The organism is Halomonas sp. QHL1 (assembly GCF_001882345.1).
Lineage (GTDB): Bacteria > Pseudomonadota > Gammaproteobacteria > Pseudomonadales > Halomonadaceae > Vreelandella.
Window position 1 is genome coordinate 1,850,891 of sequence record NZ_MINL01000001.1, and the last position, 115,343, is coordinate 1,966,233.

A 115,343-nucleotide genomic window follows, 5' to 3' on the forward strand; every position below is an offset into this window, starting at 1 on the left:
ACAACGGCTGGGATGCAGCTGTCGTGTCGTTTTATCGCGGGTTCGTGGGACTTCTCTTTGCACTTATGTGGCTGCTGCTTCAACGTCGGCATAGCGGCCTGAACAGCAGGCGACTTTGGTTCTGGTCGGTGGTTGCAGGCCTGGGCGTAGCTGGCAATTTTACGTTCTATTTTCTTAGTATTGAGTATGGCAACGTTGCGGTCGCTGCCACCCTGATGTACTGCGCCCCTGTTTTTGTCTATCTCGTCTCATTTGCTCTCAAGCTTGAGCGTCCCACCGCTGCCAAGTGGCTGGCCATTGCGCTGGTCATGGTGGGTATCGTGCTGTTAACCAAGCTGTATGCCATCAGCGCCAGTGGCCTCTCGTTACTTGGCGTAGGCACCGGGCTGCTTGCCGGGCTTTCATACGCCGTCTTCATTTTTGGTTTCAAATATGCCGCGCCCCATGGCAGTCCACAGGCAATTCTTTCGGTTGCCTTCACCGTGCTGGCCATCGCCCTGCTGTTGCCAACCGATATTAACCAGGCTGTCAGCGTCATCAGCGCACCGGAGCTGCCGCTATTTGTAGCGCTGGGCATTCTCGGCGCTGGGCTATCTTTTCTGCTCTACGTGGTGGGTATCAAGCATACGGCGCCTGCGCTGGCCTCCATGATTGCCATGGTCGAGCCGATCACCGCCACCCTGTTTGGGGTAGCGGTGTTAAACGAAAGCCTGGGCGTTATACAAATGGTAGGCATGGGGTTGATATTAGTCACCGTGACAACGCTAAGCGTTATTTCAAGCAAGTCATAGCCAACCATCAGAATATATTGATAAACACTTAGAGGGCCGCTTTAGCTGCCCGAGCAGCGTGGAGCTTTTTATAGCTTTCAATCAAGCGCTGGTGACGTTCCAGCCCTTCCAACTGCATGTTAGTCGGCGTTAGCCCGTGGAAGCGCACCTCGCCACTTACCGAGCCAACCACCGCCGCCATGGTGGCTTCACCAAACATGCGCTGGAAATTGTATAGGTAATCGTTCAGTTCCAGCTCATCATCCAGCGCAATTTCCAGCACCGCGTTTACCGCCTGGTAGAAAAGGCCGCGCTCGACGGTGTTGTCGTTGTACTGCAGGAACATCTGTACGCAGTCCAGCGCCTCTTCATGACGCTGCAGCGCTAGGTAGACCAGTAGCTTCAGTTCCAGAATGGTCAGCTGACCCAACTCGGTGTTTTCATCAAACTCGATACCGATTAGCGTGATGATATCGGTGTGGTCATCCATCTGGCTCTCTTCCAGCCGCTCGACCAGATCAGTGAGTTGATCATCGTCAAGCCGGTGCAGGTTGAGAATATCCTCGCGGTAATCCAGCGCCTTATTGGTGTTATCCCAGATCAAATCTTCAATGGGGTACACCTCGGAGTAGCCCGGCACCAGAATGCGGCAGACCGCCGCGCCTAAGTCCTCGTGTACCGCCATATAGACTTCCGCGCCTAGCTCCTCAAAGATGCCGAACAGGGTCTCGGCCTCTTCATCATTGCTGCCAGAGAAGACCCACTCGCTGAACTCGAAGTCAGGCTTGGCGCTAAAGAAGCGCCAGGAGACCACGCCTACCGAGTCGATAAAGTGCTCAACAAAGTTATTAGGCTCGGAGACGGTTTGTGAGTTAAACGTCGGCAGCGGCAGGTCGTTCAGGCCTTCGAAGCTGCGGCCTTGCAGCAACTCGGTCAAGCTACGCTCCAGCGCCACTTCAAAGCTCGGGTGGGCACCAAAGGAGGCAAACACGCCGCCGGTGCGCGGGTTCATCAGCGTGACGCACATCACCGGGAACTGACCGCCCATGGAGGCATCTTTGACCAGCACCGGGAACCCCTGGGCTTCCAGGGCGTTAATGCCTTCGACAATGCTGGGGTATTTTGCCAGCACCTCCTGGGGCACATCCGGCAGGGTTAGCTCCTGCTCAAGGATTTCACGCTTCACCGCCCGCTCGAAAATTTCCGACAGGCACTGCACCTGGGCTTCCACCAGGGTATTGCCCGCGCTCATGCCGTTGCTGAGGAACAGGTTTTCAATCAGGTTGGAGGGGAAATAGACCGTTTCGCCGTCGGATTGGCGTACAAACGGCAGCGATACAATGCCCCGATCTTCACGACCCGAGTTGGTATCAATCAGGTTGGAGCCGCACAGTTCGCCTTCCGGGTTGTAGATCGCAAGGCAGTGCTCGTCGAGAATTTCTGCGGGCAGCTCGTCGTTCGGTCCCGGCTTGAACCACTTTTCATTGGGGTAGTGAACGAATGCGCTGTTGGCAATCTCTTCACCAAAGAACTGGTCGTTATAGAAGAAGTTGCAGCTCAAGCGCTCGATAAACTCGCCCAGCGCCGAACAAAGGGCGCTCTCCTTGGTCGCGCCTTTGCCGTTGGTGAAGCACATCGGCGAGGCCGCATCGCGAACATGCAGCGACCAAACGTGGGGAACGATATTGCGCCAGGAGGCGATCTCGATTTTCATGCCCAGATCAGCCAGGATCGCGCTCATATTGGCGATGGTCTGCTCCAGTGGCAGGTCTTTGCCCTCGATATAGGTGCTGCCACCTTCCGGTGTGCCCATGAGCAACGCCTGGGCGTCCTCATCTATGTTCTCTACCGTTTCGATTTGGAAATCTGGGCCGGTTTGCACCACTTTCTTAACCGTACAGCGGTCGATGGAGCGCAGAATGCCCTGGCGATCTTTTTCCGAGATATCTTCCGGCAGCTCGACCTGGATTTTGAAGATTTGCTTATAGCGGTCTTCCGGGTCGACGATATTATTCTGGGAAAGACGAATATTTTCGGTAGGGATATCGCGGGCGTTGCAGTACACCTTCACGAAGTAGGCCGCGCACATGGCAGAGGACGCCAGGAAGTAGTCGAACGGCCCTGGTGCCGAGCCGTCGCCTTTGTAGCGAATTGGCTGGTCGGAGATAACCGTAAAATCGTCGAACTTGGCCTCCAGGCGGAGGTTGTCGAGATAGTTAACTTTGATTTCCATGAGCGGGCGTCCAGAATAATGAGTGTGGCTAAGCTTTTACAAACCCTAGGTTGTAAAACAAAAGCCAGTAGGCGAATTGCGGCCCATTATCCAGTTTTTTACCCGCTTCGTCTTGGTCAGTCTCCCGAATTGTCTATTCGGCGTCGAGAAGAAACGGTAGCGCTTCATCCAGTAGCATTTCGGGAATCTCTTCGGCGATATAGTGGCCGCAAGGAAGCGCCTTGCCTTCTATATCAATGGCAACTTTTCGCCATTCAGCCAAGGCATCAAAGCAGGCTTCAATAGCGCCTTCAGCGCCCCACATCACTTTTAATGGGCAGGTGAGCTTTACGCCCGTATCGATATCGGCCTGATCGTGCTCCAAGTCGATGGTGGCGCTGGCGCGGTAGTCGCCGCAAATACCGGTAGCCGTACCGGGGAGCGCGAGGCAGCGCTCGTACTCTACCAGCGCTTCTGGGGAGAAAGGCGCCATCCCGGCACTGCGGGCACCCATCACGCTTTTGAGGTATTGAGCGGGATCACTCTGGATCAGCATTTCTGGCAGCGGCTGGGGACGAATCAGGAAGAACCAGTGCCAGTAGCTGCGCGCGAAGGCCTCGTTGGTGCCGCGATACATGGCCAGCGTCGGGGCAATATCCAGAAGCACCATACGCTTTACTCGCTCTGCGTGGTCAACGCCTAAACGGTGGGCGACTCGAGCCCCGCGATCATGGGCCAACACTTTAAATCGCTCAAAACCCAGCCCGGTCATTAGCTCCGCCATGTCCGTCGCCATAGTGCGCTTGGAGTAATGAAGGTGTTCGGGATCGTCGTCGGGTTTACTGCTGTCGCCGTAGCCGCGCAGATCCGCTGCGATTACGGTGAAGTGCCGGGCGAGCTCCACCGCGACTTTGTGCCAAATCACATGGGTCTGAGGGTGGCCATGAAGTAGCAGCAGTGCCGGGCCGTTGCCCCCCATTCGAAAAGCGATCTCGACGCCGTTAACGTGGCGCGTCTGTTTTTCAAACCCATGAAACATGGTGTTCTCCTGGTCTGCTGGCAATGTCACTAACACAACGTCATCGCGTAACGCTGTTATAAACACCTATAACAGTGATTCGCAATACAAGTAGATGTTAAACCCTGACCTCAGTCGCTAGCGGCTGTAACCTTTTAACCGCTCGATAAGAAAGTCTTTTAACGCTATCACGGCAGGCGTCAATGAAAGGCGATGCGGGCATACAAGATAGAGCGGCGTTGGCTCACTGGGAAACTCTTCCAGCATTGCCACTAAGCGACCATTTCGAAGATCTTCTTCAACGTCTAGCCGTGATTTGTAAGCAATGCCCTCGCCGGCCATTGCCCAGCGCCGCACACACTCGGCATCGTCGCTCACCCGATTACCTTTTACGCTGATGTTGTCACTACCGAACTTCCACTGGTTATGAACACGTTCGCCAAGCACGAAACATAGACAGTTGTGCTGATGTAAATCGTCGGGGTAAACAGGACTGCCATGGCGCGTAATATAGTCCGGAGAGGCACAGACAACGCGATGGTTATCGCTTTTAAGCGGCAGTGCGACGAGGCTGGAGTCTTCCGGAACGCCGTATCGCAGGGCGATTTCTACGGGTTGGCGGAACAAGTCACTCACGCGGTCACTTACTCGCAGGCGTAAATGCAGCTGCGGGTGCTGGGTCATAAAGGTGTCCAACCAGCCCAGCAGCACATTGCGCCCCAGGTCGGAAGGCACCGCAAGACTGAGCTCTCCGGCGATCTCTTGACGCTCACGGTGAAGTTCTTTCTCGCCTTGGTTGAGAGCATTAAGCGCCGCTTTAGCGTGCACAAGATAGTGCGCGCCCGCGGTGGTTAGCCGCAAACTGCGGGTGGAGCGCACCAATAGCCGCGTGCCTAGCGCGTCTTCCAAACGTTTGATGGCCACACTGGCCACCGCTGGAGTAATCGCTAGCTCCCGCGCAGCGGCAGAAAGGCTGCCGTGCTCGGCGGCATAGATCAGCACTTTTAGATCATCGACACGCATTTCAAACCCCTGCCGCCTGCAATTTTTCAAAATTTATTAGAAACTGTTAGCAAGATTACCCCTCTTTTTAGCAAAAAAGCATCCAGGCATGATGGTGCAACCTAAACTCATGAGACTATCCATTATGAAAGCGATTGCTTTTACCCCAAGCCTGCCTATTGATCATCCTGATGCACTTCAAGAGATTGAGTTACCCACCCCAACACCAGAAGCCCACGATATTCGCGTTGCGGTGAGCGCCATTTCCGTAAACCCCGTTGACGCCAAAGTGCGCAACAGCGCCCTGCCGGAAACCGGCGAGCCGCGAGTGCTGGGTTACGATGCAGTAGGCATTGTAGATGCCGTTGGTAGCGCCGTTACGCGCTTTCAGCCGGGTGACCGGGTGTGGTACGCGGGCAATATTGCCCGTCAAGGCTCTAATGCCGAGTTTCAGTTGGTCGATGAGCGTATTGCCAGCCTAGCGCCGAAAAGCCTGTCTGATACTGAAGCTGCTGCTCTGCCTTTAACTGCCATTACAGCCTGGGAACTGCTGTTTGACCGCCTAGAGCTGGGCATGCGCGATACAAAAGGCAAAAGCCTATTGGTGATTGGCGCAGCGGGGGGAGTGGGCTCAATCCTGGTGCAACTCGCGAAACAGCTCACCGATATTACCGTCATTGGTACGGCGTCTCGGCCCGAAAGCCAAGTCTGGGTGAAGTCGCTTGGCGCCGACGCGGTGATTGATCACCACCAGCCACTTGATCAAGAACTCAAAGCGGCGGGGTTTGACGGGGTGGATATGGTGATTAGCCTTAATCAGACTGGCCATCACTTTGACGCCATTATTGAAGCCCTCAAACCCCAGGGTAAGCTTGCACTGATTGATGATCCGGAGCTGATTGATGTGCGTAAGCTCAAAATGAAAAGCCTGTCGCTGCATTGGGAGCTGATGTTTACCCGCCCGTTATTCACCACTGACGATCTCGCCAAGCAGCATGATCTGCTCACAGAGGTAGCGGCCCTAGTCGATGATGGCCGACTAAAAACCACAGTAGGTGAGGTGTTAGGCCCTACCTAAAACGCGCGCACGCACTTATCGAGAGCAATCGCACGATCGGCAAACTGGTCTTGGAAGGTTTTTAATTCTAGAAAGGCTTTAACAATATCGTCCATCGCTAGATTATGGCGATGGGCGGGCTAACACTTGCTGGAACAGAATCGTTTCGAATTGCTCCATGGGCTCGACAGATTTCAACGTCTTGGCGCGTAGAATAGCGCCTTCCCAGCCGGTAAGAATAAAACTGGCGAGCGCTTCTGGCGCCGTGTGGGTGGCAATATCTCCTCGCGCTTGGGCATCTTGCAAGCAGCGAACAAAGCGCTGCTCCCAGCGCTGAAACACCAGATTTAGCGCATCCCGGAAGGTATCACTCTGCCCCGAAAGCTCTTGACCAAGGTTGCCGATCAAACAGCCCGTGGCGTGGTCGCACTCATGCATATGCTCCCGGCCAGCCGCGAAGTAGCGTTTTAGGCGCTCAAGCGGCGGCGTGTCACTATCTTCTAGCAGCGACACCAGCGTTTCATCATAGGTGGTGGCAAAGCGCTCGATCACCGCCAGCCCGAAATCTTCTTTGCTGGAAAAGTAGTGATAAAAAGAGCCTTTAGGCACACCGCACGTTTTTAAAACGGCATTTATGCCCGTCGCATTGTAACCTTGCTGACTAATCAGCTGGGCGCCGCTATCAATTAATTTGTCGCGCGTTGCGGTATTTTTCATATGCTTAAAGTAGACCAGTCAGTCTATTGCTTTCAAGTGAGAGAAAGCCAAGTGAATGAAAGCCAATTTGTAAGGAAACCAGATTGCAATAAAAACAAGTTGCAAGAAAGCTAAGTTAAGTGGCAATTGCATGTTATTTGCACATTGTTTGACTAATGGCTGCTTAACAATGCGCGATGCTAGCATCATACGCTTATTTTTCTGGAATTTTCGCTCCCAATGGATGAAGTGCGGTAATGACTCTTTCTCGCTATTACGCTACGAAACAACAAGGCCGCATTCGCTTGGGTGCCATAGTTGCATTATTGATTCTTGTTGCCACATTGGCGCTTGCCTGGTGGATTATTACCCAACCGCCTCGTATAGAGCGTACCCCACCGCCAGAGCCCCTGCCTACTATGGTAGACGTCGTTACGGTGAACGCTAGCTCACAGGCTCCTAATCTGTACGCCTTTGGGCGCGTTGAGGCGGAGCAGGAAACAATGCTGGCCAGCCGAGTGGCGGGCCAGCTCGAGCGTTTTGCCGAGGGCGTTGTGCCCGGCCAAGTGGTCGGGCAAGACACGGCTGTGGCCTTTATTGATCAAGCCGACTTAGCGTTGACGCTTGAAGATGCCCAAGCGCAATTGGCCAATGCCCAGGCGCTGCTTGCTTTAGAGCAGGCAGAGCAGCAGCGCGCCCGCAGTGAGTACGAATCCTTTGGTCGCCAGCTTTCCGCCGAACGCCAAGCCCTGGTGTTGCGTGAACCACAGCTGCGCCAAGCGCAAGCTGAGCTCACCCAGGCACGTGTCGCGCGCGATCAGGCTGCATTAAATGTAGAGCGTGCCACTCTAAAAGCCCCCTGGCGGGCCATGGTGCAAGAGCGCTTGGTGGGGGCCGGCAGCCTGCTCAGCCAGGGTACAGAAGTAGTGCACTTGGTGGGCGTTGAACAGTTTTGGGTGCGCGCCTCGCTACCCGGTGAATGGACGGAGTGGCTGGAAGCGGGCAGCAGCGTTACGTTAACCAGCCGGGGCTGGCCCGAAGGCGCGACACGCGAAGGGACTCTCGTCTCGATGCTACCCAGCCTTGAAGAGAATGGCCTGCAGGCGCAGCTGTTGATTGCCGTTAATGACCCACTCGCCCTAGAGACCGACGGCCCTGCCCTGCGCCTGGGCGATGTCCTACGCGCCTCTTTTCAACCGGCTATTCAGGAGCAGCTTATTTCACTGCCTTCTGCGGCTCTTCGCCCAGGTGACGTAGCGTGGCGGGTAGATGAAGACAATCGCCTACGCCGGACGTCGGTCACCCTGGCTTATCGCGGGGAAGATGACGCTTTGATTCGTAGCGGCTTGGAAACCGGCCAGCAGGTCGTCACCGCGGGCTTAGCCCAACCCAGGGAAGGCCAGCTAGTGCGCATTCGTCGCCCCAACGACACCCCGGCTCAAGCAGGAGATGAACCGGGAGATGAATCATGAAGGTACCACGCGGCCCATTGGCATGGATGGTGGATCACGGGGTAGCCCCCAATTTACTGATGGTGCTGTTTATCGTTGGCGGCCTAATGGCCTCGCTAGCGATTAAAAAGGAAGTGTTTCCTGAATTCGACATCGAAGTGGTGCAAGTCACTATCAGCTACCCTGGTGCCACGCCGGAGGATGTGGAACAGAGCCTGCTGCTACCGGTAGAAGCCGCTATTGCCGATGTAGAGGGCATCGACGAGCTGACCGCCACGGCCAGCGAAGGCAGCGCCAGCGTCAACGCAACGCTGATTGATGGTGTGGATGTGATGCGCGCCTATCAGGATATCCAGCAGGCAGTGAACGCCATCACTACCCTACCCAGCGCTGCCGATCCACCGCGTTTCACCCTCGCGGGGCGCTCCCGAAGCGTGTTGAGCCTACAGGTTTACGGCCAAGTCGGTCTGGAGGCGCTGCACAACGCGGCCGAAGATGTGCGTGGTGAGCTGCAAGCCACTTCCGGCATCTCCCGTGCGGAGCTATCCGGCAACCGCGAGCGGGAGATTCAAGTCCACTTGGACGAAGAGGCCATTGAGCGCTATGGCCTCGATCACCAGGAACTGGCCAGCCGCATTGCCGAAGAAGCGCTAGATCTTGCTAGCGGCCAGCTCACAACGGAAGAAGGTGAATGGCTGATTCGCTATCAGGGGCGACGTAACAGCGCCGAGGCCTTTGCCGAACTGCCGATTCTGACCAGCACCCAGGGGGCGCCGATTACTCTGGGCGAGATCGCCAGGGTCAGCGATGGCTTTGCCGAAACCGACCGAGAGGAGTTTTATAACGGCCAGCCCGGCCTCTCTGTGGATGTTTACCAGATTGGTGACCAAACCCCGACCAGTATCTCAGAAGCGGTCAACGGTGAGCTTGAGCGCCTGCGCGCAGGGATGCCCGAAGGCGTTAGCCTGGATATTTCCCGCGATAGCTCAGAAGTTTACGAAGATCGTCTTAGCCTGCTATTGAAAAATGCCTGGATGGGCCTAGCGCTGGTATTGGTGCTCATGGCGCTGTTTTTGGAAGCTCGGTTGGCGTTCTGGGTCACCCTGGGCATCCCCACGGCGTTTCTGGGCGCGATGCTGTTTCTGCCCTGGATCGGCGTCTCGCTCAACATGATGTCAATGTTCGCCTTTATTATTGCCCTAGGGATCGTGGTAGATGACGCCATTATCGTGGGCGAGAATATCTACAGCTACCGGGAAGAGGGTTATTCGCTGCGCGATGCGGCGGTCAAAGGCGCCAGCGAAATTGCCACCCCGCTCACCTTTGCCATTCTGTCCAATATCGTTGCGTTCCTGCCGCTGCTATTTTTGCCCGGCTTTTTGGGGCTGATTTTTGCCACCGTGCCGGTCGTAGTAGTGACCGTCTTTTTAATCTCCTGGCTGGAAGCCTTGGTGATTCTGCCCGCCCACCTGGCGCATAGCCGCAAGCCCCGCCAAACCCAGGCGTGGCAACGGCCCCTTGAAGCGCTACGCCAACGCCTTCAGGGCGGCCTACACCACTTTACTTATCGCCAGTTCGAGCCGTTTTTGCAACGCGCCCTCAATCAGCGCCTGCTCAGTATTTCGCTGGGTATCGCGATTCTGTTGATCGCGCTCTCCTGGGCGATGAGTGGGCGTTTGGGCTTTTCGCTGATGCCCCGGGTCGAATCGGATCAGGTACAGGCCACGGTCACCCTGCCCATTGGCAGCAACATCAGCGTTAGCCGCGAGCTTAGCCAACAGCTGCTCGACGCCGCCGATGTTCTCAGCGAGCGTGAAGAGACGCTAAGCTTCAGCAGTTCACGCAGCCGCCTGGACGGCGAAAGTTTGGAAGTACGTTTGGATATTGCCAGCGAGAGCCTTGAAGCGTGGCCACCCTCGCGTATCGCCCGGGAGTGGCGCGAGCTAACCGGCGATTTGCTCGGCGCCCAGTCGGTGCGTTTTGAAGCCGACGTCGGCGGGCCCGGTAGTGGCGCGGCGCTAAGCCTGCGCCTTTCGCACCCGGATACTCAGGTGCTGGAAGCCGCCGCCGAACGCTTAGCGGAAACGCTGGGCGGCTATGGCCTCACCGATATCGACAGCGGCCTGGGCGACGGCAAACCGCAGTTAGAGATGCGCCTTTCGGCCGAGGGACGCGCCTTGGGACTCACGGGTAATAACCTGGCCCAAGCCCTGCGCGGGCCACTCCAGGGCGCCACCGCGCTTGAACAGTACGTAGGGCGCAGCGAAATCAGCGTTGAAGTACGCTTACCCACCGACAACCGCGACAGTTTGAACGAGCTCTACCGCATGCCGGTGCGCACACCTGACGGGCTAAGTGTGCCGCTATCGCGGGTGGCCGACATTACCATTAGCCAGGCCTCTAGCAGCCTTGAACGCATTAACGGGCGGCGAATTATTACCGTCACCGCCGACTCGGAAAGCGATCTGGCCATCAATCAAGTGCTCGCCACGCTCCAGGAAGAGGAGTTTCCCAATCTGGAAGCGACCTGGCCGGGGCTGGAAGTCAGCATGGGTGGCCGTCAGCAGGACACCGCCGACAACTTAGCCACGCTGAAAACTTCCATGTGGTTAATGATTGCCGCGCTCTATGCGTTGCTGGCTATCCCGTTTAGAAGCTACCTACAGCCACTGCTGGTGCTGGCCGCGATACCGTTTGGCATTGTGGGCGCCGTCGCTGGGCATATGATCATGGGCTTCGGGTTATCCATCATTAGCCTACTGGGGATGCTGGCGCTTTCAGGCGTGGTGATTAATGATGCCCTGGTGCTGATCGACTACGCCAACCGAAAACGCCGTGAGGGCATGGCCGCCCGGGAGGCCATTGTGGCAGCAGCCACCCGCCGCTTACGGCCGATTATGATGACCACGCTGACGACCTTTCTAGGCCTGGCGCCTATGATCTTGGAAACGTCCAGGCAGGCGCGCTTTATGATTCCCATGGCGATCTCGCTCGGCTTCGGCATGCTTTTCGCCACCGTGATACTGCTGATCCTGGTGCCCTGCCTCTATCTAGGCATGGAGAATGTTCGCGAGCGGCTCAGCGCGCCGCGCCAGCCCGCACTCGATAAAAAACCTAGCCAAGAAGAAGGAGCCCTCTGATGGCCTTGCTCACAGCCATACGTCAATGGCGGCCCTCTCGGCTGGGGCTCAAGCTGTTCGTGATCATTCTCAGCGTCAATGTTGCGATCTCAGCCAGTATGTTTCTGGCGGTCTCGTACAGCATTGATCGCGGTTTTCTCGACTACCTCAACCAGGCCCAGGAACGCCGTGCCACCCTGCTAGCTGACGGACTTATCACTCGCTGGGAGACCCAGCAGAGCTGGGAGTGGCTGGAGCAGTCACCGGAACGCTGGCCGTTTATTGTCCGCTTTGAGCTGGGTCAGGAGCACCGTGACCGCCCCTCGCCACTCGGCGAAGCGCGGGATTTCACCCTGCGCGCAGCGGATGACCGCTTTGTGGTGCCGCCTCACAGCGGGCGCGAAAACTCGGGGAGTTGGCATTGGCTGACGCTACGTAGCGGCGATATCCATATCGGCTCGTTGGGTTTTCGGCCGCCCCGGGAAATGATGGAGCGCATGGAGAGTCGCTTCCTTGAGCGCCAGCAGCGTAATCTGGTGCTTATCGTGGTATCGCTCTGCGTTGCTTCGCTGCTCTTGGCGGGCGGACTTTCCTGGTGGCTGGGACGACGCACACGGGCGCTGGCGGGCGCCACGCTTCGGCTTACCGAGGGCGACTATCGCACTCGACTGCCTGAACGCGGTCGCGATGAGCTATCGCGTCTGGCGCGCGACTTCAACGTATTGGCGGCAACCCTGGAAGCCAGCCGCGATGCCCGAGCCCGCTGGGTGTCTGATACCGCCCACGAGCTGCGCACGCCGCTGGCGGTGCTGCGCGGCGAGATCGAAGCCATGCAGGATGGCATTCGCCCGTTGAACCAGGAGAACCTTAGCTCCCTCGCACAGGAAGTAGGGCAGCTAGAGCGCTTAGTGGCAGATTTACGCTTGCTATCGCAAAGCGACGCAGGCGCGCTGGATATTCAACTGGCCCCGATGGATCTTAGCGACTGCCTTGCTAACCGCCTGACCGACGCCGACCGCTGGTTAGTCGACAGCGGTTTAACGCTGACCGAACAGATCGAGCCTGGCATTATGATTCGGGGCGATGCCCAACGTCTTCGCCAATTGTGGAATAACCTGCTGGATAACAGCTGCGCCTACACCCAACCGCCGGGCGAGCTGCATGTCACGCTCACCGCCCAGCAGGGGATGGCAGTGGTCACCTGGGAAGACAGTGCGCCTGGCGTGCCGGAAAGTGAGTTGGCGCGCTTGACCGAGCGGCTATATCGCGTGGAAGGCTCGCGCAGCCGTGCCAGCGGAGGCAGCGGTTTGGGGCTCTCCATTGCCAGCGCCCTGGTCAATGCACATGGCGCAACGCTGACACCCTCTATCTCAACGCTAGGTGGGCTACGCTGGACGCTGCGTTTTCCGCTGTTGGCTGCTGATTAATATTTTCGGGATTAATGTCTCCAGAGCTGATACTACAAGAATCGTTAAGCCATTCCTTCACGTTCACTGTTAAGCGAGTCTACTTCTATGTCTCATGCTGCCTCTTTGCTGATTGTCGAGGATGAACCTAAGATTGCCCGCCTAATGGCGGACTACTTAACCACCCACGGTTTTGAGGTAACCACCCTGGGCCACGGCGACGAAGTAATGCCGTGGCTGGAGCAGCACTCCCCTGCGCTGGTGCTGCTCGATATCATGCTACCGGGTAAAGATGGCCTCACCCTGAGTCGAGAGATTCGTCAGCACTGGCCAACCATCGCCATCATTATGGTCACCGCCAAAGTAGAAGAGGTCGACCGCTTGCTGGGGCTGGAACTAGGCGCCGACGACTATATCTGCAAGCCGTTTAGCCCCAGGGAAGTCGTCGCCCGGGTCAAGGCGGTACTACGTCGTAGCCAAGCGGCGGCCGATGCCCCAGCCGAGGTACAAAACGCAGCGGTGGTATTAAACGAAGATGGCTGGCAGGCGCTCGCCCACGGGCAGGATTTAGGCCTAACGGCGGTTGAGTTCCAGCTATTGCGGGTGATGATGCAGGCGCCGGGGCGAATTTTCAACCGCGAACAGCTAATGGATCATATGTACCGCGACAACCGCATAGTCTCGGAGCGCACCGTGGACAGCCACATCAAAAAGCTGCGCAAGAAGATCCACGAAGCGCTGCCGGAACTGGAGATCATTCGCTCGGTATATGGCGTCGGCTATAAGTACCAGCCGGAGGGTTAGGGTTTAACCTGCCGATTGAGAAACGCGATGCCCGCATCTATGGCGCCGCCACGCAGCAAGAAGCTAGTAATGTGGCCACGCCAGCGCTGCAGATACAGCTCGCTCTCGATGTTGTTGTCCTGCAGGGCTTGATAGAAGTCAGTGGCATGATCCACCGGCACCAGATGGTCCCACTTGCCGTGGAACAGGAAAAACGGTGGCGCCTGCGGGGTAATTTGCCGTGCAGGTGAAGCTAGGCGATACGCTTCGTTTTCTTCAGCGCGTGTACCGCCGATAAAGTCGACTACCAAGCGTCCATCATCAAATTTGAGTAAATCGCTGGGCAGCCCTCCAGCCAATACCGCGGCTAAGCGGCTCTGCTCACCGCCGTAGGGTTCGGCCAGCGGGCCTTCTGCTCCCGCCACCGCCAATAAACTTACTAGATGCGCGCCGGATGAGAATCCAACGCCTACAATGCGGTTTATATCCACCTGCCACTCGTCGGCATTAGCGTGAATCCAGGTCATCGCCTGCTGCAAATCATGCAGTTGGCTAGGGAAGCGATATTCAGGCGCAAAGCGGTACTCAATATTCACCGCTACGTAGCCCTGGCCCGCTAGCTGTTCAGCGATGCCCTGCATATCTTCCGGCGTACGATTGCGCCAGCCGCCGCCATGCACTACCAAGGCAGCGGGTCGCAACACACCGCTCGGCTCGTCAGGTAGATAAACGTCAGCCGTTAACGCCTGGGGCCACTCTTCGGGCGTATAGACGCTTGGCGCCAAGCGCGTAAAGGGCTGGGGTTCACGTAGCGCACTGTTTTCAATGGCGGGGGCACCTTCACTAACGTGTTGAGAAGCGCTACAGCCACTCAGCATTAAGGCAATTGCTCCCAGGCCGGTAGCGCGGCAGAGGGTGGTAAACGCGCGACGCTGTTGGCACACGGGAAGTTGCTCGGTTCGCGACATTATATTTCTCCTTGATGATTAGGTGACCCCTCACCTACCGACTACGACCTGCAACAAGCCAATATGATCATGATTGTTGCACACTATCTGCAAACGGTTTACACACCACCTAGAGATACTGTCATCGTCAACTCAACAGGAGAGAACTTATGAAAATTTCAAGTGCTAAGAAACTGTCAATTCGCCAACTGTTTGCCCCTGCCCTGCTGGCTATTGCTATTGCACCGCTAGCGCTTACCGCTCAAGCATATAGCCACGGGGACCATGAAGGCCAAGGCCCTGATCGCGAGCGTATGGAAGAGCGCATGGAGGAGCGCCGCCAAGAAATATATCAGCGCGCCGAAATCTCTGAAGAGAAGCAGGCCGAACTCAACGAAGCACACGACGAACATCGCGAGGCCATGCACGCGCTGCGTGAAGAACACCATGAGCGAGTAGCTGAGATTCTCACCGAAGAAGAGCAGGAAGCGCTACGCAGCGCCATGCAAGAAGCTCATAAAGAGTATCGTGGTAAGCACGGCAAACGCGGTCACCACGGTGACAATGAAGACAGCGCCGATAGTGAATAAGCGTTAAATACTTTTTAAACGTTAATTTTAATGCCCGGCTTGCCGGGCTTTTTTGCGTCTCTCTTTGCGTTTTTCTCACCGCTCGCTCCACGCTCATTCAACTCACTAAAGGGAGGTTAACTTGAAGGGGGACGCGTAATCGCGTATTTTATTTGAACGTTCATTCAAAATAAAATCTTGTCTTTATCTTTCAACAACAGGAGTCCGCCTGCATGGCGAAGGACAACCCCATCCTCCCCTCCCGCGACCGCCTCAATCCCGTGGTTTTCCACGGCAGTGTGGCGGGTATCGTTATCTTTCTTGTGCTCACCATGCTGTTCACCGAACAGGCAGGCGCTTTTTTTGATGCGGGGCTCGCCTGGGTAAGCAAAACCTTTGGCTGGTATTACATGCTGGCCATTGTTGCCTATTTAGTATTCGTGATCGCTATTGGCATGTCACGCTTTGGCAGCATCCGCCTGGGCCCCGATCACTCACGCCCCGAGTTTTCGCTACTCTCCTGGTCGGCCATGCTGTTTGCCGCGGGTATCGGTATCGATCTGCTGTTCTTTAGCGTTGCCGAGCCGGTAGCTCACTATTTGGCACCGCCGGATTTAACCCCGGAAAGCCAGGAAGCGATGCGTAACGCCGTCGTTCAAACCTATCTGCACTGGGGGCTCTCTGGCTGGGGGCTGTACGTGTTGATGGGTATGGCGCTGGCCTACTTCAGCTACCGTCACCGTTTACCGCTGGCGATTCGCAGTGCGCTCTATCCAATCCTCGGTAAGCGTATCCACGGCCCCATTGGTAACGCGGTGGACATTACCGCGGTGATCTCTACCGTGTTCGGCATTGCCACCAGCCTGGGTATTGGGGTGATGCAGCTCAACTATGGCCTCACCTATATGTTTGGTGTGCCGGAAACCCTCACCGTACAGGTGATCTTGATTGTGCTGGTGGTCGTATTAGCAACGATTTCAGTGGTGACCGGCGTTGAGAAAGGTATTCGCCGCCTCTCAGAGTTCAACATGCTGCTGGCATTGGCGCTGATGCTGTTTGTACTCTTTTCAGGCGACACCCTGGTACTGCTGGATAAAGTGGTCAATAACGCCGGCGACTACTTCTCTGGCTTTGTCGGTGCCAGCTTTGACACCTACGCCTTTGCCGATGAAGGCGCACAAGAGTGGAAGATGTGGTGGACGATCTTCTTCTGGGGCTGGTGGATTGCCTGGACCCCGTTCGTCGGTCTGTTCCTGGCGCGTATCTCCCGTGGACGTACCATTCGTGAGTTTGTCGCCGGTGCCTTGTTTATTCCGCTGGCCTTTATGATGGTGTGGATGTCGGTATTCGGTAACAGCGGTATTGAATTGGTCGCTAATCAAGGCGTTGCCGAGCTGGGTGAACAGGCGCTCAACACCCCGCAAACCACGCTTTACACGCTGCTTGAGTACTACCCTTACGTTGGCCTTACCGCGGCAGTCGTCACCGTGCTGGGTATCGTGTTCTTTATTACCTCTGCGGATTCCGGTGCGCTGGTACTGGCTAACTTCACGTCTATTTTGAGCGACGTGAACCATGATGCGCCGGTGAAGCTGCGTATTTTCTGGTCAGCCATGATCGGTTTAATCACCATTGCTCTGCTGATGGCCGGTGGCTTAAATGCACTGCAGAGTGCAGTGGTCATCACTGCACTGCCCTTCTCGCTGGTTATTTTCGCGGTCATGGTAGGCATGTATAAAGCACTGAAAATGGAAGGCAGTAAGGCAGATGCACGCCGCATGATTGCCGGTAGTGCCCCCGGTGGCGACTGGAAGGAGCGTTTGGATCGCGCCCTGGACACTTCTAACCGTGCAGGTGCCGCTGCTACGATTGAGCACTCTATTCGCCCGGCGATGACCCAGTTCGCCCAGGAGCTTGAAAGCCGAGGCCAAACCGCCAATGTGACCGAAGAGCACATTGAGGGCGAGTCGCTACCTAACCTGATGCTCCAGGTCGACTTCGGCGAAGCCACCAGCTTTGTCTATCAGGTGTGCCCGCACCGCATGCGAACGCCAAGTTTCATCCCGGCTGATGATGACTTTTACGTGCGTTTGGACGTCTATCTGGCGGAAGGTGGACAAGATAAGGATCTTAACGGCTATACCCGTGGTCAGGTGATTGGTGATTTGGTAGCCGAGTATGAACGCCATCTACACTTCCTCACCTTGGCCGGTCAACAGATGGGCCATGTGCAGGCAATGCCTGGCACTATCGGCGAACCGCCGGAAGATTCCCAAATGTAACGCCGTTAGCGTTTAACCCAAAAGACGAATCCCGGCCTGCGCGCCGGGATTTTTTATACTCGAACGTCCCACGCGACTAACGCCTTGTTGTGCAAATTTCAGCGCAGGCGTAGCGTAATGGCTTGTTTTCCCTATTTTTAGGAGGCTGGCCCCATGTCCCGTGACCATCGATCTTCGGGATACGTCTTCCCGATGCCTGGCAGCGCGTTAGTCCATGCCTGGCGTGAAGGGTATACGCTGGCCAAATTAAAGCGCGATGTGATGGCCGGACTGACGATTGGCGTGGTGGCAGTACCGCTTTCCATGGCGCTGGCAATCGCCACCGGCGTGCCGCCCCAGCATGGGCTTTACACTGCCATCGTAGCGGGTGCGGTGATCGCCTTAACCGGCGGCTCACGGTTTAATATCTCTGGCCCTACCGCCGCCTTTGTGGTCATTCTTTTTCCTATTGTGGCCAATCACGGTCTGGGTGGGCTGCTGATTGCTACCTTTATGGCAGGCGCTATTTTGGTCGCGCTGGGGCTTTCGCGGCTGGGCAGCCTGATTCAGTACGTGCCCTACCCGGTCATTCTCGGCTTTACAGCGGGCATTGGCGTGGTGATTGCGCTGCTGCAACTACCTGACTTTTTTGGCTTGGCCGGCGTGGAGCTAGGCGATAGCACGCTGCATAACCTAATGCTGATTGGCCAAGCGCTGCCAAGCCTTTCACCAGCAGAGGTTAGCGTGGGCCTTGTCACCTTGGCGGCGCTATTAGTCTGGCCACTTTTAAACACCCCGATTCCTGCCCCACTAGTTGGCCTGGCGGTGGGCACCTTGGCTGCCGCGCTGCTGCTGTTGGGTGGTGTTGAGGTCGACACCATTGCCTCGCGGTTTAGCTGGGAGTTCGAGGGTGAAATTGGCAACGGTATTCCGCCTTTTGCACCTAGCTTTACCCCGCCATGGCATTTTCCTGGCGCGGATGGCAGACCGCTTGAGATCAACTTTGCGCTGATTCAGGCGCTGCTCGGCCCGGCACTGGCGATTGCACTGCTGGCTGCGATTGAATCGCTGCTCTGCGCCGTTGTCGCGGACGGCTTAACCCGCACCCGCCATGATCCCAACGCCGAACTGATTGGCCAAGGGCTCGGTAATCTTGTGGTGCCCTTCTTTGGTGGCATTACAGCTACGGCGGCCCTTGCCCGCACCGCGACCAATATCAAAAGCGGGGCTTTCTCACCTGTCGCCGCCTTAGTGCACTCGTTAGTGGTGCTGCTGGCCGTCGTCGCACTGGCGGGCGTACTCGGGTATGTACCTATGGCTGCGTTGGCCGCGCTGCTGTTTATTATTGCCTGGAACATGAGTGAAGCACGTCACTTTATGCATACGCTTAAAAGCGCCCCCGCCAGCGATGTTTGGGTGCTGGTGATCTGCTTCGCACTCACGGTTGTGTTCGACATGGTGATCGCCGTGGCTGTGGGTATTGGCCTGGCCGCCGCGCTGTTTATTCGTCGTATGGCGCAGTTGACTCATACCCAACGCTTAGCCGCACCCGACAGCGGCGAACACTTCCCGCCGGAAGTGGCACTTTATAAAATCAGTGGCCCGCTGTTTTTTGGCGCCGCAGAAAAGGCCATTGCCACACTCAGAGTGATTGATCACAGCGTACGGATTGTCGTCCTGGATATGCGCGATGTTCCCAGCCTGGATACCACCGCCATGGTGGCGCTGGATGCGCTGCGCCGCGAACTGGGCGAGCAAGACGTCGGGGTGATGTTTGTGGGGCTACCGCCGCGCATGGCACTGAAAATTAAACGTGCGGGTATTCGTCGCGAAGTGGGTAAATTAGCCGTGATTAACAACCTTGCCCACGCCGAGCGTATGGCGCGCCGTTGGCTGAACTGACTTGACGAGCTGAATAGAGTGAGGCGAGGATTAAATTGCGGCTGTGCAGTGACAACTTCGACATTAAAAAGGGGGAGTTTTGTCCCCCTGGCGCGACACCCACTGGCTGGCTGTTAGCTAGCCATATCCAACACGATGCGGCCTTCGATTTTTCCGTCGATCATGCGCTGGAAAACGTCGTTGATATTATCCAGCGTATCGGTCGCTACCGTAGCCTTAACCTTACCTTCGGCAGCGAAATCCAGCGCTTCCTGCAGGTCACTGCGCGTGCCAACGATAGAGCCACGTATGGTAATACCGTTGAGCACTGTGCTAAAGATTGGCAGCGGGAAGTCGCCGGGTGGTAGGCCATTAAGCACCAGTGTGCCGCCACGGCGTAGCATATTCTGCGCTTGATCAAACGCCTTCGGCGACACTGCTGTCACCAAGGCACCGTGAGCGCCACCAATGGTTTTCTTCAAGTAGGCCGCTGGGTCGGTTTTCATGGCGTTAACGGTTACCGTTGCGCCTAAACGCTCGGCCAGGGCTAGCTTGCCGTCGTCGATATCGACTGCGGCAACGTTAAGTCCCATGGCTTTTGCGTACTGCACCGCCATATGGCCCAGGCCACCTATGCCCGAAATCACCACCCACTGGCCGGGACGGGTATCGGTCATTTTTAAGCCTTTATAAACCGTTACCCCTGCACAAAGCACCGGGGCTATTTCTATAAAATCAACGGCATCCGGCAAGCGCCCGACATAGCCTGCATCAGCTAAGGTGTAATCCGCGAACCCGCCGTTAACGCTGTAGCCGGTATTCTGCTGGGATTCGCACAGCGTCTCCCAACCGCCTAAACAGTGCTCGCAGTAGCCGCAGGCCGAGTAAAGCCAGGGCACACCAATACGATCACCCTCTTTCACATGGGAGACACCTTCACCCACCGCCACGATATGGCCAACGCCTTCGTGCCCAGGAATAAACGGCGGCGAGGGTTTTACCGGCCAATCGCCGTGGGCAGCGTGTAAATCGGTATGACAAACCCCAGAGGCCGCCACTTTCATCAATACTTCTCCCTGCTTAGGGCGAGGTACGTCGACTTCTTCTATAACCAACGGCTGGCCAAACTCACGAACGACCGCCGCGCGCATTGTGCTATCCATGATGCAACTCCTAATAGTTTTCGATACGGCCATTTAAGAACGGCTCTTATCGGTAGAGTCAGCGTCAGGGGGACTGACAATACCGCCCGGCTGTTGCCGGGCGGTGTAGCTAGCAAAGCAGGTTAAAAGAAGCCCAGCGGATTGATGTCGTAGCTGACCAGCAGGTTTTTGGTTTGCTGGTAGTGTTCAAGGGCGACTTTGTGGGTTTCGCGGCCAACGCCGGACTTCTTGTAGCCACCAAACGCGGCGTGGGCGGGATACTGGTGGTAGCAGTTGGTCCATACGCGCCCGGCTTGGATGCCACGGCCCATGCGGAAGGCGACGTTGATATCGCGGCTCCACACGCCTGCGCCCAAACCAAACTCGGTGTCGTTGGCAATCGCCAGGGCTTCCTCTTCGTCTTTGAACGTAGTGACTGCCACGACCGGGCCAAAGATTTCTTCCTGGAAGACACGCATCTGGTTGGTACCCTTCAGCAGCGTGGGCTGAATGTAGTAACCATCGTTGATGCTGTCGTCCATGGTCTCTTTATTGCCGCCGGTGAGGAATTCCGCACCTTCGTCGCGAGCAATATCCATGTACGACATGATCTTATCGAACTGCTCTTGGGAAGCCTGGGCACCCACCTGAACATCGGTATCCAGCGGATTGCCGCGTTTGATGGTTTGGGTTCGCTCGATCACCTTGGCCATAAACTCGTCGTACATGCTCTCTTGAATCAGCGCGCGAGAGGGACAGGTACACACTTCGCCCTGGTTAAAGAACGCCAGCACCAAGCCTTCTACCGCTTTATCAATAAACGTCGGTTCGGCGTTCATGATGTCGGCAAAGTAGATGTTGGGGGATTTACCGCCAAGCTCTACGGTGGAGGGGATAATATTTTCCGCCGCGCACTTAAGAATATGCGAGCCCACGGGAGTGGAACCGGTAAAGGCGATTTTGGCGATGCGCTTGCTGCTCGCCAACGCTTGCCCTGCCTCGGCACCAAAGCCGTTGACGATATTGAGTACCCCAGGTGGCAGCAGATCACCAATCACTTCCATTACTTTCAAAATCGACGCGGGGGTTTGTTCCGCAGGCTTCAAGACCACGCAGTTACCCGCCGCTAGTGCAGGCGCCAGCTTCCAGGTGGCCATTAGAATTGGGAAGTTCCAGGGGATAATCTGCCCTACCACGCCCAATGGCTCGTGGAAGTGGTAGGAGACGGTGTTAGCATCGATATCCGCCGCGGTGCCTTCTTGCGAACGCAGACAGCCCGCGAAGTAGCGGAAGTGGTCAACGGCCAGCGGGAGATCCGCATTGAGGGTTTCGCGCACGGCTTTGCCGTTATCCCAGGTTTCCGCGACGGCAAGCATTTCCAAATTTTGCTCAATGCGGTCGGCAATTTTCAGCAAAATATTGCTGCGCTCTTGAACTGAGGTTTTACCCCAGGCAGGTGCCGCTTTGTGGGCCGCGTCCAGCGCTTTATCGATATCTTCTGCCGTCGAGCGGGGGATTTCGCAAAACACATGCCCATTGACGGGGCTAATATTGTCGAAGTACTGGCCTTTCACCGGGGCAACAAATTCGCCGCCGATATAGTTGCCATAGCGTTTTTCAAATGACACCAAAGAGCCGGTATCACCAGGGTTGGCGTAGATCATTGTAGTGCTCCTGAGTATTATGATTATTTAGGTGCATTGACAGTGTTGTTCACTAAAGCAAATGGCGATATAGCCCGATGGCAGGATTAGCCCTCATCCCTTGGTAGGAGACGCCATGTATTCCCTGATGGTGGCGGATGACCATCCGCTGTTCCGCGACGCACTACAAACCGTGATTAGCGGGGGCTTGGCAGGCAGCCAGCTATTGGAAGCGGAAAGCCTCGCAGAGGCGATAACGCTGATTGAAGCGCACACACAGTTAGATCTACTGCTGTTGGATTTGAGCCTGCCGGATGCAGAGGGATTAGAAGGGCTGACAACACTGCGGGAGGCATTTCCCTGGTTGCCGGTGGCAATTGTCTCTGCGCATCAAGAACGTCAGCTGGTACTCGATGCCATTACCCTCGGCGCGGTGGGCTATATTCCCAAATCCACGCCTCGGGAAACGCTGCTGGCCGCGTTAACGCAGATTCTTGAAGGCCAGCTTTACTTGCCGCCCGATGTCATGCGTCGCCCTGCACCGCGCGCTTCTTCACCGCTGCCAACGACCAGCACTTCATCAACCAGCGAGCGATTGGCGCGTTTAACCGATAAGCAATTAGAGGTGTTGGCTTGCATGACAACAGGCATGTCGAACAAGCATATTGCCCGGGAGTTGTTGATTGCCGAAACCACCGTTAAGACCCATGTTTCGGCGATTTTGCGCAAACTGAATGCCACTAGCCGAGTTCACGCCATTGTTATCGCCGGCGAAGAGGATCTGAGTTTTTACCGGGCCAACCGCAATCGTTAGTCGGCACGCGTTAGGCTTTATTGAGCAGTGTGGCTAGCAGCATGCGCAGCCTCAGGGGCTTGAGCGGTTTTAGTAAACAGTGCATACCCGCTTCACGGGTAGCCCGCTTAATCTCCGCCTCGTGATTGGCAGTAATCACCACCGCTGCCAAGCCTGGATAACGGCGCTGCAATCGCGCGGCCAGATCAATACCGGTTTCGCGGTGATCGCCCAAGTGATAATCCACCAATAGCACCCCAGGGCGCTCACCGTCGCTGGCGGCCTCCAACGCACTCACCGTGGCGGCGGCGCGCACTCGACAACCCCAGCTGCCCAGCAGCGCCTGCATGCCTTCTATAATCGCCAGGTCATCATCAATCACCCAAATGACACAGCCGCTTAACGGATCCTCTGCAACGTCAGGCAGCGGAGTGAAACGAGTGCTCGTCACTGCGGGGGCCGCGGCCGTTGCGTAGGGCACGGTGATCGAAAAAAGCGCACCCACGCCAGGGCGAGAGGAGAGCGAGATCGGCTGTCCCAGCATGGCGCTGATCCGGTCAACGATGGCTAACCCCAACCCCAAGCCGCGGCTGTGGGCGCTGCTTGACTGGTTAGCGCGGCGAAACTCCAGAAAGATCGCCTCCCGCTGCTGCTCGGGAATACCAGGGCCGGTATCGCCCACTATAATTTCCAGACCATTCTGCCGCCGCCGACAGCCCAGCAGTACTCGCCCTTGCTCGGTGTAGCGCACCGCGTTGCTTAAAAAGTTGCGGATCACTCGCGCCAGCAGCGCCAGATCCGATTCGACCTCCGCACTGGAAGGCACGTAGTGCAGTGCCAGCCCCCGCACCCCGGCCACTTGGCGGTACTCTTCGGCTAGCACATCCAATAGCGTACTCACCGCGAACGGCGCTTTATCGGCGTGGAGTACGCCAGCGTCCAATCGCGAGATATCCACTAGTGTTCCTATCAAGCCTTCGACATCCTTTAGCGAGCGACCAATGTGGCTTACTAGCATTTGCGAGTTTTCAGGCAGCGAGTGGGTTTCTAACGCGCTGGCAAACAGCCGGGCGGCATTGAGCGGCTGGAGTAGGTCGTGGCTGACCGCCGCCAGGAATTTCGTTTTGGATAGGTTGGCCGCTTCGGCTTCGGCTTTCGCGGCGAGTAAGCGCGTATTGACTTGGCTTAGTTCGTCGAGGGTACGGTGTAGCGCGTCGGTGCGCTCTCGCACCTGTTCAGCAAGTAACACAGAGCGCTCAAACGCCGCATAAGGAGCGGGATCAATGCCACCCCCCGTTTCCACCCGCTCCATGAGCGCTTGGCACACTTTACGCAGGCGACGGTTCTCTTCCCGCAGCGCCGCAACATCCGCTGCGTCAGTGTTTGTGGTTAGCTGGAAGAGATCCAAACGCCACCCCCGTAAACGTTTGATTCACATGCATGCCGTGATGCTGTTCGCCGTAGGTATTGAACCCCACCACGCCTGCTTGGCGCAGGAGCTGCGACGCCTGATCTAACTGTTGTAACGCCTCGAGTTCCATGCGGCGCAGAAAACAGTCGCAGCCAATAATCATACTAGGCGCCTCCAGCCTTCCGTTCACGCCAGCAAGCATCACTTTGAGATCATCCAGTAGCGGTGTTGGCTGCATGGCGGTTAGCACAATGCCGTTTTCCACCGCGCAGTAAAAGCTCAGGCTACTGTCGCTATTAACACGCTGAATAGAGCGCACATAGTGCTGCCCGCCGATGCGTACGGCTAATGGATGACGGGCAAAAATGCCAGCGTTGAGCTGCGCAGGGGCAACGCCTACCAGCTCGGCATACACCTGGGCGGCGGGCAAACCATTGAGTTCAATCACCCGCCTCTGCTCGCGGTCCGCCTCGGTCACCACAAGTTTGTGGGCCAATGGCATTAAGTGGTGGGTTGAAAACACTTCAAAAGGCAGCCGGGTGTTGATCATCACCACCACCGCCGCACGGGTATGAAAGCGCCCAGCGGCATACACATGGGTATGGCTAAGGTGATTATCGTCGCCCGCCGAGCCGCCAAAACTGGGGATGCGCCCTAGCGCGGCATCCAAGGTGGCGAGCACCTGCTCTTCACGGCTGGAGAGGCCATCCAATAAGGTCAGCGCAAAGCTGTGCTCGTTGATCGGCGCGATGGCTTGTTGGCGGCAACGCTCCAATAGCGTATCGACCAGCGGCTGAGCGCTGGCCAGTTCAAAATGATCCAGGTCGTCGATCAGCGCCGTTTCAATGGCAAACAGGCGGCGATCAAACCCAATCGCCACAATAGAGCCGCGGTCGTAGCCTTCAGGGGTTATTTCCCCCGCCGTAGTACAGCCACTTAGCGGCGTGGTGGGGAAGCTGCTTTCCAACGCGTCCGCTAGTGCGGCTAAATCATACTCCGCGCTGCAGAAGAACAGCACGAAACCCAAGTGTTCGTGCTGTAACACGTCGGCTAACTCCGCCGCCGCCCGGCAAGTATTAGTCTGCTGACTGGCCGCAGTGAGAATACCCTGCTCAACCTGGTAAGTGTTCACGGCTCCACCTCTCCAGCGCGGAATGCGTATGCGCCGCCGCAAGCCTTAACGTGCCGAACGCTTCATCAAGCTGATTGGATGTGGCGCGTTGCGTTTCAGCTAATATCTCAAGCTGCTTCGCCAATTCGGCAAGCCGTTCGGCCCCCATACTCAATGATTCGCCGCGCAGTTGATGGGCAAGCCGCACGACCTGCTGTGTCTGCTCTGACGTTAAGGGGGTAGCGGCCAAACAAGCAGCCAATTGAGCGGAGTAATCGCTTACCTGCTGATGGTATAGCATGATCAGTTGCGTCATGCTCGCCTCCCCTAGCGTCGTTTTCAGCATGCTAAGGGTGTCGCTGTTAAGCAGTGATTGCTCCTCGGTGAACGGGGGAGAGACCGCTAACGCCTGTGCCTGTAAAGGGGGCGAGTCTGAGGTCGCAGAAAGCTGCGGTGCCATGTGCTGGGCCAAAACGTTAGTTAACGCCGAGAGCGACAGCGGTTTGGTAATGTAATCATCCATACCCGCCGCCAGGCAGCGTTGACGGTCATCTTCAGCGCCACCAGCCGTCATGGCAACAATCGGCACACTGGCCAGCCACCCGCCCTGTTCGCGCAAACGCTGGGTGACCGTCAGGCCATCCATATCGGGCAACTGAATATCCATAAAGATCAGATGCACCTGTTGGGATTGGGCCATGGCGAGGGCATCATGGCCGTTCTCGGCCCAGATGACATCGCAACCCAAGCGCGCCAGTAAGCCCCTCGCGACTTTGCGATTAACGGCATTATCCTCCACCAGCAGCAGCGTTGTGCCGGTAAAATCGCGTTTGGGGGATGACGGCAGCGGTCTGGTTACAGGGTCAGCCACGACCAAGGGCAACTCGCACCAGAAGGTGCTGCCTTGGCCTAATTGGCTTTTTACCCCTAACCGCCCCTGCATGGCTTCGCTTAACCGTTTGCAAATTGCCAGCCCTAGTCCCGTGCCACCAAACCGACGCGCCACCGACGCATCGGCCTGCTGAAAAGGCTCAAATAGACGCTGCTGCTGCTGTTCGCTTAGACCACAGCCCGTATCACTGACCTCAAACAGTAACTGCTCCACCGTTGAAGAGACCCGTACACTGACATCACCGTGATCGGTGAATTTAATCGCATTGGCAATAAGGTTAAGCAGAATTTGCCGCAGCCGGCCTGCATCGACAAGCACCCAGTTAGGCACCAGTGCGTCGACATTAACCGATAGCGTCAACCCTTTCATTTTTGCTCGGGGCGCAAATAGCACGACCACACTATCGACCAGCGGCTTGAGTTCCGTGGGCGATGTTTCAAGGGTTAAGTGCCCTGCTTCGATTTTTGAGAAGTCGAGGATTTCATTGATCATCGCCAGCAATTGGTTGGCACTGTCGTGGATCGTATGAGCGTAATCTTCTACCTGAGCGGGGCTTGCGGATTCGCGCAGCAGCTCACTCATGCCGATAACACCGTTCAGGGGCGTGCGAATTTCATGGCTGACCATGGCTAAAAAGTCTGACTTTGCCTGATTCGCCGCCTGAGCTTGTTTGGCGGTGACTTCCAGCTGTCGGCCAAGCTGCTCCTGATTCCGCCTTATCGCCGCGCTCTCGCGCATTTCACGCACCAAAAAAGCAATCACCAGAAAAGCCGCTAAGCTCATACCCACAATCAGGGTCATGAGCAGCTTGTAGAGCAAGCTGAGCTGGGCACGCTCTTCCGTCGCCGATTCGGCTAAGTAGCCGTTAATAGCAATAACCAAACGTTCCGTTAGCCGCGTTAGTGCCTGTAGTTCGTCTTCGAGCGCTGCTATCGGCAGTTGATCAAGCACACCGTTGAGCTCGAGTTCATCGTAGGGAGTGAACATAGTATCCAGCAGATCAAGCTGGTGCTGAATTTGGCCCAGTAGCTCCCGAGCGGTATCGATCTGCTGCAGCAAGTTGCTGACTTCGCCGTCGTTAAGCAGCGTTATACGGCTATACAGTAGCTCAAAGCGAAGATTCAGCTCGTCGTGTGCGCTAGGTGATAACGGCTCACGGGTCACTGCCAGCAAATGGTTGAGTAGCTGTACCGCATCGCGATCCAGCTTATAGACAACCCAGGCGGTATCTTCCCGCAGGCTTTGAGTGAGATTTTCCTGCCGCCAGGCGGCCAAGGTGGCAACGACCAGCGCCGCAGCAAACAGTAACACCGCAACAATGGCAACGAGCTTAAAACGACGAGGATAACGCAGTAGGCTTGAGGCCTGCGCACTAGGAGCGCTAGAGAACATTAATATGCATAACCTGCCATACCGCTCTAAAGCGTATTTTCTCGCTTAACAGCGTTTCATCTTGATCAAAGGGGTAGAGCACCCACAAAGGGCCATATTCGCGAATTGGGATCGCTTCACCATCCTTTGCCATGGCTAAAATGACATCGTGATCGTTAAAGTCACTGACCGGAATTTCGGCTTCGTAGCCATTCAGCGCGGAGACGTGAACTGCATCATATTCTGGGCTTAATAGCGCCAGCAAATCACGCATTAGAGGGCCACTATAATGGCTGCTACCTTCTGTCCACGGCGTACTGGTCTCAAACTCATGCTGCGGTAAAGCCGCTAGCATGGCCCGGTCAAATTGAGCGTCACTCCCAACATTCGTATGGTCAATGTTACCGCTGACGGTCAAAATAACGGGCCCATTAGGCACATTAAGGTCATCGGCTGATTCAGCAAGCCCCGCCAGGGGTGTGCTGAACATCAACACGACCCACCCCATTAACAACGCTTTCACAGTAAACACCTCACGCAAGATCACTCGCTGGCTACAGCACACAGGAGCAAAAAAAGAAGACAGCGTAAAGGTTACGCCATCTCCTTGAGCAGGTCAGGGCAAATACTGTTTTTTTCGTCACTGAAGCGTTATTAACTGTTCACACTGGCGTTACGATTTGATTTTCTCGAAGGGTTCGAAGCGCACCAAATCTTCATAGGCGTGCCAACTGGCATGTCCTAGCACGGGCAAAATAAGGGCGAGGCCAATATAAAACGTCATGACGCCGACCAGAACGCAAAGGGTAAGAATCACCGCCCATAAAAGCATCACGCGGAAATTACGTGCTACACAGCGTACGCTAGCTTCAATCCCCTCCATAAAGGTTAGGTCTTGATCCATTAGTGTAGGAATCGCTACAACGCTGATGGCGAAGGCGCCAAAGGCAAGAATGCCGCCCGCGACGGTACCCACCGCCAGCATACCCAAGCCTTCTGAGGTGGTCAGCAGCGCAGTGTAGAGCGAAGCAGGGCTGGGCACTTCAAAACCGAAAAACAGCGCAAACAGCAGCGTGGCCAAACGGATCCAAGCGAGGAAGAAGATCATCATCATGACGCCCATCATCGCTAACTGACCGGCATGGGGTTTCCAACTGCCGAACGCATCGCCCAGGTTAGGCACTTGCCCGCGCTCCAGCGCCCGGCTGATGCCATAGGAGCCTACTGCCACGAGCGGGCCAATAAACATAAACCCGGCAATCATAGGCAGCAACCAGTACCAGTACCCCATCGTGAACGCACCTAGGGTAATAGCAATACTCAAACCCACCCAAAACATGCCATAAGAGAGGCTCACTACCGTCGCCCGGCGAAAATCCTCTACGCCTGCAGCCAGCCACGCCCTTGGTCGATCCAATCCGACCTTATTGATACTAATTTTAACGCTAGGCTGATCCGCATGGTGATTTGTTTTTGTTGTAGCCGCATTCATGGCATCACTCCTGTTATTCCTGATATAGATCCTGGATTCAGGATTTACCGCTAACGCATCAACACTCGTTACCCGCTAAGATATTAATGCCGATTTAATGGCTTAACGTTATTTGTTAATACCCTCTTAATGTAGCTGACCTGAAGACCCGAGGCTTTGACTGAAAGGTTATGCGTACAAAAAATCCACGAAAAGGCCTTAAAGCGCCAATTAAATTGCTGCGTTAGAAAAAACAGATATAGTTAAAAAGCGCTATGGACAGCTATAAAAAAACTCCGAGCAACTGCCCGGAGTTTTTGGTTTTCCTTACGTGACTCTCGATAAGCTAGCGCACAATCATTACCGACATTTTGGCATGGTGCACAACGTGCTCTGCATTGGGGCCGAGCACATAGTCGACAAACTTACGCTTATTGTGTGAGGCCATGACGATTAGATCCACGTCCAGCTTTTTACCCGCTTTGATAATAGCCTCCCAAGGTGAGCCATCCACAATAACGCTTTGCACCTGAATATCGTCGGGCACATTCGTCTTGATGAACTCGTGAAGCGCCTCGCTGATCGCCGTATGCGCTTTTTTGGCAAAGTCCTTGGGGAAATAGGAGCCAACCATGGGCATGCGATAGTCCGGCAGTACCGTCACTACATGAAGCGAGGCGCCGAAGGTTCGACATAGCGTCAGGGCTGTAGGCAGCGCCTTCGACCAGGAGGACGCCTCGTTCAGATCCACCGGCAACATGATCTTGCTGTACATGGCACTCTCCTTCATGCGGTGGCGGCAGCTTGCGTGTTATCACGACGCCGACGCTGCATTAGTACAATCAACCCAAAGAGCAAGAAGGCAGGGATCCACATTAGCTCCTTAGTCCAACGGTCGACGGGGGCCAAAACCTCGATGATTTCTTGATCGAAGTCGAAACCGAGCTCAGCCGCCTGGCTGCCGTAGGTCACCATATCAACGGTTGCCGTGCCATCCTCAATAAAGAGCTCCATGCCCAAATTATCGAGCCGCTCCTGGCCCGTTTCTCCATCAGGTACTGGCAGCGTCATGTAGGTGGTCATGGAATCGCCATAATCATCAAGACCGGCAATCTGCAGGCGCAGGGTGGAGTCTTCGTCCACCTCGCCTAGCGCTTCGACGAATTGCGCGGGCGGGATGGATTCGTAGGGATCATGAATCATGTCCATCCAGAAACCGGGGCGGAACAGCGTGAACGCAATCAGCAGCAGCACGATAGACTCATACCAGCGGTTGCGCGTAATCATAAAGCCCTGGGTCGCGGCGGCGAAGATCAGCATGGCGATAGTCGACACCACAAAGATCAGTACCCCTTGAAGGAAGGTCACATCGATGAGTAGCAGATCAGTATTAAAGATAAACAGGAACGGTAGCGCCGCGGTACGAAGGCTGTAATAAAACGCCTGGAAGCCGGTTCGAATAGGGTCACCACCGGATACTGCCGCCGCCGCAAAGGACGCCAGCCCCACCGGCGGGGTAACGTCGGCCATGATACCGAAGTAGAAAACGAACAGGTGTACTGCGATTAACGGCACCAGCAGGCCATTTTCTGCCCCCAGCTGCACGACGACCGGCGCCAACAACGCAGATACGACGATATAGTTGGCCGTGGTGGGTAAGCCCATGCCGAGAATTAAGCTGAGCACTGCGGTAAGCAGCAAGATCAGCATTAAGTTACCCATGGCAAGCGTTTCCACTACCTCGGCCAGTACCAGGCCTACCCCGGTCTGGGATACGGCGCCGACAATGATACCCGCGGTGGCCGTAGCAATACCGATGCCGATCATGTTGCGGGCACCAGTAACTAGGCCATTCCACAAATCCATCACCCCTTCATTTAGATCCGCCCGCATATCGCTGCGTCCGCGAAAGATTGACGTAATGGGGCGCTGGGTAAGAATAATGAAAATCATGAAAACAGTGGCCCAGAAAGCCGACAGCCCTGGCGACAAACGCTCCACCATCAGACACCAGACCAACACAATAACCGGCAAAATGTACTGCAGGCCGACCAGCACCGTCGGTTTAGTCTGAGGCAGTGAAAAGATCGGTTGGTTAGGGTCATCGAGCTCAAGCTCTGGGTAACCGGCCGCCAGTTTGAGCAGAGCGATATAAATGGCCGTAAGCCCAACGGCTACCACCCAGGGAGTCGCATCGCCCAGTAGCGGCTTGAGCCATCCAAGACCGTAATAAACAGCTAAGGCGGTTACCATCATCAGTAGTAAACCACCTAGAAAACCGATCACTTTATTGACCAGCGGCTTAGGTGGGTTACTGCTTTGCAGCCCCTGCATATTGGCCTTGAGGGCCTCAAGGTGAACGATGTAGACCAGCGCAATATAGGAGATCAATGCGGGCAGGAAGGCATGCTTAATCACTTCGACATAAGAGATACCCACATACTCGACCATCAGGAAAGCGGCAGCCCCCATCACCGGCGGCATAATCTGTCCATTGACCGATGACGCCACTTCAACAGCACCCGCCTTTTCCGCGGAAAAACCAACACGCTTCATCATCGGCACCGTGAAGGTACCCGTGGTTACCACATTGGCAATCGAGGAGCCGGAAATTAGCCCGGTCATAGCGGAGGCCACCACGGCGGCTTTCGCTGGCCCACCGCGATAGTGACCAAGGAGCGAGAACGCCACCTTGATAAAGTAATTGCCAGCGCCAGCCTTATCGAGCAGGGCGCCGAATAACACAAATAGGAACACGAAGCTGGTTGATACCCCCAGTGCGATACCGAAGACCCCCTGGGTCGTCAACCACTGGTGATTAATCAAGCCGAAGAGGCTCACCCCGCCGTGGGAAAGAATACCCGGCATCCAAGGGCCAGCTAGGCTATAGAGAAGAAACACCGACGCCACAATCATTAACGGGGGGCCAAGCGCTCGACGCGTTGCCTCAAGCAGCAGCAGTATCCCGGCTATACCAATAATAACGTCCTGCAGTATTGGAGCGCCGGGGCGCTGGGATAACTGCTCGTAAAACATAAACATGTAAGCGCCACAAAAGGCCGCTGCCGCTGCAAGTACCCAATCCTGAATCGGAATACGGTCACGAGGAGAGCGCTTGAGTGCGGGATAGGCCATATACGCTAGAAAAAGCGCAAAGGCCAAGTGAATAGAGCGGGCTTCAGTGGCACTAAATACGCCAAAACCCAGAACGAAGGGCACTGGCGATGCAATCCACAATTGAAAAAGAGACCACGCTGCCGCAATGCTTACCAAGAGCTTCCCGGGCATGCCGGCTGGCTTGCGGGCTCCCGTATCGCTGGAGGCGACCATATCCTCCAAGTCTACTCCGGCTCCCGAAGGCCTGTTCTTATCATCTGTCATCTGCCTGCCCCGCTCCGAGTCGATTGACGCATCATTGTCATATCGAAATGCCCTATCAACATTCTAAACGCCCTATCAACATTCTAAACCAAAATGCGCGGCACCCTGGGGTAACCGCGCATTTCTTACTAAGGTAGTAACACCTTAGGCTTCTGGATTACTCGATCCAGCCCTGTTCACGGTAGTAACGCGCCGCACCATCATGCAACGGTGCGGAAAGCCCTTCGCTTACCATCTCTTCCGGATCAAGATTTTCAAAGGCCGGATGCAGACGCTTGAAACGATCGAAGTTGTCAAAAACCGCCTTGACGGTCTGATAGATCACTTCTTCGTCAGCCTCAGAGGTGGTGACAAAGGTCGCTGCCACGCCGAAGGTTTCGACATCTTCGTCATTACCGCGATACAGACCACCCGGGATTACCGATGCGGCGTAGTACGGGTATTCATCGACAATGCCCTGAATGTCTTCGTCGTTCAACGGAATCAAACGAGCATCAACGGTGGTGGTGGCTTCTTGAATGGAGCCATTGGGGTGGCCAACCACGTATACCATGGCATCGACGTTATTATCGGCGAGTGCCGCCGCTTGCTCGGCCGCATCAAGCTGAGATGCCAGCGAGAAAGTATCTTCAGTCCAGCCCTTGGCTTCCATCACCACTTCCATGGTGTTGCGCTGGCCAGAACCTGGATTACCAATATTGACACGCTTGCCTTCCAGGTCATCGAGGCTCTCGATACCTGAATCAGCCCGCGCAAGCAGGGTCAACGGCTCACCGTGGACACGGAACACCGCACGCAGCTCTTCGTAGGGCTCGCCTTCGAAATTCCCAGTGCCATTGTAGGCTTGATACTGAACATCGGATTGAGCAACACCCATGTCCAATTCGCCGGACTTGATGCCATTGATATTGGCGACAGAACCACCGGTGGAAGGTGCATTACACTTGATATCAGCGTCTTCGAGGCGATTAACCAAACGACAGATCGACTGACCCACGACGTAGTAAACGCCGGTTTGGCCACCGGTGCCGATGGTGATGAATTGCTCGTCATCCTGTGCCATTGCCGGTGAGGCAAAAGCAGCGGCGGCAAGTAGCGCACCGGAGAAGGCAGTAGTGGAAAATACATGGCGTTTCATGAACACACCTCTTTGTATTGATGTTATGAGCGTATTTGATGTTACAAACATCGTGCGTTTTGGTCTCACCTAATGAACCGTTCCCTCAGGTGGACTTGCTCCAAAACGTTTTCAAAACATTCTGTTTTTAAGACAAACTGTTACAGGCGTCCCGTTGGCTGCCTGCTAATACTACTTTAGCGAAAAACTAAGCCTTTAGCGAAGAAAAGCGTGCTTGACGACATGCCGTAGCATCTAGCGCTATTTAAAACGCATTTCCGCTTCCTAGGATAGTAGTTTAGCGGTTGGTAACGTTTAGTAAGCGTTAATCCCCATACCGTTTTGGCATAGGGAATAATGATATTCACTGTTTGCTCGACGCGGGCGGCGACTTCTGAGCTATATGCGACCAGCCAATCAGTGAGAATTAAACGTTATAGCCCAGCACGCTGGGCAGCCAAAGCGCAATAGCCGGGAAGATGGCGACCAGTGCCAAAGCGCAGCCCATCGCCAGAACAAACAACAGTGCCCAGCCGAGGGTTTGCTCCAAACGAATTTTGGCCACTTCGGTGGTTACCATCAAATTCACTGCCACCGGCGGGGTAAACTGACCAATGGCAATGTTCATTGCCAATAGAATCCCAAACCACACCGGGTTCCATTCAAAGTGCTGCATTACGGGGATCAAAATCGGCATCATGATCAGATAAATCGAGATCGCATCCAACAGCATTCCTGCGACCAGCACCGCCAGCATCACCAGGATTAGCAGCAGCACGCCGTTATCGGTCAGGCTAATAATCCACTCCGCTAAATGACGGAAGGTGCCCAGCATGGTCCCCGCCCAGGCAAAAATGCCCGCCAGGGCAATAATCAGCATCACCACCCCGGAGATAATCGCTGCCTCACCCAATAGCTCCCATAAATCGCGCAGCGACAGCTCACGGGTAAGAAACAATCCGACAATCGCCCCATAAGCCACCGCCACTACTGCCGCTTCGGTGGGAGTAAACAGACCCGAACGCAAACCGCCCAAAATCAGCACCGGGGCAAAAAGCGCCGGTATCGCCTGTTTAAAAGTCGTGCCTACGCTTAGCCGTTCAGCGCCCTCTACCGGCGTACCGCCCTCCCAACCGTAGCGCTTGGAAACGATCATGGCGGGCACCAGTAGCGCCAGTCCGGCCAAAATGCCCGGAAATAAACCTGCCGCGAAAAGTGCGCGTAAATCGACGCCCGGCACCACAATCGAGTAAAGAATCAGCGCCACTGAAGGCGGAATAAGAATCGCCGTCGAGGCAGAGGCCGCAATCAGCGTGGCCGAAAACGGTTTGGGGTAGCCCGCTTTGGTCATGCTGGGCAGCATGACCATCGCTACCGCCGCTGCATCGGCAGGGCCAGACCCGCTCATACCGCCCATAATCATACATACCAGCACCGCCACCAACGCCAAGCCACCGTGGCGCGGGCCAATCAACGCCTGAGCAAAACGCACCAAGCGTAGCGCCACACCCGAGCGCTCGAAAATAAGCCCGGTTAAGATAAACAGCGGTATCGCAATCAAGGGGTACTTGGCGATGCTGTTATAGGTGTTGGTGCCCATCGTCGCGAGCATATCCGGTGACAAACCCAGCACGATGCCGACCGCTCCGGAGAGCGCCAGCGAGAACGCCACCGGCACTCCCGCTATCAGCAAGCCTGCAAAGGCCAGAATCATCCACACATCAGGGCTCATCGGTGAGCCTCCCCGTTAAACGGTCAGCGGTTTGCTGAAACAAGCGCCATAACATGGCCGCAGAAAGAACGGGTAACCAGACTAAATACCACCACTGGGGCAGGCCAAGCCCTGGTGACAGCGACTCCCATTGATACTCTTGCCAGGCTAACTTACCGCCGTACCAAGTGATCAAGCCCAGCACAGCGACACCGCACAGCGCTTGAAAAAGGATCAGTGCGCGGCGGTACTTGGGCGGTAGTGCACGTTCCAGAAAGCCAATACGAATATGGCGGTTACGCCGTAGCGCCACCGAGGCACCCGCAAAGGTCAGCACCACCATCAGAAATACGGAAAACTCTTCGGTGAACGAAAATGAGCCGCCAGTTAAATAGCGGGTAATAACATTGCCCAGACTAATCAACGAGATAATGATTAATGCCAGCGCGCCCAGCCAGCGCTCAGGGCGCGCATCAGGAAAGCCTTTCATGGCAGCCTCACAGCAAAAAACTCCCAGCCATAAAGGCCGGGAGTTTGAACATCAAAGGTAATTAGCGAGCATCGATAGCGGTTTGTGCGGCGTTTACCACCTCTTCACCAATTCGCGGCGCCCATTTTTCGTAAACAGACTGTGTGGCATCGACAAAGGCTTGGTACTGCTCATCAGTTAATTCAGTCACGGTCACACCGCGCTCTTGAATCGCCGCAAGACGCTCGCCCTCTTCTTCACGGGTCATGGCGATTTCCCACTCACCGGCTTCTACAGCGGTTTCACGCAGCAGGGTTTGCTGCTCTTCACTCAATGTTTGCCATACCTGCTGATTGACGGCAAAAATCAGCGGGTCATTCATGTAGTTCCAGAGCGTTAGATGCTCCTGGCCAACTTGATCGATGCGCGCGACGTCAAACACAGAGAGCGGGTTTTCCTGGCCATCAACGGCGCCGGTGGTCAGCGCAGGCTGAGCGTCGGTCCAGCTCATTTGGGTGGGGTCAGCACCCAGTGCCGAGAAGGTATCCTGGAACAGCGGCGAACCCACAACGCGAATTTTCAGCCCGTCCAAATCATCTGGCTGGCTAATGGCACCGCGCGAGTTAGAGACCTGGCGGAAACCGTTTTCACCCCAGGCTAACGGGATAACGCCGCGAGACTCGATTGCTTCAAAGACCAACTCCCCCGCTTCACCACCGGTGACCGCATCAACGGCGGCTTCATCGGGAATGAAGAACGGTAAAGAGAACAGATTAAGCTCCGGTACCTGGGGCGACCAGTTAATCGTCGAGCCCACAGCGGCATCGATCAGCCCGGAGCGCATCGCAGAAAATTCGCGGGTTTGATCGCCGGAAACCAGTTGAGAGTTGGGGTAAACGCGCAGCGTTAACTCGCCATCGCTGCGTTCTTCCACTAGTTCTGCCCACTTCTCCGCCGCCTGCCCCCAGGGGAAAGCATCAGACAAAACGGTGGAAACCGAGAGTTCGCGAGCTTGAGCAGAAAGAGAGGCAGAGAGCAGTGCTGCCCCGGCCAAGCCGGCGGTTAAACGAGCCATTGAGCGTGTCAGCGTCATGGTAGATCCTTTTTTTAGCTATTTTTATGAAGTGCGTTTAATGATGTGCGCAGATAGCAGTCGTGAAGCTTTTCGATAAAGCCCCACTTATTGTATGCACTTAGCGCACGAAAGAAAGACGCCTAAGGTCGGCATGACTAACTCTCTTCTGAAGCCCACTGAGCCTTGGCCATAAATTTCTTGGCGGCGCGTTTGGAGAGAGTCCATCCTCGAATAGCCTCTCCTGCAGCCACTCAGAGCACTGTTATTTTTGCCTTCACCCAAGCTGGTACAATAGCCGTCTTTTTCATTTAACAATGGACATCAACGTGCCACTACGCGACCTGCTGCTCGGCCTCTTTGTTATAGCCATTTGGGCGCTGAACATCATTGTTATCAAGGTCGGTGTAGCAGAGCTACCGCCGCTTTTGATGACCACGCTGCGCTTTATGCTCGTCGCTGTGCTGCTGGTGCCCTTCTACCCGGTGGCGCGAGCGCAACTTCCATTTTTGCTGCTGTTATCCATCACCTTTGGCAGCCTACACTTCGCTCTGCTGTTTATTGGTTTAGAGCATGCAGAAGCGGGTACCGGCGCGCTTTTAGTGCAAATGGGGACACCCTTTGCCACGCTGTTAGCGGTGATCTTTCTAAAAGAGAAGCTGGGGCCCAAGCGTATCGTCGGGCTGCTGCTCTCGTTTGCCGGGGTAGTCGTATTGGCCGGTGGGCCAACGCTGCCCTCGCCTCTGCCGCTAAGTATTTTACTGATGAGTGCTCTGGGCTGGGCGGTGTCGCAGCTTTTGATCAAGCGTGGCCCACCCATTGCGCCGATGGCGTTGGCAGGCTGGGTGGCACTGTTCGCAGTGCCTCAGGTAGCACTGGGGTCATGGCTATTTGAGAGCGGTCAGTGGCAGGCGATGCAGCAAGCAACATGGTTAGGCTGGGGGGCGATGATTTACACCGCCGTAATGTCGTCGATCGTCGCTTACGGGATTTGGTACGCGCTTTTGCGCCGCCACCCAGTTAATCGCGTGGTGCCCATGACGCTACTCGTGCCAGTACTAGCAGTCGGCTTAGGCGCACTGTTAATGGGCGACAGCCTAGGCGTGCATAAACTGGTAGGCGGTGGCTTAGTGATCGCAGGTATTGCCCTGATTGTGATCAGATTTCGCCGTCGCAATCGATAAACGCAATATCGAGGGGAATCACCGTAGCAACATCGGCAGCAGCGCCGTCATCGAAACGTCACATATCCGCGCGGGCCAATCGGTTAGGCTGTACCGTTACCAAGCTGGGAGTTCCCTATGCAGATGCTGGCGCTTTACAGTATCAAGGGTGGCGTGGGCAAGACCGCCTCCGCCGTCAATCTCGCCGCCGAGGCGGCACGCGACGGCAGGCGAGTGCTGCTGTGGGATATCGACCCCCAGGCAGCCACCACCTTCTACCTGCGCAGCAAACCCAAAGTACGCGGTGGTGTCGACAAACTGGTCAAGGGCAAAGCCGATCTCGATCGGGCGATCCGCGAGACCAACATCGAGGGACTCGACCTGCTGCCGTCGGCGCTGGGCTCGCGTGACCTGGAAGCGTCGATGGAAACCCGCAAGCCTAGTCGGCTGCGCAAGATCCTCAAGCCAGTGATGGCCAGTTACGACCTAGTGATACTCGACTGCCCTCCAAGCTTGTCCGCGCTCGCCGAGCAGATCTTCTCCAGCGTCGATGCCTTGCTGGTGCCGGTGGTGCCGACTACCCTGTCGTTGCGCACCCTCGAACAACTGGACGGCCACCTCGACGCGGTCGAACAGGCCTGCCCGATCTGGCCGTTTGTGACCCTCGCCGACCGCCGCAAAACACTGCACCGCGAGGTGATGGAGAGTCTCAATGAACGCTGGCCGAGGCGCCTGTCGACGACCATCCCCAACGCTAGTGCGGTCGAGCGCATGGGTATCGAACGCGCTCCGGTCGGGCATTTCGCTCGCAGCAGTCCAGGCGGTCGTGCCTACGCCGCGCTATGGCGAGAGATCGCGCAGCGTCTGCAATGACCGTCTGCATCCACCCCGCTTAATTCCAAGGTTGGCAGAAACCGGCTTCATCTGGAATGGAAACGCAGTCGCCTACTTTGATACCACGCTCGGCAAAATAGCCGCCGTTGACCTCTAGCGCCGAATGGTAAGCCGCACCCGCCGGATAAGAGGGGCAGTCACTTGGTGATGAGGATTCGCAGGGCGGCATGGTATTAATCGCCACGATCCGTCCGTCGCTATCGATAAACGCAATATCGAGGGGAATCAGCGTGCGATACATCCAAAAAGCGTTGTTAGCCGACTGCTCGCTCTCAAAACGGAACAGCATACCCCGCGCTTCCGGCAAGCTCTCACGCCCCATTAATCCGCGCTGGCGCTGGGAAACCGTTTCGGCCACTTCCACCTCTAAACGATGTGGGCCGCCCTCGCTGTGAATAGCCAGCGCCAGCGTCTGCATCTCTTTCGCCGTCGCCTGCCCCCAGGCAAACGAGCTGATTAGCGACATCGGCAGCAGTGCCGCCAGCGGTAGCAGTAACGACGCTTTGAGCAGCGTGCGACGCGTGGGATCCATGCTTACTTCCTTTTGTCATGCGCATCTGCGCGAACTCTGTGGCCTGGCATCAGATGAATGCCTGCCGCCAGCAACGAAACGTTCACCACTGCACCGCGGGTTAACTGGTTACGCCGTGCGGCATGGGTGGCGATATCGAAACGTAACATATCACCATGATTGACGCGCAGTGAAACTGACGTAATGCCCCCAAGCACCACTAACTCTTCAACCGTGGCAGCCAGCGGGTTCTCACGTTCGCCTTGCGAAGGCCGGTCGCGGCGGTGAAGCACAATGTCAGACGGTGGCAGATACCAGGCCACTGTTTCTCCCAGTGGCAGATTGGCAAGTCCTTCGGCGACTTCCAAGTCAGCTTTCCCCCACTGCAGGCGGCGCTGCCCCTCTACCTCGACAACGGTTCCTTCAAACAGATTGTGCCTGTCTAACAAGCGAGCAATCAGGGGCGATGCGGGGTGTCTAAACAGCGCCTCGGGAGCGGCTTGCTGCAAGCTTGCACCGTTATGCAGAACACAGATTTGGTCGGCAAGTGCGGCAGCTTCTTCCAGATCGTGAGTGACCAGTACAATGGGAATCTCGATCTGCTGGCGTAGCAGCGCCAGCTCGCGCTGTAACCGCCGCCGAGTAACTTGATCCACTGCTGAAAACGGCTCATCGAGTAACAGCACTTTGGGGTCGCGGGCCAAGGCACGGGCTAGCGCTACGCGCTGGCGCTGGCCACCTGAAAGTGCATTAGGATAGCGCTTGCCCAACCCGTCTAGGCGCACCTTGGCTAGCCACTGCTCCGCCTGTTCATGGCGTTGCGGCTGGGGCAAGTGGCGCAGTGGGAGTTGAATATTTTGCGAGGCGGTTAGGTGGGGAAATAGCGCATAGTCCTGAAACACTATGCCGACCTGTCTATGCTGGGGCGAGAGTGAATGCTTACGTTCGGCGTCAAACCAAACCTCTCCCGCGCACTCCACTCGCCCGCCCTGGGGACGATAGAGCCCGGCAATGGTACGCAGCAGCGTGGTTTTTCCGCTACCCGACGGCCCCACCAGCGCCAGCAGTTCGCCGGGTTGGCAAAAAAACTCGGCGGCCAGTGGAATCGGCCCCGTTTGGTGGACCGCCACGCCTAGCCCTTCGATCGGCCCGGTGTTGCGCGAATCAGCCACGTGCCCACCGTCTGCGCCCAGCCAGTCCATAGACAAGCCCCAAGGTAATAAACGACACCAACAGCAACAGCGCCGACATCTGTGCAGCGCCCTGTTCATCGAAGGCTTGGACGCGATCATAGATAGCAATGGCAAGGGTGCGGGTTTCGCCGTCGATAGCGCCCCCCACCATTAAGATGACGCCAAATTCGCCCAGCGTATGGGCAAACGTTAGCGCTGCCGCTGACATGATCCCTGGCCACACCAGCGGCAACTCGATGCGTAGCAGCGTCTGCCAGGGGCTCAACCCGCTGCTCCAGGCCGCTTCCCGCAGGTTGTGGGGAACGTTCTCAAAGGCGCGCTGAATGGGCTGCACGGCAAACGGCAGATTGGCGATCAGGGAGGCCAGCAATATGCCCGTGAAAGTGAAATTCAGCCCGCTGCCGGTTATGTTTGCCCAAAGCGAGCCCACCGGCGCATCGCGGCCAAAGCTCAACAGCAGATAAAAGCCCAGTACGGTCGGCGGCAATACCAGCGGTAGTGCAATCAGCGCTTCGCATAGTCCTTTGCCCCGGAAACGCATGTAGGCCAGGGAGCGGCCTAACCAAATAGCAAAGGGGATAAGAATCAAGCAGGTAAACCCAGCGAGGCGAAGCGAGACCGAGAGCGCGGACCAATCCATTAAGAGTCATCCATTATTCGACACTAAAGCCATTATTCGTCGTTAAAACCATAGGTACGCAAAATGGATTGCCCCTCTTCCTCTTGCAGCCACTGGTAGAAGGCAGTGGCGACATCTCCAGCCTGGTTCGTCAATACCATCCGTTGACGAAGCGGTTCATGCCAAGCCTCTGGGATGAGTACGTACTCACTTCGCTCATTTAAAGCGGGTGCAAGCGCCAAGGAGTAAGCCACCAGACCACCGCGGGCATCGTCAGAAAGCGCAAACTGCGCCGCCTGGGAGACGTTTTCACCCAGCACCAGCAGCGGCTCGGTTTGCTCCCAAAGCCCGGCGTGCCCCAGCGCCTGTTGTGCCGCCACGCCATAAGGCGCGTGCTCAGGATTCGCCAGGACGATGCGTTCAGTAGTGCCGCTTGCTTGCGCTTCCAGCGCGCTTTGCACCGCCGCTAGCGGGGTATCCTCACTAGGCAAATTATCGTGCCCGCTGCGTTGCAGCCACACTAAACGACCAATGGCGTAAATCACGCCCTCATCTTGTGTGTAGCCCTCCTCATAAAGCGCCTGAACGTAGCGTTCATCAGCGGAAAGATAGAGCTCGAAAGGAGCGCCCTGGGCAATTTGGCGACGGAAGTTACCCGAAGAGCCAAAATTCAACCGCAGGGTATGGCCGGTTTCTTCGCGAAACTGTTCAGCGGCCTCGGTCAGCGCAAACTGGAGATCAGAAGCGGCTGCTACGATAGGCGCTCCCGCCTGTGCGGGAGCGCCGATCAACATCAAGCAGGCGAGCAGTAGCCCATGCACCCATTTAGCTTTTAGCATGCTCGTCAGTAATCTCCATGACCTTCATGGTATTGGTACCGCCATGAGCATTCATATGGTCGCCGCGAGTCAGGATCACGTGATCACCGGCTTTGGAGATACCGGTCTTCACCAGCAGTTCCAAGGCACGGTCGTTCAGCTCGGTGGCGCTCATTTCGGAGGTATCGAACGGCAGCGAAACAACACCGCGGTAGAGTGCCATGCGGCGCTGGGCGATAGGATTATGTGCTAAGCCAACAATCGGCAGGCCGGAACGAATGCGCGACGCAATCAATGGCGTATAGCCCGACGAGGTCATACAGGCAATCGCGGTAATGCCTGTCATATGGTTGGCCGCGTACATGGCGGAGAGCGCGATGGTTTCGTCAGGGCGGGTAAAGCCCTCATGAATGCGGTGGCCAGACTCCTGAGCCGTTTTTTCCCGTTCAGCGCCCAGGCAAACGCGTGACATGGCTTCCACGGTTTCCAGCGGATAGTCACCCGCGGCGGTTTCGGCCGAGAGCATGACCGCATCGCTGCCATCCAGCACCGCGTTGGCCACGTCAAAGACTTCGGCACGCGTAGGTAGCGGCGCTGAAATCATGCTTTCCATCATCTGTGTGGCAGTAATGACGGCACGGTTGAGCGAGCGGGCGCGCTTGATCATGCGTTTCTGAACGCCCACCAGCTTGGCATCGCCAATTTCTACGCCTAGATCGCCCCGCGCCACCATGACCGCTTCAGAAGCTTCGATAATACCATCCAGGGTAGCGTCATCAGCGACCGCTTCTGCGCGTTCGACCTTTGCCACCAGGCCAATTTCCTTGCCAGCCTCGCCCAATAAACGGCGTGCTTCGAGCATGTCTTCCGCATGACGGGGGAAGGAAATGGCTAAGTAGTCGACGCCAATTTCAACGGCGGTTTTTAGGTCTTCCTTATCTTTTTCGGTCAATGCCGGAGCGGAGAGCCCGCCGCCCTGCTTGTTGATGCCCTTATGGTTGGAGAGCTTGCCACCCACGACCACCGTGGTATGCACCTGTTGGCCTTCAACGCGGGCCACGTCAAGCACCAAGCGGCCGTCATCTAAAAGCAGGCGGTCACCGGCGGTGACGTCTTGCGACAAGGTTTTGTAGTCGCAGCCTACTTGATGTACATCACCCGCATCGCCATCGAGCTCCATATCGAGAATAAACGGCTGGCCCTCTTTGAGTACCACGGCGCCATCCCTAAACCGCGCAATACGAATTTTCGGACCTTGCAGATCGCCCAAAACCGCTACGCTGCGACCTAGCGTGGCGGCGATTTCGCGCACTTCGTTTAACCGGCGGCGGTGATCATCCGCGGTGCCATGGGAGAAATTAAGACGCACCACATCGACACCTGCCTTGAGCATGGCTTCCAATACGCCTTCCCGGTCGCTGGCAGGCCCAAGAGTGGCGACAATTTTGGTACGACGGATCGAGGAGAAGTGCAGTGCGTTCATTATGTTCCAACCATGCGAATTAACGTGTAGTGACTCGTTAGAGTGACCTTATTTCGTCACCCTAGCTTATCAGTTTAACGCGTGCGATATGACAGCAGTGCAACACATCCAGCGCGGATTACTTCAACGTCACGGTGATCGCCAGGGGAAACTCATCGCAGTTATCGCCATCACCGCCCCGATCCACCACTAAAAATTCGCCTTCTCGTTCCAGCACCGACTGAATGGCATGCCAGGTACCCGCGCGGTAGTTCACACCTTGGCGGCCATCGGTAATAAAGGCGTGCACATCGTCAGGGTTGATGTGCTCACCGGGCGGCGCCACCACCACAATAAAACGCTCCTGATGAAGCGGCATAAAGGCCTGACTGCCCTGGGGGTGACGCTCCAGAAACGTTAGCTCCAGCGGTAATGTAATCGGCTGGCTCACGAAGATATTGATCAGCGTATGGGCGTTTTCACCCAAGGTTTCTACCTTGGCCAGATCATGGTGACGCTGGGTACGCCCTGCGTTGATGGGAAACGATTCGGAGTTACGAGCATCCATCACATCGCCAAAAGGAGCGAAGGCTTCAGCCGTTAGCGGCTTGGCTTTTAGTGTCAACATGACGACTCCTTAGCGTGACGACAGTTTAAGAGAAGCGTGGCGATTAACATCTTTATACAGCAGATACCTAAATGGCCCTGGGCCTGCGGCGTAGCAGGCCTGGGGGCAGAAAGCGCGTAGCCACATGAAGTCCCCGGCTTCTACCTCTACCCAATTTTGATTCAAGTGATAAACGGCTTTGCCTTCAAGCACGTAAAGGCCGTGCTCCATGACATGGGTTTCATCAAAGGGGATCACGCCGCCGGGCTGAAAGGTCACAATATTGACGTGCATATCGTGGCGGACGTCCGCAGGATCGACAAAGCGCGTAGTGGCCCAGCGACCTTCGGTGCCCGGCATTTCGATAGGTGCAATGTCCTGCTCGTTGGTCACAAACGCTTTTGGCACCTCGAGTCCTTCTACAAACTCATAGGCCTTGCGTACCCAGTGGAAACGTACCGGCACGTTAGATTCGTTGCGTACCTGCCACGAACTGCCAGGGGGAATAAACACATAGCCGCCGGGCTGCATAGTGTGGCGCTCGCCCGATAAAGAAAGCGTTAACTCACCCTCCACAATAAACAGCACGCCTTCTGCCTGAAGGTCTGGCTCAGGTTTATCACTACCACCCTGGGGTTGGACTTCCATAATGTACTGGGAGAACGTCTCGGCAAACCCCGACAGCGGCCGCGCGAGCACCCATAGCCGAGTGCCTTCCCAAAACGGTAGATTGCTAGTGACGATATCGCGCATCACGCCTTTGGGAATCAGCGCATAGGCTTCGGTAAATACAGCGCGATCAGCGGTAATTTGTGTTTGCGGTGGATGCCCACCGGTGGGGGCATAGTAAGTAGCTTTATTCATCTTTGTGCCTTTCAACGCGTTGGCGCCGGGTGGTGTTCCGCCCAGTGGCGTGCGATATCAACCCGGCGGGCCACCCAAACGAGGTCGTGGGTTTCGATGTAATCCAAAAAGCGCTGCAGGGCGCGAAAACGCCCAGGGCGGCCCAATAAACGACAATGCATGCCCACCGAGAGCATTTTGGGCGCCTCCTCCCCTTCTGCGTAAAGTACATCAAAGGCATCGCGCAGGTAGGTAAAGAAGTGATCCGCAGTATTAAAACCTTGTGGCGCGGCAAAACGCATATCGTTGCTGTCCAGCGTATAGGGCACAATCAAGTGGTTGTGGTCACCGCCCTGACTATCGGTCACTTGGGTCCAGAAAGGCAAGTCGTCGCCGTAGTAGTCGCTATCGTAAAGGAAACCGCCCTCGTCCAGCACTAACCGCCGGGTATTGGGGCTATCGCGGCCGGTGTACCAGCCTTGGGGTTTTTCACCGTAGAGGCGCAGAAAAATCTCCATGGCCTGCTGTAGATGCTCCCGCTCAACGTGCTCGGGCACTTCCTGATAGTGAATCCAGCGGTAGCCGTGGCAGGCAATCTCGTGGCCCAGCTCTTTAAATGCCAGGGCGACATCCGGGTTACGCTCCAGCGCCATGGCTACGCCAAACACCGTGAGCGGCAAATCACGCTTCTCAAATTCACGCAGAATGCGCCATACCCCAGCGCGGGAGCCGTACTCGTAGATCGACTCCATGCTCAAGTGGCGATCTGGATAAGCCGGTGCGCCGATGATTTCCGACAGGAACTGCTCGGAGACTGTATCGCCATGCAGCACGCTATTTTCACCGCCCTCCTCGTAATTGAGTACAAACTGAACGGCAATTTTCGCTTTATTTGGCCAGTTGGCGTGGGGCGGGTTGCGCCCGTAACCAATCAAATCGCGGGGATAGTGGCCCTTAGAGGATGACAACATAGGTAGCTCCTTGATTCATACAAACCCTGGCAGATCACTGGCAAATAAGCAGTCCAGTAATACAGAAAATTATTTGTATACAAAATAGCGACATTCATAACCCACCGCAACGCGGTCGAGCGCTAATCCCCTGACGCTAATAGCGTTTCTCAGTTTAAAAGTCGTTAAGCCATTGAATCCTGAACAAATGGTCAAGTTTTTCCAGCCGCTTTTTTGTTGCCAATTGCTTAATAGCCCCTTGCGTCACTTAAAAAACCGCCCTATTTTTGTATACAAGAAATGCCATATTGTTTACACACGGAATATCTATCGTGCATATACGCATTATTAACCCCAACACCACGGCCTCCATGACCGCTGCTATTCACCAGGCAGCGCAGCAGCATGCGGGCCCTGGCACCACGGTGAGCGCTTCACAGCCGGATGCTGGCCCGGTTTCAATCGAGAGCCATTTCGACGAAGTAATCAGTGCGGTTGGGGTGGCCGAAGAAGTTCTTAAGGGCGAGCGCGAAGGTGACATCGATGCCTATATAGTGGCCTGTTTTGGCGACCCCGGCTTGCTAGCCGCACGGGAGCTAAGTCGCGCGCCGGTGATTGGCATCGCCGAAGCGGCCTTTCATCTTGCCACGCTGGTAAGCACTCGCTTTTCCATCGTCACGACCCTGGGCCGCACCGGCATTATCGCTGAGCATCTGCTTCAACAGTACGGCTTTAGCCACCACTGCCGTCGCATTCGTGCCGCTGAAATCCCGGTGCTTGATCTTGAGCATCATCCTGAAGTGGCGTTTACCCGCATTGTGGAAGAGTGCTGCCGCGCAAGGGATGAAGACGGCATTGGCGCCATCGTTTTAGGCTGCGGCGGTATGGCGAATTTGACCCAAGAGATCAGCCGCGAAGTGGGCCTGCCGGTAGTAGAAGGTGTCACCGCAGCGCTTAAACTGGCGGAATCGCTGGTCAGTTTAGGGCTGCATACCAGTAAGCATGGAGATCTTGACTATCCACGGCCAAAAGCCTTCACCGGTAAGTTTTCCGGGTTTTCTGATCTTGCCTTACCGGTTAAGTCATAAAGCCCTAAAAATAATAACGACTGAAAATTATTTAATAACAATTGATTAAAAGAATTTTAAAAACCAGTACGTCCATTAGCACGCCACGCCGCAAGCGTCGCTTGAGTATACAAAATGCCCAAGCTGCCAATAAAAACCGATAATCTTGCGAGGACGACAACATGAGCGCTTCAACCTCGGCTCTTGCGTCAGAAGAACGATCCGATGCTGGATCAAAAGCACTCGGGGCAGAAAGCCTGGCCCCTCAACACACCCGAATCATGGGGCGCGGCTCCTATTTTCTGGCGTGGTTCGGCGGCTGCGTTTCCATCGGTACCTTTGCCATGGGCTCAAGCGTGGTCGGCACCCTGAACCTGTTACAAGCCACCCTGGCGATTGCCATCGGCTGCTTTGTGATCGGGATAGCACTCGCCATTAACGGGGCCGCAGGCTACAAGTACGGCATTCCGTTTATGGTGCAAGCGCGCAGCGCGTTCGGCTTTACGGGCACGCGCTTACCGGGCTTGGTACGCGCAGTGCCAGCGGTAGTGTGGTACGGCTTTCAAAGCTGGATTGGCGCCGGGGCACTCAATATGGTGTCGGCCACCCTGTTCGGTTTCGACAACCTGATCTTCTACTTTATTACCTTCCAGTTTCTGCAAATCGGCCTGTCGGTGATGGGCTTTCAGGGCATCAAGTGGTTAGAGAATATCGGCAGCGCCTTTATCCTCGCCTCGCTGGTGTATATGTTCTACGCCACGGTGCAGCGCTATGGCGATGAGCTTTCTGCCAGCCTGCTGACCATGGAAGGCTCCTGGGGCATGCCGTTCTGGGGCGCGACCATGCTGTTCCTGGGTATCTACAGCACCATGATGCTCAACGTCAGCGACTACTCACGCGAGCATAAAAAGGGCACGGCCCAGAGCCTGCTGACCACCATCTACGCCATGTCGATTCTGCCCTGCACGCTGTTTATGGGCTTGATCGGCTATATGGTCTCGCAAGCCACCGGCACCGCCGACCCCATCCAGGTGTTTGCCAACGCGGTGGACAACACCCCGCTGCTGATGACGACCCTTCTGTTCATCGCCTTTGCCCAGGTCACCACCAACGTCCTCAACAACGTGGTACCGCCCACCTATGTGTTGATGGACGTGTTTAAGATCAAGTTCTCGATCGCCACCGTCATCGTTGGCTTGCTGGCCTTCGCCACTTTCCCCTGGAAACTGGTGCAGCCGGGCTCTGCGGCGGGCCTACAGCTATTTGTGCAGACCTATTCCGCCTTTTTAGGCCCCATCTTCGCCATCCTGGTGGTCGATTATTATGTAATTCGCCGCCGCACGCTGGATATCGACAAACTGTATGACGTCAACGGGCCTTACCAGGGTATTAATCTGGCCGCTTTCATCGCCACGGCGGTGGGCATTTTGGCGGCGCTCTCTTTCTCGGCGATCTCGTGGTACGCCAGCCTGATCCCCGCCGGTGTTACCTACTACCTACTCATGAAGTACTGGGCTCCCTGCCAGCGCTTTAGTCAGTAACTCCATTTGCCAACCGAAGAGCCAATACGATGAAAGAGAGTAACGACGTTAGTGACCTAGATATTAAGCACATTGATCCGACACTGTATAACGAGGATCTAGCACCGCTCAAACCCCAGGATCGTAACTGGGGCGCCTTTGAGATATTTAACGTTTGGTCTAACGATATCCAGAGCCTGTTTGGTTACACCCTCGCCGCCTCGCTGTTTTTAACCTACGGCCTAAACGGCTGGGCGGTGATGGCGGCGATTATTCTGGCGGGCGTAATCGTGATGTTTCTGGTCAACCTCACCGGTAAGCCCAGCGTTAAATACGGCATCCCCTTCCCAGTGATGGTGCGCGCCAGCATGGGGGTACGCGGCGCGAACCTACCCGCGATGCTGCGCGCCATCGTGGGGATCTTTTGGTACGGCGTGCAGACCTACTTCGCCTCCACCGCCGTCACTCTGCTGATTACGGCATTTTTTGGCGCAGGAAATGGCAGTACCTTCCTGGGGCTTTCCGGCGTGGCCTGGGTGTCGTTCGTGATTGTGTGGCTGTTTCAAATCGCAATTTTCTGGCAAGGCATTGAGCGCATTAAGCACTTCCTGAACTGGGCGGGCCCGCTGGTCTACGTGGTTATGTTGGTGCTCATGATCATTGTCTGGTTCCAGGCGGGCAGCGAGCTGATCCCAGCCATTGGCACCATTTTCAGCGGTGGCAGTGAAACCAGCGGTCGTTCGATCGCGGCCTTTATGGCGATCGTCGGCACCATGGTGGCGTACTTCGCAGCGGTGGTGATCAACTTCGGCGATTTCACCCGCTTTGTGAAAACCGAACGCCAGATGAAACTTGGCAACCTGTTGGGCCTGCCGCTGAACGTGGCGTTCTTCTCGTTTATCGCGCTGATTATTACCGCAGGCACACTGGTGCTGTTTGGCGAAGCGCTAACCAACCCCGCCGATATCGTTGAACGGGTAGACTCCCTGCCCCTGACGATTGTCGCTGCGCTGACCTTCTTTGCCGCTACAGTCGGCATCAACCTGGTCGCCAACTTCATTCCGCCCGCCTACGACCTGGCCAACCTGTTTCCCAGCAAAATCAGCTTTAAAATGGGCGGCCTGATTACCGCGGTAATCGCTTTCTTCGTCGGCGCACTATGGCTCTCAGTCATCAGCCAGATTGGTGTTCCCGGCTTTGTGAATGCGCTAGGGGCTGTCGTGGCGCCCTTCTACGGCATTATCGTAGTCGATTACTACCTGATTAAGCTTCAGCACTTGAATATGCAGGAGCTGTTCTCGTCAGCGCCGGGCAGCGCCTACTACTACGTAAACGGATGGAACACCCGCGCCCTTCTCGCCTTTGGTGTGGCGGCGCTGTTCTCGCTTTCTACCGTGTTAGTACCCGCACTTTCAGCCCTTGGCGGCTTTGGCTGGATGATCGGCGCAGGCTTGGGTGGGCTGTTCTACTATGGTTTGATGCGGCAGTTTAAGGCAGAACCTCCGTATGCTGAACAGAAAATCAATTGAGATGTTTTAGCCTTAGTTGATGGTTTAGGCCACTTGTACGCGCCATCGGCACCGAGCCGATGGCGCTTTTTATGTGCCTAGCCAACTCCGTAATTGGGGAACCTGTCAGGAGCAACCTATGGCCATTAGGGGGTAATGCACTTTACGATATTAAATCTCAGCGACATGAGGGGTGTTCGATCTACAATGCCTATTTTTCTGTTAGTGTCAGCGGAGAGCGTGCTTATATTTTTTGGAACTTTTTAACAAAAGCATTAAAAAATAATCTTAAGAACCTTCTTGTGTATATGGCTAATTTGAAGAAATGAGCAAAGAAGATACTGCGCATTAATAAGCTATTTAATGGAGAAGTGTTAGTGCCTGAACTTTGGTTAGTCGCCGTAGCTATAGCTACCCCAACAGCTGGAATAGTTGGCTTTTTAATTCAGTTCCGCACCCTTCAGAAGGCCCGCTTAGAGAACGTAAAGCTCCGTCTTGAAATTGATCAGCACAAGCAAGCACAGAAGGCTTCCGAAGGCACCGTCCGAGTGGCTACGCACGAAGAAACTATAAAATATAGTGATCAGCTTTACAGCCTTCGCCGACCAGCAGAGTCGGAAGCAATTGAAGATGACATTGGCGCAAGTTCTAAAAGACCGTTACGGGGTGCAGTTATTCAATTTGCCTTATGGTTTGGTGTAGCACTGTTTATAGTGTGTCTAGCATATGATGTATTCCGTGTGAGCAGGTGGCTTTGGTCGCTGGTTTAGTGAAATAGCGGCTACCTGATATCAACCAACAAGCTGCAGCTTAAGGCCTGCGCCCCTACCCCCCAAATATCTGCTGCAAATCCGGCACATTATCTTCCTCTTCAACCATGGAGAGGGAGGCTTCAATCGCTTTCAAGTGACGGCTCATAAAAGCTTTTGCCCGCTCGCAGTTGCCTGCTTCCAGATAGCCGATCAAGTCGTCGTGGTCGTGGGATTCGCAGCCCAAGTGGCCGGGATGACCGTAGACAGCCAGAATTAGCGAAGAACGCGAGCAGAGCCGTTCGACAAACTCTGCCAGGGTGGCGTTGCCCGACAACTGTGCTAAACGCACATGGAAGTCAGCCGATAGCCGAATGGCCACGCTTTGCTGGCCGCTGCGCAGCGCTTGACGCTCCTGGCGGGCCATTTCGCGCAGCTCCGCTGCTTCTTTTTCACCCATGCGCCGGGCTACGTCGGGCATTAACCCGCACTCGATTAACTGGCGGGCATCGAATACGTCTTTGGCTTCATCGGCGGTGGGCCGGGTAACGCTGGCGCCACGGCGAGGGGTTAGGGTGACTAACTGCTCCAGCGACAGGCGCTGGAGAATTTTACGAATACCGGTGCGGCTAATGCCGAAAACATCCGCCAGCGCATCCTCGCGCAGCCGTGCGCCGGGCTTTAAGCGCTGCTCGACAATGGCATCGCTAACGGCGCGGTAAATGGCGTCGTGGCGCTCATCGCCCTCTTTGCTATTTTTCGTTTCTTTAGCAGGAGCGCGCCGTTTTTCCGGCGCCTGCGCATCACTCATAGCTAGCCTCTCTGATCATTACTCCCAAGCAGCAATGATATCGCGCTCTTCATCGCTCATGTTGGTCATATTGCCTAACGGCATATAGCGGCTGGCCACAACCTGCTGAATCTGTGCCTTTTGGCCAAGGATTTCATCCCAGCTGTCAAAGGCAAACCCGGCAGGCGGCGCTGAAAAACCGGCGTGTTCTGGGTTGCGCGCGTGACACTGAACACAGTGCTGCTCGATCAAGCCAGTGATTTGTGCTTGATCCGGCCCTTGCGCGCCAGCATCACCGCTCGGTGATGAAGCACTCGGTGCGGCCACCCAAAAGGCTAACAGAATAAGCCCTACCCCAAAGGCGGGATACGCGGGCTGGGTTTTGCCTTCATGCATCAACACAAAGAATTGACGGATCAAGGCACCGGCAAAGATAAACAGCACCATCACGACCCAGGCAAGCTCGTGGGAGTAGATAAATGAGTAGTGATTGCTCACCATCAACAACACGACCGGCAGCGTGAAGTAGGTGTTATGTACCGAGCGCTGCTTGCCGCGTTTGCCATCTAGAGGATTGGGGGCATCGCCTGCTTTCATGGCTTTTACCATCCGGCGCTGGCCGGGGATAATCCAGAAGAAGACGTTCGCCGACATCGCTGTCGCCATCACCGCACCGGTGAGTAGGAATGCGGCGCGGCCGGTAAACATTTGCGTGCTTAGGTAGGCAACGACCACCATCATCACGGCAACCGCGACGCTAAGCAGACCGTCGCGATCCATATTGGGACTAATGCGCTTACACAGCTCGTTATAAACCACCCAGCCGCCCAGCAAAAATGCCAGCGCGAGTAAGTTAGCCTGCCAACCCGTCATGTTGGCGGCCCACTCCCAGGGGCTATTGGGGTTTACCAAGTAGAAGCCAGGATTGACCATGTAGAGAATAACAAACAGCGCAAAGCCGGAGAGCCAGGTGGTATAGGCTTTCCAAAATGACCAGTGAAGATCATTGGGGAGCTTGGCAGGCGCGGTGGCGTACTTTTGGTTGTGGTAAAAACCACCGCCGTGAACCGACCACATTTCACCAAAGACGCCCTTCTCGCGATCCTCTGAAGCTTTCGGTGCGCGCAGGCTATTATCCAGCATTACAAAGTAGATCGACTCGCCAATCCAGGCGATAGCGGCAATCACATGCAGCCAGCGCAGCAGCAAATTAACAAAATCGATTAGATACGCTTGCATAACGGAAGTCCCTTATCAGCTACCGCGGTAAGTTGAGTAGCCATAGGGCGAGAGAAGCAGCGGCACATGGTAGTGCTGGCTGGCATCAGCGACGCCAAAGCGCAGCGGAATAACGTCTAAAAAGCGTGGCTCTGCAGCTTCAACGCCTTGGGCACGCAGGTAGTCACCGGCATGGAACACCAGTTCGTACTCGCCTGGCGTGAGTGCATCACCCTCTAAAATGGGCGCATCGCAGCGTCCGTCACTATTAGTAATCACAGTCTTTAGATGCTGGCGCTCGCTGCCTGCAAGGCAAAACACTTCAATAGTAATTCCCTGACCGGGCTGGCCTTTGGCGGTATCCAGTACGTGGGTGGTTAAACGTCCCATAGCCGCTCCTTGTTGATTATTGATAACGTTGTTTGACCTATTGGTCAAAGAGTACCGTTACTGATATTTATTGTATACAGTAATTCCATTCCAGCACATTTGAACAATGGTCGCTTTAATATTATCCGTTTTGGAGAGTGCCAATGCCTACATCTCACCCGCTACTGCTTTCACCCGCGCCTAGCAAGTGCAGCCTTGAAATGCTTACCCATCACTATGGGGATGTTTATGAGCATTCGCCCTGGGTGGCCGAAGCCGCTTGGCAGCAAGGCCTTACTGAAGCCCATGATAATCCCGACGCATTGGCCGAGCTTATGGGGCTTATGTTGCAGCAAGCAAGCAGCGACCAGCAAATTAAGGTGATTCAGGCGCACCCTGACCTGGCAGGCAAAGCCGCTATGGCAGGTGAATTAACCCAAGACTCAACTAGCGAACAAGCAGGCGCCGGGCTCGATCAGTGCAGCCCCGAGGAGTTTGCGCGCTTTGAGACGCTTAACGCGGCGTATAAGGAGAAGTTTGGTTTCCCGTTTGTCATTGCCGTTAAAGGGCTGGATCGCCATGCCATATTAGCCGCCTTCGAAGAACGCCTGAACAACGATGCGGCCACCGAACGGCAAACGGCCATTGAGCAAATTATTCGCATTGCCCGTTTTCGTTTAAGAGCCCGCGCCGAACAATAAATCATCCGCGTTGAAGACCATTCGCCAAACGGGCTATTGCATTTATTTCTTGTATACACTTTTATTAGTTAATGGATGCAAGAAGAAAAAAATGCCACCCACTGCGAATAAAGGCTCTTTATGTCCTCTCCGCCCGATGCCAAAACGCGGCCTTCGCGTACCATTAATCAAAACCCGGATGCGATGCCGCCGCTGTCAAAAGCGATCCCCCTAGGCCTACAGCACATCATGGCCATGTTCGCTGGCAACGTTACACCGCCGATTATTATTGCCGGGGTGATCGGCGCTACTCCGGCGGAGCAGATCTTTTTAATACAGGTAGCACTGTTTGTCGCTGGGGTATCTACGCTGGTACAAACTATCGGTATCGGCCCGTTTGGGGCGCGGCTGCCGATTGTGCAGGGCACCAGCTTTGGCTTTTTACCGGTGGCGCTGCCGCTGGCTAAGGCGTTTGGACTGCCTGCCGTTCTGGGCGCCTCATTCGTGGCAGGGTTGCTGCAAATTGTGCTCGGGGCATTTTTAAAGAAGATTCGCCATTGGTTCTCTCCAGTAGTCACCGGCATTGTGGTGCTATTGATCGGTATTACATTGATGCCGGTAGGCCTCAATTATGCCGCGGGCGGGATTGGCGCGGATGACTTCGCATCACCTGGCAATTTACTGCTGGCGCTCTTTGTACTCAGCGTGACGATTGCCGTTCATCAATATGGGCGAGGTTTTATTAAAGCGTCCTCCATTCTGTTTGGCTTAGTGGCTGGCTACGCAGTGGCCATTGCCCTTGGAAAAGTCGATTTTACTTCCCTTAGCAACGCCGCCTGGTTTGCATTACCCAAGCCGTTGGAATATGGCATGACGTTTTCAGGCACCGCAATCATCGGCATGACGCTGATTATGTTTGTGGTCGGGCTAGAAACGATTGGCAATATCTCTGCGATTACGACCACGGGAGCGGGCCGCCCGGCGAAAGACCGTGAGCTCTCTGGCGGCGTGATGGCCGATGGCATGGCCACTTCATTTGCAGCGGTTTTCAATACCCTGCCCAATACCGCTTATGCCCAGAATGTCGGTCTGATTACCTTAACCGGCGTGGTGAGTCGCCACGTGGTCACCATCGGTGGGCTGCTGTTAATTGCGATGGGGCTATTTCCCAAGCTGGGGGGACTAGTCGCTGCTATGCCGCCTGCGGTACTTGGCGGTGCGGGCGTCGGCATGATCGCATCGGCGGGTCTTAAAATTATCAAAGAGTGCGAGCTGGATCAGCGAAATATGCTGATAATCGCCGTCTCATTAAGCCTAGGCATCGGCCTGCCAGCCGTCGAGGCGATTTCAGAAACCATGCCGGGGCAAATGGGGCTGCTGCTTAAGTCAGGTCTAGTACCTGCTGCACTCGCCGCTTTATTGTTGGATGCCATCCTACCGGGCAAGCCTGATAGGCGCGCCAAACTGGCGAAGGACGAAGCGGATTATCAAAACCGTTAATCATATGATGACGGGCAAACGAAAACAAAAATGCCGCACCCTTTGGGCACGGCATCTTTAAGCGGTGGTTCGGGTTAGATCACTGCTTGGCAGTCTCTACCGCTTTCTTAGAAGTTTCTTCTGCCATTTTTTGGCTGTCTTGAGCAAAGCTTTGGCCGATTGAAGTCACTTTTTCAGTGTCGCCCTTCACTCGCTCCATAAACTCGCCAGCCGTTTTCTGCTGGCTCTCCATGGCCTTTTTGAAGCTGTCTGCATCTTTTACATCAAGCCAGGTGCGCGCTTGCGAAATCGCCATATCCGAGTAGGCACGGGCGGCATCCAACTGAGCGCTAACCAACTGATCATAGTAATCAATCGCTGTCAGCGTGTAGAAACGCATCGGTGAAATGAAAACGGATTCCAACTGTTGCGTGGTTTTATCAGTAGTTTTATTCATCTTAATACCTCCAAAGTGAGCTAGCACATAAACGCGCCTTGATTAGGCGGTTCTTAGCCGGGCTTTTGCCTCTGCTATCTCTAAAGCTAGCAGTGCTTTTTGTGCAGCGCAATATGATTTTTACTCATGCTGCACATGCTCACTCCCAGGTAGCCAGAAAGGCTGAAAGCAGCCTGCTACTAGCGGTTACCGAACAAATGCTTACGCGCCTGTTCGTCCATTTCTACACCCGCCTGAGGATTAACATCTTCGACCAATGCGTAAGCTCTCCGTACGGCTGGGCGGGCTTTGACCATCTCAAACCAGCGCTCTAGATCTGGAAATTCTTCTAACGTTTGACGCTGCTTCTCCCAAGGAACTATCCAGGGATAGATCGCCATATCGGCAATCGAATAGTCATCGCCACCCACATAAGTGTGATGCGCCAGACGCTGGTCCAACACACTGTAAAGCCGATTGGTTTCACGCACGTAGCGCTCAATGGCGTACTCAATCTTTTGCGGCGCAAAGTGGCAAAAGTGGTGGTTTTGGCCTGCCATTGGGCCTAAACCACCCATTTGCCAGTGCAGCCACTGCAACGCAATATAGCGTTCGCGGCCTGCGGAAGGCAGAAAGAGGCCACTCTTATCGGCCAAGTACTCCAGGATCGCTCCCGACTCGAACATCGACAGCGGCTGGCCGCCATCCTGCGGGGAGTGATCGACAATGGCCGGGATACGGTTATTGGGGGCAATAGAGAGAAACTCAGGGTCAAACTGCTCGCCCCGGCCAATGTTAACCGGCTTCACCCGGTACGCCAGATTGGCTTCTTCGAGCATAATGGAGATTTTATGGCCGTTAGGGGTTGTCCAGTAATACAGGTCAATCATTGCCATCTCCTTGATGAAAACGTTGATTCACTCGCGAAGAGCCTATCAAGCTTTCTAAATACAACAGGCGGTACATCAGTGTACCGCCACAGTTAGGTATATAGCGCAGCTGGCGCTATATATCGCGCACGGACAGGGCATTGCTGGCAGCCCCGTCGTGTACGCTGAGCATGCGTTTAAACCACTCATCCACCGGGTCGCCAGGCTCTACCACTGCCTGGGTCGATACGACGTGAGCCCACATCATACTGCCAAACAGCAAGTAATCTGAGCCGCTTGGGGAATCGCCGTCTAAAAAGCGACTGTCACGCAGCAAATCACGCACCGGTGCCAGCACCTGTTTAAGCTGCTGCTTACCCTGTTCAGGCTGGTGGAACTCTTCCAGCGTGCAGCCAAACCGCGCTTCACGGGTTTCGCGGAAATAGCCCCGGTCGTCTGGGTGTACTGCCGCGAATAAATCCATGGCAATAATGCGGAATAGCGCTGGATTTACACTGCGCTCAACGAAGCATTTGAACAGTAATACCCGCTGATAACTAACGCCCTCGCCCAGCACGGGTGCTTCGGGATACGCCTTATCCAGATAGCGCATGATCTCGAAGCTGTCGGTGACAACCTGCTCGCCGTCGCACAGCACTGGCACTTTGTCGTAGTCGGCAAACTCCAACGCTTTTTTATCGAGGAATCGCCATGCCACGGTGGTGAATTCCAGCCCTTTATGCGCAAGCGCCATACGCACTCGCCAGCAGAAAGGTGAGAAGCGTAGCCGTTCGTCCCGGCCGCACAGATCATAGAGTTTAAGTGCCATTACTACCGCCTTCTAGTTCGTGACATTGGGTGCAGAAAAAACTGTTGGTAAAAAGTGGTTAGAAAACCACTTTTATGAACTCTGCGTAGTTAAACAATGAGCTCAAGAAACTAACCGTGCAAGAGGCGCGGCTAGGCACTGTCTATTAGTCTAATGGCAGCGCTTGCAATAGTGTCGGCTTGATTTCGAAAAATTTTTTTTAAAACAATAAGCTATGAAAAAAAGTGCAGTATAAATCGATATTTTAAACACGCGCCAAACTGGTAAGACCAATTTTCCAATGTAGTCATATGGTTAGCCTAAACGTATCTTTCACCTACACCCGACTGGCACCACAACAGCCAGACGGTTATTGCGGAGCATACCAAATCAATAACAAGGGGCAGTTCCTTCCATGAACGATACGATTCTTGCACTTCTGGCCTTTCTGCCGCTGTTGCTGGCCGGTATTTTGCTCATAGGGTTTAAAATACCAGCCAAGATAGCGATGCCTATTGTTTTCCTGACCGCTGCCATTATTGGCTTAACCGCTTGGGATATGTCCTTTAGCCGCGTAGCGGCATCGACCATTCAAGGCCTTATTCAAACAGCGGGTCTTTTGTGGATTATCTTTGGCGCCATCTTGCTGCTTAACACCCTTAAGCACTCCGGCGGCATTACCGCTATCCGTAACGGCTTTTCAGATATTAGCCCTGACCGCCGCGTACAGGCGTTGATTGTTGCTTGGCTGTTCGGCTGCTTTATCGAAGGGGCTTCAGGCTTCGGTACGCCAGCCGCGGTTGCCGCACCACTGATGGTTGCTCTCGGCTTCCCGGCGCTTGCGGCAGTGGTCGTGGGCATGATGATTCAATCAACACCGGTCTCGTTTGGTGCTGTGGGTACGCCCATTGTGGTCGGGGTCGGTAGCGGCTTGGATCGCGCAGGTATTAGCGCCGAACTCGACTCGGTAGGCTCTAGCTGGGACGTCTTCTTCCAGCTAGTCACCAGCGAAGTGGCGATTACTCACGGTATCGTGGGCATTTTAATGCCGCTGATTCTGGTTACCGTGATGGTGCGCTTCTTCGGTGCCAACCGCTCCTGGAAAGAGGGGCTGTCGATTACCCCCTTCGCCATCTTTACCGGTATCTGCTTCGTAGTGCCTTACATGCTGGTAGGCGTGCTGCTGGGCCCTGAGTTCCCTTCAATGATCGGTGCCATGGTGGGCTTGGCAATTGTCGTACCCGCTGCCAAACGTGGCTTCTTGATGCCAAAAGATACCTGGGACTTCCCTGAGTCCTCTTCTTGGCCTGATGAGTGGATCGGTAACCTACAGATCAAGCTTGATGACGTTGTAGGCAAAGCGCCGATGTCTACCTTCAAAGGCTGGGTACCCTACGTACTGCTGGCACTGTTTTTGGTGGCCTCACGCACCATCGAGCCTCTGCGTAACGCTCTGACCTCAATCAACCTCAGCTGGAGCAATATCCTTGGCGAAGCGGGCGTAAGCGGTGGCGTTCAGCCGCTCTACCTGCCGGGCGGTATTATTATTGCTGTGGTCATCGTCACTTACTTCCTTCACCGTATGAACCCGCAAAAGATGAGCGCAGCGGTGTCTGAATCGACCAAAACGATTTTTGGTGCCGGCTTCGTGTTGATCTTTACCGTGCCGATGGTGCGTATCTTGATCAACTCCGGTGTTAACGGTGCAGACCTTGTCTCGATGCCGGTGATGATGGCCCAAGCAGTGGCCGATAGCGTGGGCGGCATATATCCCTTCTTTGCCCCAGCAGTCGGCGCGATGGGCGCCTTCATTGCAGGCTCCAACACGGTATCCAACCTAATGCTGGCGGAATTCCAGTTCAGCGTTGCTGAAACCCTGGGGCTTTCCACGGCCATGATGGTAGCGCTGCAGGCAGTAGGTGCGGCGGCGGGTAATATGATCGCCATCCATAACGTGGTCGCAGCATCGGCAACGGTCGGGTTGTTAGGCCGCGAAGGGGCTACGATCCGTAAGACGATTCTGCCCACCATCTACTACCTCATCTTTACCGGCATCATCGCGCTGGTTGCGTTCTACGTGATTGGCGTAACAGATCCGTTAATGTGACCGTGAAGTAGCTCTGGCGGTAATAACAACGCTAGAAACGCAAACCCCCAGGTCAAGGCCTGGGGGTTTGCTATTTAGCACAGCGGTTTTTACGTCAATCGATACGTTTTAGCTGCTGGCTATGGAGTTTGCCGCGTTCAACATAGCTTTGAGCGTTCTTCTTCAGTCCCGCCACGACTTCTTCGGAAAGCTCCCGCACTACCTTGGCCGGCGAGCCGACGATTAGCGAGTTGGGCGGAAATACTGCGCCTTCCTTAATAAATGCACCGGCACCCACCAAGCTATTCTCCCCAATCACCGCACCATTGAGCACGACCGCCTGGATACCGATCAGGCAGCCGTCACCGATGGTGCAGCCATGCAGCATCGCCTGGTGCCCCACCGTTACGCCTTTACCTACCTTAAGCGGAAAGCCTGGGTCAGCGTGGAGCACGGCGCCATCCTGAATATTGCTCTCTTCGCCCACCTCAAGGTGGTCGGTATCACCGCGCAACACGGCTTGATACCAAACGCTTGAGCGCGCCTTTAACGTCACCTGGCCGATCACATCCGCCGTATCGGCGATGTAAACGTCGTCGTGAACCTCTGGGCGATGCTCGCCGTATTGATAAAGTGCCACGTTAACCTCCTGGGTTGTTATTGGTGTTCCGCCTTCAGGCTAGCGCTTGTTCCAGCAATCGAGCAACGTGAATCGCTTCGCGGCCACTTCCATCGTGAATCTGATGGCGACAGCTGGTGCCATCGGCCACCACTACGACGTCTGCATCCGCCTTACGGATAGCAGGCAATAATGATAGCTCCGCCATTTTCAGCGAGGCGTCGTAGTGCTCCGCTTCATAGCCGAAGCTACCCGCCATGCCGCAGCAGGAGGACTCGATAGTTTCGACGGTGAGGTCAGGAATCCAGCCCAGTACCTGCTCAACGGGGCGCAGCGCATCGAAGGCTTTTTGATGGCAATGACCATGCAGCATCGCACGTTCGTAGTTCAGCGGCTTAAGTTCGAGGGGAAGCTGATTCTCGGCACGCGCCTTGACCAGAAACTCCTCAAACAGATAAGCCGAGGACGACAACGCTTTCGCCTCCTCACCAAAGCCGTACTGCAGGAATTCATCGCGCATACTGAGTAAGCAAGAGGGTTCCAGGCCTACAATCGCCACGCCGCGCTCTACAAACGGCATCAGGTGTTCAAGCGTGCGCTGGGCCTCAGCCTTGGCTTTATCAAACTGACCGGAAGAGAGGTAAGTACGCCCACAGCAGAGTGGCCGCTGCCCCTTGGTCACGTTGAGGTGTACACGGTAGCCCGCCGCTTCCAGCACCCGCTTGGCCGCTTTGGCGTTGGCACCTTCCATATAGTTGTTGAAGGTATCCACGAACAGCAGCACTTCCCGCTCAGAGGTGACTGGCTGGCGAGATGCTTCGGCACTGGCGAGGAAATTACCGTTAAATACCGGCAGCGAGCGTTGGGGCGCCAGCTTTAACGCCTGCTTGATCTGCTTAGCCAGAAACGGCACTCGCTCAACGCCATTTACCAGGACAGAAAACTTACTGGCCCAGGGCGCATAGCGCGGCATTTCGCCGACCATCCGATCACGCAGTGATAAGCCTTTGACACGGGCGCGAGCGGTGCGCGCCTCTATCTTGAATTTGGCCATATCAACGCCCGTGGGGCAGTCCCGCTTGCAGCCCTTGCACGAGACACAGAGATCCAACGCTTCTTTGACATCGTCGCTGGCCAGCCCTTCATCACCTAGCTGCCCGGAGAGCACTAAACGCAAGGTGTTAGCGCGCCCCCTTGTCAGGTGCTGCTCATCTTTAGTCACACGGAAACTCGGACACATGGTGCCTGCATCAAACTTGCGGCAGTGGCCGTTGTTGTTGCACATCTCTACCGCCATGGCCAAGCCATGGGTCGCATCACCGCCGGTACCTGGAGGGGTTTGCTCGCCCGTTAATGGGTCGCGCTTCACATTCCAGGCGGACCAATCGAATACCGGGGTAAGCGGAATAGTGGTGTAGGACTTGGGAAAACGAAAATAGCGCTCGTCATCCATTTTGGGGGTATCGACGATTTTGCCGGGGTTGAACAGATTTTCAGGATCAAACAGCTGCTTAATTTCGCGGAAGGCATTGTTGACCGTTTCGCCAAACTGCCACGCCACCCACTCGCCACGGCAAATTCCGTCGCCATGCTCGCCGGAGTAGGCGCCTTTATATTCGCGCACTAGCGCGGAGGCTAGCTCGGCGATTTCGCGCATTTTCTCTGCGCCGTCGCGGCGCATATCGAGAATTGGCCTTACGTGTAGCGTGCCGACGCCTGCGTGGGCGTACCAGGTGCCTTCAGTGCCGTAGCGGTTGAACACCTCGGTGAGCTTATCGGTGTATTCGGCCAAGTGTTCAAGCGGCACCGCGCAATCTTCAATAAAGGAGACCGGTTTGCCGTCGCCCTTCATGCTCATCATGATATTGAGTCCGGCCTTGCGTACATTCCAAAGCGCTTTCTGCTCTGCCGCTTCGGGCATATCCACTACGCTGCCTGGTAGGCCTAGATCGCCCATCAATTCATTAAGCCCACGCAGCGCTTCAAGCTGTGTTGCGTGGTCGTGACCGGCAAACTCCACCAGCAAAATGGCTTCAGGTTTGCCAATCAGCGCCTTCTCAATGACCGGGCGGAACGCTGGGTTCTCTAGCGACAGCTCAATCATGGTGCGATCAACCAGCTCGACCGCCGTGGGGCCAAGCTTGACGATATGCTGAGTAAAATCCATCGCCTGATAAAAGGTCGGGAAATTCACCACGCCCAGCACCTTCTGCTCGGGCAGCGGTGAAAGCCTGAGTTTAATACGCTGGCTTACCCCTAGTGTGCCTTCCGAGCCCACCAGCAGGTGGGCCAGGTTGGCGCGACTGTCAGGGTCGTAGGGCATCGGGTTCTGGCAGTCGAACAGATCCAGATTGTAGCCACCCACACGACGCAGCACTTTGGGGAAGTGATCGCGAATTTCCGGGCCCACACGCTCCGCAATCGCTCTCACCTGCTGGGCAAGGCGCTGCTCCCGCGAGCCTTCCGCGAAGCTGTCAACGAAACCAAAACTCGCCGCGCTGCCGTCAGCCAATAGCGCTTCCACGCCCAGCACGTTATGCACCATATTGCCGTAGAAGATCGACCGCGACCCGCAGGAGTTATTGCCTGCCATACCGCCGATGGTGCACTGGGCGCTGGTAGAAACGTCTACTGGATACCAGAGCCCGTAAGGTTTGAGCCAGGCGTTGAGGTGATCCAGCACGACGCCTGGTTCGACCACCACGGTGCGCGCCTCGGCGTCAAACTCCACCACTTGGTTAAGCCAACGGGTGGTGTCGATCACCAGCGCTTCGCCGACGGTTTGGCCACACTGGCTAGTGCCCGCGCCCCGGGCCAAAATCGGCACCTTGGCATCACGGGCAATATCCAGGGCAATTTTCAAATCTTCCTGATGGCGTGGGATGACCACGCCAACCGGGGTCACTTGATAAATAGAGGCGTCGGTTGAGTAGCGCCCCCGCGTTGCCCGATCAAACAGCACCTCCCCAGCCATCTCTCGGGATAACCGCTCGGCTAGCTCGCCGAGCGGCTTAATCTTGGCATCGCGGGACGGGCGTTGGTTCGTCAGAGACGTCATGTGGCTCTCCCCCGTCGTTTAGCGCTCGCCTGCGTTAAGCGGGTTGGCGGCAAAGTAGTCCAAAGCAGCCGTTACGCCACTACCATTAAGGTTAACGCCCGACAGCTTCATACCCGCTTCACAACCGCCGAGCGTGGCAATCAGGGTAAGGTCGTTGCAGTCGCCCAAATGGCCGATCCGGAACATCTTGCCCTTGGCCTTACCCAGCCCCATGCCTAATGAAAGGTCAAAACGCTCATAGATAATCTTGCGCACCGCATCCGCATCGACACCTTCCGGCATTACGACGCCAGTCAGCACAGGCGAGTAAACTGACGGATCTAAACACTGAATCTCAAGCCCCCACGCCTCTACCGCCGCGCGCACCCCAGCGGCCCAGCGCTGATGGCGGGCCAGCACATTGTCCATACCTTCATCCAACAGCATATCCAGCGCTTCATTCAGGCCATAGAGGAGGTTGGTGCTGGGCGTGTAGGGCCAGTAGCCGTTCTTGTTAGCTTCGAGAATTTCATCCCATGCCCAGAAGCTTTTCGGCAATTTCGCCTGTTTGCTAACTTCAATCGCTTTGGGTGAAAGCGCGTTAAAGCTGATGCCCGGCGGCAGCATCAGGCCTTTCTGCGAGCCGGAGACGGTGACATCAACGCCCCACTCATCATGACGGTAGTCGGCACTGGCCAAACCGGAAATGGTATCGACAATCAGCAGTGCGGGGTGACCCGCCGCGTCGATGGCTTTACGCACGGCGGCGATGTCGCTGGTCACGCCGGTCGAGGTTTCGTTATGCACCACGCAAACGGCCTTAAGCTCGTGGCCGGCATCCTCTTTCAGACGCGCCTCGATCATGTCGGCCTGAACACCGTGGCGCCAGCCTTCGTAGCCCGGCAATCCCAGAAACTCGGGCTGGATGTCTAAACGCAGGGCCATTTTGTGCCATAGCGTGGCGAAGTGACCGGTCTCGAACATCAATACCTTATCGCCCGGTGACAGGGTATTAGCCAAGGCAGCTTCCCAGGCACCGGTGCCCGACGCCGGGTAGATAATCACCGGGTTATCGGTTTTGAAGATTTTTTGAATCTTGCTCAGCAGCTCAAGGCCTAGCGCGCCAAACTCAGGCCCGCGGTGATCGATCGTGGGCAGGCTCATCGCCCGTAAAATACGGTCAGGCACCGGCGAAGGGCCAGGAATTTGCAAAAAGTGACGGCCGGATGGGTGAAAATTAAGTTTTAACATGATGACGTTCCTGTTTGTTGTTGTAGGGCTCACGGCTGGATCGACCGATTAGCGCTGTTGAAAATGGATAATGAATGCAATTACTCAAATCAAAAAAGCGTTATTTGATACATCCTTCAGCACGTAAAGCGTCAAGCTCTGCGCCGGAGAACCCTAAACTATCGAGCACTTCGTCGGTGTGCTGGGCAAAGAGCGGCGCCGGGCTGCGAATTTGCGACGGTGTTTCTGAGAACTTGCTCGGGAAACCGATGGTTTTCATTTTGCCCATTACCGGGTGCTCCATCTCTTGCACCATGCCGCGTGCTAAGTAGTGCTCATCCTGCATGGCCTGGGCGAAGTCGTTGATTGGCCCGGCAGGCACGCCCGCGCTGTCACACAGGGTTAGCCACTCATCAACGCTTTGATTCGCCATTAGCTCTTCGAGTAGCGCCTCCAGCTCTTCTACGTGCTGACCGCGGTCCTGATTGGTAATAAAGCGGGGATCCTGCATGAGTTCTTCGCGCTTTAATACGTCCTGGCAGAAGCGTTCCCAGGTGCGCTGGTTGGCGCAGCCGAGCATCAAATAGCCATCGCTGGCTTTGACTGCCTGATAAGGCGCGGAGACGCGGTGGCGCCAGCCCGTTGGCCCAGGCACGGTGCCTTCAGAGAAGTAAGCCGCCGCTTCCCAGGTAAACCAGGGCAAACCACACTCGGTGATCGCGATATCGATATGCTGGCCAGCACCGGTTTTCATCTTGTGGATACAGGCAGCTAGGATCGAGTAGACCGCCGTCAGTCCACCGCCAATATCGTAAACCGCAATGCCGGTTTTAAGCGGACGCCTACCCTCTTCACCGGTCATCGACATCAGGCCTGTCATCCCTTGCGCCACTAGGTCGAAGCCCCCTTTGTGGCTGTAAGGCCCGGTTTGGCCATAGCCTGAAATAGAGCAGTAGACGATGCCAGGGTTGATTGCTTTGATGGTGTCGTAGTCGATCGACAGCGACTTGGTCACGCCTGGCCGGTAGTTCTCAACGATGACATCCGCGTCAGCCGCCAAGCGGTAGAAAATTTGCCGCGCGCGCTCGTCTTTAAGATTCAGCGAGATACTTTTTTTGTTGCGGTTAATCTGTGAAAAGCAGGTCGATTCGCCATTCACGTAAGGGCCCATTTGACGACTGTCGTCTCCGCCATTGAGCTTCTCGACTTTGATGACTTCGGCGCCCATATCGGCCAACACCATGGTGCAGTAGGGGCCGGCCATTATTTGTGACACATCCAGCACTTTTATATCTTGTAGGGGAAGCATGCGCTTTCCTCCCGGTTAGTAGTTTTACGCTGTGTCCGAAACTAGTGGCCAGACCACTCAAACGGGGTTTTATTGACGAATTTATCCACCGCTGCCGCAAAATCTCGACTCATATAGCAAGTGGTTACCCAGTCGTCGCTGGCATCCGCAGGGAGTCTTCGCTGCTCTAGCGCTCGTCCAATCAGGGCCTTGCTCGCCTGAAGGGTCAATGGTGCTCGCTTGGCAAAGGCTTCCGCCAGCGCAGCCACTTCGGCGTAAATCGCATCAGCGTCAAACAGTTGATTTATTAGGCCTGCGGCGTGTGCCTCGTCAGCGCCAAACAGCCGCGCCATCATCAACGCCTCTTTGGTGCGCGCAACGCCAAGCATGTCGATCATGCGTGAGACGTTGTTGATCGAGAGTGTATTGCCCAGCGTTTTGGCAATCGGCACGCCAAATTTCATTGTAGGGGTGGCGTAACGGAAATCGCACACCAGCGCCAGCGCCGCGCCGCCGCCGACACAGGCGCCTTCAATGAGTGCCAGAGTTGGCTTGGGAAAGGTTTCAAGCTTGCCCACTACGCGATCAATGCGCCGCTCGTAAGCAATCGCGTCTTCAGGCTGAGTGAAACCCGAAAACTGGCTGATATCGGTACCGGCGACAAAGGCTTCACCGCCGACGCCGTGCAGCACCACGGCGTACACAGTGTCATCTTCGGTCAACTGATCGCAGTGCTTTTCCAGGGCATCGTACATTTCCCAGGTCATCGCATTGCGGCTCTGTGGGCGATTAAAGCCCAGCCATGCAACACCATGCTGTATCTTCAATAGCAGGCTGTCGTCGTTCATATGTTTCTCCCTGGCCTTCCAAAACTAATCAAATGAGCACCAGCCTTGGATGGGCGACAGATATCTTAGCGATAGAAGAACTCGACCAGTGCCATGGGAATCGCTGGAATGTAAGTAACCAGCAGCAGCACAACCATCAATACCCCAATAAAGCCAATATTGGATCGCGTCACTGACCAGACATCACACTTAGCGATTGAGCAAGCAGTGATCAGAACGCTTGCCACTGGCGGGGTCTGCTGGCCAATCGCCAGGTTGAGGCACACGATCAGACCAAAATGCACCGGATCAATACCCGCCGCGCCAATCAGAGGCATGACGATAGGTACCACCAGAATAATCGCCGCCGCCGAGTGCAGAAACAGCCCAATCAGCAAGAAGAACACGTTAAGAATCATCAAGATCGCGTACTTGTTATCGGTTAGGCTAAGCACCGACTGAGCCAACTGCTGGGGCATCCGCATTTCGGTCAGGAAAACCCCAACCAGAGCCGACGCTGCCACCAGCAACATCACCACGGCGGTTTGCTGGCCGCCATCGATGATCGCTTTGTAGAGCGTCTTGAGATCAAGCTCACGATAAATCACTGTGCTTATCAGGATCGCAGCCAGCACGGCCAAACCAGCGCCTTCGGTGGCGGTCACAAAGCCACCAAAAATTGAGCCTAAGATAATGATTGGCAACGTCAGCGCCCAACCCGCTTCCTTGGCGGTCTGCTTGACACGCTTAAGCTGGAAAACCTCTTCCACAGGCCAGTTGTACTTTCGAGCGTAGTAGTAGCTCAGCGCCATCAGACCGCCAGCCCCCAACAAGCCAGGGACAATACCTGCTACAAATAGCTGAACGATGGACGCCCCAGACATCACTCCATAGAGAATCATCGGGATCGAGGGTGGAATGATAATAGCCAGCGACGCCGACGAAGATGTTACAGCTGCTGCAAAGGAGCTCGGATAGCCACGCTTCTTCATCGCGGGGATCAGAACTGAGCCGGTCGCAGCCACATCAGCCACCGCAGAACCGGATATTTCGGCAAAGAACAGCGAGACGCCGATATTGATCATTGCAAGCCCGCCGCGGATAAATCCGAAAAGCGCTGAAGCAAAAGCAATAAGCCGTTTGGAAATGCCACCAGTGTTCATGACAGCACCGGCCAAGACGAACATCGGAATGGCCAGCAACGGGAAGCTGCTTGCCCCCTCATACATGGTAAGCCCAATATTGGGCAACATATCGAGTCCTTGAGAAGCGACGATAGCCACCGTCGCCACAATAGCCAAGGCTACGGCGATGGGCACACTCATCAGGATCAGGACCAGCAGGCCAAGTAACATGAACAAAAGTGTCATGAGCGCTCCCTCTTTGTCAGCTCTTCTGCTGTCAGGCCTGCCTTCGCGTTATCTCGCTCAGCTTCAGCAATGGCGAGTCTTATCTCCTCCTCTTCCTGAGTGACACCAGAGCGTACCTTGGCCAAGTAATCCGGCATGCTAAGCAGCTGCGCAATGATAAAGAGCCCAGACCCGATGGGGATCACCGACTGTGTGAAGGTGAGCGGTACCCAGCGCAGGGTGATCAACGCCATGCCCTGCATTACCTCAAGAACCACCAGACCGGCCCAGCCGAGCACTAAAAAAAAGCCGATGAATAGCGCCTCGGAGAGATAGGCAATCGGCATGCGGATATGAACCGGTAGCGCGGCAAGCACACCGTCTACGCCAATATGGCCTCGCTTTAGCGCCGCAAGTGCACCAGCGTAGTAGGTCAGCCACACAAGCATGATGGCGGCCACTTCGTCATACCAGGAAGGTGTTCGCCATGCATAGCGGGTCACCACCGCATAAAGCACCACCAGCGTCAGCGACACCATCAGCACCACCGTGATGATCTCTAAAAAACGCTCCATGATGCGGGAAAGCTGGTTAATATTACCCATGGATCTCGACTCATTGAGGTAAGTGGCAGGATCCCCACGCCTTTCATCGACGTGAGGATAAAGGGCACGTAAGCAAAAACTGCCTAGCGTTAGGAGTCGTTGCCAAGTGCCAATACTTGATCAATCAGCTCTTGCGAACCCGGCACTTCATTGGCGAACGCCTCATAAATAGGCGTTGAGGCTTCAATAAAGACCGAGGTCTCAACTTCATTTACCTCTGTTCCCGCCGCTTCAATGACTGAGATCAGGTCCTGATCCAGTTGTGCAGCGTGCTCATAAACATATGCTTGAGTTTCCTGAGCTGCATCGATGATGATTTCCTGGATCTCCTCGGGCAGATTATTGAAGCGCCGCCCTGCGGTCAGGTATGCCGGGGTGTAAACGTGACCAGTAAGTGAGAGGTAATCCTGGACTTCCTGAAAGCGCTGACCAGCGATCTGGGCCAGTGGGTTCTCTTGACCGTCCATTACTCCAGTCTGCAGGGCCATGAACACTTCGGAGAGCGACATTGGTGAGGGCTCGGCACCATACTCCTCGAACATGCGTACGCGCCAAACGCCCTGGGGAACACGCAGTTTGATGCCGCGAAGATCCTCTGGGGTATTGATGGCGCGCTGATTATTGGTGATGTGGCGGAAGCCGTTTTCCCATACGGCCAGCACGCGATAGCCATTCTGCTCAGCAAGCGGAGCAAGGTGAGGCCAGAAGACCTCTTCCTCAACCCGTTTCATGTGCTCTCGGTCCTGTATCAGGTAGGGAAGTTCAAACAGGCCAAATTCGTCAGCAACAGAGGACATAATCGTGGACGGTAGCGCCAGGTCGACGGTGCCCAGGCGCAGGCGCTGTAGCAGTTCGGAGTCAGTACCCAACTGGCTTGAGCCGAACGACACAACTTCATAAGGCTCCGGGAGACGTTCGTTGACGAGTTCAGCAAAGTAGTTGGCGGAATCGGTGAACAGCGAGTCTGGGCCGCCTACATGACCCAAAGTGATTTCGCGAGCTTGAACCTGCAGCGATACTGACGCCACTGCGATGGCGAGCGTGGCGACAGCGACACGTGGAAATAGCATGGCTTGTTACCTCTTTATTATTGTGTTGGCACGATGCCTAGGTTGATGCTTTGAGCAATTTTTTGTGGTTTTGCGAGCGTTGCTATACAGATTTTTATTGGAGAATGTTGCTAGACGATGAAAAATGAATTCTTTATTCAAAGCCTAACCTTCAAGCTAGTCGGCGCTTATCACAGGTGTCAAGGCACTATTGAGCTTACTTCTCGCCACGAGGTCACTCTGGCGCCAATCCCCAGGACAAACCGGCCTGCTTAATACCCTCAATCGCGGCTTGCTGGTCTTCATCCGACGAGGCACCGCTTACGCCCACCGCGCCAATTACGCAGTTTTGTTCATTCAGAATGGGCACTCCACCCGCTACCGCCACAAAATGACCTTGAGAAGCTGCAGCAACACTGGCTATAAACGCAGTGCGGTCAGCGTTGCGCGCCCCTATTACTCCGCTAGCAACCCCAACACCCAACGCCGCATACGCCTTGCCCTGTGCAACAGGAAATCGCAGAGGAGCACAGCCATCCTCGCGCTCGGCAGCAATCAAATTACCGCCACCGTCCAACACCACAATAGTTAGCGGTGGCAAACCCGAATCGCGTGCCAGTGTCATGGCGCCATCAATCACATTTCTGCCCTGCGCTCTCGTGAGCTGCACACTGCAGGGAAATACTTGTCCGGCCATCAGCTGTTACCTTTGTGGTTGTTAATAGCGTGAAATGGTCAGCAAAATGCTGATCATATGAATATTGAATTCATAATTACTTTTGCAGATCATACAAACAATAGCCACTATGCAAAGATAGTATTGTGCAGATGTTATCGTGCTCAAAACGACCCAAAAGATTTGGCAAAAGGTCTGGGTAGCTCGGCGGCAAGCCAAGTGAGCCACTGACAAGGAAATAACGAATGACAAAGATACTGCAACGCAATTTATATCGAGAAGTGGCCGATAGAATTGGCGACCTGATTGAGCACGGCGAGCTTGCCCCCGGTGAACGCATATCTGAAAAGCAGCTGTGTGACCGTTTTGGGGTATCGCGCACGCCTTTGCGCGAAGCGCTGAAAGTGCTCGCCACTGAAGGGCTCATCGAGCTGCTACCCAATCGTGGCGCGCGGGTGGTGCGGCTGACCTTAAAAAACGTTAAAGACACCTATGACCTGATGGCCGCACTGGAGGGACTATCGGGGGAGCTTGCCTGTCAGTACATCAGCGACGCTGAAATTGCCGCCATTCGTCAGCTACACGATACGATGCTGGAGCACTACCGTAACCGGGATCTAATGCCCTATTTCCAGGTGAATCGGCAGATTCATGAAAGCATTCTGGCGGCGTCCAATAACGATGTACTGCAAGAGATGTATAGCAATCTAAGTCAGCGCATCAAGCGGGTGCGTTACTCCAAGAAGATGACCGAACGCTACTGGAGCCAGGCGGTAAAAGATCATGAAAATATGATGGCGGCACTTGAAAGGCGCGACAGCCAATCACTCGGGCAAATTCTACGTGACCACCTTTGCAACAAGATTGAAGTAGCCACCTTAGCGGGCGTGATTGACACTGAAGACGATAAAAGTGTGGCCAATAGCTAATAAGTTACTGCCACTCTTCAAGGCGCATGGATGAACGCTCTAACCGTTCGTGCTCCTCTTCTAAATCGCGCAACAGTTGGCTAATGCTGGAGAGGTGTTCCAGCGCCACCTGTTCTGCCTGCTCCGCCTTCCCGCTGACTACCGCATCATGCAACTGCGCATGCTGCTGATTGATCATCGTTCTGGGCGCTGGCAAATGATAAAGATGTTTAACCGAGGCAAATACCGAGCTCAGCAGTAAATCGGTCAGGCTCTGCAGCGTATGCACTAACACCGGGTTGTGGGACGCCTGGGACACCGCTAGGTGAAAGGCGTGATCCAGTCGCGCCAAACGCTCGACATCAATGGTTTCAGCACTTTCCGCATAGTCGGCCATTTCGCGATAGCGCCGGGTGATCAGCACCCGGTCGGCGGAGGTGCCGCGGCTTGCAGCTAACCGTGCCGACTCCCCTTCCAGCAGCGCGCGTACTTCTAACAGGTCAAACAGCGTGCGCGGATGGTCTTTAAACAGATGCATCAGTGGACTTTGGTTACCCACAGGCAAAAGCGTGGCAACCGTCGAGCCATGGCCCTGGCGGGTATCGATAATTCCCTTGCTGCGCAAAATCCTCAAGCCCTCGCGCAGCGAAGCACGGGAAACGCCCAGCCGCTCACACAGCCGCCGCTCTGAAGGAAGCAGTTGGCCGGGCCGAAAAACACCATCAAGAATCAGCCGCTCAAGCCGAGTGGCCACGTGTTCAGGCATCCGTTGCCCAGGGGTCAACGCTTGATTCTCCGCTGGCATGACTGTCACTCTCGCTGAACTGTTTGGCCAGCTTGCCACTACTCGCTTAAGAAGGCATCTATGTCGACTAATTACTGGTCAGACCAATGCACCACAACCTAGACAGGCGGACAAAAAAAGCCCAAATTGAGGCCATGTTTTGTAAACAACGTTTTTTGACGCACGCCTTGTGAGGCATAGGCGCACAGAACGTTTAGCATTTACCTTCAATGATAATAAGCATGGGATGTCGTGATGAATATCCTCTTTGATGAGCGCCTGGACGGTGAGCTGGTTCGGCGCGATAAAAGCGAGGTCTTAACCGACCTGCAGCAAGCCGTTCCCGACATGACGCTGCTGCATCGCGAAGAAGACCTACGCCCCTTTGAGTGCGATGGGCTGGCGGCCTATCGCGTGCTACCAATGCTGGTAGCGCTGCCTGAAACCTTTAACCAGGTGAAAGAGCTGCTCAAGCGCTGCCATGCCTTGAGCGTACCAGTAGTCACCCGTGGCGCGGGTACCGGGCTTTCCGGCGGCGCGCTGCCGCTGGAACAGGGCGTGCTTTTAGTGATGTCGCGCTTTAACCAGATTCTCAAAGTCGACCCTGATGCCCGCCTGGCGCGGGTTCAACCTGGCGTGCGCAACTTAGCGATTTCCGAAGCCGCTGCGCCTTACGGCCTTTACTACGCGCCGGATCCATCTTCGCAAATTGCCTGCTCCATTGGTGGCAATGTGGCGGAAAATGCCGGCGGCGTGCACTGCTTAAAATATGGCCTGACGGTGCATAACGTCATGCGCGTGGATGTGCTCACCATCGAGGGCGAGCACATGACCCTGGGCGCTGAGTCTTTTGATGCGCCTGGCTTTGATCTACTGGCCTTGATGAACGGCTCAGAGGGCATGCTCGGCGTCGTCACAGAAATCACCGTCAAGCTACTACCTAAGCCGGAAACCGCCAAAGTGCTGATGGCGAGCTTCGATGATATCGAGAAAGCCGGTCGCGCCGTCGGCGATATCATTGCCGCAGGCATTATTCCCGGCGGCCTGGAGATGATGGATAAACTGGCGATTAAAGCCGCCGAGGACTTTGTCAAAGCGGGCTACCCCCTCGACGCCGAGGCGATACTGCTCTGCGAGCTGGATGGCGTTGAAGCCGACGTGGACGACGACTGCGATACCGTACGTCGCGTACTGGAAACCGCGGGTGCCACCGATATTCAGCAGGCTCGCGATGAAGCCGAGCGTGCCAAATTCTGGGCCGGGCGGAAGAACGCCTTCCCTGCTGTGGGCCGTATGTCGCCGGATTATTACTGCATGGATGGCACTATTCCCCGCCGCGAACTCCCCCGCGTGCTTAAAGGCATTGCCGCGCTTTCCGAGGAGAGCGGCCTGGCGGTGGCCAACGTGTTCCACGCTGGCGATGGCAATATGCATCCGCTGATCCTGTTTGATGCCAACAAAGAAGGCCAGTTGGCGCTTGCCGAAGAGGTGGGAGGTAAGATTCTTGAGCTCTGCGTAGCCGCGGGCGGCTCGATCACCGGCGAGCATGGCGTTGGGCGCGAAAAGATCAATCAAATGTGTAGCCAATTCCAGGCGGATGAAATCAGCGTTTTTCATGCTTTGAAAGCCGCCTTTGATCCACAGCGACTGCTCAACCCCGGCAAGAACATTCCGACGCTGGCACGCTGCGCCGAGTTTGGCGCTATGCATGTGCATAACAACGAACTACCGCACCCGGAGCTGCCGCGTTTCTAGCTGTTAGCCTAGCCAAGATAATAATTAGCCAAAACGAATAATGGAAAAGACCAATAGTGGGAAACACCATGACTGAACGAGCGATTGCCGACCGCGATATCGCTGACGCCTTGTGTGAACAGGTGCGCAGCGCCTATGACGCACGCACACCGCTACGCATTGTAGGCGGAGATACCCGCGCCTTTTATGGCCGCCCGGTGGAAGGCCAAGCACTACAGATAGCCGAACACAGTGGCATTGTCAGCTACGATCCGGTGGAGCTGGTAGTGACCGTGCGCGCTGGCACGCGGCTTAGCGACCTGCAGGAAGTGCTGGCGGAGAAGCACCAAATGCTGGGCTTTGAGCCGCCCATGTTTGGTGAGGCTTCCACCATTGGTGGCGCCGTGGCCACCGGCCTCTCCGGCCCACGCCGTCCCTGGGCAGGCGCAGCCCGTGACTTTGTGCTGGGTACGCGAATCATCACCCAAGAGGGCAAGCTGCTCCGCTTTGGCGGCGAAGTGATGAAAAATGTCGCCGGTTACGACCTGTCGCGCTTGATGGCAGGCGCCCAGGGTACGCTTGGCGTATTGACCGATATCTCCTTTAAAGTGCTACCTATTCCAACTGCTACTCATAGCCTACGCTTAACCGTTGGGCTGGATGAGGCGCTCAAAAAACTCTCCGAGCTGGGTCGAAAGCCGCTGCCGATTACCGCCGCTGCTTGGCACCACGGAGAACTGTTTCTGCGCTTAGAAGGCGGCAAAAGCTCTGTGGCCGCAACCCAGGCAAGCCTAGGCGGCGAGCCGCTTGATGCTAGCTTCTGGCGCGAGCTGCGCGACCATACTCACGCTTTCTTCGCCTGTAACAACGGCCAAGCGCTATGGCGGTTGTCACTACCGCCCAACACCGCACCGCTGGCGCTGGATATTCCCGAGGCCGATATTTTTTACGATTGGGCGGGCAGCCAGCGCTGGGTGAAAACCACCCTGGATGCCAGCACGCTGCGCGATGCCTGCAGCGCAGTGGGTGGTCATGCCACCTGCTATACCCCGCAGGCGCAAGGCGGTGTCGCAGAGCCGTTCACACCGCTTAATGCCGTAGTGGAAAAATATCATCGTAATCTAAAGGCGGAGCTGGATGCCCATGGCATTTTTAACCCCGGTCGTCTTTATGCGGCGTTTTAATCAGGAGAGCTGACATGCAGACGCACTTTACCGATGCCGACCTTCAGAAGCCGCATCTTCAAGAAGCAGATCGCATTTTGCGTACCTGCGTTCACTGCGGTTTTTGTAACGCCACCTGCCCGACGTACCAGTTGTTAGGCGATGAGCGCGATGGCCCCCGTGGGCGTATCTATCTAATGAAGGAGCTGCTGGAGAGCCGCGACGATGACGACCAGGTCACCGAGGAAACGCGCCTGCATCTCGATCGCTGCCTGACCTGCCTCAACTGTGAAACCACCTGCCCCTCTGGCGTGGAGTACCACAAGTTGCTCAACATTGGCCGTGCTGAAATTGAGCGCCGCGTGCCCCGCCCGGCGGCCGAACGTGCCCAGCGCTATGCGCTACGTAAGATGCTGGTCGACCCCAAGCGCTTTCAGGCGCTGCTCAAGCTGGGGCAAACCTTTAAGCCGCTGGTGCCTGGCAAATTGCGCAGTAAAATGCCCGCCGCTCCGGTGGATGCCGGCGTGCGCCCTGATACCAACCGCCATACCCGGCAAGTGTTAATTCTGGAAGGCTGCGTACAGCCAGGACTGTCACCCAATACCAATGCTGCCACCGCGCGGATTCTTGACCGGCTCGGCATTAGCGTAACGCCAGTGGCTGAAGCGGGCTGCTGCGGCGCCGTTGATTTCCACCTCAACGCCCAGGACGACGGGCGGGCCCGTATGCGCGCCAATATTGATGCCTGGTGGCCTTACATTGAACAAGGCACCGAAGCCATTGTGCAAACCGCCAGCGGCTGCGGGGCTTTTGTCAAAGAGTATGGCGACATGCTCAAAGATGACCCCGATTACGCTATCAAAGCGCAGAAGGTCAGCACCCTGGCCAAAGATATTGTCGAAATTCTGCGCGATGAGCCGCTAGAGGCATTGAACGTTAACGCGTCACAGCGACTGGCGTTCCACTGCCCTTGTACGCTGCAGCACGCTCAGAAGCTTAACGGTGCGGTCGAAGGCGTGCTGAGCAAGCTTGGTTTTGCGTTAACCCCGGTGCAGGATGGGCATCTTTGCTGCGGCTCGGCGGGCACCTATTCGATCACCCAACCCGAACTGGCCACCCAACTGCGCGACAATAAGCTCAATGCGCTGGAAGCCGGTGACCCAGAGGTGATCGTGACGGCGAATATCGGCTGTCAGACCCACTTGGCGGGCGCCAATCGCACTCCGGTGCGCCACTGGGTAGAGATCGTCGATGCGGCGCTCACTTAACGCTTCGCACTAACGTGTAACCCTTAACCCCAGGCCGCGCAGGCTTGTAAAAGCGCGGTTACTTCCCCCCTCCCTTAACAAGGATTTAAGCATGCAAACAAAGGCTATTCTCGCTCTGAGCGATGTGACCAACGTACTCGACGCCGCGCAGAAAGAGGCTGACAGCAACAGCTGGCCGGTGACCATCGCAGTGACTGACGACGGCGGCCATCTGCTGGCGTTGCGTCGCTTGGATGGCGCGGCCCCTTTCAGCGCCGAAGTCGCTACGCACAAAGCGCGCAGTGCGGCGCTAGGTCGTAAAGAGACCCAGGTATTTGAAGAGATGATTAATGGCGGCCGCACTGCGTTTGTCACCGCACCGCTGCAAGGTCTGCTTTCAGGCGGCGTACCGATTACGGTTGACGGGCATGTGGTAGGCGCCGTGGGCATTTCCGGTGTAAAACCCGACCAGGATGTGCAGGTTGCCAAAGCAGGTGTTGCCGCGATTACGGGCTAAAAGCTGCAAATTAAAACGCAGAGATACGAAAAAGCCCGGATCATTGATCCGGGCTTTTTGGAATTCGTTCGGCTAATGCCGATATCTTCACTAACAACACAAAGCTAATAATACAAATACTTAATGGCGGACCGGACGAGACTCGAACTCGCGACCTCCGGCGTGACAGGCCGGCATTCTAACCGACTGAACTACCGGTCCACATTGAGTACTTTTACAACAACCATCAAAGCTAACTTTTTAAGCGGTTCAGAGGCGCTTCTAAAGGTAGGCGATGGTGGGTGGTACTGGGTTCGAACCAGTGACCCCCAGCTTGTAAGGCTGGTGCTCTCCCAACTGAGCTAACCACCCAATTTATTGGTAAATACTTGCTGTGCTTACCAATACAGCTTAGCAGTTATCGTGGCGGACCGGACGAGACTCGAACTCGCGACCTCCGGCGTGACAGGCCGGCATTCTAACCGACTGAACTACCGGTCCGAATAGCGATAACAACTGTTAGCAGACTGTGATTTGATGATGGCGGACCGGACGAGACTCGAACTCGCGACCTCCGGCGTGACAGGCCGGCATTCTAACCGACTGAACTACCGGTCCGTTATGCGCATCAAATACAGGTCTTACTAGGTACTGCTTTTCACATTTCCAGGCCATCTTTTTAAATAGCATAAGATGGTGGGTGGTACTGGGTTCGAACCAGTGACCCCCAGCTTGTAAGGCTGGTGCTCTCCCAACTGAGCTAACCACCCGCTGGTCACGTGGCGCTGCATTCTACAGAAGGCTTACCGGATGTCAACAGACAGGTTTAAAATTTGCGATCTAAACCAGCGTGTTGCTCTATCCCGTAAGGCCTGGGCCATGAGCGCGGACGAAGGATGCCGCAACCTGGGTAGCTTCGTCAATCAAAACCGTTTGCGTCACTCCAGAAAAGCGCCGCGGCTTAAAGTCGTGATCGCCATCTTTCAGCCAAGCGAGCTCCGCGTTGGGCGATAATGTATAGCCTGTAACCTCTTCCAAGCTACCGAAGGGATCACGCTCGCCTTGTAAAATCAGCATAGGACAGGCAATCGCGGGCCAGTGATCCAAACGTAGTTTGTCAGGCGCCTTGGTAGGGTGAAATGGGTAACCTGCTGCCACCACACCGGGTACCGGGCTAATAAATGGCTGCTCATTGGCTGGCTGTGTACTGGCATACAAGCTAGCCACGCGGCCGCCCATCGACTTGCCCCCAATCCAGAGCGGCCCGTCGAACAAGGGATCAAGTAGCGCGTACCACTCGGCAAACTGGGCAAGGGTTTGGGCAATAGGTGGCGGTGGTCGGCGTTTGCCGGTTTCCTGCATCAACTGCATATAGGGGAAATCAATACATAGAACCTGAACACCCCGAGCCGCCAGCGAAGTGACAAATTGACGCATGAAAGGGGATTGCTGCCCCGCTCCTGCGCCATGGGCAAACAGCAAGCGACCTAGCCTAGCTTGACCATGGATGGCCAACGGCCCCATGCCCTGCACCAGGAAAGCGCCATTTGGCTGGCGCTTAAGCGCCTCTTTTAATCCCTTGGGAGGCACTTCGATATATCCAGACAAAGCGCAATGTGACACTCACCGCTCCTGATAATTCAGTGTTTAACCAATTGGTGTGTTCAGGTTAAGCCCTGGCTGCGCTAGAATCTTGGTCGGATCTTGACCTGCATCATCAAGCGGGTGGCCGCACCCGTGCAAAATGCCACGGGTTACCCCCTAACCGCGTTCGATGGGAACATGACATGAGCACAGCATTTGAACACCCGACCTACAACTACAAGGTAGTTCGGCAGTTCGCGATTATGACCGTTGTGTGGGGCATTGTGGGAATGACCGTTGGTGTCATCCTCGCCTCGCAACTGGTTTGGCCGCAACTGAACCTTGGCATACCTTGGACTAGCTTTGGGCGCCTGCGTCCGTTACACACTAACGCCGTTATTTTCGCCTTTGGCGGTTCGGCGCTTTTTGCCACGTCGTACTACGTTGTCCAGCGCACCTGTCAGACGCGGCTTTTTTCTGACAAATTAGCGGCCTTCACGTTCTGGGGCTGGCAGGCGGTCATTATCTCAGCAGTCGTGTCGCTGCCAATGGGCTACACCACGACCAAGGAGTACGCTGAGCTGGAGTGGCCGATCAACATTTTGATCGCGGTCGTATGGATCAGCTATGCCATCGTGTTTCTAATGACGATCAAGAAGCGCACCACATCGCATATTTATGTGGCGAACTGGTTCTTTGCAGCGTTTATTTTGACCGTTGCGGTGCTGCACATCGTCAACAACGCGGCCATTCCTGTAACCCCCATGTACTCCACCTCGATTTACGCCGGTGCGGTGGATGCGATGGTGCAGTGGTGGTACGGGCACAACGCGGTAGGCTTCTTCCTGACCGCAGGTTTCCTGGGCATGATGTACTACTTCGTGCCGAAGCAGGCAGAGCGTCCGATCTACTCCTACCGTCTCTCAATCGTCCACTTCTGGGCATTGATCATGATCTACATGTGGGCAGGCCCTCACCACCTGCACTACACAGCTCTGCCTAACTGGGCACAGTCGCTGGGTATGATCATGTCCATCATTCTGTTGGCTCCTTCCTGGGGCGGCATGATCAACGGCATGATGACCCTGTCAGGGGCTTGGCATAAGCTGCGCACGGATCCCACGTTACGCTTCTTGGTGGTTGCTCTGTCGTTCTACGGTATGTCCACCTTTGAAGGCCCGATGATGGCGATTAAGACCGTCAACGCGCTATCGCACTACACTGACTGGACGATCGGCCACGTTCACTCCGGCGCGCTTGGCTGGGTAGCGATGATTACCATCGGCTCGATGTATCACCTGATTCCGCGCGTCTTCGGTCGCACTGAAATGTACTCGATCAATCTGATTGCAGTGCACTTCTGGCTAGCCACGATCGGCACCGTACTTTACATCGCCTCCATGTGGGTAAACGGTATTCTGCAGGGCCTGATGTGGCGTGCAATCAACCCTGACGGCACCTTGATGTACACCTTTGTTGAATCCGTTGAAGCCAGCGCACCGGGCTACTTTGTCCGCTTAATCGGCGGCCTCTTCTGGGTCACCGGCATGCTGATCATGGCGTTCAATGTGTACATGACCGTTAAGCGTCGTGAGGCCATCAGCCATTCAGCGCCACAAGCTGCCTAAACCGGGGAAGTTGAGACCAATGAAACACGAGATTGTCGAAAAGAACGTTGGCCTGCTTGCCGTGTTGATCCTGGTTGCGATCAGTTTCGGCGGCTTGGCTGAGGTCGTCCCACTGTTTTTCCAGAAACAGACTACCGAGCCGGTTGAAGGCCTGGAGCCACTTTCGGCGCTGGAACTGGAAGGCCGAGACATCTACCGCCGCGAAGGCTGCGTGGGCTGTCACTCGCAAATGGTGCGTCCATTCCGTGCTGAAACCGAGCGCTACGGCCACTACAACGTGGCGGGCGAGCAGGTGTACGAGCACAACTTCCTATGGGGCTCCAAGCGTACCGGTCCAGACTTGGCGCGTGTTGGTGGCCGCTATAGCGATGACTGGCACCGTGCTCACATGTATAACCCCCGCGACGTAGTGCCCGAGTCAATCATGCCAGCTTACCCCTGGCTGTTTGAAAACACCCTCGATGGTGATGCTACTCCCAAGAAGATGCGTGCGCTGCGTCAACTGGGTGTGCCGTACACCGACGAAGATATTGCCAACGCTACTGACGACGTACGCGGCACCCAGGAAATCACCGCCCTGGTCGCCTATCTACAGCAGCTCGGAACCGTGCTCGAGGGCACTCGTTAAGTTATGGATACGGGAACTTTTCGCGGTCTCATCACGCTGATCTTGATTATTGCGTTTATCGGCATCGCTCTCTGGGCGTACTCCAAGCGACGCAAGCCAGATTTCGACGAAGCGGCTAATTTGCCCTTCGCCGACGACGATGAGCTACCGACCAGTGACAAGCACGCTTCGCGTGAACGCGACAGCGAAGCGCATTCCCGCGACGACAGGGGAGATAAGAATATATGAATAATTTATGGGGTGACTCCCTATCCGGCTTTTGGAGCGCCTGGATCATTATCATTACGCTGGGCACAATTGCGCTAAGCGTATGGATACTGCTTGCCAACCGCCGCACCGACAAAACGCCTGATGCGGACGGTAACGTAGAAACCACTGGCCACGCTGCCGATGGCATCGAAGAGTACGACAACCCGCTGCCAAAGTGGTGGTTCCAGCTATTCGTCTTGACGGTGGTCTTTGCCCTGGGCTACCTAGTGCTTTACCCCGGCTTGGGCAACTACGCGGGGATATTGGGCTGGTCTCAAGAGGGTCAGTGGGAAGAGGAAGTCGCTCAGGCTGAAGAACGCTTCACGCCGATTTTTGCCCAGTATCAGGAAGTGCCCATTCCTGAGCTTGCCGAAGATCCCGAGGCGATGCAGGTCGCAGAGCGTATCTATCAAAACAACTGCGCGGTGTGCCACGGATCAAACGCTCAGGGCGGTTACGGCTTCCCTAACCTGACCGACGACGACTGGCTGTACGGTGGTGAACCAGAAAATATTCTGACCAGCCTCAACCAAGGCCGTAACGGCAATATGCCTGCTTGGCAGCAGTTGGGACAGGAGAATATTGAGAACCTGACGCAATATGTTCTGTCGCTTTCTGAAGAAGAGCACGATGCTGAGCGCGCGGCGAGCGGTGAAAGCACCTTTGGAGCGGTATGTGCTGCCTGCCACGGCCCCAGCGGCACGGGTAACACAGCACTTGGCGCGCCAAACTTGACCAATGACGTTTGGCTTTATTTGGCACCGGGACAAAGTGTCGATGACTCTATTCGCCAAACCCTGCGCAACGGCCGTAACGGTCATATGCCTGCGCAAGCGGCCTATATTGGTGAAGAGCGCGTTCATCTGGTCGCTGCCTACGTGTATAGCCTACGTTTAGCGGACTGATAGACCGCTGACAGAAAGCGATTACCGTCAGCAACGCTAGCCAAGCAAGGGTGCGGCCTCAAACCGCACCCTTTCTTTATACCCAACCCGATACAATATTAACGAACATCCAGACCATCTGAGCATCTAGCTTAATTAAGCACCTAGTTTTACTGAGTATCAGTTAGACAGAGCATTGGGTGCAGCCTCTCCTGCCTTCTGAGCCGGGAATATCGCCATGGAAAAGATACCAAGCCAAGACGTCACGCCAAATCCGGTGGGGCATCACACCCCCTCTGAAACGGTTACCCAGGAAATGTACGCCAAGCGTCGCCACATTTATGTGCGCGAAATTAAAGGTGTTTTCCAGAAGCTACGGCGCAGTGCTAACTGGGCGTTAATGCTGGCATTCTTTCTCTTACCGTGGATTAACATCGGTGGTCGGCCGTTAATTCTCTTCGACCTGCCTAATCGTGAATTCCATATCTTTACTGCCACGTTTTATCCTCAGGAGTTCATCCTGCTGTCGTGGCTGCTGATAATTTGCGCCTTTGGGCTGTTCTTCATAACCGTTTTTGCTGGCCGGGTGTGGTGTGGCTACACCTGCCCGCAAAGCGTTTGGACCTTTCTGTTTATCTGGCTTGAACACCGCATTGAAGGCTCGCGCAATCGGCGCATTAAGCTCGACAGCCAGCCAATGAGCGCTGATAAAGCTTGGCGCAAGGGGGCTAAACACACCGCCTGGCTGCTCATAGCCCTCGCCACCGGCATTACTTTTGTGGGTTACTTCACGCCGATTCGTGATTTAGTGGCGGAACTGCCCACCTTAGAGGCCCACGGCTGGTCCTACTTCTGGGTTGGCTTTTTCCTGGTATTTACCTATCTCAACGCGGGTTGGCTGCGCGAGCAGGTGTGCATCTATATGTGCCCCTACGCGCGCTTTCAATCGGTAATGTTTGACCGCGATACGCTGATCGTCTCCTACGACGAAACTCGTGGTGAACCGCGTGGGCACCGAAAAAAAGGCCTAAGCCATTTAGAAGCCCGCGAGGCTGGCTACGGCGACTGTATTGACTGCGATCTATGCGTGCAGGTCTGCCCCACAGGTATCGATATCCGTGACGGGCTACAATATGAGTGCATCACCTGCGCTGCCTGTATTGATGCCTGCGACAGTGTGATGGATAAAATGGGCTACCCGCGGGGCTTGGTGCGCTACACCACCGAAAACGCGCTTGAAGGTAAAAAGAGCCATATTTTGCGACCTCGCTTGCTGGCGTACTTCGCAGCTCTTTTGGTAATGATCGGCACCTTTGTCTGGGCTGTTAACGACCGTATGCCACTAGATTTTGAGGCCGAACGCGAGCGCACCCAGCTCTATCAAATGACCCGCGAAGGTCAAATTAGCAATGTGTTTAGTCTGACCATCCGTAATCTGGATGATCAAGACCACAACTACCAGCTAAGCGTTGCCGGATTGCCCAGTTTAACCCTGGACAGCCGGACGATTAGCGTACCCGCTGGAGAGTCGCGCTTTAAAGCCGTTACCGTGACGGCCAACCCCGACGACTTACAGCAGCCCAGCCACGCCATTGTATTCACGCTGCAGGCTCAGCAAGCCGCGGATATTCGCCTTGAGCGCGAGACCAGCTTCCTGGGCGATATTAGGAGATAGAAAATTATGTCATCCCCCTCGGTAACACCGTGGTATAAGCAGTTTTGGCCGTGGTTTTTAATCGGCATTCTGTTTTCATCAATTATTGTCAGCAGCGGCTTTGCGGTTATGTCGATCAAGAGTTTCGACGGTATGGTCGTGCAAGAGGATTATTACGAGCACGGCAAAGCCATTAACATGGTGCTGGCCAAACAGGAGCAGGCACGCGCGCTGAACTTGAGCGCTGAGCTGCGCCTTGATCCGCTTACCAGCGATATTGTGGTGGATTTAAGCGGCGATACACGTCCAGACACACTCTATTTAGACCTTATCTTCCCCACCGAAGATAACCGTGATCAGTCGTTCGTACTTGAGCATGTCCGTGACGGCCGCTATATCACCCAAGGGCCTGACAATCTGCGTTACCGCTGGTACCTGCAGATCCAGCCCGCACAAGAAGATGCCGACTGGCGTCTCACTGGTGAGGCTACATTCCCCAATGAAAACAGCGTCGCGCTATTGCCAGGAGGGCGTACAGAAAGCGAATGAGCGATGTAACGACTGCCGCGCCCTGCTACCACTGCGGTAACCCGGTGCCCGCTGGGGCGCCCTGGACGATTACCCTGGATGAAGAGACCCTACCGCTTTGTTGCCCCGGCTGCGAAGCGGTGGCCCATGCCATCGTCGACGGTGGCTTGGAGAGTTACTACCGCTACCGTACCGAACTGCCCGAACGCCCTGATGAGCGCCAGGCTGCCAAGGCCGATACCTGGTCGGTGTTTGACGACCCCGGCCTGCAGGCGCAGTTTGTCCATCCCGACGGCGATGAGGGCAATGTCAAAGCGACCCTCGCCATCGAAGGCATTACCTGTGCTGCCTGTGCGTGGCTGATCGAACACCGTTTGAATGCCTTACCAGGGATTGTCTCCAGCGCGGTGAATTTAACCCACCACCGCCTGCGGGTGAGCTGGGATCCCCTGCAGTTGAAGCTCTCGCAACTGCTGGCCGAACTGGCTGCGATTGGCTACGACGCCCAGCCCTACGAGCCAGACCAGGCCCAGGCGCGTCTGCAGCATGAAGAGCGCATGAACGTGCGTCGGCTGATTATTGCGGCCGTCGGCATGATGCAGGTGATGATGTTCTCCATCCCGATCTATGTCTCCGGCCCCGGTGAAATCAGCGACGACTTCTACGCACTGTTTCACTGGCTCTCCTTTGCGCTGGCAACGCCGGTGGTGTTTTTCTCCGCCCAGCCGTTTTTCCGCAACGCCCTGCGCGACCTACGCACCGGCGTACTAGGTATGGATGTACCGGTATCGCTGGCGATTGGTGGGGCTTATCTTGCCAGCAGTTATGCCGTGCTATTCAACGTCGGCGAAGTCTATTTTGATTCGGTGGCCATGTTCACCTTCTTTTTGCTGTTTGGCCGCTACGTGGAAGGTCGTGCCAGACGCCGCAGCGGGCATAGCGGCAATGCGCTGAGCGGCGTGCTGCCGATTTCGGCCACGCGGTTAGAAAGCGACGGCAGCGAGCGTATTCTGCCCGCCAGCGAACTCACCCCCGGTGATCGCGTATTGATCAAGCCCGGCCACGGTGTACCTGCCGACGGCATCATTGAGGAGGGTGAATCGAGCCTGGATGAATCGATGCTGACCGGCGAATACCTACCGGCAACCCGCCGAGTGGGCGACCCGATTACCGGCGGTAGTCAGAACATGGAAAATCCGCTGGTGATCAGAGTAACCCACGCCGGGCGCGATGCCCGGGTAGCGGGTATCGTCGATCTTACCGACCGGGCCTTTGCCAGCCGCCCGCGGCTGGCCCAGATGGCTGCGCGCATGGCGCATCTATTTGTACTGCGCCTGCTAGTGGTGACCGCCTGCGTCACTATCGCCTGGTGGTTTATCGACCCCTCGCGGATGCTTTGGGTGCTCCTTTCGGTGCTGGTGGTAACCTGCCCCTGCGCGCTGGCGCTAGCTACCCCCGCGGCGCTGACCGCAGGTCACGGCCAACTGCGTAAGCGCGGCGTTTTGATTACCCGCGCCGATGCCATGGAGACGCTATCTAACGTTACCCGGGTGATTTTTGATAAAACCGGTACCCTGACCCGCGGCGAAATGCACCTTACCCAAACCCAACCTTTCGGTGAATTAACCGCCGAGCGTGCACGGGCCATTGCCGCCGCTCTTGAGGCCCATTCGGAACACCCAATCGCCCGCGCTTTTCGGCCGTTCCGAGATGCGACGCTGCAAGCCAAAGATATTCATAGCCACACCGGGCAAGGACTCGAAGGCAGCTTAAACGGTGCTCGTTGGCGATTGGGCAAGCCCGAATTTGCAATGGAAGGCACCATAACGGCGCCCGCCAGGGGTCAGTGGCTGCTACTAAGTGAAAACGGTGCGCCCCGTGCCTGGTTTGGCCTGCACGACGGCGTTCGCGATGACGCTGCCGCCACGATTAAAGCCCTTCAGGCCCAGGGGTTAAGCGTGGAACTGCTCTCCGGCGATACCCAGGATGCCGTGGAAAGCTTGGCTGATCAGCTCAAAATCGCCACCTGGCACGCAGGCATCAGCCCGGAAGGCAAGCTTGCACGGATGAAGGAGCTTCAAACCGCTGGCGAAACCGTGGTGATGATTGGTGACGGCATCAACGACGTGCCGGTGCTAGCCGGTGCCGACGTGGCCATTGCTATGAACGGTGCGACGGATCTGGCCCGTACCCGCGCCGACGCGGTGCTGCTCAGCCCACGTCTGATGCGGATTTTTGAGGCCATCGAGATTTCCCGCGCCACCCGGCGTATCATGCGCCAGAATATGATTTGGTCAGTATGCTACAACTTTTCGGCGCTGCCCCTGGCGGCGATGGGACTGGTGCCACCTTGGCTAGCCGCGATTGGAATGTCGCTCAGCTCGCTAGTAGTGGTGGGTAATGCGCTGCGCCTGTCTCGCTGGCGCAGCCAGCCCGCGCCAACGCTCGGCACTTCAACACCGGTAACCGCATGACGATTCTGTACCTGCTAATTCCACTCTCGTTGATTTTACTCGGCTTGGCCGTCTGGGCGTTTTTCTGGGCGGTGAAAAATGATCAGTTCGACGACTTAGAAGGCCCGGCGCACCGCATTCTGTTTGATGAGGATGACAACGATCTCAGCCCAGAGCAGCGCCGTCAGCGTCAGCAAACCAAGCAAAAATCTGCTGCGTCATCCGATACAGACACACCCGACGACCCAGAGCCCCGCTTATGAATCCAACGGGGCTTGATCTGCCGCCACTCCTGGCGGCGTTTGTGTTTGGCTTGATGGGCGGCGCCCACTGCATTGGTATGTGTGGTGGCATCATGAGCGCGCTCACCTTTGCAGTGCCCCCCAGCATGCGCCATCCGGCGCGCATGGGCGGTTTGCTGCTCAGCTATAACGCAGGCCGCATTATTAGCTACATGAGCGCAGGCGCACTGGTTGCGCTGCTAGGCACGCTATTTTCGCTTTCTGCTACGGCACGTCTGTTGCTTCAGGTATTTGCCGCGCTGATGCTGATCTTAATGGCGCTGTATATCGCCAACTGGTGGAAAGGGCTGCTCAAAATTGAGGCGGTGGGCCGCCGCCTCTGGCGCTTTATTGAGCCCGTGGGGCGTCGTTTAATGCCCGTGGTGCATATCCCCCAAGCCTTTGCGCTGGGCGCCATTTGGGGCTGGCTACCCTGTGGACTAGTCTACTCCATGCTGGCCTGGAGCTTGGCGATTGCCGACCCGCTTCAGGGGGCTCTGTTAATGGGCGCGTTTGGATTGGGCACCCTGCCCGCGCTACTCGCCACTGGCCTCGCCGCCCGCCAGCTCAGCCATTTGATACGTCACCCCGCGACCCGCAGCGTGGCGGCGTTAACGATTATCGCCTTTGCGCTATGGCAGCTTTGGACGCTTACCGCACACAACCTCCATTAGCATGACGTGGCTCAACATTTACCTCCCGACTACGAGTTAGGCTAGCGGCATTTCCTAACATCGGAGCGCCCATTCATGCCCGTTCATGCCCCTGCTGCCTTGCCTCTTGCACCAGTTGCTGCCGCAGCCCCCATGCAGCCGGCGTGGGATGAAGCGTTACTGCGTCGCTACGATACCAGCGGCCCACGCTACACCTCCTACCCCACGGCGCTATCGTTTCACGACCAATTTACCCCTAGCGACCTGACCCAGGCGCTGGAGCGTAGCAATGCTAGTAAGCGTTCGCTCTCGCTGTATGTTCACGTGCCTTTTTGCCGCAAGATCTGCTTCTACTGCGCGTGTAATAAAATTGCCACCAAAAACACCGCTCTGACTGAGCCCTACATAGCCCGGCTTGACCGTGAAATGGTGCTGACAGCACGCCACTTGGATACGACACGGCCGGTAGAGCAACTGCATTGGGGCGGCGGTACGCCGACATTTCTCAGTTTGAATCAGATGGGCGACCTGATTGATCGACTGGATGCACGCTTTGGTCTTTCGTCGTCTGCTGATCGCGATTACGCGATTGAAATAGATCCCCGCGAAGCGGATGTGTTTACTCTGCGCCACCTCGAATCCCTCGGCTTTAATCGCATCAGCCTAGGCGTACAGGATTTAAGCCCGCTGGTGCAGAAAGCGATCAACCGCATTCAGCCTCGGGTCCTCACCGAAACGCTGATGGAGGAGGCGCACCGCCTGGGCTTTCGCTCGCTAAATCTCGATCTAATTTACGGATTGCCATTCCAGACTGAAAAGAGCTTTGCCGACACCCTACGTCAGGTAATTGAACTAAACCCGGCACGTCTTTCCGTGTTTAACTACGCCCATATGCCCGAGCGCTTTGCCCCCCAGCGGCGTATTAACGTCGATGACTTGCCGGGTGGCGAAGAGAAGCTGGCGATTCTACGCACCACCATCGAGATGCTCACCGCAGCTGGTTATGTGCATATCGGTATGGATCACTTTGCCCGCCCTGACGATAGCCTGGCTATTGCCCAGCGCGAAGGCTCACTGCAGCGCAACTTCCAGGGCTACTCCAGCCACGCCCAGTGCGACTTAATCGGACTTGGCGTGTCGGCGATTTCACGCATTTATGACGTCTATGCGCAGAACCCGAGCGATCTGGCAAGCTACGAAGCGGCGCTGGACCAGGGGCAGCTTGCCACCGTGCGGGGCGTGCGTTTAAGTGATGACGACCTGATCCGCCGGGACGTGATTGAGCGGCTGATGTGCGATATGGGTATTGACCTGGCCGCCGTTAGCCAACGTTGGAACATTGATGCCCCCCGCTACTTTGCGCCGGCGCTTGAGCGCCTGCAGAGTGCCGAACAGGATGGACTGCTGACCCGTAGCGGTGACCAGCTTAACGCTACGCCGATGGGACGACTGCTGATTCGCCATATAGCCATGGCGTTTGACGCCCATCTTTCTGGGCAAACAGGACAGCGATACTCTAAGATTGTTTAATAACCTTACTGTAGGCATGCTAAAGCAATTATAATAAGTAAGGATTTTCTAATTGATACGCATGACCCACTCAAGGAGCAACACATGTTGGAACCGATGAGCCGTCGGCGCTCGCTACTCCATGAAGCCCGCTGCCAAACCTGCAGTTTGAGCTCCCTGTGCCTGCCGCTTGCCCTTGAGCTGGATGATGTGGGTCAGTTTGACGCCATTATTCGTCGCCGGGCGCCGCTGAAAAAAGGCGAGCCGCTGTTTCGTCAGGGTGACGCATTTACCAGCGTTTACGCAGTCCGTTCAGGCAGTTTGAAACAGATCACCGCAGAAGGTAACGGCAGCGAGCAGCTGACCAATTTCTACCTGCCTAGTGAATTGGTGGGGCTGGATGGCATTGACGAAGAGCAGTACCCAGGTAGCGTGATTGCCCTGGAAACGACCACCGTCTGCGAGATCCCTTTCGACCGCCTGGATTTGCTCTCGGAGGAGCTGCCCGAACTGCGGGGTCAGCTGTATCGCAGCATGAGTAAAGAGTTGCGCGATGACCGGCGTATGATGCGGCTACTCTCGCGCAAAACCGCCGATCAACGACTGGCGAGCTTTCTGATTACCCTTTCGGATCGTTTTCGTCGCCGGGGCTACTCGCCTTTCAGCTTTCGCCTCTCGATGCCCAGGGCCGATATTGGCAACTATCTGGGCTTAGCAGTGGAAACGGTCAGCCGCATACTAAGCCGCTTTCAGCAGCAGAGCGTGGTGGCGGTCTCCGGGCGAGAGGTCAACATTCTCGATATGCAGCGCTTGATTACTCTTGCCGAAGAGGAAGAGCAAACGGTTAGCTGACGTTAAAGGCCTGGATACGCCCCGCCAGCAGCTCTGCTTGCTTGGCCTCTAAACCTTCAAAATCGAAAAGGCTGCGGTCGGCCAACTGGGAAGGAGCAATATTGGTGACGGCCTTGAACATGCTCTCCAGGCGGCCGGGAAACTTTTTGTCCCACTCGGCGAGCATCTCTTTGACCACCTGGCGCTGCATATTGGGCTGGGAGCCGCATAGGTTGCAGGGAATAATTGGAAACGCCATCAGCCGCGAAAATTCAGCGATGTCCGCCTCTTTGCAGTAGGCCAACGGCCGAATAACGATATTCTTACCATCATCGGATAGCAGCTTTGGCGGCATCGCTTTCAGGTTGCCGCCAAAGAACATATTGAGAAACAGCGTTTCGAGAATATCTTCCCTGTGATGGCCCAGGGCTATCTTATTGGCGCCAATCTCTTCGGCGAAGCCATACAGCGAGCCGCGCCGCAGCCGTGAACAGAGCGCGCAGGTGGTTTTGCCTTCAGGGGTTTTCTCCTTCACCACCGAGTAGGTATCGCGCTCGACAATGTGGTACTCCACGCCCTGCTTATCCAGATACGCGGGTAGCACGTGTTCCGGAAAGCCAGGCTGCTTTTGATCCAGGTTGACCGCCACCAGCGAGAAATTGATCGGCGCATTGCGCTGTAAGTTGCGCAAAATCTCCAGCATCGTGTAGCTGTCTTTTCCGCCGGAGAGGCAAACCATTACGCGATCACCTTCATTGATCATTTGGTAATCAATAATCGCATTGCCCACTTCTCGACGTAGACGCTTTTGCAGCTTGTTAAATTCACGCTTCAGCTTCGCATCAGCCAGCTCCGGCTGGTCGTGCTCAGCGTCAGCTGGGGTGGCTCCAACCGTGTCAAGGTGAGCAGGATCAAAGTGATCAAGAGATTGCATGGTATAAGCACTGCCGAGGATATGGTGAAGAGAAGAGGCACTACACAGAAATAATTGGGCGCTATTCTAACAACACTCTTCGCCTTGACCCAACTACTCGTCACTCCGCCCTAAGCAGCCTGCGCCATAATGCGCTGCAGGCGCATATAAAGCAGTGCGCTGGCGGTTGCCTCTCCAAGTACACTCTGAACGCCCATGGCGGGTACTTGCCAGCACGCCAACGCCTGATCGAAGCTACTAGGCGCTTCGACCTCTGGATGCAGACGCCGTAGCTGGCGTTGATGCAGTTTTGCCACATCGACCTGGGCATTGGGCAGGGCAAAATTCAGCCGCTTACTGAGCAGTGCATTTAATGCCCCGAGCCGTTGCTCTAACTGCCAGCCAACGATGGGTCGATTGCCAATAAACTCCACTAAGGCGCTCAAGTTATCACTGTTTGGCGGTAACACCGCCCCCGCTTCGCAGAGCAAGTGATGGCGGCGCAGCGTTGCGCTCTCGGGTTGCTTTGCACTGCCCAGGGTAATCACAAAAGCGCGACTGGTATGCACCTGTTGCTGGCTAAGCACCACCGCTGCCAAACTGATCACAGGCGATGATTGAGTAGGCGTTACAGTACAGGCGAGCGACACCAACTCTTCACCCATATAGGGCTGAAACAGCCAGGCATAGGGGGAGTCTGCGCAGCGGCGCCGGTCGCTTTCACGCCTTAGCAAGGTGCGTAGCGAGCCGCTAAATAGCGTCACATGTCGATCTAACAGCCGCATTACGCTCACGAATACTCCAAATGGTAACGATGGGAAAGACGCTGCTTAAAGTCTTTGACGATATGCATCGCTTCGCGTAATAGATCGCGCTCAAGTGAAGAGAGGTTTTGCACCACAACACGGTTAGCGCGGCTGCTGTTTTGGGAATTAGCTTCTTTCGCGTCCGCAGCGGTTTCCAGCGTACTTAGCTGCTGCTTAAGGCGCAGCTCGGAAAACAGTGCCAACGCTTCGCCCAGGTCATCGGCAAAACGGCGATCCAACCGGCCGTCGACAGCCAGGGCATCCAAACGATCAAACGTCGAGGTGGCTTTGATACGCCGTTCAAGCGCCATGGTGCGCACGCCATGAACGATAGGAAAAATACCGCCTTTCTTAATATCGATACCGTGTTGGGGCTTTTTCAACGAGCCAAACAGCGTTAGTGGCGTCGAGAAACGTAGCGCCGTGCGGGCAAAATAGGAGAGCAGCAGTTCATCACCCGAGCAGCGTTCAAACAGCTCATCGCGGACGCTCTCAAGCAGGCTGGGGTTGCCCGCTACAGCATGGGCATCGAGCATAATCGCCAGCTTCATTAGGCTATCGCCGTCACGCTCCCTGGCCCACTTGGCAATATTGCCCTTCCACTGCGATACCGTGGCCACCCACTCAGGGTTAGAGACCATAATATTGCCGGGGCAAGGCGGGTAACCAAGCTGAATCAGCGTATCGGTGAGCGTCTGCATATGACTGGCAAGGTCAGACCACTGGGTTTCATCGGCAAGAATCAAGCCGTTATCCTGATCCGTTTTTAGAATCTGTTCACCGCGCCCTTCGCTACCCATCACCATCATGCAGCTCTGCTCGTGGTAGCGCTCATCAATAGTGAACTCCCAGGCTTTGCTCATGATACGGCCGTTGAGTGCAGCGAGCAGATCCATCGCAAAGCGCAGTTTAACGCCCTGGGCCATCAGCGCTTTGACCAATTCCGGGGTGCGCTGACTGGCGACCGAAAGCGCCTCTAAGCTGGTCGCCTGCTCCACCTGCAGGCTCACCACATAGCTGCGGCTTGAGAAGTAGCTAAGCACATCGGTGAGCTCGACGACGCCTTTCAAGGCGTTTTGCTCCATCACTACCACTCGCGCCACTTTATGGCGGGTCATCAGTACCAATACTTCAAATAAATACTGATCCGGCGCGGCGGTCACTAGATTAAAATGGGCGATCTCATCCACCGATGATGTTACCGCACGGCCCTCCAACACCAGGGCGTTGAGTAGATCGGTTTTGGTCACCATGCCCAGGGTGTCCTGGGTATCCACCAGCAGGCTATCGGCGTGGCTTTCGTTAAGCTGTTTTACAGCGCTAGCAATATCGGTCGCTGCGGCCATCAGCAGCGGCTCGCGCATGCACTCGCTCACCTTGGCCAGCATAAAGCCCGCCATGGTAACGCCACCTTCGGCGCGCTTTTCAGTCAGCAAACGCGCCTTATGGGTCAGCGATTGGCGAAAGAAATTGCTGAAATCGGGATAGTGGCGACACAGTTGCTGAAACAGCGCTTTGGGCAGCAGATAGCACAGGCACTCCTGCTCTGCCTTAAACCGGTAACGGCTTTTACCATTGAGAATACTGATCGCGCCAAACAGATCCCCCGCCGTGTAGTGGCCAATGCGAGAGGTAGACGAGGGTAGCGTTGGGTCGATTTCCGCGACTTCGCCTTTATGAATCAAGAAAACAAACTCACCCGCTTGACCGGACTCTAAAATGATTTCGTCACGATCAAAATAGGCAAGGTCAATGCCACGTCGAATATGATCACGCCCCTCATCGTCAAGAAGCGTAAACGGCAGCTGGGATAGATCCACATCGACCATGGCGTATGACCTCATTAAAACGAGACTGCGACTAACCGGATTGTGCCTTATGGCGAGCTAGTAGACATAAGAAATAACAAATAAACATCGTGATTCGATACTGACCCACATAAACTGACCTACTCCAGCGCTTCAAAAACGTTTATCGATTATTATGTGAAGGTGGCTGTACGGGTATAAAGGATTCACTTCCCAAGTAGCAAGTAGAACGTTGTTATACCTTTAGCTATCACGCTAAGGTCGAAGCGACTTTTGATACGCGACCAAAGTATCGACACTCACTAACCGCCACACCCCATTAAACGCAGCATATGTATTTAAAGTAGCCAATAATTGCTTTTATTTGCTTACTAGACTATCGTCCCATAGCCCTGGAAACGCCTACAAATTTCGCTTAAATAGCGTCTAAAAACTCGAATTTTCAACAACATGTAGCCAACCAAAAGCCATTAAGCTGTTTATTGATACCAAAGTCTGGGATTTATTTTTTGACGTTTATTGCCCAGTATTAACAATGAGTCATGCAGGGTAATCGCACGTCACTAACTAACTCGAAACTTCATATCGAATAATAAGGTGACGTGCCAAAAGAAGCTGACTCACCACTGCTAACGAATGAGTGGCTTTAGACGTGCGATTGCCCTGATGGGTCACACGCTATTCCTCGTGAACTTTCCCAACCTTAAAAAACACAAGTGGAGAGCAACACAATGGCAGACGACAAAACCAATGCTGCTGAATACTGGAAAGCAAACGTCCGCTTAATTTTCGGATGCCTAGCCGTTTGGGCATTTGTTTCTTACGGATGCGCTATCCTTTTTCGCCCGCTGCTCGCCGGCATTCCGGTTGGCGGCACTGATCTTGGCTTCTGGTTTGCACAACAGGGCTCAATCCTAACGTTTATCGTGCTGATCTTCTTCTACGCCTGGAAGATGAATAAGCTCGATCAAAAATTTGGCCTTGGGGAGTAAGCCGGTATGAGCCAGTTTGCAATTAACTTACTGTTCGTCGGCGCCTCCTTTGCCTTGTATATAGGCATTGCGATTTGGGCGCGCGCCGGCTCAACGAAAGACTTCTACGTCGCTGGGGGTGGGGTTCACCCAATTACCAACGGGATGGCCACCGCGGCAGACTGGATGTCAGCGGCGTCATTTATTTCCATGGCGGGTTTGCTGGCCTCCGGTGGCTACGCTAACTCCACCTTCCTGATGGGCTGGACCGGTGGCTACGTTATCCTCGCGATGTTGCTAGCCCCTTACCTGCGTAAGTTTGGTAAGTTCACCGTGCCCGACTTCATTGGTGACCGCTTCTACAGCAACACCGCTCGCCTAGTGGCGATCGTGTGCTTGATTGTGGCGTCGGTTACCTACGTTATCGGTCAAATGACCGGTGCGGGCGTAGCGTTCTCGCGCTTCCTTGAAGTCAGCAACACTTGGGGTATCTGGTTAGCCGCGCTGATCGTTTTCCTCTACGCCGTATTTGGCGGCATGAAAGGCATCACCTACACCCAGGTGGCCCAGTACATCGTTCTAATCATCGCTTACACCATTCCTGCGGTGTTCATTGCCTTCCAACTAACCGGCAACCCGATTCCGATGTTCGGTATGTTCAGTACCCACACTGAGTCCGGTATCCCGCTGCTTGAGAAGCTTGACGATGTGGTCAATGCACTTGGCTTCCAGGATTACACTGCCGACGTAGACAACAAGCTCAACATGGTGCTGTTCACCCTGTCGCTGATGGTCGGTACCGCCGGTCTTCCTCACGTTATCATTCGCTTCTTCACCGTACCGAAAGTAGCCGATGCACGTTGGTCTGCTGGCTGGGCGCTAGTGTTCATTGCACTGCTTTACCTTACTGCTCCGGCGGTAGGCTCTATGGCACGTCTGAACTTGGCAACTACTGTCTATCCAGAGATGGCCGGGCAGGTTGAGAACTACGAAGAGGCTGCGCAAAATCCGATTCTGTACGAAGAGCGTCCAGATTGGGTTCGCACATGGGAAGAAACCGGCCTTATCAGCTTCAACGATCTCAACAACGATGGCCGCATTCAGCTATATAACGATGCTGCTGACTACTCTGATCGTGGTTGGGAAGGCAACGAACTAACCGTTAATAACGACATTCTGGTACTCGCCAATCCGGAAATTGCCAACTTGCCCGGCTGGGTTATTGGTTTGATCGCAGCAGGTGGTATTGCGGCTGCCCTATCAACCGCAGCAGGCTTGCTACTGGCGATCTCGTCGGCGATCAGTCACGATTTGATCAAAACCATGATCAATCCGAAGATTTCCGAAAAAGGCGAGATGTTGGCGGCGCGAATCTCCATGGGGGGCGCGATACTGCTGGCCACCTACTTGGGGCTTAATCCGCCTGGGTTTGCGGCACAAACGGTGGCACTGGCCTTTGGTATCGCCGGTGCATCGCTGTTCCCCGCGCTGATGATGGGTATCTTCTCCAAGCGGATGAACAACTCAGGTGCGATTGCCGGTATGTTGGCGGGCTTGATTTGTACTCTGCTTTACATCTTCACCTACCTGGGCTGGTTCTTCGTACCAGAGACCAATATGCTGGCAAACACGCCAGATAACTGGATCTTCGGTATCTCGCCGCTATCCTTCGGTGCCGTAGGCGCGATGATCAACTTCGCCGTTGCCTTCGCGGTCTCCAGAGTGACAGCTGCACCGCCGCAGGAAATTCAGGACCTGGTGGAAAGCGTTCGCTATCCGAAAGGTGCTGGCATGGCGGTAGATCACTAAGTCATACTCCTTCCTGACGCGTTATCGCCACACGGCGATAACGCTTTGGAATCGACCTCACCATCGGGCTTCCTTCGGGAGGCCCGATGGCTTTTATAGACGGCTTTTTGAAAGGATAATTTATGATTTGGCATTTGATCGCCGCCGTTTTTGCAGGCCTTGCGGCCGCCGGGATTGGCCTGATACTGCGCAATTTGAGCGGCAAACGTTTGCCCAAGTGGATAGTGCCAGTGTGTGGCGCGCTGGGTATGCTGGGCTATCAAGTTCAGGTCGAGTACAGCTGGTTTGAGCATAAGCAGGCGCAGCTTCCTGAGACCGCAAAAGTCATTTCAACCGAAAGTAGCAAGGCGGTATGGCGCCCATGGACCTTTGCCATTCCCATGACCACTAAGTTCAGCATGGTCGATAGCGAAAATATTCGCATCAGCGAGCAGGACGGCTCCCTCTTAGCAGAATTTATTCTTTATCAGTTTGAACGTCACCACACCGATATTTTGATAACCCAGCCCTACGTACTCAATTGTGAGAACCGGGAATTGGTCCCACTGGATGAAGAGTCTCGCGAGCCTATTCTCGAGGAGATACGCACGCTGCGCGAAACCTCTCCGCTACTCAGCAATGTGTGCACATAAGACAAATAAAGTCTGTGGTGTAAACAAGCTTAGAGAATGGTCGTACACGGCCCTCCATTTCGCCTAGAATGAAGCCTTTTTTATTAGCGCACGATTAGTGGATCGCACACTCTGGCGGGGAGAAAGGCATGTTTCACGGCGGGCTACTGGTAGCGGTTTCGTTACTCTATATTGCCGTTCTATTCGGCATCGCTTGGTACGGTGACCGCCGCGCGCGTACCCACGGCGCCACCCGCCGGCGTCCGATCATCTATAGCCTGGCGCTGGCAATCTACTGCACCTCGTGGACGTTTTACGGTGCGGTTGGCCAGGCAGCTACCGCGGGCTGGTCGTTTGCAAGCATCTTCGTCGGGCCGATTTTGACGTTTTTGCTGTTCTGGCCGGTGCTGGCCAAGATGATTCGCGTTGCCAAGCATCAAAACGTCACCTCGATTGCCGACTTTATCGCCTCCCGTTACGGCAAAACCCAGTCGCTGGCCGCCTTTGCCAGCTTAGTCGCCTTGGTCGGCACCCTGCCCTACATTGCCCTGCAGCTAAAAGCGGTTTCCACTACTTTTAGCGTGCTCACCGATGCCACCGATGTGACCCATACGCCGCTGTTTGGCGATACGGCCTTCTATGTGGCGATTGTGATGGCGATTTTCGCGATTCTATTTGGCACCCGCCACACCGATGCCACCGAACACCACGAAGGCTTAATCCACGCCGTGGCATTTGAATCGCTGGTCAAACTGCTCGCCTTCGTGGTGCTTGGTGCCTTTGTTACCTGGGGTATGTTTGATGGCCTGGGTGAGCTGATGGGGCATGCCGAAAGTCAGCTCGAACTCCAGCGCCAGCTTGCCAATCAAGATTTCGGCCAGAGTTTCTGGGCGCAAACGCTGCTCGCGATGTTGGCGATTCTGTGTCTACCCCGCCAGTTCCATGTGGCCGTGGTGGAGAACATTCACCCTGACGACGCCACCAAAGCGCGCTGGCTGTTCCCACTTTACCTGCTGGCCATTGCCTTTTTCGTGGTGCCCTTAGCCGCCGCAGGGCTGTTACTGTTTTCCGAAAGCGGCGTAGAGCCAGATACCTACGTACTGGCACTATCCATGGCCTCGGGCCACCAGTGGTTAACACTTCTTACTTTTATCGGCGGTTTCTCGGCGGCCACGGGCATGGTGATTGTCGCCGCCGTGGCGGTGTCGATCATGATCTCCAACGAAATCGTTATCCCGGCGCTGTTCCGACTGCGCTGGTTTGATACCAAGGCGCGGGATTATGGTCGCTTGGTGCTGCGCGCGCGGCGTTTAACCATTGTCGCCGTTCTGGCCATGGCCTATGGCTTCTACCAGCTGATTGCCGAATTCACCTCGCTGGCCTCGATTGGCATGCTCTCGTTTGCCGCCGCGGCCCAGTTTGCGCCAGCGTTGATTGGCGGGCTCTACTGGAAGCGCGGTAACCGGCTTGGGGTCATCGTCGGCATGAATGCAGGCTTCGCCATCTGGGCCTATAGCCTGCTAATGCCCGCGATGATCAATGCGGGCGTGCTTCCTACCGCTTGGCTCGACGGCGGCCCGTTGGGGCTTAATTGGCTATCGCCCACGGCGCTATTCGGCCTCAACTTGGGTGACAGCTTTACCCACGGCGTGATGCTGTCACTCGGGGTTAACCTGTTCTGCTACATTTTTGTTTCCCAGGTGACCTCACAGCGAGTGGTCGAGCGTATTCAGGCCTCGCTGTTCGTGGACAGCGTAGAGACGCGTCAAACCTCGGTGAACCGCCCCTGGACCGGGGCGACCACCGTCGGCGATTTAAAAGTCCTCTGCGAGCGCTTTCTAGGCGCGGGTCAGGTGGATCGCGCTTTTGAAGACTACGCCCGCCGGGTAGGTAAACCGCTGGACGACGGCACCCGAGCCTCAATCGATATTATTCAGTTTACCGAACGCTTTCTGGCCTCGGTGCTGGGCGCTTCATCGGCACGCATCGTGGTTAACTCGGCGCTTCAGGGGCGCGGTATCGGCATCTCGGATGTGATTTCGATTGTCGATGAGGCCTCGCAGGTATTGGAGTTCAACCGGGCGCTGCTCCAGGCCACCATAGAAAACATTAACCAGGGCATCAGCGTGGTCGACCAGAACCTGCGCCTGGTGGTGTGGAACCAGCGTTATCTAGAGCTCTTCCGCTTCCCTGACCACCTGATCCGCGTTGGCGCGCCCATAGACCGCATCTTCCGCTACAACGCCCACAACGGCGAGTATGGCCCGGGTGACCCGGAAGAGCACGTGCAGCTACTGCTCGACAATATTCGCGAAGGCCAACCCCACCGCTACGTGCGCTACCGCCAAGATGGCAGCGTGCTGGAAGTGCAGGGCAACCCGATGCCTGGCGGCGGCTTTGTGTATACCTACCAGGATATTACCCAGCAGAAGCGTATCGAAGAGGCGCTGATTCGCTCGGAAAACAATATCCGTATCTATACCGACAACGTGCCCGCGTTGATTGCCTACTTCGACAAAGAGTGCCGTTACCTATTTACCAACCGCGCCTACGAGCAAGCGTTCAACATTGATCGCAATGCGGTGATTGGTCGCCGCTTCGAAGACGTGCTGCAAATTAAGCAGGCGGAAGAGCGTGCGCCATGGGTCGCACGCGCCTTGAAAGGCGAACGGGTGAGTTTTGAGGTCTCACTGCGGGTGAATGAGGCCATGCGCTATATGCTGGTCACTTACACGCCGCACTTTGGCGACAGTCAGGCGATCCTGGGCTTCTTTGCGCTCTATCAGGATATTACCGAACGCCGTCAGGCCGAAATTGCCCTTAAAGAGACCAACGAAACCCTTGAGGAGCGCGTGCGTGAGCGTACTCAAGCGCTCTCTGAAGCCAACGCGGCATTGCGCCAGGAGAACCGAGTACGCGCCGAGGCGGAGCTCGCTCTGCGCCAGGCTAAGCAGCTCGCAGAAGATGCCAACGCCTCTAAGACACGCTTTTTGGCCGCGGCCAGCCACGACTTGCTGCAGCCACTTAACGCGGCACGGCTATTCACCTCCGCGCTAATGCAAAACGTGACCACTACCGATACCCAACGCATCGTTGGCCATATCGATAACTCGCTGCAGGCCGCCGAGGAGTTGCTCAGCACCCTGCTGGATATCTCCAAGCTGGACGCAGGCGCCTTAACGCCACGCCGCAGTCACTTTGCCCTGGCCGACATCTTCCGCCCCTTACGCGCCGAGTTTGAGGTCATGGCGGATGATCGTGGGTTGGACTTAGAAGTCGTGCCTACCCGGCTTTGGGTAGACTCAGACCCCCAGATGCTGCGCCGTATCGTGCAGAATTTCTTGTCTAATGCCATTCGCTACACCCAAGAGGGTCGCGTACTGCTGGGCTGTCGCCGCCAAAACGGCTGGCTCTCTATTGAAGTGTGGGACAGCGGCCCCGGTATTCCTGAATCTAAATTGAGCGAGATTTTTCAGGAATTCCGCCGCCTGGATCAGGTCTCCCGCCACAAAGAGAGTGAGAAAGGCCTAGGGCTGGGACTCTCCATTGCCGACCGTATGAGCCGGGTGCTGGATCACCCCATCAAAGTGCGCTCGACGGTAGGCAAAGGCGCAGTTTTCTCGGTTAGCGTGCCGATTGTGACTGCCCATGAAGCGAGCAGTAACGAGCTTGAGCCACAGGCCCGGCGCGGCAGCCATAAGCTGAGCGGTACGCGAATTGTATGTATCGACAACGAGACACTAATTCTGGAAGGCATGACCGCCATGCTTAGCGGCTGGGGCTGCGAGGTGTTTACCGCCACCAGTATCGGCGGGGCCAAATCGATCCTGCGCAATATGGATGGCGACCCTGACGCTATTCTGGCGGACTACCACCTGGATAACGAAGTCACGGGTTTAATGGCGCTAGAAGCGCTCAGCGAGCGTTTTGAGGGGGCGGTACCGGGGATTGTGATTACCGCTGACCGTACCGAAGCAGTGGCTGAAGAGATCAAGCGGGCGGGCTATCAACTGCTGCTGAAGCCCGTTAAACCGGCGGCGCTGCGAGCGCTATTGACGCGCACGTTGCAGGCCAATCGCGCGGCGCGTTAAGCGCGCCGCGGTTCAGGTAGTTAGTGCTTAGGAAACGACTTTCGGCGGCTCGACTTCAAGTTTCTGAGCCGCAATAACCGCCTGGGTACGCGAGTGCACGCCCAGCTTGCGTAGAATCGCGGTTACGTGGGCCTTGATGGTCGCTTCAGAAACGCTCAGTTCATAAGCGATCTGTTTGTTCAGCAGGCCTTCGGTCAGCATATTCAAGACGCGGAACTGCTGGGGCGTCAGCGATGCAATCGCCTCGGCAAAGCGCGACTCCTCTTCGCTGGTCTCTTCTAGCACGTTGGCCAACGCCTCGGGCAGCCACACTTCGCCCTGCAGAATTTCGCCTACGGCCTCAGCAATCAGCTGCAGTGACGACGATTTAGGGATAAAACCCGACGCGCCGTAGTCAATAGCACGACGCACCACATAGGGTTCATCACTGCCAGACACTACCGCGACGGGGATATCAGGCATCTGACCACGCAGTTGGATCAAACCTGAGAAGCCGTGGGCTCCCGGCATGTGCAGATCCAGCAGAATCAAATCGGCATCTGGGTGGCGATTCACCACGTCGGTGGTGGCTTCCATGGTGTCCGCTTCGACAATTTCCGCCTGGGGGGCCAACTGGCGTAACGCTTGGGTCAGCGCTGCACGAAACAGCGGGTGATCGTCAGCGACGATAAACTTATGAGCTACTGCCATGGATATTCCTCCGGTTCCTCGAGCAGCGGGGTTGTCTGCCGCCGCGACGCTAGGCTCTTACGGTTGTGAAGCATGGTACCCCATGGGCTTCATCATGCCCAAGCATCACATGCACAATTTATAATAGATAGTTCATACAAGTGAAACACGTATCTATAAACGCAACCGTGCCGACCTACTCGGGTCGGCACGGGTTTGAGTCAGCAAACAGGCTTTATTAGGCTGAACAGCCTATAGCTGTATCGCCATTATTGGTTGGCGCGATGCTCAATCAGCTCATCGACCACCGAAGGGTCAGCCAAGGTGCTGGTATCGCCCAAGCCATCACACTCGTTGGCGGCAATCTTGCGCAGAATGCGGCGCATGATTTTACCCGAGCGGGTTTTCGGCAAACCTGGCGCCCACTGGATGACATCCGGCGAAGCAATCGGGCCAATATCTTTGCGCACCCACTGAGTCAGCTCTTTTTTGAGTTCGTCTGTCGCTTCGATACCGTCATTCAGGGTGACATAGATATAGATGCCTTGTCCCTTAATATCGTGCGGGAAGCCAACAACGGCTGCTTCCGCAACGGCGCTGTGCGCTACCAGAGAGGACTCAATCTCGGCGGTGCCCATACGGTGACCCGATACGTTCAGCACGTCATCCACACGCCCGGTGATCCAGTAGTAGCCATCCTCATCGCGGCGACAGCCGTCACCCGTGAAGTACATACCGTCGTAGGTCGAGAAGTAGGTCTGAACATAGCGCTCGTGGTCACCCCAAATAGAGCGGGCCTGACCCGGCCAAGCATCGAGGATCACCAGGTTGCCTTCAGCGGCGCCTTCCAGCTTATTGCCTTCGTTATCGACCAGAGCAGGCTTCACACCGAAGAACGGCACGGTCGCGGAACCAGGTTTAAGCGGCGTAGCGCCCGGCAGCGGCGCAATCATGATGCCGCCGGTTTCGGTTTGCCACCAGGTATCCACAATCGGGCATTTTTCGTTGCCGATAACGCGGTAGAACCACTCCCAGGCTTCCGGGTTAATCGGCTCACCCACAGAGCCCAACAGCCGCAGGCTATCGCGCTTGCTAGAATCCATGACGTTGTCGCCATGGGCCATCAGGGCACGCACCGCGGTGGGCGCAGTGTAAAGAATATTAACGTTGTGCTTATCAACGATATCACCCATACGGCCATGGGTGGGATAGCTTGGAACGCCCTCAAACATCAGGGTAGTCGCGCCGTTGGCCAAGGGGCCATAAACGATATAGCTATGCCCGGTGACCCAGCCAACATCCGCGGTGCACCAGTAAACTTCACCCTCTTGGTAGTCGAACACGTACTGGTGGGTCATAGCAGCGTAGGTCAGGTAGCCACCGGTGGTGTGCTTCAAGCCTTTAGGCGCACCAGTAGAACCCGAGGTATAGAGAATAAACAGCGGGTCTTCGGCGCCCATGGCTTCGGCTTCACACTCGCTGGACTGCTTGTCGACCAGCTCGTCAAACCAGACATCGCGGCCCTCTTTCCAATCAATCTCACCGCCGGTGCGCTTCACCACCAGGACATTTTTGCACACGTCGGTGCCGTCACGGGTCAGCGCGGCATCCACGTTCTCCTTCAGCGGCACGTGCTTGCCACCGCGTACCGACTCATCGGCGGTAATCACCAGTTTGGAGTCGGCGCCAATGACCCGCTGGGCAACGGCGTCCGGCGAGAAGCCGCCAAAGACAACCGAGTGAACGGCCCCGATGCGCGAACAGGCAAGCATCGCCATGGCCGCTTCGGGAATCATCGGCATATACAGCGTGACGGTATCGCCTTTACCGATGCCCAGCTCTTTCAGCGCGTTAGCCAGCTGATTCGTCCGGGCATAGAGTTCGCGATAGGTAATATGTTTGGACTCATCGGGACTGTCGCCTTCCCAAATGATCGCCGTTTGATCACCGCGCTTGTCCAGATGGCGGTCAAGGCAGTTGGCGCTGACGTTCAGCAGACCATCCTCAAACCAACGAATATCGACATTGTCACGCGCAAAGGAGGTATTTTTGATTTTGCTGGGCGCTTTAATCCAATCGAGGCGTTTGGCTTGTTCAGCCCAGAAGCCTTCCGGGTCGTCTATCGACTGCTGATACATGGCCTCATATTTGGCTTTATCGGCCCAGGCATTGGCGGCGAAATCGTCGCGCACCGGATAGACGTTCTGTTGATCGCTCATAAAATTGCCTCTGTCCGTGAAAATGCACTCTCTAAGAAACTGTAGTCGATACGATTATTTATGGGGCTTATTGGCCATTATTGGGCGTATCGACTGCCATTAATGTTCCCCTAGCATAAACCTCCTCGCGCGGGCTTCCCTTTAGACATTGGTATTATCATTTTTTATTTAAAAAACAGTTATTTATAAACAAATCAAAGCGCATCCTCTGGCCTGTAGACCAAGGTCTTAGCGCAGTGTCGACAGCGGTAGCGACGCCCGTTTACCACTAAAGAATGACGCGTCGGAGTAAATTGATGAAACCGGCAATCGCACTGGTAACGATAAGGTGCGGACTGCGCCTGCTTAATGTCAAACCGATGGGTCACACTAGGAACTAAGCCGAAGAGGTCGCGCATCACCGTTTTCCACTCGCGGCCGTGGGGTTTTAAGCGCGGGCCGTTGTCCAAATGAAACACCAGCCAGTGAGCCATTTCGTGGGGGATCACCTCATCAAAAAACGCCGTGCGGTTCTCACTCAGTAGCACCGGGTTCAAGCGTAACCCGCCGTGACCAAGATGCGCCTGCCCAGCCGAAGCGCCACGCAGGTTAAACCACACCTTTGGGGCTGGCAGCGCCGGGCATACCTCACAGCAGCGATGCCACGCTTGTTCAACGCGATTACGCGCGGCCCGGTGCAACGCTGTTTCTGACATGGCCGCCAATTCAGTGGCAGGCCAAGGGGGCAGTGGTGACGTCTTCATTAGTGATAAACTAGCCGTTATAGATAACCATTGATGAACGATTTGTACTGACGAGGCTTTACTCATGGCAGAGCGCAGTGACACGCCCGATACAACCACGCCACCACAGCCACTGCTAGAGGATGAGCAGCTGGATAGACTGGACGACTTCCTCGACTCTGATCAAGTGGATGAAGACGCCTTGGATCTGATCTCCGCCCATGGCTTTTTAGTGGCGCTTGCCGTGGCCCCTAGCGAAGTGCCGCCTACCCAGTGGCTGGCTGAGCTGTTTCAGGGTAAGCCTCGCTACGCCGACGACGCCGAGCGTGATGAGATTATCACCCTGCTCACGCTGCTGCGTGACAACGCGGTGGCGGTTCTCGAGCAAGGCGGCCTGCCGGAGCTTCCATTTGAGCTAACCCTGGGTGGCGAACCTGCCGAGGAAACCCCTATTGGCGACTGGTGCGCGGGGTTTATGGAGGGCGTTTTCAGCGACGAGAGCGCCTGGTTCCAGGACGATGAAGAGGCTGCCGCCACCCTGCTGCTGCCGTTTATGCTGCTCTCTGGGCTGTTCGACGATGAGCCGGACATGGCCGAGCTGGCTAAAGATCAAGAGCGCCAGGAGTCGCTGGTAGTACAGTTACCAGAGCTCGTTTTAGACCTTTACCTGCACTACCGCGTGCCGCCGGAAACGCCAAAACCCAAACCGCGTAAAAAAACGCCTGCAAAAGGCAAAAAGCGCTAGTGCTATCAGCGGCCCTCATTTAAGCCGCGTCACAATGGCATCCAGCACGCCATAGATCCACTCACGGGCGCGCTGCCCCCAGGGGCGCGCTGCCCAAGCCGCGGCGTCTACCTCCTGGCTGGCGGCAAAGTTTCGCTCAAACAGTTCGCGAACTTCAGCCGCTAGCTGTGGGTCCATCGCTTCTTGGTTCGCCTCTAGGTTCCAGTGCAAATTCCAATGGTCAAAGTTACACGAACCAATGCTTACCCACTCATCGGCAAGCACAAATTTGGCATGAATAAAGGTCGGCTGAAACTCAAAAATGCGCACGCCAGCTTTCAGCAGCGAGTGGTAAAAGCGTTGACCGGCAAAGCGAACGCTGGGATGGTCGTGCTTTGCCCCAGGCAACAATAAGCGTACATCAACACCGCGGCGAGCCGCGCGAACCAAGCGCCGGCGCAGGGCAAAGGTGGGCACAAAGTAGGGTGTACATAACCAGAGTCGTTCGTTTACCTGGCTGACACGTTGGTGCAGCGAGTGGCGAATCGCTTGGTATCGATAGCCTCGCGCTGACATCGCCCGCCCGGGCACGCCATTGGCAAGCGCCGGTGGCTCACGGCGTTCAGGGAGAGCCACCGGGCGGCTATCTCCCTTCTCCGTGCGGGTTAGCCGTGAATGCCATAGGCGCCGAAACAGCAGTTCCCAATCGGCCACCACCGGCCCTTCAATACGCAGGGCAATTTCATACCAGGCATTCAAAAACTCATCCACCGCGCCAAAGCCACCGGTAAAAGCCAGTTCACCATCAATCACGACTATTTTGCGGTGATCGCGGCTCAAATTCAGCGCCAAAGAGTGGAAGCCTATCGGGTTAAAAAAGCGTAGCTGAACACCGCCCTGCTTCAACCGTTGGCGATCATTGCTGGAGAGGCCCATCGAGCCATAGCCATCCAGCAGCAAACAGACGCTGACCCCGCGCTGTGCAGCCTCAATCAGCGCATCACTGACTTGATCCGCCAGCTCTCCCGACTCCATTAAATAGAGCTCTACCAACACATAGTGACGGGCGCTATATACTGCTTCAAACATGGCCGGCAGAAAGCGTGTGGCCTCTGGCAGCAGCGTAAACCGATTTCCTTCTCGCCACGCGTTCTGCATGGGTGCTCCTTGCGGTACTGCCGATAAGCGAGCCGATTAGCGCACTAATGAGCGATGTACATATAAATCGTAGCGGCTGGTTTTCCCCTCAAGGGTATGCTGCGGCGCTGGGCCCGCAATAGGCGGCGCCTTCCGGGGGCGCTTAACCACCACACGGTGAGTGGCTACATCCAACGCTGCTTCAAGTAAGCGCGGGGCATCGTTATCATCACCGGCCAACTCGCGAAACAGCCGCATCTCTTTTTTCACCAGCGCGGATTGTTCACGGTGGGGAAACATCGGATCCAGGTGTATCACCTGGGGTGAAAAGTGTGCACTCGTTACGAGTTCAGCCAGGGATTGAGCGGCATCGCCGTGGCGCAGCGTCATTCGGGCGGCAATAGCCGCCGTATCGCTATGCCTGGAGGCGCGTTTCAGGCCATCTTCCAGCAGCGCCGCAATCGCCGCGACTCGCTCAATTAACAACACCTGAGCGCCTAAACCAGCCAGCACAAACGCATCGCGGCCTAGTCCTGCCGTTGCATCAACAATGCTGGGTGACACGCCCTTGGCTAACCCACAGGCCTTTGCCACGAGCTGGCCCCGCCCACCGCCAAAGCGACGCCGGTGGGCCGCTTTGCCCGCCACGAAATCAACGCTGAGCGGTTTGCCGTAGCGTTTTTCATCGCCGACCAGCACCAACCCATGTTCGCCCTGCACCAAGCGCAGGCCGTCAGGTAGAAGGATGCTCTCAACATCGCTCTCCACAAAGCTCATGCGGGCTTTTTCCAGGCAACGTCGTTGCGCAGATAAACTGGCTGAACCAAGTGCGCGGGCTGCCCCAAACCAGCGGCAAAATCACGCGCCGCCAGCCACGCCATCTCTTCTGCGCGGGGCTCTAAATCATCCAAATGCTGGGGCATGCTTAGTTGCACATCGACAGTGAAGCGCTCCCACAGCGAAAAGCCGCTGCCCACGCCTACCCAGTCAGTTTCATCGCCCGGCAGGCGAAGTGCCTCAGGGGCCAGCACCGCCTCGGCGCTCATTGGCGTGATAGTGTCTTTCAGGCAGTGCCAGGTCGCGGCGTATATCTCGCCCATGCGGGCATCTAAAGCTGTCGCTACGTGGCGGAGGTGATAACGGCGATGGGCCTGAAGCGCCAGCGCTTCCAGTGTTGAGACCCCCAATAGCGGGCAGTCGAGACCAAACGCTAATCCTTGGGCTGCCCCCGCCGCGATACGCAGCCCGGTAAACGAACCCGGCCCCCGACCAAACGCTACGGCATCAAGCTGGGAAGGCGTTACCTGCGCTTCGGCAAGCACCTCATCCACCATCGGCAACAGTCGACGGGTATGGGCACGGGGCGTCATCTCAAAGCGCGCCAGGCACTCAGTACCAGCGTCGTCTTGGCGCAGTAGGGCTGCAGAGCAGGCGCTTGAAGAGGCGTCCAGGGCAAGCAGATGTAACGGCATAGCAAGTGGCCACTCGAAAGAAAGGTTGCGGCATTATACCTTTGTCACGCTAATACGACGATGGCCCGCATTGAGCGGGCCATCGGCAAAGGCGTAAAACGCTTTGGTTAGCTAGGGGCTTTTATCAGCTAAGGGCTTCTTTTACCTGGCGGGTGATATCCGCCACGCTGCCAACGCCTTCGATGCGGTGGTACTGGGGCGCGCTCTGCGGGTCCTGCGCAGCCCACTGCTGATAGTAATCGACCAGCGGCGCCGTTTGGTCGTGATAAACCGACAGGCGATTGCGCACCGTGGACTCTTGATCATCTTCACGTTGGATAAGCGTTTCGCCAGTGACATCATCTTTGCCCGGCTCTTTGGGCGGATTGTGATCAACGTGATAGACGCGACCTGACGCTTGGTGAACACGACGTCCCGCTAAGCGGCTAACGATCTCTTCATCGGGCACGGCAATTTCCAACACGTGATCCAGTTTGACGCCGCCCTCTTTCATGGCGTCGGCCTGGGGGATCGTTCGCGGGAAGCCATCGAACAGAAAGCCATTTTCGCAGTCAGGCTGACTGATGCGCTCTTTAACCAGATCAATAATGATGTCATCAGACACCAGACCACCGCTGTTCATGATCTCTTTTACTTTCAGGCCCAGCTCTGTGCCATCTTTAATGGCCGTGCGCAGCATATCCCCGGTGGAAATCTGAGGAATCTTAAATTGCTCGCAAATAAACTGAGCTTGAGTCCCCTTCCCCGCGCCAGGGGCACCCAACAGGATTAAACGCATGGCACTGCTCCTTGAAGTTCTTAGTATGAAAAATGAGTATGAAAATTCTGTTAATTGACAATAACCGCGCCTCTCGGGCGACACAACTCCCCAAAAGCCTGAGAGACCCGCTTTTATCTCACTTTTTTAAAATTAAAACAGACAGGTGACGCAAAACTACCACTTTGGTCGCCCTGCTATAGGTTTAGTAAGGATAGAGATTTAGCAAACACAAGCGGCGCCCCGAGGGGCGCCGCTTGTATGAGTACATCGCTACCAATTACAGCAATAAGCGACGTATATCGGTCAGCACGTCTGCCAGGAAGGCAGTAAAGCGTGCCGCATCGGCGCCGTTGATCGCGCGGTGATCGTAGGAGAGCGACAGCGGCATCATTAGGCGTGGCTGGAAGGCGCTGCCATCCCAAACCGGCTTCATCTGCGCTTTGGACACGCCCAGAATGGCCACTTCCGGCGCGTTAACGATCGGTGTAAACGCCGTGCCACCAATCGAACCGAGGCTCGAAATAGTGAAGCAGCCACCGGTCATCTCGTCGCGCTTGAGCTTTTTGGTCTGCGCTTTCTTGCCTAGCTCCGCCATCTCCTTGGCAATCTCGATCAAGGATTTTTTGTCGGCGTTGCGTACTACCGGCACCATCAGACCATCAGGTGTATCCACGGCAATACCGATATGGACGTAGTTCTTCCATACCAGGGTTTCGCCGTCGCCCTTCAAGCTGACGTTGAACTGCGGGAATTTACGCAGCGCAAAGGCGCAGGCCTTGACCATAAAGGGCAGCGGCGTCAGTTTGGCGCCCTGGGCTTCAGCCTCTGCTTTCATCGCCTTGCGGAAAGCTTCCAGCTCGGTAATATCCGCTTCGTCGAACTGCGTGACGTGGGGCACATTGAGCCAGCTACGATGCAGGTTGGTCGCGCCCATCTTGAGCAGACGCCCCATCGGCTTCTCTTCCACTTCACCAAACTGGCTGAAGTCGACTTCCGGGATCGGCGGAATGCCCGCACCGCCGGTGGCTGCAGCTGCGGCGCCGGGCTGGGCTTTACCCTGATTGGCAATCGCTTGCTTCACGTAGGACTGTACGTCCTCTTTGAGCACGCGATCTTTCGGGCCACTAGGTTTCACCAGTTCCAAATCGACACCCAGCTCACGAGCCAGCATACGCACCGCTGGGCCGGCGTGAACCAGCTTGCCATCGCGGGGCTTATGGGCCGCCATCTGAGCTTCGGGGCTTGGCGTACCCGCCGGAGATTCAGTGGCCTTGGACGGCTTATCTTTTTTAGGCTCATATTTTTCGGGTGCGGCTTTTTTCGGTGCCGCTTTTTTGGCGCCAGCGACTTCCATATAGCCAATCACATCGCCTTCAGAGACGGTGTCGCCCTCTTTAACGGTCAGCTCCAGGAGCTTGCCTTTATAGGGGCTGGGCACGTCCATAGAGGCTTTGTCGGACTCTAGAGTGATGAGCGGGTCTTCTTCGTTGATCTCGTCACCTGCCGCTACGCCGATCTCGATAATCGGCACATCAGAAGCGCCAGAAAGATCCGGTACGCGAATCTCTTTGCGCTCCGGCTCGCCGCTAGCGGCCTCTTCCTGTTCATCTTCTTCAGCGGACTCTTCCGGCTCACTGCTGGCTTGGTTGGAGGACGGCTCTGAAGCGGCACTCTCTTGCTGCGCGTCTTCGCTGTCGTCCCCGCCTTCGCCAGCGATCTCCATCTGGCCGATCACATCGCCTTCAGAAACCGTGTCACCCTCTTTCACGGTAAAGCTGACGATCTTACCGCTATGGGGGCTGGGCACGTCCATGGAGGCTTTGTCAGACTCCAGCGTGATCAGCGTGTCTTCGGCCTCAACTTCATCGCCTTCGCCTACCGCGACTTCGATGATTTCGACGCTGTCAGAGCCGCCTAAATCAGGCACTTTAATATCAACTGTCTGCTTACCACCGGCGGATTTCTTAGCCGCGGGCTTCTGCTCTTGCGGTTGGTCTTCTTTGGGTTTTTCTTGCTTCGCTGGAGCCTCTTCGGGCTGGCTATCAGACGAGCTCTCTTGCTTCTCGTCGCCGCCACCTTCGACTTCCAGCTCAACGATATCGTCACCTTCGGAAACGCTATCGCCTTCTTTAACCAGCACTTTGAGTACCTTGCCGCCTTTCGGGGCCGGTACGTCCATGCTGGCTTTGTCGGATTCCAGAGTGATCAGGGTGTCTTCCGCTTCAATGACGTCGCCTTCTGACACCGCAATCTCGATGATTTCGACATCGGTATCGCCGCCGATATCGGGAACTTTGATGATTTCGCTACTCAAGGTCGCGCTCCTTCCAAATCGGATCGAGCCGGTGGGCAACCGCCCACCGGTCAGCGGTTTAGCTAGTCAGCGGGTTAGGCTTATTGGCATCAATGCCATACTTCTTAAGCGCTTCACCAACCTGCTTGCGATCAATCTCGCCGCGATCAGCCAGCGCACGCAGCGCTGCCACGGTCACGAAGTAGCGATCTACTTCGAAGAAGTAGCGCAGCTTCTCGCGGGTGTCTGAACGGCCAAAGCCATCGGTACCCAGTACAGTGTAGTCACCCGGTACCCAGGCGCGCACTTGATCGGCATACAGCTTCATGTAGTCGGTAGACGCGATCACCGGGCCATCACGACCTTCCAGGCACTTAGTGACGTGAGGCTTGTTGGCCTCCGCATCTGGGCTCAGGAAGGCTTCACGGTCGAGCAGCAGCGCTTCACGACGCAGCTCGTTAAAGCTGGTCACGCTCCAGATATCGGCACCGATGCCCCAATCGTTCTCGAGCAATTCAGCAGCGGCTTCCACTTCGCGCAGAATAGTGCCCGAACCGAGCAGCTGAACGCGGCCCTTGTCACCCTTGGTTTCGCGCAGTAGGTACATACCTTTGACGATATCGTCGGCAGGTACGTTTTCCAGCGCAGGGTGCTCGTAGTTCTCGTTCATTACCGTCAGGTAGTAGAAGCAGTTCTCCTTATCGGTGAACATGCGCTTCAAACCATCCTGAACAATGACCGCCACTTCATGACCATAGGTCGGGTCGTAGCTGCGGCAGTTGGGAATGGTCGAGGCCTGAATCAGGCTGTGGCCATCCTGGTGCTGCAGACCTTCGCCGTTAAGCGTGGTGCGCCCCGCCGTGCCGCCGACCATAAAGCCGCGCGCCTGCAGGTCACCCGCCGCCCAGGCCAAATCGCCAATGCGCTGGAAGCCAAACATCGAGTAGTAGATGTAGAACGGCAAGAGCGTGACGTTGTTGTTGCTGTAGGAGGTCGCCGCAGCGATCCAGGCCGACATCGCACCCGCTTCGGTAATGCCCTCTTCGAGGATCTGACCTTTTTGATCCTCGCGGTAGAACATGATCTGGCCTTTATCGACCGGCTCGTACTTCTGACCTTCCGAGGTGTAGATGCCTAGCTGACGGAACATGCCTTCCATACCGAAGGTACGCGCCTCGTCAGGGATAATCGGCACCACTTTCTGACCGAGCTTTTTATCTTTCACCAGGCCGTTAAGGACGCGCACAAACGCCATGGTGGTGGAGACTTCGCGGCCTTTCGAACCACCCATTTGCGAGGCAAAGGTCTTGTCTTCGAGGCTTGGGATCTCCAGTGCCTCAAAGTCGCTCTGGCGGCTGGGCAAGTAGCCACCCAGGCGCTCGCGCTGCAGGTGCATGTACTTAAGCTCGGGGGAGTCTTCTTCCGGCTTGTAGTAAGGCACGTCTTTGAGCTGCTCATCGGTGATCGGAATGCCGAAGCGATCGCGGAATGTCTTAAGCGCTTCGTACTCCATGCTCTTGACCTGGTGCGCTTCGTTGGCAGCTTCGCCATCGCCGCTACCCATGCCGTAACCTTTAACGGTGTGCGCCAGGATGACCGTGGGCTTGCCGTTAGAGGTGTTTACCGCTTCGTGGTAGGCCGCGTAAACCTTGAACGGATCGTGGCCACCGCGGTTGAGCTTCCAGATATCTTCGTCGGAGAGGTCGTTGACCATCGCCTCGGTTTCTGGATATTTGCCAAAGAAGTGCTCGCGGGTGTACGCGCCGCCGTTGGCTTTGTAGTTCTGGTACTCGCCGTCGACCGCTTCGTCCATGCGCTTCTGAAGGATGCCTTTCTTGTCCTTCTCGAACAGCGGATCCCAATGACGGCCCCAGACCACCTTGATCACGTTCCAGCCAGCGCCACGGAAGACGCCTTCGAATTCGTCCATCACCCGCGAGTTGCCGCGTACAGGGCCGTCAAGGCGCTGCAGGTTACAGTTGATGACGAAGATCAGGTTATCGAGGTTTTCGCGACCGGCCAGTGAAATAGCGCCCAGGGATTCCGGCTCGTCACACTCGCCGTCGCCCATGAAGCACCAGATCTTGCGGTCATACATATCCTTCAGCTCACGGTGATGCAGGTACTTCATCACGTGCGCTTGGTAGATCGCCTGAATCGGGCCAAGGCCCATAGAGACCGTGGGGAACTGCCAGTAGTCTGGCATTAACCACGGGTGCGGGTAGGAAGATAGACCATCGCCATCGACTTCCTGACGGAACTTGTCCATCTGCTCTTCGCTCAAGCGACCTTCCAAATAGGAACGCGCGTAGATGCCCGGCGCCACGTGCCCCTGGATATACACCAAGTCACCGGCAAAATCGCCCTGCGGCGCGCGGAAGAAGTGGTTAAAGCCCACGTCATACAGGGTAGCCGAGGACATAAAGCTGGCAATATGTCCACCCAGACCCGGCTTGGCGCGGTTATTACGAATAACCTGAGCAATGGCATTGTAACGGATCAAAGAGCGGATACGACGCTCCATGAACAGGTCGCCAGGCATCGGTGCTTCGCGGTGAACCGGGATCGTATTACGGTGCGGGGTCGTCACCGAGAAGGGCACCTTCATGCCGTCCCGACGCAGGCGATCCGCCAGGCGGGTCATAAGGTAGCGGGCACGATCTTCGCCCTCACGATCCAATACCGACTCTAGGGAATCAATCCATTCCGTAGTTTCGATCGGATCGAGATCTTCTCTTGTCTCCAGACTCATAGAGGTCTCTCCGAATGACGATAAATGACAATTAACCCCGCTACCCTCAAGGGCCTGGGGCGGCGGTGTGGAACTCCACCACGCGCCAACATTTCGCCGACGATTAAACGCCGGATAGGGGTTTTAGCTCTACATTCAACAAGCTACGTACGTATTGATGTAGTAAAGCTACACAATTCTCTTAAAAGTTAGCCTTTTGTATAGGCGAAGATACCTCAAAGTCGCCACGCTGCCAATTCTGGTGCAACGGAAAAGCCTATCGAAAACAAACTATTGCACTGCAACATAAGCAAAATGTATAACATTTGCCCGTGCCACTAATAGCGAACCAATTGTAATTAAACTACCGTTTTATTACGTTGCTATTGAGCTACTTACTTACTGAACCACTTAGCTATTGAAACTCTTTGTTACTCAAATGCTTGGTTACTGAAATGCTTAATCAGTCCGCGATCGCTCAACCCTCGTCGATAGCTGTTGTTGAAAATACGCCCAATCAAACGCCGATCCGGGGTCTGTTTTGCGCAGCGGCGCCACATGCGCATGGCTGGTAATACGCTCTTTATTGAGCTGTGGATAGCACGCCATTAACCAAACCACCGCTTCTATCAGCGCGTTATACTGGGCTTTGCTGTAAGGGGTAACATCATCTCCCTCAAGCTCAATGCCCACCGAGAAATCGTTGAGCGCCCTTCGCCAGCGCAGCTGGCGGTTATCCCACCAGCCGGAGCGCCCTGCGTGCCACGCTCGCTGATCCGTATTAACAAACTGCACGCACTCACCATCGCGGCGTATCAGCAGATGCGCGGAGACTCTTAAATGGGCAATTTCAGCGAAAAATGGGTGCTCGCCTACCGCCAACTGATTGGTAAATAGCGCCTCAATAGCGTCGCCACTAAACTCACCGGGAGGCAGGCTAATCGCGTGAATGAGTAGCAGCGAGACCTCTTCATCAGGCCGGGCGTCGTAGTTGGGTGAAACGACTTGTCGGGCGCTACTCCACCAACCGCCAAGGGGTTGTTTGTCTTCCATACGCATGGTCTCCTCTACGGTAACGCGTTCTTCCACGGCTCTGTTTGATTATAATGGCCGCCCACAATCGACGATGTTCAGAGAATCACTGCCATGCATTATCAATCCGCTCTTGCTGAAGAAATCCGCGCCAGCGCCGCTCGCCTGTTGGCAGAGGACGTTGGCCCGGGTGATATTACCGCGCAATTGATCCCTGAGCACCAGTGGGCAAGCGCCGACGTTATTACCCGTGAAGACGCGGTGCTGTGTGGCGCACCCTGGGTAGATGAGCTGTTCCGACGCCTGGATAGCCGGGTAAGCCTGAGCTGGCACGCAGCCGATGGCGACAAGCTTGAGGCTGGCCAGTGTTTCTTAACCCTGGAAGGCCCCGCCCGCATCCTGCTTACCGGCGAGCGGGCGGCACTTAACGTATTGCAAACGCTGTCTGCCACCGCCACCGCCACCCGCGCTTATGTCGACCTGATTGAAGGCACCGGTGTGCGCCTGCTTGATACGCGCAAAACGCTGCCCGGCATGCGCTTGGCGCAAAAATATGCGGTCACCTGCGGAGGCGGACACAATCACCGCATTGGCCTGTGGGACGCATTTTTGATCAAAGAGAACCACATTGCTGCCTGTGGGGGCATCCAAGCGGCGGTTGCCCAGGCGCGCAAGTTAGCTAGCGACCTACCTGTGGAAGTCGAGGTAGAAACCTTTGAAGAGTTGGATCAGGCGTTGGCAGCGGGAGCTGATATTGTCATGCTCGACAATTTCGCCATCGAAGACCTGCACGTTGCGGTTGAAATCAACGGCGGTCGAGCCACCCTGGAAGCCTCAGGCAACGTGGATGGCACCACCCTGCGGGCAATCGCCGACACCGGCGTTGATTGCATCTCGAGCGGCGCACTTACCAAGGACATCGCCTCGATCGATCTCTCCATGCGCATTACCCGCAGTTATAGCGTTTGATGATTAAGAAACCTCTGATTAAGTTTCGACAGCATTAAGCGGCTTGGAAAGCTTATAACGCAGCAGACGCTCTCCGCTTCGCTCGACCCACTCCTCGCCGTGGTTTTTCCAACCACGGCGCAGTAGGCGCTCATAGAGCATGGAGCTCGCCTCTATCTCGATTTGCCCCTTGCCCTGCTCAAGCAGCAGCCGTTCGGCATGCACCAGCAGCGTGGTACCGATACCGCGGCCGGCCAGTGAGGGCCATACGTAGAGTGTTTCAACCCGCCCGGCGACCAAATCCAGCTCCAGGAATCCTACGCAGCGCCCATCGCAGG

General features: G+C 55.8%; 97 protein-coding genes, 5 tRNA genes and 1 pseudogene (2 of these 103 running past the window's edge). 41 read left to right on the top strand and 62 right to left on the bottom strand.

Going from position 1 to position 115,343, the window contains the following annotated elements; genetic code table 11:
- On the top strand, positions 1 to 791 hold the 3' portion of the coding sequence (locus tag QHL1GM_RS08485; protein ID WP_071694083.1) for a DMT family transporter. 82 nt of this gene lie to the left of the window's left edge; 791 of the gene's 873 nt are visible here — the last part of the coding sequence; its start codon lies beyond the left edge, outside the window; its stop codon occupies positions 789 to 791.
- 28 nt (positions 792 to 819) lie between these two features.
- On the opposite strand, the gene QHL1GM_RS08490 is transcribed toward QHL1GM_RS08485, so the two are convergent.
- The 3 genes from QHL1GM_RS08490 to QHL1GM_RS08500 all read right to left on the bottom strand — a co-directional run bounded on the left by QHL1GM_RS08490 (position 820) and on the right by QHL1GM_RS08500 (position 5,023).
- Complete coding sequence (locus tag QHL1GM_RS08490) at positions 820 to 3,003, bottom strand: OsmC domain/YcaO domain-containing protein (RefSeq protein WP_071694084.1); 2,184 nt, start codon at positions 3,001 to 3,003, stop codon at positions 820 to 822.
- Between the two features lie 133 nt (positions 3,004 to 3,136).
- Positions 3,137 to 4,021, bottom strand: a complete 885-nt coding sequence (locus QHL1GM_RS08495; protein ID WP_071694085.1) for an alpha/beta fold hydrolase — start codon at positions 4,019 to 4,021, stop codon at positions 3,137 to 3,139.
- A 117-nt stretch (positions 4,022 to 4,138) separates the two neighbouring features.
- On the bottom strand, positions 4,139 to 5,023 hold the full coding sequence (locus QHL1GM_RS08500) for a LysR family transcriptional regulator (protein WP_071694086.1): 885 nt from the start codon (positions 5,021 to 5,023) through the stop codon (positions 4,139 to 4,141).
- Between the two features lie 124 nt (positions 5,024 to 5,147).
- On the opposite strand from QHL1GM_RS08500, the pseudogene QHL1GM_RS08505 reads away from it, so the two are divergent.
- Positions 5,148 to 6,145 (top strand): annotated as a pseudogene (locus QHL1GM_RS08505) (zinc-binding alcohol dehydrogenase family protein).
- A gap of 37 nt (positions 6,146 to 6,182) precedes the next feature.
- Here the strand turns inward: QHL1GM_RS08505 and QHL1GM_RS08510 are convergent.
- Positions 6,183 to 6,776, bottom strand: a complete 594-nt coding sequence (locus QHL1GM_RS08510) for a TetR/AcrR family transcriptional regulator (RefSeq protein WP_071694087.1) — start codon at positions 6,774 to 6,776, stop codon at positions 6,183 to 6,185.
- Between the two features lie 236 nt (positions 6,777 to 7,012).
- Here QHL1GM_RS08510 and QHL1GM_RS08515 point away from each other — a divergent pair, with 236 nt between their 5' ends.
- The 4 genes from QHL1GM_RS08515 to QHL1GM_RS08530 all read left to right on the top strand — a co-directional run bounded on the left by QHL1GM_RS08515 (position 7,013) and on the right by QHL1GM_RS08530 (position 13,535).
- Positions 7,013 to 8,227 carry an efflux RND transporter periplasmic adaptor subunit gene (locus QHL1GM_RS08515; RefSeq protein ID WP_071694088.1) on the top strand — a complete coding sequence of 405 codons (1,215 nt, stop codon included), beginning with the start codon at positions 7,013 to 7,015 and terminating at the stop codon, positions 8,225 to 8,227.
- Positions 8,224 to 11,346, top strand: a complete 3,123-nt coding sequence (locus QHL1GM_RS08520; protein WP_071694089.1) for an efflux RND transporter permease subunit — start codon at positions 8,224 to 8,226, stop codon at positions 11,344 to 11,346. Before QHL1GM_RS08515 ends, QHL1GM_RS08520 begins: the two co-directional genes overlap by 4 nt.
- The gene (locus QHL1GM_RS08525) at positions 11,346 to 12,752 is read left to right on the top strand and encodes an ATP-binding protein (RefSeq protein WP_071694090.1); all 1,407 of its coding nucleotides are present in this window, start codon (positions 11,346 to 11,348) and stop codon (positions 12,750 to 12,752) included. The genes QHL1GM_RS08520 and QHL1GM_RS08525 overlap by 1 nt, the downstream gene beginning before the upstream one ends.
- An 87-nt stretch (positions 12,753 to 12,839) precedes the next feature.
- Entirely contained in the window at positions 12,840 to 13,535 is a 696-nt protein-coding gene (locus tag QHL1GM_RS08530; protein ID WP_071694091.1) for a response regulator, read from the top strand.
- On the opposite strand, the gene QHL1GM_RS08535 is transcribed toward QHL1GM_RS08530, so the two are convergent.
- Positions 13,532 to 14,482, bottom strand: a complete 951-nt coding sequence (locus QHL1GM_RS08535) for an alpha/beta hydrolase (protein ID WP_071694092.1) — start codon at positions 14,480 to 14,482, stop codon at positions 13,532 to 13,534. The genes QHL1GM_RS08530 and QHL1GM_RS08535 overlap by 4 nt on opposite strands.
- A 149-nt stretch (positions 14,483 to 14,631) precedes the next feature.
- Between QHL1GM_RS08535 and QHL1GM_RS08540 the strand changes: the two genes are divergently transcribed.
- From QHL1GM_RS08540 to dauA, 3 genes are all read left to right on the top strand, one after another.
- Entirely contained in the window at positions 14,632 to 15,051 is a 420-nt protein-coding gene (locus tag QHL1GM_RS08540) for a hypothetical protein (protein ID WP_071694093.1), read from the top strand.
- 212 nt (positions 15,052 to 15,263) lie between these two features.
- Positions 15,264 to 17,312 (top strand): choline BCCT transporter BetT, encoded by a 2,049-nt coding sequence (gene betT / locus QHL1GM_RS08545; protein WP_071694094.1) that lies wholly within the window; start codon positions 15,264 to 15,266, stop codon positions 17,310 to 17,312.
- A gap of 153 nt (positions 17,313 to 17,465) precedes the next feature.
- A complete protein-coding gene (gene dauA, locus QHL1GM_RS08550; protein ID WP_071694095.1) occupies positions 17,466 to 19,193 on the top strand; it encodes a C4-dicarboxylic acid transporter DauA in 1,728 nt (575 codons plus the stop codon).
- 113 nt (positions 19,194 to 19,306) lie between these two features.
- On the opposite strand, the gene adhP is transcribed toward dauA, so the two are convergent.
- Together adhP and QHL1GM_RS08560 are read right to left on the bottom strand one after the other, a co-directional pair.
- A complete protein-coding gene (adhP, locus tag QHL1GM_RS08555) occupies positions 19,307 to 20,335 on the bottom strand; it encodes an alcohol dehydrogenase AdhP (RefSeq protein WP_170938469.1) in 1,029 nt (342 codons plus the stop codon).
- Positions 20,336 to 20,457: 122 nt separating this feature from the next.
- Positions 20,458 to 21,978 (bottom strand): aldehyde dehydrogenase family protein, encoded by a 1,521-nt coding sequence (locus QHL1GM_RS08560; RefSeq protein WP_071694096.1) that lies wholly within the window; start codon positions 21,976 to 21,978, stop codon positions 20,458 to 20,460.
- Between the two features lie 115 nt (positions 21,979 to 22,093).
- Between QHL1GM_RS08560 and QHL1GM_RS08565 the strand changes: the two genes are divergently transcribed.
- Positions 22,094 to 22,771: a response regulator transcription factor gene (locus QHL1GM_RS08565; protein ID WP_071694097.1), complete on the top strand. Its 678-nt coding sequence runs from the start codon at positions 22,094 to 22,096 to the stop codon at positions 22,769 to 22,771.
- A 10-nt stretch (positions 22,772 to 22,781) separates the two neighbouring features.
- On the opposite strand, the gene QHL1GM_RS08570 is transcribed toward QHL1GM_RS08565, so the two are convergent.
- From QHL1GM_RS08570 to QHL1GM_RS08620, 11 genes are all read right to left on the bottom strand, one after another.
- Positions 22,782 to 24,158, bottom strand: a complete 1,377-nt coding sequence (locus QHL1GM_RS08570) for a hybrid sensor histidine kinase/response regulator (RefSeq protein ID WP_071694098.1) — start codon at positions 24,156 to 24,158, stop codon at positions 22,782 to 22,784.
- Positions 24,127 to 25,293 carry a nitric oxide-sensing protein NosP gene (nosP, locus tag QHL1GM_RS08575; RefSeq protein ID WP_071694099.1) on the bottom strand — a complete coding sequence of 389 codons (1,167 nt, stop codon included), beginning with the start codon at positions 25,291 to 25,293 and terminating at the stop codon, positions 24,127 to 24,129. The genes QHL1GM_RS08570 and nosP overlap by 32 nt, the downstream gene beginning before the upstream one ends.
- A complete protein-coding gene (locus tag QHL1GM_RS08580; RefSeq protein WP_071694100.1) occupies positions 25,274 to 27,556 on the bottom strand; it encodes an ATP-binding protein in 2,283 nt (760 codons plus the stop codon). The genes nosP and QHL1GM_RS08580 overlap by 20 nt, the downstream gene beginning before the upstream one ends.
- The gene (locus QHL1GM_RS08585; RefSeq protein WP_071694101.1) at positions 27,546 to 28,043 is read right to left on the bottom strand and encodes a molybdopterin-dependent oxidoreductase; all 498 of its coding nucleotides are present in this window, start codon (positions 28,041 to 28,043) and stop codon (positions 27,546 to 27,548) included. The genes QHL1GM_RS08580 and QHL1GM_RS08585 overlap by 11 nt, the downstream gene beginning before the upstream one ends.
- 165 nt (positions 28,044 to 28,208) lie before the next feature.
- Positions 28,209 to 29,027 carry a DUF2189 domain-containing protein gene (locus tag QHL1GM_RS08590; protein WP_071694102.1) on the bottom strand — a complete coding sequence of 273 codons (819 nt, stop codon included), beginning with the start codon at positions 29,025 to 29,027 and terminating at the stop codon, positions 28,209 to 28,211.
- Between the two features lie 325 nt (positions 29,028 to 29,352).
- Positions 29,353 to 29,781 (bottom strand): universal stress protein, encoded by a 429-nt coding sequence (locus QHL1GM_RS08595; RefSeq protein WP_071694103.1) that lies wholly within the window; start codon positions 29,779 to 29,781, stop codon positions 29,353 to 29,355.
- 11 nt (positions 29,782 to 29,792) lie between these two features.
- The gene (locus tag QHL1GM_RS08600; RefSeq protein WP_071694104.1) at positions 29,793 to 32,387 is read right to left on the bottom strand and encodes a TRAP transporter permease; all 2,595 of its coding nucleotides are present in this window, start codon (positions 32,385 to 32,387) and stop codon (positions 29,793 to 29,795) included.
- Between the two features lie 157 nt (positions 32,388 to 32,544).
- Positions 32,545 to 33,525 (bottom strand): TAXI family TRAP transporter solute-binding subunit, encoded by a 981-nt coding sequence (locus QHL1GM_RS08605; protein ID WP_071694105.1) that lies wholly within the window; start codon positions 33,523 to 33,525, stop codon positions 32,545 to 32,547.
- A gap of 406 nt (positions 33,526 to 33,931) precedes the next feature.
- Positions 33,932 to 35,236 (bottom strand): TRAP transporter large permease, encoded by a 1,305-nt coding sequence (locus QHL1GM_RS08610; protein ID WP_071694106.1) that lies wholly within the window; start codon positions 35,234 to 35,236, stop codon positions 33,932 to 33,934.
- Positions 35,226 to 35,705 carry a TRAP transporter small permease gene (locus QHL1GM_RS08615; RefSeq protein WP_071694107.1) on the bottom strand — a complete coding sequence of 160 codons (480 nt, stop codon included), beginning with the start codon at positions 35,703 to 35,705 and terminating at the stop codon, positions 35,226 to 35,228. The genes QHL1GM_RS08610 and QHL1GM_RS08615 overlap by 11 nt, the downstream gene beginning before the upstream one ends.
- 61 nt (positions 35,706 to 35,766) lie before the next feature.
- Entirely contained in the window at positions 35,767 to 36,777 is a 1,011-nt protein-coding gene (locus QHL1GM_RS08620; protein WP_071694108.1) for a DctP family TRAP transporter solute-binding subunit, read from the bottom strand.
- Positions 36,778 to 37,085: 308 nt separating this feature from the next.
- Here QHL1GM_RS08620 and QHL1GM_RS08625 point away from each other — a divergent pair, with 308 nt between their 5' ends.
- Together QHL1GM_RS08625 and QHL1GM_RS08630 are read left to right on the top strand one after the other, a co-directional pair.
- Positions 37,086 to 37,940: a DMT family transporter gene (locus QHL1GM_RS08625; RefSeq protein WP_071695953.1), complete on the top strand. Its 855-nt coding sequence runs from the start codon at positions 37,086 to 37,088 to the stop codon at positions 37,938 to 37,940.
- A gap of 117 nt (positions 37,941 to 38,057) precedes the next feature.
- Entirely contained in the window at positions 38,058 to 38,792 is a 735-nt protein-coding gene (locus QHL1GM_RS08630; protein WP_071694109.1) for a ParA family protein, read from the top strand.
- Positions 38,793 to 38,811: 19 nt separating this feature from the next.
- Here the strand turns inward: QHL1GM_RS08630 and QHL1GM_RS08635 are convergent, their stop codons facing one another.
- The 8 genes from QHL1GM_RS08635 to puuE all read right to left on the bottom strand — a co-directional run bounded on the left by QHL1GM_RS08635 (position 38,812) and on the right by puuE (position 45,837).
- Positions 38,812 to 39,345, bottom strand: coding sequence for a DUF192 domain-containing protein (locus tag QHL1GM_RS08635; RefSeq protein WP_071694110.1), 534 nt, complete (start codon positions 39,343 to 39,345; stop codon positions 38,812 to 38,814).
- Between the two features lie 2 nt (positions 39,346 to 39,347).
- Positions 39,348 to 40,526: an ABC transporter ATP-binding protein gene (locus tag QHL1GM_RS08640; RefSeq protein ID WP_071694111.1), complete on the bottom strand. Its 1,179-nt coding sequence runs from the start codon at positions 40,524 to 40,526 to the stop codon at positions 39,348 to 39,350.
- A complete protein-coding gene (gene modB / locus QHL1GM_RS08645; protein WP_071694112.1) occupies positions 40,489 to 41,157 on the bottom strand; it encodes a molybdate ABC transporter permease subunit in 669 nt (222 codons plus the stop codon). The genes QHL1GM_RS08640 and modB overlap by 38 nt, the downstream gene beginning before the upstream one ends.
- A 32-nt stretch (positions 41,158 to 41,189) precedes the next feature.
- Positions 41,190 to 41,975 (bottom strand): molybdate ABC transporter substrate-binding protein, encoded by a 786-nt coding sequence (gene modA / locus QHL1GM_RS08650; protein WP_071694113.1) that lies wholly within the window; start codon positions 41,973 to 41,975, stop codon positions 41,190 to 41,192.
- A complete protein-coding gene (gene pyk, locus QHL1GM_RS08655) occupies positions 41,962 to 43,437 on the bottom strand; it encodes a pyruvate kinase (protein ID WP_071694114.1) in 1,476 nt (491 codons plus the stop codon). Before pyk ends, modA begins: the two co-directional genes overlap by 14 nt.
- 118 nt (positions 43,438 to 43,555) lie before the next feature.
- Positions 43,556 to 44,044, bottom strand: a complete 489-nt coding sequence (locus tag QHL1GM_RS08660; RefSeq protein WP_071694115.1) for an ureidoglycolate lyase — start codon at positions 44,042 to 44,044, stop codon at positions 43,556 to 43,558.
- Positions 44,045 to 44,053: 9 nt separating this feature from the next.
- Positions 44,054 to 44,887 (bottom strand): bifunctional allantoicase/(S)-ureidoglycine aminohydrolase, encoded by an 834-nt coding sequence (locus QHL1GM_RS08665; RefSeq protein ID WP_071694116.1) that lies wholly within the window; start codon positions 44,885 to 44,887, stop codon positions 44,054 to 44,056.
- 11 nt (positions 44,888 to 44,898) lie between these two features.
- Positions 44,899 to 45,837 carry an allantoinase PuuE gene (gene puuE, locus QHL1GM_RS08670; RefSeq protein ID WP_071694117.1) on the bottom strand — a complete coding sequence of 313 codons (939 nt, stop codon included), beginning with the start codon at positions 45,835 to 45,837 and terminating at the stop codon, positions 44,899 to 44,901.
- A gap of 311 nt (positions 45,838 to 46,148) precedes the next feature.
- Between puuE and QHL1GM_RS08675 the strand changes: the two genes are divergently transcribed.
- From QHL1GM_RS08675 to QHL1GM_RS08690, 4 genes are all read left to right on the top strand, one after another.
- Positions 46,149 to 46,904: an aspartate/glutamate racemase family protein gene (locus tag QHL1GM_RS08675; protein ID WP_071694118.1), complete on the top strand. Its 756-nt coding sequence runs from the start codon at positions 46,149 to 46,151 to the stop codon at positions 46,902 to 46,904.
- Positions 46,905 to 47,065: 161 nt separating this feature from the next.
- Positions 47,066 to 48,424, top strand: a complete 1,359-nt coding sequence (locus tag QHL1GM_RS08680) for an NCS1 family transporter (RefSeq protein WP_071694119.1) — start codon at positions 47,066 to 47,068, stop codon at positions 48,422 to 48,424.
- Positions 48,425 to 48,453: 29 nt separating this feature from the next.
- Positions 48,454 to 49,932: an NCS1 family nucleobase:cation symporter-1 gene (locus QHL1GM_RS08685; protein WP_071694120.1), complete on the top strand. Its 1,479-nt coding sequence runs from the start codon at positions 48,454 to 48,456 to the stop codon at positions 49,930 to 49,932.
- A 356-nt stretch (positions 49,933 to 50,288) separates the two neighbouring features.
- Entirely contained in the window at positions 50,289 to 50,681 is a 393-nt protein-coding gene (locus tag QHL1GM_RS08690; protein ID WP_071694121.1) for a hypothetical protein, read from the top strand.
- A gap of 55 nt (positions 50,682 to 50,736) precedes the next feature.
- Here QHL1GM_RS08690 and QHL1GM_RS08695 read toward each other — a convergent pair whose 3' ends face one another.
- Genes QHL1GM_RS08695 through uraH form a run of 3 tightly spaced genes read right to left on the bottom strand, consistent with a single transcriptional unit; the run spans position 50,737 to position 53,058 of the window.
- Positions 50,737 to 51,471 carry a GntR family transcriptional regulator gene (locus QHL1GM_RS08695; RefSeq protein ID WP_071694122.1) on the bottom strand — a complete coding sequence of 245 codons (735 nt, stop codon included), beginning with the start codon at positions 51,469 to 51,471 and terminating at the stop codon, positions 50,737 to 50,739.
- Between the two features lie 18 nt (positions 51,472 to 51,489).
- Positions 51,490 to 52,689, bottom strand: coding sequence for a urate hydroxylase PuuD (locus QHL1GM_RS08700; RefSeq protein ID WP_071694123.1), 1,200 nt, complete (start codon positions 52,687 to 52,689; stop codon positions 51,490 to 51,492).
- A 15-nt stretch (positions 52,690 to 52,704) separates the two neighbouring features.
- Complete coding sequence (uraH, locus tag QHL1GM_RS08705; protein WP_071694124.1) at positions 52,705 to 53,058, bottom strand: hydroxyisourate hydrolase; 354 nt, start codon at positions 53,056 to 53,058, stop codon at positions 52,705 to 52,707.
- A 143-nt stretch (positions 53,059 to 53,201) separates the two neighbouring features.
- Between uraH and uraD the strand changes: the two genes are divergently transcribed.
- Positions 53,202 to 53,738 (top strand): 2-oxo-4-hydroxy-4-carboxy-5-ureidoimidazoline decarboxylase, encoded by a 537-nt coding sequence (gene uraD, locus QHL1GM_RS08710; protein ID WP_071694125.1) that lies wholly within the window; start codon positions 53,202 to 53,204, stop codon positions 53,736 to 53,738.
- 120 nt (positions 53,739 to 53,858) lie between these two features.
- Positions 53,859 to 55,217 (top strand): uracil-xanthine permease family protein, encoded by a 1,359-nt coding sequence (locus QHL1GM_RS08715; RefSeq protein ID WP_071694126.1) that lies wholly within the window; start codon positions 53,859 to 53,861, stop codon positions 55,215 to 55,217.
- A 79-nt stretch (positions 55,218 to 55,296) separates the two neighbouring features.
- Here QHL1GM_RS08715 and QHL1GM_RS08720 read toward each other — a convergent pair whose 3' ends face one another.
- The 3 genes from QHL1GM_RS08720 to QHL1GM_RS08730 all read right to left on the bottom strand — a co-directional run bounded on the left by QHL1GM_RS08720 (position 55,297) and on the right by QHL1GM_RS08730 (position 57,330).
- Positions 55,297 to 55,653 (bottom strand): phasin family protein, encoded by a 357-nt coding sequence (locus tag QHL1GM_RS08720; protein WP_071694127.1) that lies wholly within the window; start codon positions 55,651 to 55,653, stop codon positions 55,297 to 55,299.
- Between the two features lie 179 nt (positions 55,654 to 55,832).
- The gene (locus tag QHL1GM_RS08725) at positions 55,833 to 56,522 is read right to left on the bottom strand and encodes a glutathione binding-like protein (protein ID WP_071694128.1); all 690 of its coding nucleotides are present in this window, start codon (positions 56,520 to 56,522) and stop codon (positions 55,833 to 55,835) included.
- Positions 56,523 to 56,637: 115 nt separating this feature from the next.
- Complete coding sequence (locus QHL1GM_RS08730) at positions 56,638 to 57,330, bottom strand: glutathione S-transferase family protein (RefSeq protein ID WP_071694129.1); 693 nt, start codon at positions 57,328 to 57,330, stop codon at positions 56,638 to 56,640.
- Between the two features lie 394 nt (positions 57,331 to 57,724).
- On the opposite strand from QHL1GM_RS08730, the gene QHL1GM_RS08735 reads away from it, so the two are divergent.
- On the top strand, positions 57,725 to 59,416 hold the full coding sequence (locus QHL1GM_RS08735; RefSeq protein ID WP_071694130.1) for an L-lactate permease: 1,692 nt from the start codon (positions 57,725 to 57,727) through the stop codon (positions 59,414 to 59,416).
- 94 nt (positions 59,417 to 59,510) lie between these two features.
- Here QHL1GM_RS08735 and QHL1GM_RS08740 read toward each other — a convergent pair whose 3' ends face one another.
- The 9 genes from QHL1GM_RS08740 to QHL1GM_RS08780 all read right to left on the bottom strand — a co-directional run bounded on the left by QHL1GM_RS08740 (position 59,511) and on the right by QHL1GM_RS08780 (position 70,096).
- Complete coding sequence (locus tag QHL1GM_RS08740; protein ID WP_071694131.1) at positions 59,511 to 60,035, bottom strand: gamma carbonic anhydrase family protein; 525 nt, start codon at positions 60,033 to 60,035, stop codon at positions 59,511 to 59,513.
- A gap of 34 nt (positions 60,036 to 60,069) precedes the next feature.
- The gene (locus tag QHL1GM_RS08745) at positions 60,070 to 63,072 is read right to left on the bottom strand and encodes an FAD-binding and (Fe-S)-binding domain-containing protein (protein WP_071694132.1); all 3,003 of its coding nucleotides are present in this window, start codon (positions 63,070 to 63,072) and stop codon (positions 60,070 to 60,072) included.
- 18 nt (positions 63,073 to 63,090) lie between these two features.
- Positions 63,091 to 64,302 (bottom strand): alanine--glyoxylate aminotransferase family protein, encoded by a 1,212-nt coding sequence (locus QHL1GM_RS08750; protein WP_071694133.1) that lies wholly within the window; start codon positions 64,300 to 64,302, stop codon positions 63,091 to 63,093.
- 100 nt (positions 64,303 to 64,402) lie between these two features.
- Complete coding sequence (locus QHL1GM_RS08755) at positions 64,403 to 65,590, bottom strand: CaiB/BaiF CoA-transferase family protein (RefSeq protein ID WP_071694134.1); 1,188 nt, start codon at positions 65,588 to 65,590, stop codon at positions 64,403 to 64,405.
- A gap of 41 nt (positions 65,591 to 65,631) precedes the next feature.
- A complete protein-coding gene (locus QHL1GM_RS08760) occupies positions 65,632 to 66,417 on the bottom strand; it encodes an enoyl-CoA hydratase/isomerase family protein (RefSeq protein WP_071694135.1) in 786 nt (261 codons plus the stop codon).
- 65 nt (positions 66,418 to 66,482) lie between these two features.
- Complete coding sequence (locus tag QHL1GM_RS08765; protein WP_071694136.1) at positions 66,483 to 67,766, bottom strand: TRAP transporter large permease; 1,284 nt, start codon at positions 67,764 to 67,766, stop codon at positions 66,483 to 66,485.
- Entirely contained in the window at positions 67,763 to 68,350 is a 588-nt protein-coding gene (locus QHL1GM_RS08770; RefSeq protein WP_071694137.1) for a TRAP transporter small permease, read from the bottom strand. The genes QHL1GM_RS08765 and QHL1GM_RS08770 overlap by 4 nt, the downstream gene beginning before the upstream one ends.
- 89 nt (positions 68,351 to 68,439) lie before the next feature.
- Complete coding sequence (locus tag QHL1GM_RS08775; RefSeq protein ID WP_071694138.1) at positions 68,440 to 69,420, bottom strand: TRAP transporter substrate-binding protein; 981 nt, start codon at positions 69,418 to 69,420, stop codon at positions 68,440 to 68,442.
- 214 nt (positions 69,421 to 69,634) lie between these two features.
- Positions 69,635 to 70,096: a heme-binding protein gene (locus QHL1GM_RS08780; RefSeq protein ID WP_071694139.1), complete on the bottom strand. Its 462-nt coding sequence runs from the start codon at positions 70,094 to 70,096 to the stop codon at positions 69,635 to 69,637.
- Positions 70,097 to 70,320: 224 nt separating this feature from the next.
- Between QHL1GM_RS08780 and QHL1GM_RS08785 the strand changes: the two genes are divergently transcribed.
- Complete coding sequence (locus QHL1GM_RS08785; RefSeq protein WP_071694140.1) at positions 70,321 to 71,004, top strand: GntR family transcriptional regulator; 684 nt, start codon at positions 70,321 to 70,323, stop codon at positions 71,002 to 71,004.
- A 4-nt stretch (positions 71,005 to 71,008) separates the two neighbouring features.
- Here QHL1GM_RS08785 and glcC read toward each other — a convergent pair whose 3' ends face one another.
- Positions 71,009 to 71,788: a transcriptional regulator GlcC gene (gene glcC, locus QHL1GM_RS08790; RefSeq protein ID WP_071694141.1), complete on the bottom strand. Its 780-nt coding sequence runs from the start codon at positions 71,786 to 71,788 to the stop codon at positions 71,009 to 71,011.
- Between the two features lie 234 nt (positions 71,789 to 72,022).
- On the opposite strand from glcC, the gene glcD reads away from it, so the two are divergent.
- The 4 genes from glcD (at position 72,023) to QHL1GM_RS08810 (ending at position 76,428) form a co-directional block, all read left to right on the top strand.
- The gene (gene glcD / locus QHL1GM_RS08795; protein ID WP_071694142.1) at positions 72,023 to 73,522 is read left to right on the top strand and encodes a glycolate oxidase subunit GlcD; all 1,500 of its coding nucleotides are present in this window, start codon (positions 72,023 to 72,025) and stop codon (positions 73,520 to 73,522) included.
- A gap of 68 nt (positions 73,523 to 73,590) precedes the next feature.
- Complete coding sequence (gene glcE, locus QHL1GM_RS08800) at positions 73,591 to 74,685, top strand: glycolate oxidase subunit GlcE (RefSeq protein ID WP_071694143.1); 1,095 nt, start codon at positions 73,591 to 73,593, stop codon at positions 74,683 to 74,685.
- A 14-nt stretch (positions 74,686 to 74,699) separates the two neighbouring features.
- Positions 74,700 to 75,932, top strand: a complete 1,233-nt coding sequence (gene glcF / locus QHL1GM_RS08805) for a glycolate oxidase subunit GlcF (RefSeq protein ID WP_071694144.1) — start codon at positions 74,700 to 74,702, stop codon at positions 75,930 to 75,932.
- Positions 75,933 to 76,023: 91 nt separating this feature from the next.
- Entirely contained in the window at positions 76,024 to 76,428 is a 405-nt protein-coding gene (locus QHL1GM_RS08810; protein WP_071694145.1) for a heme-binding protein, read from the top strand.
- 124 nt (positions 76,429 to 76,552) lie between these two features.
- Here the strand turns inward: QHL1GM_RS08810 and QHL1GM_RS08815 are convergent.
- The 6 genes from QHL1GM_RS08815 to QHL1GM_RS08840 all read right to left on the bottom strand — a co-directional run bounded on the left by QHL1GM_RS08815 (position 76,553) and on the right by QHL1GM_RS08840 (position 78,030).
- Positions 76,553 to 76,629 (bottom strand) — tRNA-Asp (locus QHL1GM_RS08815).
- 74 nt (positions 76,630 to 76,703) lie between these two features.
- Positions 76,704 to 76,779: transfer RNA gene (locus QHL1GM_RS08820), tRNA-Val, on the bottom strand.
- A gap of 52 nt (positions 76,780 to 76,831) precedes the next feature.
- Positions 76,832 to 76,908 (bottom strand) — tRNA-Asp (locus tag QHL1GM_RS08825).
- Positions 76,909 to 76,948: 40 nt separating this feature from the next.
- Positions 76,949 to 77,025 (bottom strand) — tRNA-Asp (locus QHL1GM_RS08830).
- A gap of 76 nt (positions 77,026 to 77,101) precedes the next feature.
- Positions 77,102 to 77,177 (bottom strand) — tRNA-Val (locus QHL1GM_RS08835).
- A gap of 88 nt (positions 77,178 to 77,265) precedes the next feature.
- Positions 77,266 to 78,030: an alpha/beta fold hydrolase gene (locus QHL1GM_RS08840; RefSeq protein ID WP_071694146.1), complete on the bottom strand. Its 765-nt coding sequence runs from the start codon at positions 78,028 to 78,030 to the stop codon at positions 77,266 to 77,268.
- A gap of 164 nt (positions 78,031 to 78,194) precedes the next feature.
- On the opposite strand from QHL1GM_RS08840, the gene ccoN reads away from it, so the two are divergent.
- The 11 genes from ccoN (at position 78,195) to fnr (ending at position 89,310) form a co-directional block, all read left to right on the top strand.
- Complete coding sequence (ccoN, locus tag QHL1GM_RS08845) at positions 78,195 to 79,619, top strand: cytochrome-c oxidase, cbb3-type subunit I (protein ID WP_071694147.1); 1,425 nt, start codon at positions 78,195 to 78,197, stop codon at positions 79,617 to 79,619.
- Positions 79,620 to 79,638: 19 nt separating this feature from the next.
- On the top strand, positions 79,639 to 80,247 hold the full coding sequence (gene ccoO / locus QHL1GM_RS08850) for a cytochrome-c oxidase, cbb3-type subunit II (protein ID WP_071694148.1): 609 nt from the start codon (positions 79,639 to 79,641) through the stop codon (positions 80,245 to 80,247).
- A gap of 3 nt (positions 80,248 to 80,250) precedes the next feature.
- Complete coding sequence (locus tag QHL1GM_RS08855) at positions 80,251 to 80,475, top strand: CcoQ/FixQ family Cbb3-type cytochrome c oxidase assembly chaperone (RefSeq protein ID WP_007113796.1); 225 nt, start codon at positions 80,251 to 80,253, stop codon at positions 80,473 to 80,475.
- Positions 80,472 to 81,401, top strand: a complete 930-nt coding sequence (ccoP, locus tag QHL1GM_RS08860) for a cytochrome-c oxidase, cbb3-type subunit III (protein ID WP_071694149.1) — start codon at positions 80,472 to 80,474, stop codon at positions 81,399 to 81,401. Before QHL1GM_RS08855 ends, ccoP begins: the two co-directional genes overlap by 4 nt.
- A gap of 217 nt (positions 81,402 to 81,618) precedes the next feature.
- Positions 81,619 to 83,055 (top strand): cytochrome c oxidase accessory protein CcoG, encoded by a 1,437-nt coding sequence (gene ccoG / locus QHL1GM_RS08865; protein WP_071694150.1) that lies wholly within the window; start codon positions 81,619 to 81,621, stop codon positions 83,053 to 83,055.
- 6 nt (positions 83,056 to 83,061) lie between these two features.
- Positions 83,062 to 83,583, top strand: a complete 522-nt coding sequence (locus QHL1GM_RS08870; protein WP_071694151.1) for a FixH family protein — start codon at positions 83,062 to 83,064, stop codon at positions 83,581 to 83,583.
- The gene (locus QHL1GM_RS08875) at positions 83,580 to 86,036 is read left to right on the top strand and encodes a heavy metal translocating P-type ATPase (protein WP_071694152.1); all 2,457 of its coding nucleotides are present in this window, start codon (positions 83,580 to 83,582) and stop codon (positions 86,034 to 86,036) included. The genes QHL1GM_RS08870 and QHL1GM_RS08875 overlap by 4 nt, the downstream gene beginning before the upstream one ends.
- Positions 86,033 to 86,278: a cbb3-type cytochrome oxidase assembly protein CcoS gene (gene ccoS, locus QHL1GM_RS08880; protein WP_071694153.1), complete on the top strand. Its 246-nt coding sequence runs from the start codon at positions 86,033 to 86,035 to the stop codon at positions 86,276 to 86,278. Before QHL1GM_RS08875 ends, ccoS begins: the two co-directional genes overlap by 4 nt.
- On the top strand, positions 86,275 to 86,970 hold the full coding sequence (locus QHL1GM_RS08885) for a sulfite exporter TauE/SafE family protein (protein WP_071694154.1): 696 nt from the start codon (positions 86,275 to 86,277) through the stop codon (positions 86,968 to 86,970). The genes ccoS and QHL1GM_RS08885 overlap by 4 nt, the downstream gene beginning before the upstream one ends.
- A 75-nt stretch (positions 86,971 to 87,045) precedes the next feature.
- The gene (gene hemN / locus QHL1GM_RS08890) at positions 87,046 to 88,479 is read left to right on the top strand and encodes an oxygen-independent coproporphyrinogen III oxidase (protein WP_071694155.1); all 1,434 of its coding nucleotides are present in this window, start codon (positions 87,046 to 87,048) and stop codon (positions 88,477 to 88,479) included.
- An 84-nt stretch (positions 88,480 to 88,563) separates the two neighbouring features.
- A complete protein-coding gene (gene fnr / locus QHL1GM_RS08895; protein WP_071694156.1) occupies positions 88,564 to 89,310 on the top strand; it encodes a fumarate/nitrate reduction transcriptional regulator Fnr in 747 nt (248 codons plus the stop codon).
- Here fnr and ttcA read toward each other — a convergent pair.
- The 3 genes from ttcA to QHL1GM_RS08910 form a co-directional block, all read right to left on the bottom strand.
- On the bottom strand, positions 89,303 to 90,223 hold the full coding sequence (gene ttcA / locus QHL1GM_RS08900; RefSeq protein ID WP_071694157.1) for a tRNA 2-thiocytidine(32) synthetase TtcA: 921 nt from the start codon (positions 90,221 to 90,223) through the stop codon (positions 89,303 to 89,305). The genes fnr and ttcA overlap by 8 nt on opposite strands.
- A 110-nt stretch (positions 90,224 to 90,333) precedes the next feature.
- Entirely contained in the window at positions 90,334 to 90,987 is a 654-nt protein-coding gene (locus tag QHL1GM_RS08905; RefSeq protein ID WP_071695954.1) for a DNA polymerase III subunit epsilon, read from the bottom strand.
- Between the two features lie 5 nt (positions 90,988 to 90,992).
- Positions 90,993 to 92,837: a DUF294 nucleotidyltransferase-like domain-containing protein gene (locus QHL1GM_RS08910; RefSeq protein WP_071694158.1), complete on the bottom strand. Its 1,845-nt coding sequence runs from the start codon at positions 92,835 to 92,837 to the stop codon at positions 90,993 to 90,995.
- Positions 92,838 to 93,547: 710 nt separating this feature from the next.
- Here QHL1GM_RS08910 and QHL1GM_RS08915 point away from each other — a divergent pair.
- The 4 genes from QHL1GM_RS08915 (at position 93,548) to QHL1GM_RS08930 (ending at position 100,298) form a co-directional block, all read left to right on the top strand.
- Positions 93,548 to 93,808 (top strand): DUF4212 domain-containing protein, encoded by a 261-nt coding sequence (locus QHL1GM_RS08915; protein ID WP_007113808.1) that lies wholly within the window; start codon positions 93,548 to 93,550, stop codon positions 93,806 to 93,808.
- A 6-nt stretch (positions 93,809 to 93,814) separates the two neighbouring features.
- Complete coding sequence (locus QHL1GM_RS08920; protein ID WP_071694159.1) at positions 93,815 to 95,596, top strand: sodium:solute symporter family protein; 1,782 nt, start codon at positions 93,815 to 93,817, stop codon at positions 95,594 to 95,596.
- Between the two features lie 122 nt (positions 95,597 to 95,718).
- Positions 95,719 to 96,228, top strand: coding sequence for a hypothetical protein (locus QHL1GM_RS08925; RefSeq protein ID WP_071694160.1), 510 nt, complete (start codon positions 95,719 to 95,721; stop codon positions 96,226 to 96,228).
- Between the two features lie 128 nt (positions 96,229 to 96,356).
- A complete protein-coding gene (locus tag QHL1GM_RS08930; protein ID WP_071694161.1) occupies positions 96,357 to 100,298 on the top strand; it encodes a NahK/ErcS family hybrid sensor histidine kinase/response regulator in 3,942 nt (1,313 codons plus the stop codon).
- Positions 100,299 to 100,325: 27 nt separating this feature from the next.
- Here QHL1GM_RS08930 and QHL1GM_RS08935 read toward each other — a convergent pair whose 3' ends face one another.
- From QHL1GM_RS08935 to QHL1GM_RS08945, 3 genes are all read right to left on the bottom strand, one after another.
- Positions 100,326 to 100,988: a response regulator transcription factor gene (locus QHL1GM_RS08935; protein WP_007113812.1), complete on the bottom strand. Its 663-nt coding sequence runs from the start codon at positions 100,986 to 100,988 to the stop codon at positions 100,326 to 100,328.
- 248 nt (positions 100,989 to 101,236) lie between these two features.
- On the bottom strand, positions 101,237 to 103,186 hold the full coding sequence (gene acs / locus QHL1GM_RS08940; protein WP_071694162.1) for an acetate--CoA ligase: 1,950 nt from the start codon (positions 103,184 to 103,186) through the stop codon (positions 101,237 to 101,239).
- Between the two features lie 194 nt (positions 103,187 to 103,380).
- Positions 103,381 to 103,929 carry a SprT-like domain-containing protein gene (locus QHL1GM_RS08945; RefSeq protein WP_071694163.1) on the bottom strand — a complete coding sequence of 183 codons (549 nt, stop codon included), beginning with the start codon at positions 103,927 to 103,929 and terminating at the stop codon, positions 103,381 to 103,383.
- 64 nt (positions 103,930 to 103,993) lie between these two features.
- Between QHL1GM_RS08945 and QHL1GM_RS08950 the strand changes: the two genes are divergently transcribed.
- Positions 103,994 to 104,653 (top strand): YecA family protein, encoded by a 660-nt coding sequence (locus QHL1GM_RS08950; RefSeq protein ID WP_071694164.1) that lies wholly within the window; start codon positions 103,994 to 103,996, stop codon positions 104,651 to 104,653.
- 15 nt (positions 104,654 to 104,668) lie between these two features.
- Here the strand turns inward: QHL1GM_RS08950 and QHL1GM_RS08955 are convergent, their stop codons facing one another.
- From QHL1GM_RS08955 to ampD, 7 genes are all read right to left on the bottom strand, one after another.
- Positions 104,669 to 105,790: a phosphatidylserine/phosphatidylglycerophosphate/cardiolipin synthase family protein gene (locus QHL1GM_RS08955; RefSeq protein WP_071694165.1), complete on the bottom strand. Its 1,122-nt coding sequence runs from the start codon at positions 105,788 to 105,790 to the stop codon at positions 104,669 to 104,671.
- Positions 105,791 to 105,826: 36 nt separating this feature from the next.
- Entirely contained in the window at positions 105,827 to 106,546 is a 720-nt protein-coding gene (locus QHL1GM_RS08960) for a class I SAM-dependent methyltransferase (protein WP_071694166.1), read from the bottom strand.
- The gene (gene tsaB / locus QHL1GM_RS08965) at positions 106,543 to 107,241 is read right to left on the bottom strand and encodes a tRNA (adenosine(37)-N6)-threonylcarbamoyltransferase complex dimerization subunit type 1 TsaB (protein WP_071694167.1); all 699 of its coding nucleotides are present in this window, start codon (positions 107,239 to 107,241) and stop codon (positions 106,543 to 106,545) included. Before tsaB ends, QHL1GM_RS08960 begins: the two co-directional genes overlap by 4 nt.
- A gap of 124 nt (positions 107,242 to 107,365) precedes the next feature.
- Positions 107,366 to 108,019: an adenylate kinase gene (adk, locus tag QHL1GM_RS08970; protein WP_071694168.1), complete on the bottom strand. Its 654-nt coding sequence runs from the start codon at positions 108,017 to 108,019 to the stop codon at positions 107,366 to 107,368.
- Positions 108,020 to 108,278: 259 nt separating this feature from the next.
- On the bottom strand, positions 108,279 to 110,315 hold the full coding sequence (gene aceF / locus QHL1GM_RS08975) for a pyruvate dehydrogenase complex dihydrolipoyllysine-residue acetyltransferase (protein WP_071694169.1): 2,037 nt from the start codon (positions 110,313 to 110,315) through the stop codon (positions 108,279 to 108,281).
- A 58-nt stretch (positions 110,316 to 110,373) separates the two neighbouring features.
- The gene (gene aceE / locus QHL1GM_RS08980; RefSeq protein ID WP_071694170.1) at positions 110,374 to 113,046 is read right to left on the bottom strand and encodes a pyruvate dehydrogenase (acetyl-transferring), homodimeric type; all 2,673 of its coding nucleotides are present in this window, start codon (positions 113,044 to 113,046) and stop codon (positions 110,374 to 110,376) included.
- Positions 113,047 to 113,484: 438 nt separating this feature from the next.
- Positions 113,485 to 114,078 (bottom strand): 1,6-anhydro-N-acetylmuramyl-L-alanine amidase AmpD, encoded by a 594-nt coding sequence (gene ampD, locus QHL1GM_RS08985; RefSeq protein ID WP_071694171.1) that lies wholly within the window; start codon positions 114,076 to 114,078, stop codon positions 113,485 to 113,487.
- Between the two features lie 93 nt (positions 114,079 to 114,171).
- Between ampD and nadC the strand changes: the two genes are divergently transcribed.
- Positions 114,172 to 115,026, top strand: coding sequence for a carboxylating nicotinate-nucleotide diphosphorylase (gene nadC / locus QHL1GM_RS08990; protein WP_071694172.1), 855 nt, complete (start codon positions 114,172 to 114,174; stop codon positions 115,024 to 115,026).
- 18 nt (positions 115,027 to 115,044) lie between these two features.
- Here the strand turns inward: nadC and QHL1GM_RS08995 are convergent, their stop codons facing one another.
- Positions 115,045 to 115,343, bottom strand: the 3' portion of a protein-coding gene (locus tag QHL1GM_RS08995) for a GNAT family N-acetyltransferase (protein WP_071694173.1). 226 nt of this gene lie beyond the right edge of the window; 299 of the gene's 525 nt are visible here — the last part of the coding sequence; its start codon lies beyond the right edge, outside the window — the gene reads right to left on this strand; its stop codon occupies positions 115,045 to 115,047.

Excerpts from the sequence above, each read along its gene's own strand:
- QHL1GM_RS08515 (WP_071694088.1), top strand. The coding sequence starts at position 7,013 with ATGACTCTTTCTCGCTATTACGCTACGAAACAACAAGGCCGCATTCGC.
- ccoP (WP_071694149.1), top strand. The coding sequence starts at position 80,472 with ATGAATAATTTATGGGGTGACTCCCTATCCGGCTTTTGGAGCGCCTGG.
- glcD (WP_071694142.1), top strand. The coding sequence starts at position 72,023 with ATGAATATCCTCTTTGATGAGCGCCTGGACGGTGAGCTGGTTCGGCGC.
- QHL1GM_RS08775 (WP_071694138.1), bottom strand. The coding sequence starts at position 69,420 with ATGCTATTTCCACGTGTCGCTGTCGCCACGCTCGCCATCGCAGTGGCG.
- modA (WP_071694113.1), bottom strand. The coding sequence starts at position 41,975 with ATGCTAAAAGCTAAATGGGTGCATGGGCTACTGCTCGCCTGCTTGATG.
- QHL1GM_RS08925 (WP_071694160.1), top strand. The coding sequence starts at position 95,719 with ATGATTTGGCATTTGATCGCCGCCGTTTTTGCAGGCCTTGCGGCCGCC.
- QHL1GM_RS08585 (WP_071694101.1), bottom strand. The coding sequence starts at position 28,043 with ATGGGGTGGGTCGTGTTGATGTTCAGCACACCCCTGGCGGGGCTTGCT.
- QHL1GM_RS08725 (WP_071694128.1), bottom strand. The coding sequence starts at position 56,522 with ATGATTGACCTGTATTACTGGACAACCCCTAACGGCCATAAAATCTCC.
- QHL1GM_RS08715 (WP_071694126.1), top strand. The coding sequence starts at position 53,859 with ATGTCCTCTCCGCCCGATGCCAAAACGCGGCCTTCGCGTACCATTAAT.
- QHL1GM_RS08630 (WP_071694109.1), top strand. The coding sequence starts at position 38,058 with ATGCAGATGCTGGCGCTTTACAGTATCAAGGGTGGCGTGGGCAAGACC.
- QHL1GM_RS08605 (WP_071694105.1), bottom strand. The coding sequence starts at position 33,525 with ATGAAACGCCATGTATTTTCCACTACTGCCTTCTCCGGTGCGCTACTT.
- QHL1GM_RS08685 (WP_071694120.1), top strand. The coding sequence starts at position 48,454 with ATGAAAGAGAGTAACGACGTTAGTGACCTAGATATTAAGCACATTGAT.
- QHL1GM_RS08785 (WP_071694140.1), top strand. The coding sequence starts at position 70,321 with ATGACAAAGATACTGCAACGCAATTTATATCGAGAAGTGGCCGATAGA.
- QHL1GM_RS08695 (WP_071694122.1), bottom strand. The coding sequence starts at position 51,471 with ATGAGTGATGCGCAGGCGCCGGAAAAACGGCGCGCTCCTGCTAAAGAA.
- QHL1GM_RS08910 (WP_071694158.1), bottom strand. The coding sequence starts at position 92,837 with ATGGTCGATGTGGATCTATCCCAGCTGCCGTTTACGCTTCTTGACGAT.
- glcC (WP_071694141.1), bottom strand. The coding sequence starts at position 71,788 with ATGCCAGCGGAGAATCAAGCGTTGACCCCTGGGCAACGGATGCCTGAA.
- QHL1GM_RS08945 (WP_071694163.1), bottom strand. The coding sequence starts at position 103,929 with ATGAAGACGTCACCACTGCCCCCTTGGCCTGCCACTGAATTGGCGGCC.
- QHL1GM_RS08950 (WP_071694164.1), top strand. The coding sequence starts at position 103,994 with ATGGCAGAGCGCAGTGACACGCCCGATACAACCACGCCACCACAGCCA.
- uraH (WP_071694124.1), bottom strand. The coding sequence starts at position 53,058 with ATGGGACGTTTAACCACCCACGTACTGGATACCGCCAAAGGCCAGCCC.
- QHL1GM_RS08735 (WP_071694130.1), top strand. The coding sequence starts at position 57,725 with ATGAACGATACGATTCTTGCACTTCTGGCCTTTCTGCCGCTGTTGCTG.
- ccoG (WP_071694150.1), top strand. The coding sequence starts at position 81,619 with ATGGAAAAGATACCAAGCCAAGACGTCACGCCAAATCCGGTGGGGCAT.
- ccoS (WP_071694153.1), top strand. The coding sequence starts at position 86,033 with ATGACGATTCTGTACCTGCTAATTCCACTCTCGTTGATTTTACTCGGC.
- adk (WP_071694168.1), bottom strand. The coding sequence starts at position 108,019 with ATGCGTTTAATCCTGTTGGGTGCCCCTGGCGCGGGGAAGGGGACTCAA.
- QHL1GM_RS08720 (WP_071694127.1), bottom strand. The coding sequence starts at position 55,653 with ATGAATAAAACTACTGATAAAACCACGCAACAGTTGGAATCCGTTTTC.
- QHL1GM_RS08760 (WP_071694135.1), bottom strand. The coding sequence starts at position 66,417 with ATGAACGACGACAGCCTGCTATTGAAGATACAGCATGGTGTTGCATGG.
- QHL1GM_RS08875 (WP_071694152.1), top strand. The coding sequence starts at position 83,580 with ATGAGCGATGTAACGACTGCCGCGCCCTGCTACCACTGCGGTAACCCG.
- fnr (WP_071694156.1), top strand. The coding sequence starts at position 88,564 with ATGTTGGAACCGATGAGCCGTCGGCGCTCGCTACTCCATGAAGCCCGC.
- QHL1GM_RS08960 (WP_071694166.1), bottom strand. The coding sequence starts at position 106,546 with ATGAGCTTTGTGGAGAGCGATGTTGAGAGCATCCTTCTACCTGACGGC.
- QHL1GM_RS08750 (WP_071694133.1), bottom strand. The coding sequence starts at position 64,302 with ATGTTAAAACTTAATTTTCACCCATCCGGCCGTCACTTTTTGCAAATT.
- QHL1GM_RS08635 (WP_071694110.1), bottom strand. The coding sequence starts at position 39,345 with ATGGATCCCACGCGTCGCACGCTGCTCAAAGCGTCGTTACTGCTACCG.
- QHL1GM_RS08540 (WP_071694093.1), top strand. The coding sequence starts at position 14,632 with ATGAAAATTTCAAGTGCTAAGAAACTGTCAATTCGCCAACTGTTTGCC.
- QHL1GM_RS08935 (WP_007113812.1), bottom strand. The coding sequence starts at position 100,988 with ATGGCAGTAGCTCATAAGTTTATCGTCGCTGACGATCACCCGCTGTTT.
- acs (WP_071694162.1), bottom strand. The coding sequence starts at position 103,186 with ATGAGCGATCAACAGAACGTCTATCCGGTGCGCGACGATTTCGCCGCC.
- QHL1GM_RS08870 (WP_071694151.1), top strand. The coding sequence starts at position 83,062 with ATGTCATCCCCCTCGGTAACACCGTGGTATAAGCAGTTTTGGCCGTGG.
- QHL1GM_RS08780 (WP_071694139.1), bottom strand. The coding sequence starts at position 70,096 with ATGGCCGGACAAGTATTTCCCTGCAGTGTGCAGCTCACGAGAGCGCAG.
- betT (WP_071694094.1), top strand. The coding sequence starts at position 15,264 with ATGGCGAAGGACAACCCCATCCTCCCCTCCCGCGACCGCCTCAATCCC.
- QHL1GM_RS08595 (WP_071694103.1), bottom strand. The coding sequence starts at position 29,781 with ATGTACAGCAAGATCATGTTGCCGGTGGATCTGAACGAGGCGTCCTCC.
- QHL1GM_RS08525 (WP_071694090.1), top strand. The coding sequence starts at position 11,346 with ATGGCCTTGCTCACAGCCATACGTCAATGGCGGCCCTCTCGGCTGGGG.
- ccoN (WP_071694147.1), top strand. The coding sequence starts at position 78,195 with ATGAGCACAGCATTTGAACACCCGACCTACAACTACAAGGTAGTTCGG.
- QHL1GM_RS08495 (WP_071694085.1), bottom strand. The coding sequence starts at position 4,021 with ATGTTTCATGGGTTTGAAAAACAGACGCGCCACGTTAACGGCGTCGAG.
- nadC (WP_071694172.1), top strand. The coding sequence starts at position 114,172 with ATGCATTATCAATCCGCTCTTGCTGAAGAAATCCGCGCCAGCGCCGCT.
- QHL1GM_RS08580 (WP_071694100.1), bottom strand. The coding sequence starts at position 27,556 with ATGTTCTCTAGCGCTCCTAGTGCGCAGGCCTCAAGCCTACTGCGTTAT.
- uraD (WP_071694125.1), top strand. The coding sequence starts at position 53,202 with ATGCCTACATCTCACCCGCTACTGCTTTCACCCGCGCCTAGCAAGTGC.
- ccoO (WP_071694148.1), top strand. The coding sequence starts at position 79,639 with ATGAAACACGAGATTGTCGAAAAGAACGTTGGCCTGCTTGCCGTGTTG.
- QHL1GM_RS08885 (WP_071694154.1), top strand. The coding sequence starts at position 86,275 with ATGAATCCAACGGGGCTTGATCTGCCGCCACTCCTGGCGGCGTTTGTG.
- QHL1GM_RS08600 (WP_071694104.1), bottom strand. The coding sequence starts at position 32,387 with ATGACAGATGATAAGAACAGGCCTTCGGGAGCCGGAGTAGACTTGGAG.
- QHL1GM_RS08810 (WP_071694145.1), top strand. The coding sequence starts at position 76,024 with ATGCAAACAAAGGCTATTCTCGCTCTGAGCGATGTGACCAACGTACTC.
- QHL1GM_RS08730 (WP_071694129.1), bottom strand. The coding sequence starts at position 57,330 with ATGGCACTTAAACTCTATGATCTGTGCGGCCGGGACGAACGGCTACGC.
- QHL1GM_RS08640 (WP_071694111.1), bottom strand. The coding sequence starts at position 40,526 with ATGGACTGGCTGGGCGCAGACGGTGGGCACGTGGCTGATTCGCGCAAC.
- ampD (WP_071694171.1), bottom strand. The coding sequence starts at position 114,078 with ATGGAAGACAAACAACCCCTTGGCGGTTGGTGGAGTAGCGCCCGACAA.
- glcF (WP_071694144.1), top strand. The coding sequence starts at position 74,700 with ATGCAGACGCACTTTACCGATGCCGACCTTCAGAAGCCGCATCTTCAA.
- QHL1GM_RS08620 (WP_071694108.1), bottom strand. The coding sequence starts at position 36,777 with ATGACGCTGACACGCTCAATGGCTCGTTTAACCGCCGGCTTGGCCGGG.
- puuE (WP_071694117.1), bottom strand. The coding sequence starts at position 45,837 with ATGTTGTCATCCTCTAAGGGCCACTATCCCCGCGATTTGATTGGTTAC.
- QHL1GM_RS08665 (WP_071694116.1), bottom strand. The coding sequence starts at position 44,887 with ATGAATAAAGCTACTTACTATGCCCCCACCGGTGGGCATCCACCGCAA.
- QHL1GM_RS08615 (WP_071694107.1), bottom strand. The coding sequence starts at position 35,705 with ATGAAAGGCTTTCCTGATGCGCGCCCTGAGCGCTGGCTGGGCGCGCTG.
- QHL1GM_RS08610 (WP_071694106.1), bottom strand. The coding sequence starts at position 35,236 with ATGAGCCCTGATGTGTGGATGATTCTGGCCTTTGCAGGCTTGCTGATA.
- tsaB (WP_071694167.1), bottom strand. The coding sequence starts at position 107,241 with ATGCCGTTACATCTGCTTGCCCTGGACGCCTCTTCAAGCGCCTGCTCT.
- pyk (WP_071694114.1), bottom strand. The coding sequence starts at position 43,437 with ATGAACGCACTGCACTTCTCCTCGATCCGTCGTACCAAAATTGTCGCC.
- aceE (WP_071694170.1), bottom strand. The coding sequence starts at position 113,046 with ATGAGTCTGGAGACAAGAGAAGATCTCGATCCGATCGAAACTACGGAA.
- QHL1GM_RS08490 (WP_071694084.1), bottom strand. The coding sequence starts at position 3,003 with ATGGAAATCAAAGTTAACTATCTCGACAACCTCCGCCTGGAGGCCAAG.
- QHL1GM_RS08700 (WP_071694123.1), bottom strand. The coding sequence starts at position 52,689 with ATGCAAGCGTATCTAATCGATTTTGTTAATTTGCTGCTGCGCTGGCTG.
- QHL1GM_RS08915 (WP_007113808.1), top strand. The coding sequence starts at position 93,548 with ATGGCAGACGACAAAACCAATGCTGCTGAATACTGGAAAGCAAACGTC.
- QHL1GM_RS08755 (WP_071694134.1), bottom strand. The coding sequence starts at position 65,590 with ATGCTTCCCCTACAAGATATAAAAGTGCTGGATGTGTCACAAATAATG.
- QHL1GM_RS08765 (WP_071694136.1), bottom strand. The coding sequence starts at position 67,766 with ATGACACTTTTGTTCATGTTACTTGGCCTGCTGGTCCTGATCCTGATG.
- QHL1GM_RS08590 (WP_071694102.1), bottom strand. The coding sequence starts at position 29,027 with ATGAATGCGGCTACAACAAAAACAAATCACCATGCGGATCAGCCTAGC.
- modB (WP_071694112.1), bottom strand. The coding sequence starts at position 41,157 with ATGGATTGGTCCGCGCTCTCGGTCTCGCTTCGCCTCGCTGGGTTTACC.
- QHL1GM_RS08930 (WP_071694161.1), top strand. The coding sequence starts at position 96,357 with ATGTTTCACGGCGGGCTACTGGTAGCGGTTTCGTTACTCTATATTGCC.
- dauA (WP_071694095.1), top strand. The coding sequence starts at position 17,466 with ATGTCCCGTGACCATCGATCTTCGGGATACGTCTTCCCGATGCCTGGC.
- QHL1GM_RS08520 (WP_071694089.1), top strand. The coding sequence starts at position 8,224 with ATGAAGGTACCACGCGGCCCATTGGCATGGATGGTGGATCACGGGGTA.
- QHL1GM_RS08680 (WP_071694119.1), top strand. The coding sequence starts at position 47,066 with ATGAGCGCTTCAACCTCGGCTCTTGCGTCAGAAGAACGATCCGATGCT.
- QHL1GM_RS08660 (WP_071694115.1), bottom strand. The coding sequence starts at position 44,044 with ATGTTGACACTAAAAGCCAAGCCGCTAACGGCTGAAGCCTTCGCTCCT.
- QHL1GM_RS08905 (WP_071695954.1), bottom strand. The coding sequence starts at position 90,987 with ATGCGGCTGTTAGATCGACATGTGACGCTATTTAGCGGCTCGCTACGC.
- QHL1GM_RS08855 (WP_007113796.1), top strand. The coding sequence starts at position 80,251 with ATGGATACGGGAACTTTTCGCGGTCTCATCACGCTGATCTTGATTATT.
- glcE (WP_071694143.1), top strand. The coding sequence starts at position 73,591 with ATGACTGAACGAGCGATTGCCGACCGCGATATCGCTGACGCCTTGTGT.
- QHL1GM_RS08535 (WP_071694092.1), bottom strand. The coding sequence starts at position 14,482 with ATGTCGCGAACCGAGCAACTTCCCGTGTGCCAACAGCGTCGCGCGTTT.
- QHL1GM_RS08920 (WP_071694159.1), top strand. The coding sequence starts at position 93,815 with ATGAGCCAGTTTGCAATTAACTTACTGTTCGTCGGCGCCTCCTTTGCC.
- QHL1GM_RS08560 (WP_071694096.1), bottom strand. The coding sequence starts at position 21,978 with ATGATCTACGCCAACCCTGGTGATACCGGCTCTTTGGTGTCATTTGAA.
- QHL1GM_RS08770 (WP_071694137.1), bottom strand. The coding sequence starts at position 68,350 with ATGGGTAATATTAACCAGCTTTCCCGCATCATGGAGCGTTTTTTAGAG.
- QHL1GM_RS08955 (WP_071694165.1), bottom strand. The coding sequence starts at position 105,790 with ATGCAGAACGCGTGGCGAGAAGGAAATCGGTTTACGCTGCTGCCAGAG.
- QHL1GM_RS08565 (WP_071694097.1), top strand. The coding sequence starts at position 22,094 with ATGTATTCCCTGATGGTGGCGGATGACCATCCGCTGTTCCGCGACGCA.
- QHL1GM_RS08745 (WP_071694132.1), bottom strand. The coding sequence starts at position 63,072 with ATGACGTCTCTGACGAACCAACGCCCGTCCCGCGATGCCAAGATTAAG.
- QHL1GM_RS08510 (WP_071694087.1), bottom strand. The coding sequence starts at position 6,776 with ATGAAAAATACCGCAACGCGCGACAAATTAATTGATAGCGGCGCCCAG.
- QHL1GM_RS08500 (WP_071694086.1), bottom strand. The coding sequence starts at position 5,023 with ATGCGTGTCGATGATCTAAAAGTGCTGATCTATGCCGCCGAGCACGGC.
- ttcA (WP_071694157.1), bottom strand. The coding sequence starts at position 90,223 with ATGCAATCTCTTGATCACTTTGATCCTGCTCACCTTGACACGGTTGGA.
- hemN (WP_071694155.1), top strand. The coding sequence starts at position 87,046 with ATGCCCGTTCATGCCCCTGCTGCCTTGCCTCTTGCACCAGTTGCTGCC.
- adhP (WP_170938469.1), bottom strand. The coding sequence starts at position 20,335 with ATGGATAGCACAATGCGCGCGGCGGTCGTTCGTGAGTTTGGCCAGCCG.
- QHL1GM_RS08530 (WP_071694091.1), top strand. The coding sequence starts at position 12,840 with ATGTCTCATGCTGCCTCTTTGCTGATTGTCGAGGATGAACCTAAGATT.